This is a genomic window from Sphingomonas fucosidasi, assembly GCF_036663855.1.
GTDB lineage: Bacteria > Pseudomonadota > Alphaproteobacteria > Sphingomonadales > Sphingomonadaceae > Sphingomonas > Sphingomonas faeni_B.
Window position 1 is genome coordinate 454,751 of sequence record NZ_JAXOJR010000002.1, and the last position, 113,228, is coordinate 567,978.

Genomic DNA, 113,228 nt, shown 5'->3' on the forward strand with positions numbered 1-113,228 from the left:
CACGTCCTCGACGCCGATCTCCTCGAGCGCGGCCTTCACCGTATTGAGCTGTCCCTTGCCGCCGTCGATCAGCACCAGATCCGGCCAGTCGCCCGAATCGCGATCAGGGTCTTCGGCCTGCGCGCGCGAGAAGCGGCGGGTGAAGACCTCGCGCATCATCGCGAAATCGTCGCCCGGCGCGGTATCCTTGTTCTTGATGTTGAACTTTCGATACTGGCCTTTGCGGAAGCCCTCAGGCCCGGCGACGACCATTGCGCCGGTCGCCGCGGTGCCCTGGATGTGGCTGTTGTCGTAGATCTCGATGCGCTGCGGCGGCTCGGCAAGATCGAACAGGTCGGCAACCTCGCGCAGGAGCTTCGCCTGTGTCGTCGATTCGGCCTGACGGCGCTCGATCGCCTCGACCGCGTTGCGTGTGGCCTGGTCCATCAGGCGACGGCGATCGCCGCGCTGCGGGACCTGGATCGCGACCTTGTAGCCGGCGCGTTCGCCCAACGCCTCGACCAGCAGCGCGCCCTCCGGCAATTCGCGATCGAGCAGGATCTGCTTGGGCGGCGGCACGTCCTCGTAGAACTGGCCGAGGAAGCTGGTCAGCACCTCGTCCTCGGGAACGTCGTTGGTGTGCTGTGGGAAGAAGCTGCGATGGCCCCAGTTCTGGCCGCCGCGGATGAAGAACGCCTGGATGCCGATGAGGCCGTCCTTGCACGCCATCGCGAAGATATCCGCGTCGCCGACGCCTTCCGCGTTGATCGCCTGCGTGCCCTGGATGAAGGTCAGCGCACGGAGACGGTCGCGGAGCAGCGCCGCGAGTTCGAAGTCCATATTCTCAGCCGCGGCCTGCATCTGCGCACCGAGCTTGGCCTGAACGCCGGTCGACTTGCCGCCGAGGAACGCCTTCGCATCCTCGGTCAGTTCCCGGTACGCGGCCTCGTCGATGCGGCCGACGCACGGCGCGGAGCAGCGCTTGATCTGGTACAGCAGGCACGGCCGATCGCGGGTCTTGAAGAAGCTGTCGGTGCAACTGCGCAGGAGGAACAGCTTCTGGAGCGCGTTGAGCGTGTTGTTGACCGACCCGGCGCTGGCGAACGGCCCGTAGTAATTGCCCTTCGCCCGACGCGCGCCGCGGTGTTTCTGGACGCGCGGGAAGGCATGGTCGTCGCGCAAGAGGATGAACGGGAAGCTCTTATCGTCGCGCAGCAGCACGTTGTACGCGGGGCGATAGCGCTTGATGAGCTGAGATTCGAGCAGCAGCGCTTCGGCTTCGTTGTTGGTCGTGACGATCGTCATCGACCGGGTCTGCGACACCATCCGCTGGAGGCGCTTGGTGAGGCGCTCGACCTGAACATAGTTGGCGACGCGGTTCCGGAGTGCGCGCGCCTTGCCGACGTACAGCACGTCGCCGCGCGCATCCTGCATGCGATAGACGCCGGGGCGGATCGGCAGCGTGTCGAGCACGTTGCGGATCGCCGCCACGCCCGCCGCGAGATCGGGCGCCTCCCCGCCGCCGCGGACGGCGAAGGTGGATTTGTCTTCGTTGAAACGGTCGGGGGAATTGGGAGCGGACATTGACCGGAATCTAGGGGCTGGGTGGCGGTTCCGCTACCGCCCGGACGCACGGGAGCGACGCAGACACGAAAAAGGCCGGTCCGACCCCTGTCGAACCGGCCTCATAGCCTGCGCACCCTGATGGATGGCGGTGCAGCTTACTTCGGTGCGAGCACCATCAGCATCTGGCGGCCTTCCATGCGCGGGTACGCCTCGATCTTGGCGATCTCCGCGACATCGTCCTGGACGCGCTTCAACAGGTTCATGCCGAGCTGGCCATGGCTGAGCTCGCGACCGCGGAAACGCAGCGTGATCTTGACCTTGTCGCCCTCGCCGATGAAGTCGTTCACCTTCTTCATCTTCGTGTCATAGTCGTGGTCGTCGATGTTAGGACGCATCTTGATCTCCTTGATCTCCTGCGTCTTCTGCGACTTGCGTGCGAGGTTCGCCTTCTTCTGCGCCTCGTACTTGAACTTGCCGACATCGAGGAACTTGGCGACGGGCGGATCAGCGTTCGGCGATACCTCGACCAGGTCCAGGCCATGCTCGGCGGCCTGCTCGATCGCTTCGCGCGTGAACATCACGCCCAGATTCTCGCCCTCGTGATCGATCACGCGGACCTTCTGGCTCTGGATGAATTCGTTGAATCGCGGGCCGTTCATCGCGGGCGTCTGCATCGGCCGGCGTATCGTGGGAGGACGTATGGGGGTTGCTCCTGAAGTTTCTGACAATATTTGGGCCGGCCTATAGCGCAGAAACACGCGCTAGAACAGCCGGCCCTTGACTTACATATCGGGTGCGCGCGCCTCGATCGCAACCCGGGCGGTCGCATCGCCGAGCACCATCATCTCCTGGCCCTGGCTGCCGAGACGGCGGATCGCGACGGTACCCTCGTCCGCCTCGCGCTTGCCGACCACGAACAGCAGCGGCACCTTCGCCAGCGAATGCTCGCGCACCTTGTAGTTGATCTTCTCGTTGCGGAGATCGGTTTCGACGCGGAGCCCGGCCTTGCGCAGGTCCGCAGCGACCTGGTGCGCATAGTCGTCGGCGTCCGACACGATCGTCGCGACAACCACCTGCACCGGCGCGAGCCAGAGCGGGAAGCGGCCGGCGTGGTGCTCGATCAAGATGCCGATGAAGCGCTCGAACGTCCCCAGGATCGCGCGGTGGAGCATGACCGGGCGGTGCCGCTCGCCGTCCGCGCCCACATACGATGCGTCGAGTCGCTCGGGCAGCACGCGATCCGACTGGATCGTGCCGACCTGCCACGTCCGCCCGATCGCGTCGGTCAGGTGGAATTCGAGCTTCGGCGCATAGAATGCGCCCTCGCCCGGCAGTTCCTCGAAGTTCGCCTTGATCGTGTCGCTCAGGCCCGACTGCATCACCGCCTCGCGCAGTTCCGCCTCGGCCTTGTCCCACATCGCGTCGTCGCCGAACCGCTTGTCGGGGCGCAGCGCGAGCTTCACCGCGTAATCCTCGAAACCGAGGTCCCTGTAGACGCTGTCGAGCAGCTCGCAGAACTTGCGCACTTCCTCGACCAGCTGGTCTTCGCGGACGAAGATATGCGCGTCGTCCTGCGTGAACTGGCGGACGCGCATGATGCCGTGCAGCGCCCCGTGCGGCTCGTTGCGGTGGCAGCAGCCGAACTCGGCCATCCGGATCGGCAGGTCGCGGTACGACTTGATCCCCTGCTTGAAGATCAGCACGTGCGCCGGGCAGTTCATGGGTTTCAACGCCATCAGGTCGCCCTCGCCCGACAGGATCGCGCCCTCGTCCTCCGCATTGGGAATCTCGTCCGGCACGACGAACATGTTCTCGCGGTACTTGCCCCAGTGGCCGGACTGCTCCCACTGCTTGGCGTCCATCAGCTGCGGGGTCTTGACCTCGGCATAATCCGCGGCATCGAGACGACGGCGCATATACGCCTCCATCTGGCGCCAGAGCACGAAGCCCTTGGGATGCCAGAACACCGACCCTTGTGCCTCGGACTGGAGATGGAACAGGTCCATCTCCGCGCCGATCTTCCGATGATCGCGCTTGGCGGCTTCCTCGAGGCGGAAGAGATGCTGGTCGAGCTGCTTCTTGTTGAGCCATCCGGTGCCGTAGATGCGTGACAGCATCGCGTTCCTCTGGTCGCCGCGCCAATAGGCACCCGACACGCGCGTGAGCTTGAAGGCGGCGGGGTCGAGCTTGCCGGTCGAGGCCATGTGTGGGCCGCGGCACATGTCGAGCCACTCGCCCTGGCGGTAGATCGTCAGTTCCTCGCCCTCGGGCAGTTCGGCGGCCCATTCGGCCTTGAAGCTCTCGCCCTGCTGCGTCCAACGGTCGATCAGCTGCTGGCGCGACCAGACCTCGCGCACGAACGGCTCGTTCCGGGCGATGATCGCGCGCATCGCGGCTTCGATCGCGGGCAGGTCCTCGTCGGTGAACGGGCGGTCTTTCCCATCAATCTTGGGGGGGGCGAAGTCGTAATAGAAGCCGTCGTCGGTCGCCGGGCCGAAGGTGATCTGCGTGCCGGGGAACAGGTGCTGCACCGCCTCCGCCATGACGTGCGCGAGATCGTGACGGACGAGTTCGAGCGCATCGGCCTCGTCGCGCGCGGTCACCAGCGCGAGCGCGGTATCGCCCTCGAACGGCCGGTTGAGATCACGCACCTGGCCGTCGATCCGTGCGGCGAGCGCGGCCTTGGCGAGGCCGGGGCCGATCGCCGCGGCGACATCCGCGGGGGTAGTCCCGGGCGCAACCTCGCGGACGGAACCGTCGGGCAGCGTGATTCGGAACATTGCGGACATGGGAGACTTTCTCTCGGGATTGGTGCGTGCGAGCGCGCTGGGCGCCCACTGTCTATTTGGGTGTATATAAGGCGATCCGCGAAGAGGGCTACTCTAGACGGACATGGCGCGCGCGCAGCATGGCGGCGACGGTTGGGAGACGGTGATGTTGGGTATTCTGCTGATGCTGTCCGCCGCCGCTGCGCCCGCCCACGAGCCGGCGCCCCGGTGCACGCCCTCCCGGCTCGCGGCGTGTCGCAACACGAACCAGCTTATATGGGCGCCCGCGTTCAGGATCGCTGTCCGGCGCTTCATCGGCAAACGCAAGGCGAGCTATCTCTACAAGGATGGCGATGTCGCGAGGCAGCAATTCGATGTGCTCGGCGGCCCGCCGGATGAGCCGAAGCGGATCGGCGAACTGTACCGCTTCACCGCGTGCCGCGCGCAGAGCTGCGGCGAGAAGGGTGCAGCGGTGCTCGATCCTGAGGGCAGGATCGTGGCGCTGGCGATCCTGTATTCGCCGTGCGCGACGGCGGACGCGGGCGACTGCAACCGGCGCGACGACCTGATCGTGTTCATGCGTGAGCGGGATCGGTTGCAGCGGGTGGAAGTGGTGGCGAATTTGCGGGCCTGGGCGGTGGAGCAGGCGGCGGAGAGCTATACGATGGCGGGGCAGCCCAAGGTGCGGTTCGGCGGGATGACGGTGATCGATCCGACGGCGAGGTAAAACGCACGAATTCACGTCCTATCCTCTGGCACCAACACAAACCGTCATCCCAGCGAAAGCTGGGATCTCCCGGTTCAAGCCGCGACGTCCGCCAACGGGGATACCCCAGCTTTCGCTGGGGTGACGGTCGGGGGGGCTGACGGTCGGGGGGGGCTGACGGTCGGGGGGATGACGGTCGGGGCTGAGGTCTATGGTCGAAACTTGGTTCGGTGACCTAAGCACGGACGGGACTTCCTCGCAGCCCCCGTTACCCGGACCGCCTCAAGCCACGCCGAATGGGACCACCCGATTCGCCTGCGTGTGGCCGACCTCCGCCCGCCCCAGATACGGCACGCTCATGTCGCGGCTCCAGCGGACCATCATATAATCGAGAGTCTCGCCCCAGGGCGGGTCGTTCTCCTGCACCGCGGTCACCGCGCCGAGGCGCAGTCCCGCAATCCCCTTCAACTGCGTGGCGTTGGCGACTTTGAAGAGCATCCGGTCGATCGCGTACATCGGCTCCGACACCTCTTCGACGATCAAGACGTGATCGGTCAGGTCGGGCAGCCACGGCGTACCGATCAGCGAGGTCAGGATGCTGAGGTTGAACGCCGCCGAGGGGCGTCCGTCGAGCCCGGGTTCCAGACCTGCCCGATCGCCGCGCACCATCCAGCCGAGCGACCGCGCGACCGTCGCCTCGCCGTCGTGGCGGTTGATGTCGCTGACCATTGGGCCGTGCACCGGTCGGCCGATCCTGCGGGCGTAGAGTGCGCCGAGGAGGAAGCCGACGTCGGAATAGCCGAGATACGTCTTGTGGCGCGCCGCGCGGCCGAGTTCGGGCATGACCATCGCGAGGATGCGGTTGGCGCCGTAGCCGCCACGCAGGAACCAGAGCGCGTCGAACGCCGGATCGTTGGCGTATTCGAGGAACGCCGCCGCGCGGCGAAAGTCGGAGCCCGCGAAATGGCCGTCGGTCTCCAGGCATTGCGGATGGAAGACGAGCTCGACCTCCGGGAACGCGGTCGCCGCATAGGCGGTGATCTTGGCGATCGCCGCGGGATTGGTCCGGCTCGACGCGGCGAGCACACCGATGCGCATTGTTCGTGTTCCCGACCTTGCCCCGTTACCAAACCGCCCATATCGCGGCGTCATGGATATCAGCAAATCTTCATTCGGGCCCTGCTTCTTCGTCGGCATCGGCGGCTCGGGCATGATGCCGCTCGCGATGATCCTCGCGGGGCGCGGCGCGAGCGTCGCCGGATCGGACCGCAACCTCGACCAGGGCCGGGTGCCTGCCAAGTTCGACGACCTTGCCGCCAAGGGCGTCGCGCTGTTCCCACAGGACGGCAGCGGGATCGTCTCGGCGAACCAGCTCGTCATCGCCTCCGCTGCGATCGAGGCGAGCGTGCCGGACATGATCGCGGCGGATGCGCTTGGCTGCACACGCTCGACCCGTGCGGCGATGCTCGCGTCGCTGTTCAACGACAGCCGGTTGCCGATCGGGGTGGCGGGGACCAGCGGCAAGTCGACCGTCACGGGCATGATCGGCTGGATCCTGCACGCGGTCGGGCGCGATCCGACGGTGATGAACGGCGCGGTGATGAAGAACTTCGCCACCCCCGACGCGCCGTTCGCGAGCGCGCTGATTGGCGAGGGCGAGGCGTTCGTCAGCGAAGTCGACGAGAGCGACGGCTCGATCGCGGGCTATGCGCCGAAGATCGCGGTGCTCAACAATGTCAGCCTCGATCACAAGTCGTTGGAGGAACTGCGCCTGCTGTTCGGGGACTTCATCGCCAAGGCCGAGACGGCGGTGGTGAACGCGAACGATCCCGATGCCGCCGCGCTCGCTGCACGCCTGCCGCGCGGTCAGGTTACCACGTTCGCGATCGACGCGTCGGCCGACCTGCGCGCCGAGAACCTCAAGCCCGGGCCGTTCGCGATCCGCTTCGATCTCGTGTCGCGCGGCGTGCGGACGCCGGTGAAGCTCGCGGTGCCGGGGCGGCATAACGTCTCGAACGCGCTGGCCGCGATCGGGGCGGCGATGGCGGCGGATGTGTCGCTGGCCGATGCGGTGAAGGCGATTGCGGGGTTCACGGGTCTGCGCCGCCGCTTCGACCTCGTTGGAGAGGCTGGCGGCGTAGCGGTGATCGACGATTTCGGGCACAACCCGGACAAGATCGCCGCGACGCTCGACACGCTCCACGCGTTCCCCGGGCGGCTGCTGCTGTTCTTCCAGCCGCACGGCTATGGCCCGTTGAAGGTGATGGGGCGCGAGCTGGTCGCGACGTTCGTCGAGCGAATGGCGGAGGACGATGTGCTCGTTCTCCCCGACCCGGCCTATTACGGCGGCACGGTCACGCGGGAGGTTACGAGTGCGGACATCGTCGCGCAGATCGTCGAGCGCGGTCGTGATGCGCGCCATGTCGCCGACCGGGCGGAGGCGGCCGCCGCGCTGGTGGCTGAGGCGAGACCGGGCGACCGCATCGTCGTGATGGGTGCGCGAGACGACACGCTGAGCGTGCTCGCCAGCGGCATGGTCGACGCCTTGGCCGCGCGGTGATACGCTTGGCGCCAAGGAGACCGCCGATGTTTCGCCGCCTGTTCCTCGACCATCCCGCCACCGTCGGCGAGAGCTATGCCGAGCATTTCGGCGTTGCCGGCCGCTTCGGGCTGACGATGATCAAGGGCGGCCTCGGCGCGCTGGTCCACGCCTTCATCCCAGCACTGTGCAAGACGCGGGGGAGCGATACGGTCGCAGACCTGCACCGCCAGATGGTCGAAAAGCGCGGCGCGGTCGCAGTGGATCAGACGCAGATGAAGACGGTCGAATTCATCATCTGACACGCGGCGCGCGGTCGTCCCATCGATCCTCCCCCCGCCAGGGGGAGGCAGTTGGCGCTTGCCAGACGGAGGAGGCGGTACGGGATCACCGGCGTTCCGTATCCTCCCCCTCCGTCACCTTCGGTGCCACCTCCCCCTGGCGGGGGGGGATCGAGAGGGCCTGTAAAGCGTCGATCGCCGAACTGTTCGGGCTGGCGATCGAAGACATCTTCACCAGCCCGTCGAAGACAGTCTAAAGCCACGGGATGACCGACATCGCTCCCGCCGCTGCGCCCGCCGCTACCACGCCTCCCGCCAAGGAGCGCCCTCGCCTCGCCTATCACCATACTCCGGGTACCGGCCCGACGATCGTGTTCCTGTCGGGGTACGCATCGGACATGACGGGTACCAAGGCGGTGACGCTGGAGGCGTGGGCGAAGTCCGAGGGACGGGCGTTCCTGCGGTTCGATTATGGCGGGTGCGGACAGAGCGAGGGGGCGTTCGAGGACCAGACGCTGGTCGACTGGCGCGACGACGTGCTGGCGATGATCGATGCGCTGGTCGACGAGGCTGCGATCCTTGTGGGATCGTCGCTGGGCGGGTGGCTGATGCTGCTGGCGGCGAAGATGCGCCCCGATCTGGTCAAGGGGCTGGTCGGGATCGCGCCGGCGCCCGACTTTACCGACTGGGGCTTCACCACCGACGAGAAGATGGCGTTGCTGAGCAACGGGCGGATTGAGCGCAAGAACCCTTACGGTCCCGAGCCTACCGTCTACACTAGCGCATTCTGGTCGTCGGGCGAGGCGAACCGGCTGATGTTCGGCGAGATCGCGTTCGACGGCCCGGTGCGGCTCGTCCAGGGCCAGCGCGATCCGGACGTGCCGTGGCAGCGGACCGCGCGACTCGCCGAGCTGTTGCGTTCAGCCGATGTGCAGACATGGCTGGTCAAGGACGGCGACCACCGCCTGTCGCGCGATAGCGACATTTCCCTCATCATCCGGGCGGTCGAGGATGTGATCGCCGCCTTATGATCTCGATTTTGCTTGCCCTCGCCGCTGCCCAGGCTTCCGGCCAAACTGCGCTCCGAGCGCCCGCGGAGGCCGGGCCGCTCGATATCCGCACCGACCGGTTGCAGCGCTGTATCGCGCTCGTCCAGACCGATCCGGCGGGCGCCCGGGCCGAGGCGGCGCGGTGGCGGATCGCGGGCGGGCGCTTCGCGGCGCGCGAATGTGCCGGGCTCGCTTACGCGGCGGAGAAGGCGTGGCCGGCGGCGGCTGGCGAATTCGAGGAGGCCGCGCGCGCGGCGCAGCTCGCCAGGAATGCGGGTGCGGCGACCTATTGGGCGCAGGCGGGGAATGCCTGGCTGGCGGCAGCGGACCCGGCCAAGGCACGCGCTGCGCTCGATTCGGCACTGACCGCGGGGACGCTCACCGGGTTGCCGCTGGGTGAGGCACAGCTCGATCATGCGCGGGCGCTGGTCGCGACGGGCGATCTGGAGTCTGCGCGGACCGATATCGATCTGGCGCTGACCAATGCTGCGGACGATCCGCTGGCGTGGCTATTGTCCGCGACCTTGGCGCGGCGCGAGGGGAACCCGGTGCGGGCCAAGAAGGATATTGGCGAGGCGTTGCGGCGCGCGGCGGACGATGCCTCGGTGCAGCTGGAGGCGGGCAATATCGCTGCGCTGGCAGGCGACGAGGATGGCGCACGGGCTGCCTGGGGTCAGGCGGCGCGGCTGGCGCCGGATACGCCGGTGGGGCGGAGTGCGGTGACCGCGTTGAAGCAGTTCGATACGGGAAGCAGCGCTCCTCGGCCCAGCACGCCGATCGGACGCTAGCGTCCGCTTCCTTGTTCTCCGGCGAAGGCGGAAGCCCAGACTGGATCCCCGCCTTCGCGGGGAAACAAGCTTCCCTAGGAGCCCTACCCTTTCACGCCCCTGCCCCCGTTCCTATTTGCCGTTCCGAACAACCCTCGGAGCAAGCATGAAATACCTCCACACGATGATCCGCGTGACCGACCCGGCGAAGACGATCGCGTTCTTCGAACTGCTGGGGCTGAGGGAGGTCCGGCGGATGGAGAACGAGAAGGGTCGGTTCACGCTGATCTTCCTGTCGGCGCCCGGCGACGAGAGTGCGGAGGTCGAGCTGACGCACAATTGGGATCCCGAAGACTATGGCGAGGGGCGCAATTTCGGCCATCTCGCCTACCGCGTCGACAATATCTACGACACCTGCCAGCGGCTGATGGACTCGGGCGTGACGATCAACCGGCCGCCGCGCGACGGGCACATGGCGTTCGTGCGGACGCCCGACAACATCTCGATCGAGCTATTGCAGGCGGATGGCGCGCTCGATCCGGCCGAGCCGTGGGCGTCGATGCCGAATACCGGCAAGTGGTGACGCGCTGATGCTCGATATCGTCCGCGTACCGGTGCTGTCCGATAATTATGCCTGGCTGATCCACGACACCGTCTCGGGCGAGACGGTGGTGATCGATCCGGGCGAAGCGGGGCCGGTGATTGCCGCCGCCAAGAAGCGCGACTGGCGGATCGACCGGGTATGGACGACGCATTGGCATCCCGATCACACCGGCGGGAACGCCGAGATGAAGGCCTATGGCGCGACGATCGTCGGCCCGGCGGCGGAGGCGGACAAGATCCCGACGCTCGACGATCAGGTCGGCGAAGGCGATGTCGTGCGGATCGGCGGGCACGAGGCGACCGTGATGACGGTGCCGGGGCATACGCAGGGACACATCGCGTTCCACTTCGCCGACGATGCGGCGATCTTCACTGGGGACACGCTGTTCGCGATGGGCTGTGGGCGGCTGTTCGAGGGGACGCCGGCGGATATGTTCGCGAACATGCAGCGCTATGCGGTGCTGCCCGACGAGACCGAGGTGTTCTGCGGGCATGAATATACGCAGAGCAACGGGCGGTACGCGCTGGTCGCCGAGCCGGACAATGCCGACATCGTGACGCGGATGGCCGAGGTCGATGCGGCGCGCGCGAAGGGCGAACCTACCGTGCCGACGACGATCGGGCGCGAGCGCGCGACCAACCCGTTCCTGCGGGCAACATCTGTCGAGCAGCTTGCCGCGTATCGTGCGGCGAAGGATGATTTTCGCGGGTAAAAGGCGTATGAGGATGGCGGGGATTTTGAGGAGCGTTGCGATGCGGATGCGGACCCTGCCACTCTTGATGCTGCCGGCTTTACTTCTTGGCGCGTGTACGCAGACCCAAGCGGATGTCGAACGCGCGCAGGTGCGTGAGGCGGGTGTGCAGGAGAAGCTCGCGAAGGAACTCGCCGGGCTGGTGCCGGGCAAGCCCGAGACGTGCATCAGCCAGTTCCCGCAAAAGCAGAGTTCGGGTTACGGCGCGACGATCCTGTACCGCGTCAATAAGGGGCTGGTTTATCGCAGCGATACCGTCGGCGGGTGCGAGGGGATCGGGCGGGGCGACATCCTCGTGACGCGGACGCCGAGCGGTCAGCTTTGCCGCGGCGACATCGCGCAGACGTTCGATCAGTCTTCGCGGTTTCCGACGGGGAGCTGCAGTTTCGGTGAGTTCGTGCCGTATCGGAAGCCGTGATGCGCGCGATGATCGTTGCATCGCTGGCATTTGCTCTGGCGGCTGGAAAGTCTGATCCGCTCGGCGGACGGGTCGCGGGCAAACCGGTGCAGTGCATCGATATCCAGCGCAACAGTGGGCCTGAAATCATCGATTCGCAGACGATCCTGTACCGGCAGTCTGGCAAACGGATTTGGAAGACCGGACCGGTCGGCGAATGCCCGTCGCTGCGGCCGCTCGATACGCTGATCGTCGATGTGTATGGCGGGCAATTGTGTCGCAACGATCGTTTTCGGACGGTGTCGCCCGGCATGTCGATCCCGTCGGGATATTGCCGGTTTCGAGATTTTACGCCGTATGACAAGGTGAAGTAGCGGGGCTTCTCGTCCGCGCTGCCCTTGCCTCGCATCACGCGGGTATCCGTGTCGCACCACCCCCGCGGAGGCCGGGACCCAATTGGGAGACGGTGCTGACTGAGAACGGCGCTCCGTTACATCGGCCTTGCCAATTGGGCCCCGGCCTTCGCCGGGGTGGTTGCAAGTGGGTAGCGCCTTTCGATCACAAGTCCCCTCCCCCTGTCATCCTGACGAAAGTCAGGATCCCGGATTACAAAGGGCTGCGCGCGGTACTCTGGGTCCTGACTTTCGTCAGGATGACGGAATACGGGTGGGTCACCCCGGACAACGGCAGGTCCACGCGATCAGTCGGCGAACACTGCTGCGCGCTTTTCCATGTTGGCCCGCACCTGCTCGACCTGGTTGGGGGTGCGGATGACCTTCAACTGCTCTTCGGTCTCGGCAAGCAGGACCGTCGCCGCGTCCGCATCCGCCGCGAGGTTGTAGAGGCGCTTGGAGCCCTGGATCGCGTGGGGGTTCCTCGCTGCGATCTCGCGGGCGAGCATCATCGCTTCGCCGAGCGGGTCTTCGGACAGCCGCGTGACGAAGCCGTGTCGCAACGCCTCCGCGCCGTCGAACTCGCGCGCGGTGTAGGTCAGTTCACGCAGCACGTCGTCGCGGGCGAGCGTTCGCCAGAGGGCGATGCCAGCCATGTCGGGGACCAGGCCCCAATAGCTCTCGCGGATGGCGAAGCGCGCGCCCGGATGCGCGATGCGGATGTCGGCGCCCGACATGATCTGAAAGCCGCCGCCGAACGCGACGCCGTGGACTGCGGCAATCACCGGCATCGGCAGCGTGCGCCAGCCCCAGGCGACCTGCTGGGGAAGGTTCGCGCCCTCCTCGGTCCGGTCGCCGAGCGCGACCCCCGAGCCGCCGCTCGCCATCGAGGCCATGTCGAGGCCGGCGCAGAATGCCTTGCCTTCGCCGGAGAGGACGACGCAGCGGACTTCGGCCATCCCTTTGAGGCGATCGATCGCGGCGGCGATGCCCTCGAACATTGCGGGGTCGATCGCGTTCATCTTGTCGGCGCGGTTGAGGCGGACGTCGGCGATGCCGTCGGCGACGCTTATTGTGACCCGGTCGTTCATTGTGGCGATCCTCTCGATCTTTGCGGGAACGCTAACCGGCCCCGCGCGCGCCCGCAATGTTGCGCGCGCTCACACGGCGTGTAGAGGCTCGGCGCATGGCTGGTTTTGATCCACAATGGTTTGCGACGCGCGGGTTCGGCGGGCACGGCGCCGCGCTGGGGATGCGCTATCACGCGCATGGCGACGACTGGGCGGAGCTTGCGCTGCCCTATGACGAGCGGCTGATCGGCGATCCGGCAGGCGGCGTGATCGCGTCGGGGCCGATCATCACGATGATGGACATGGCGACGAGTCTGGCGATCTGGATCAAGCGCAACGCGTTCGTGCCGCATGCGACGCTCGACCTGCGGGTCGATTATCTGCGGCCGGCGACGCCGGGGAAGACGGTGATCGGCCGCGGCGAGTGCTACCGGATCACGCGCTCGATCGCGTTCGTGTGCGGGCAGGCGCACGATGGCGATCCGAGCGATCCGCTCGCGCATGTCGCGGGGACGTTCATGGTTGTCGGCGACGTCGCCGGCATGGGTCTCAACAGGAGGATCGAGGCATGACGATCGGCCTACCGCCCTATGCGGAGATTCTCCGCGTGTCGGTCGAAGCCGAGGACGGCGCTCCGCCCGTGTTGGTGATGCCGTTTGCGGATGATGTGCTGGGGCGGCCTGGGTTTTTGCATGGGGGTGCGATCTCGGGGTTGCTGGAGATGGCGGCGATCGCGGCTTTGCAGCATGCGTTGGAGGCGGAAGGTGGTGCCGACGCGCGGATCAAGCCGGTGAACGTGACGGTCGACTTCATGCGCGGCGGCCGCGACAAACCTACGCGGGCGGCAGGCGTCGTGACTCGGTTGGGGAACCGGGTGGCGAATGTCGAGGCGACCGCGTGGCAGGACGAGCGGGAGAAGCCGATCGCCGCCGCGCGGATGAATTACCTGATCGTGCGCGACTGACTTCTGCTCCCCTTCCGCTTAGCGGGAGGGGTCGGGGGAGAGGTGTGCCTCACAGACCGGACGCCAGTACGTACGTCGCGCCCTCCCCTGACCCCTCCCGCAAGCGGGAGGGGAATTCCGCTTACTTCGCGGTGAGTTTGATCAGGCGGCCTTGCGAGTCGCCGCCGTCTTCCAGCACCCAGATCGCGCCGTCGGGGCCCTGTTCGACTTCGCGGATGCGGGCGTCCATGTCCCATTGGTCGCCCTTCGCGGCGTTCGTGCCGTTCAGGTCGACGCGGACCAGCGACTTCGACGACAACCCGCCGATGAACGCGTCGCCCTTCCACTGCGGGAACATGCTGCCCGAATAGATCATCAGGCCGCCGGGCGAGATCACCGGGTTCCAGAACACCTTGGGCGGTTCGTAGCCGTCACCGGGCTTGTGGTCGGGGATGTCGGAGCCGTCGTAATTGCTGCCGTTCGAGGCATTGGGCCAGCCATAGTTGAGGCCGGGCTTGATCAAATTGACCTCGTCGCCGCCCTTCGGCCCCATCTCCTGCTCCCAGAGATTGCCTTGCGCGTCGAACGCGATGCCGAGCAGGTTGCGGTGGCCGTAGCTCCAGATCTCGGGTGCGAAGCCCTTTGCAGCGAGCGGATTGCCGGGTGCGGGTTTGCCGTCGAGCGTGAGGCGCAGCACCTTGCCGAGCGTGACCTTCGGGTCCTGCGCCGGCGTGAATTTCTGGCGATCGCCATTGGTGAAGAACAGATATTGGCCGTCCGGCGAGAAGGCGATGCGGCCGGAGTAATGACCGTTACCCTCGACGAACGGGCGGGCGCGGAACAATTCCTCTACGCCCTCGAGCCGGGGGCCACGGCCGTCCTCGACCAGCTTGCCGCGCCAAAGCGCGACGCCCTTGCCCCCCTCACCGGAAATCGAACCCGAAAAGTAGACGAGTTGGCTGCTGGCGAAGTTGGGCGCCAGGACGACGTCCATCAGCGCCCCTTGCCCCGCCGAATCGATCTTGGGTGTTCCTTCCACCGGCATCGTGGCTGTCACGCTGTTCTTCCGCGTCTCGGACGCGACCATGAGAATCAGCAGCCGCCCATCCTTTTCGGTCACGAGCACGCGACCGTCGGGCAGGACCGTCATCGCCCAAGGCGCGGTGAAATCGGCGACCACCGTCTCCTTGAACGGCTTACCCCCCGGTGCCGCCTGTGCGGAACAGGCGGTCGAGGCGAGTAGCGTGGCGGACAGCAGGCTGGTGGCGAACAGCGTTTTACGAATCATGATTCTCTCCCGGAAATCTCTTCGCCAACGCGGCGTTACCAATGAAGGTTGCGCGCGCTTGCGGAGCGACACCACCCCGCGTATAGAGGCACCACTTCTCTACATCGCCAGATGAAGAGGCTGCGGGGCTTGCTCCGCGGCGGCAATCACCTGTGCTTTGGCCCTGTTTGGAATTTCGATGGCGAATATCGCCCTGCTGACCGACCTGATCGAACCCGAGGCGACCGCGCTCGGTCTCAGCCTGGTGCGCGTGCGCATGCAGGGCGGCAAGTCCGATCCGACGTTGCAGGTGATGGCCGAGCGCCCCGACACCCGCCAGCTGCTGATCGACGATTGCGCCGAGCTGTCGCGCCGGATCTCGGACAAGTTCGACGCGCTCGAAGCCGAAGGCAAGGACCCGGTCGGCGAGGACGCGTACCGTCTCGAAGTGTCGAGCCCCGGTATCGATCGTCCGCTGACCCGGCTCCAGGACTTCGCCGACTGGGAAGGCCAGGAGGCGCGTATCCGCCTCGTCGAGCCGTTCGAGGACCGCAAGCAGATCTCAGGCAACCTGATGGGCGTCGAGGGGACCAAGATCACCGTCGACGTCAACAAGCACAAGATCATGACGATCGACTTTTCGCAGGTCGCCGACGCCAAGCTCGTCATGACCGACCGACTCATCGCCGCGACCGCGCCGCTTTCCACCGAAGGCGCGGACGAAGTTTTCTATCAAGACGTGGCCGAGCCTGATGCTCAGGGCACCGAGACCGAAGAAGGACAGCATTGATGGCCACGGCAGTCACCGCAAACCGCGCGGAACTGATCGCGATCGCGAATTCGGTCGCGTCGGAGAAGATGATCGACAAGGCGATCGTGATCGAGGCGATGGAGGACGCGATCCAGCGCGCCGCCCGCTCGCGCTACGGCGCCGAGAACGACATCCGCGCGAAGCTCGATCCGAACACCGGCGATCTGCGCTTGTGGCGCGTCGTCGAAGTGGTCGAGGCGGTCGACGATTATTTCAAGCAGGTCGACGTCAAGGGCGCGCAGAAGCTGCAGAAAGACGCGGCGCTGGGCGACTTCATCGTCGATCCGCTGCCTCCGATCGAGTTCGGCCGCATCGCCGCACAGGCTGCCAAGCAGGTCATCTTCCAGAAGGTCCGCGACGCCGAGCGCGAGCGCCAGTTCGAAGAGTATAAGGACCGCGCGGGCGAGATCATCACCGGCGTCGTCAAGCGCGTCGAGTTCGGTCACGTCGTCGTCGACCTGGGTCGCGCCGAGGGCGTCATTCGCCGCGACGCGCAGATCCCGCGCGAAGTGGTGCGCGTCAACGACCGCATCCGCTCGCTGATCCTGAACGTCCGCCGCGAGAACCGTGGGCCGCAGATCTTCCTCAGCCGCGCGCATCCCGACTTCATGAAGAAGCTGTTCGCGCAGGAAGTGCCCGAGATCTACGACGGCATCATCGAGATCAAGGCTGCAGCCCGCGATCCGGGTTCGCGCGCGAAGATCGGCGTCATCTCGCATGATTCGAGCATCGATCCGGTCGGCGCGTGCGTCGGCATGAAGGGCTCACGTGTCCAGGCCGTCGTGCAGGAAATGCAGGGCGAGAAGATCGACATCATCCCGTGGTCGCCCGACATCGCGACCTTCGTCGTCAACGCGTTGCAGCCGGCTTCGGTCAGCCGCGTCGTGATCGACGAGGAAGAAGAGCGCATCGAGGTGGTCGTTCCCGATGACCAGCTCAGCCTCGCGATTGGTCGTCGTGGCCAGAACGTGCGGCTTGCGTCGCAGCTGACCGGCAAGGCGATCGACATCCTCACCGAGGCCGATGCGTCAGAGAAGCGCCAGAAGGACTTCGTCGAGCGCTCGGCGATGTTCGAAAAGGAGCTCGACGTCGACGAGACGCTCGCGCAGCTGCTGGTCGCCGAAGGGTTCACGAACCTCGAGGAGGTCGCCTATGTCGAAGTCGAGGAGATCGCCGGCATCGAGGGCTTCGACGAGGATCTGGCGGGCGAGTTGCAGAACCGCGCGACCGAGGCTTTGGAGCGTCGTGACGCAGCCAGCCGCGAGGAGCGCACCGCGCTCGGCGTCGAGGACGCGCTGGCTGGTATGCCGTATCTGAACGAGGCGATGCTGGTGACGCTCGGCAAGGCGGGCATCAAGACGCTCGACGACCTCGCCGATCTCGCGACCGACGAGCTGGTCGAGAAGAAGCGCGTCGAGCCGCGTCGTCGGAATGAGGACGCGCCGAAGCGTCCTGAGCCTAAGGGCGGGATTCTCGCGGAATATGGTCTGAGCGACGAGCAGGGCAACGAGATCATCATGGCCGCCCGCGCGCACTGGTTCGAGGACGAGGCTCCCGAGGCTTCGGCTGATGACGTCGAGGCGGACGAAACTCCGGTGGAAGAGGCTTCGGCTGACGACGCCGTGGTCGAGGACGCTGCGACTGAAGAGACGACGGCCGACGAAGCCGTGGCTGAGGACGCTTCGGCGGACGACGCCGTCGCTGAAGACGCTGCGGACAAGACCGACACGAAGAGCGAGGGCGACAAGGCCTGATGCCGTTCGTCAGCATCCGCATCTCGGGGTCCGCCACCAAGGACCAGAAGTCCGGCATCGTCGCCGACGTCACCCAGTCGCTCGTGCAGAGGCTGGGAAAGAACCCGGCTGCGGTGCAGATCGTGATCGAAGAAGTCTCGACCGAGAATTACGGCGCGGGGGGTCAATTGCTGGTCGACCGCGATGCCCCTAAAGCAACTCCGGCGCAGGAGGACGCACATGCGGAACCCTCCCGATGAGGCGCTAGGCGCTACCGACACCCTACCTTCCTCCCCTCCCGCAAGCGGGAGGGGACCGAGGGGTGGGCGCCCGGCTTCCGGTCAAGCTAAGGGCAGCAATGGGGGAAAGCGCGAGCCCAACCCTAGCCCCTCCCGCATGCGGGAGGGGGATGATGATGCGCCCGTACGCAAATGCATCCTCTCGGGGGAGCGCGACGTGCGGCCACACCTGGTGCGACTCGCGTTGTCGCCCGATGGGCAGATCCTTCCCGACGTGCGCGCCAAGGCTCCCGGCCGCGGCGCGTGGATCGGCGTGACTCGAATCGAACTCGAAGCCGCGATCAAGAAGGGCAAGCTCAAGGGCGCTCTTTCCCGCGCGTTCAAGACGGGCGAGTTCACCATCGATCCCGAGCTTCCGGCCAAGATCGAATCCGCGCTGGAGCGTAACGCGCTCGACCGGCTCGGGCTCGAATCGCGGTCCGGCACGGTGCTGATCGGTTCCGACCGGATCGAGCAGAATGCGCGTCAGGGCAAGCTGAAGACGTTGTACCACGCGTCCGATGCATCCGAGGATGGCAACCGCAAGCTCGACCAGGCCTGGCGCATCGGCAACGATGTCGAGGGGTCGGGTTTGCGGGGGTTGGCACTCCCTGTGTCGCGCACCATATTGGCGTTGGCGCTGGGACGGGAAAATGTGGTACACATTGGCCTGACAGACCGCGCTGCAGCAAAGCGGGTGAGCGAAGCGCTCGACCGTTGGCTGCATTTTATCGGCTCCGAACCTTCTTCCGTGTCTTGCGAAACGGCCTCGCAGGGCGCATCGGCGTCACAAAATATAGGGGCGTCCGGATCGACCGGACAACGCCCGGCCGTGGACATGACTGAGGAATTTGAGTGAGCGACACGGACAACGAGAAGCCGAAACTTGGCATGCGCGCACCTTTGGGTGTGAAGCGCACGGTCGAGACCGGCCAGGTGAAGCAGAGCTTCAGCCACGGCCGATCGAATACGGTGATCGTGGAAACCAAGCGCGCGCGCGTCCTGCGCCGTCCGGGCGAGCCCGACGTGCAGGTCGCGGACGCCCCGGTTGCCGCGCCCGCCCCGGCAGCGGCGCCCGCCGCTCCGGCACCGCAGGCGCGCGCCCCGCAGCCTGCGCCCGCCCCCGTGCGTCAGCAGCAGAGCAATCTGTCGCCGCAGGAGCGCCAGGCCAAGCTGCTCCGCGAGGCCGAAGAGCAGCGCATGAATACGCTGGAAGAAGGGCGTCGTCGCCAGGAGGCCGAACGGGCCAAGGCGATCGAGGACGAGCGTAACCGCGTCGCCGAGCGCGCGCGCGCCGAGGCGGAAGCCAAGGCGCCGAAGCCGGTCGAGGTTGCGCCCGCACCCGCACTCGCTCCTGTGGTCGAAGCGGCTCCCGCTCCGGTCGCGGCACCGACGCCAGCGCCTGCGCCGGCTCCGGTCGAAGCGCCCGTTGCTGCGGCTCCTGCCCCGGTTCCGGTTGCTGCGGCACCTGCACCTGCACCGAAGCCCGCTCCGGTAGTGGCTGCGCCGGCTCCCAAGCCTGCGCCGGCTCCTGTCGCACCGCCGGCACCGCCGCCCATCATCGAACTGACCCGCGATCCGGCCTTCCCGGCACCGCGCCGGTTCTCGCCGGTCGCACGTCCAGAGCGTCCTCCGCCGCCGCCAAAGCCTGTCGCAGCTCCCGCTGCCGCAGCGCCGGCAACGACCGGCAACGCCGGCACGACCGCCGCGCGTCCCGGCGCGACCGGTGCGAATGCACCCGCTGGTGGCGTCCGCCGCGACGCCGTCCCGGCGCGTCCGCAGCAGCGTGACCGCAAGGGCGACGATCGTCGCACCTCGGGCAAGCTTACCGTCAACCGCGCGCTCGGCGATGGTGATGGTGCACGGGCTCGCTCGCTCGCCGCGCTGAAGCGTGCGCGCGAGAAGGAGCGTCGTGGTAGCGGTGGTCCGCGCGAGGCGCAGGCCAAGCAGATCCGCGACGTCGTCGTCCCCGAGGCGATTACGGTGCAGGAACTCGCCAACCGCATGGCCGAGAAGGGTGCAGACCTGGTCAAGGCGCTGTTCAAGATGGGCATGCCCGTCACGATGACGCAGACGATCGACCAGGATACCGCCGAGTTGCTCGTCACCGAGTTCGGCCACAACCTGACGCGCGTCAGCGATGTCGACCAGGATCTGGCCAACGACACGATCGACGATGCCGAGGAGACGCTGAAGCCGCGTGCCCCGGTCGTCACGATCATGGGTCACGTCGATCACGGCAAGACGTCGCTGCTCGATGCCCTGCGCGGCACCGACGTGGTGCGCGGCGAAGCGGGTGGCATCACCCAGCATATCGGCGCCTACCAGGTCACGCTGAAGGACAAGTCGAAGATCACCTTCCTCGACACCCCGGGCCATGAAGCGTTCACGCAGATGCGTGCGCGCGGCGCGGACGTCACCGACATCGTCATCCTGGTGGTGGCGGCGGACGACGGCCTGATGCCGCAGACGGTGGAGGCGATCGCCCACACCAAGGCGGCGGGCGTGCCGATGATCGTCGCGATCAACAAGATCGACAAGGAAGGCGCCAATGCCCAGAAGGTGCGCGAGCGCCTGCTGAGCGAGGAGATCGTGGTCGAGGACATGGGCGGCGACGTCCAGGACGTCGAAGTCTCCGCGACCAAGAAGATCGGTCTCGATGCGCTGATCGAGAAGATCCAGCTCCAGGCCGAACTGCTCGAACTGCGCGCCAATCCGGATCGCGCGGCCGAGGGTACGGTGATCGAGGCCAAGCTCGACAAGGGTCGTGGCCCGGTCGCGACGATCCTCGTCAACCGCGGTACGCTGCGGGTCGGCGACATCTTCGTGGTCGGTGGCGAGAGCGGCAAGGTCCGTGCGCTGGTCGACGACAAGGGCAAGCAGATCAAGGAAGCGGGTCCGGCGATGCCGGTCGAGGTCCTTGGTCTGTCGGGCGTTCCATCGGCGGGCGATCCGTTCCAGGTCGTCGAGAACGAGGCACGCGCTCGCGAAGTCGCGGAATATCGTCGCAGCGTGAAGACCGACAAGCGGACCGCGTCGGTTCCGGCCAGCCTCGAGAGCATGTTCTCGGCGCTGAAGGAAAAGCAGGCGATCGAATATCCGCTGGTCGTGAAGGCGGATACGCAGGGTACCGTCGAGGCGATCGTCGGGGCGATCAACAAGATCTCCACCGATCTGATCAAGGCGCGCGTGCTGAGTTCGGGCGTCGGTGGCATTACCGAGTCGGACGTCACGTTGGCGGCCGCTTCGGGTGCACCGATCATCGGCTTCAACGTCCGCCCGAACGCCAAGGCGCGCGAGATCGCCGAACGTCAGAAGGTCGCGTTCAAGTACTACGACGTCATCTACGACCTGATCGACGAGATCCGGGCGGGGATGGCTGGCGAGCTTGGGCCGGAAGCGTTCGAGACGGTCGTCGGTCGTGCCGATATCCGCGAGGTCTTCTCGGCGGGCAAGCACGGCAAGGCGGCGGGTCTGCTCGTCACCGAGGGCAATATCCGCAAGGCGCTCAAGGCACGCATCACGCGCAACGACGTCATCATCTACCAGGGCGAAATCGCGTCGCTGCGTCGTTTCAAGGATGATGTCGCCGAGGTCCGTGCGGGGCTGGAGTGCGGCGTGACGTTCACGTCGAACTTCGTCGACATCAAGGCCGGTGACGTCCTCGAGACGTTCGAAGTCGAGATGCGCGAACGCACGCTTTGATCTGACAACTCCCCCTCCCGCATGCGGGAGGGGGTCGGGGGGTGGGCACCCGCCATCCACGGTGCAAGACGCCGAGGCCGGGAGCCCACCCCCGGCCCCTCCCGCAGGCGGGAGGGGAGTTAGAGATTATGAAGACCGATACCCCAGAAGCTAAGGCCGTTCGCAGCTTGCGAGTCGGCGAACAGGCGCGTCATGCGCTGTCAGACATCCTCGCACGCGGCGACGTCCACGATCCGGTGCTCGAAAAGCACCTCGTGACGATCACCGAAGTCCGCATGTCCCCTGATCTCCGCCACGCCACCGTCTTCGTGAAGCCGCTGCTCGGCAAGGACGAGGAGAAGGTGCTGAAGGCGCTGCGGACCAACACCGCCTACCTCCAGCGCGAAGTCGCGAACCGGGTGCAGATGCGGTACGCGGCGAAACTGAAGTTTCTCGCGGACGAGAGCTTCGACGAGGGCACGCACATCGACCAATTGTTGCGTGATCCGCACATCGCGCGGGATTTGGCGGAAGATTGATCTTGGCGGGCTGCTAGCGCCGCGCTTGTAGCCAGTCAGGAGTTAGTCTGGTCGAGCGATTGCTTGATCGCCCCATCCAGTACTCCTCGCTCCGCACCGCGCTCGTTGCCCGCCCCTCTTCCGTTCGTGCTGAGTAGAGACCGAGTAGCTTCGAAGAAGCGTATCGAGGGCTCGTATCGAAGCACAGATTCCCCGCGCCAACCCATCCTTCGATACGCCGCTTCGACAAGCTCAGCAGCTACTCAGGACGAACGGGTGGTGGGCGCGGTCCCACGGGACGGGTGATGAGCGGCGGTCGCACGGGAGCAGCTTGCTCGTTGCGGAATTCCCGGCCCAACACTGCGACGCCACTGGACATCCGTCCGCCTTCCCGCTCTTTGCCCCCAATGGCCAAGCTGTATTTCTACTACGCGTCGATGAACGCGGGGAAGTCGACGAACCTGTTGCAGGCGGACTTCAATTACCGTGAGCGGGGGATGCGGACGATGTTGTTCACGGCGGCGATCGACGATCGGTTCGCGGCGGGGACGATCACGTCGCGGATCGGGCTGGAGGCGCCGGCGATCGCGTTCGATGCGGAGACGGATATCGGGGCTTGCGTGGTTCGGCAGCACGGGGAGGACGCGATTTCTTGCGTGCTGGTGGACGAGGCGCAGTTTCTGACGTCCGCGCAGGTCAATCAGCTTGCGCAAATCTGTGATGTGGTCGGGATACCTGTGCTGGCGTATGGCTTGCGGACTGATTTCCAGGGGGCGCTGTTTCCGGGGTCGGCGCGGTTGCTGGCGCTGGCGGACTCGTTGGTGGAGATCAAGTCGGTTTGCGGGTGTGGGCGCAAGGCTACGATGAACCTGCGGGTTGATGGGAGTGGCCGCGCGATTGCCGAGGGGCAGCAGACGGAGATTGGCGGGAATGATCGGTATGTCGCGCTGTGTCGGCGGCATTTTTGCGAGGCTTTGGGGTAGCGTTTCCCGTCGAAAATGCCACCGCTTCGCTCCCCCCCCACCGTCATCCCAGCGGAAGCTGGGATCTCATCATTTGGCGGGCGGCATCTGACCCGTGGGATACCCCAGCTTTCGCTGGGGTGACGGGTTTGGGTTGGCTGGCTACGGGGTCGGTCGGTAACGGGGTCGTTCGGCGACGGGATTGGTTGGCGACGGAATTGATCCCCGCCACATGCGTTCGATATTCTAGGATTTAAGACATGCACGGCTGGATCATTCTGGACAAGCCGCTGGGGCTTGGCTCGACGCAGGGGGTGTCGGCGGTGAAGCGCGCCTTGCGCAGCGGCGGGTATGGGAAGTTCAAGGTGGGGCATGGGGGGACGCTCGATCCGCTTGCTACCGGGGTTCTGCCGATCGCCGTTGGGGAGGCGACCAAGCTTGCCGGGCGGATGCTCGATAGCGACAAGATCTATGATTTTACGGTTATGTTCGGGGTTCAGACGGATACGCTAGATGCGGAGGGCGTGAGCATTGCGACCTCTGAGGTGCGGCCGACTTTGGCGGCGGTGGAAGCTGTGCTTGCGCAGTTCAGTGGGCCGATTTCTCAGGTGCCGCCGGCGTATTCCGCGCTGAAGGTGGATGGGGAGCGGGCTTATGATCTGGCTCGGGCTGGGCATGAGGTGGTGCTGGCTAGCCGGGATGTGACGATCCACAGCTTGAGATCCTCCACGGCACGGGGAGGGGGACCAGCGCAGCTGGTGGAGGGGGGCCCCCGCGAGCGTTCCGCCGGTGGCGCCCCCCCCTCCACCACCGTCCAAGCGGACGGCGGTCCCCCTCCCCGTGCCGGGGAGGAATTGCAGCCCACCCTGCCCCACGCCCCCCTCGACGAGGTCACCCTCACCGCGCATGTGTCGAAGGGCACCTACATCCGCAGCCTCGCGCGCGACATCGCCCTAGCCCTCGGCACCGTCGGCCACGTCACCATGCTGCGCCGCACCAAGGCCGGTCCGTTCGACCTCACCGCCGCGATATCGCTGGACAAACTGGACGAACTCGCTAGAGGCAACGCGCTTGAAGATGTACTTCTGCCCTTGAGGGTGGCGCTGGACGACATCCCGGCTCTCTCCCTCACCCCCGACCAGGCAGGGGCGCTCCGACAGGGGCGTATCTTGGCCGGGATCGCCGCAGACGATGGCCAATACTTTGCCGAACTGGACGCTGTCCCGGTCGCGCTGGTCGAGGTCGAGGACGGAGACGTCCGGGTCGTTCGCGGTTTCAATATGTGATGTCGAGGACATGAATTCATGACGATTACCGCTGAACGCAAGACCGAGCTCGTCAAGGAGCATTCGCGCGCCGAGGGTGACACCGGTTCGCCGGAAGTCCAGGTCGCGATCCTGACCGAGCGCATCAAGAACCTGACCGAGCATTTCAAGGGCCACAAGAAGGACAACCACTCGCGTCGTGGCCTTCTCATGATGGTCAACAAGCGCCGGACGCTGCTGGATTATCTCCGTCACAAGGACGGCCAGCGCTATCTGGATCTGATCGCGAAGCTCGGTCTCCGCAAGTAACTTAGACGGCTCCCCTCGGGGGGCCGTTTTCGTATATAGGGTTTTGATTCCGCGCATCTCGCGCGGAGGCAAACGCCAGAGCGCAATTCGGCGCAATGGCAAGGAGCGACAACTCGCTCCACACCGCCGCGGGCCGGCTTAGCCCGCACATAGGCCCCGTTCGCATCTGGCGACCGGAGTGAAGGAAAAAGAATGTTCGATACCAAGACCGTAAGCGCCCAGTGGGGCGGCAAGACGCTGACGCTCGAGACCGGCCGCGTTGCGCGCCAGGCCAACGGCGCAGTCCTCGCCACCCTCGGCGAGACCGTCGTTCTGTGCGCCGTGACGGCTGCACGGACCGTCAAGGAAGGGCAGGATTTCTTCCCGCTCACCGTCCATTATCAGGAGAAGTTCTCCGCGAGCGGCCGCATCCCCGGCGGCTTCTTCAAGCGTGAGCGCGGCGCGACCGAAAAGGAGACGCTGACCAGCCGTCTCATCGATCGCCCGATCCGTCCCCTCTTCCCAGAGGGTTTCTACAACGAGATCAACGTGATCTGCCAGGTTCTGTCGTATGACGGCGAGAACGAGCCGGACGTCCTCGCGATGGTCGCGGCCTCCGCAGCACTGACGATCTCGGGCGTGCCGTTCATGGGCCCGATCGGCGCAGCACGCGTCGGTTACGTCGATGGCGCGTACATCCTCAACCCGACGCTCGATGAAGCCAAGGCTGGCGATCTCGACCTCGTCGTCGCCGCCACCGGCCAAGCCGTGATGATGGTCGAATCGGAAGCCAAGGAGCTTTCGGAAGAGATCATGCTCGGCGCCGTGCAGTTCGCCCACAAGGCCTGCCGCGAAGCCGCCAACCTGATCATCGATCTGGCCGAGCAGGCTGCCAAGGATCCTTGGGAAATGGCCGAGCAGGCCGACCTGTCGACCGCCAAGGACAAGCTGAAGAAGCTGATCGGCAAGGACATTGCGGCCGCCTACAAGGTGACCGACAAGTCCAAGCGCTCGGACCTGCTGAATGCAGCGCGTGCGAAGGGCAAGACGGCGTTCGCCGACGCGTCGCCGCAAGACCAGATGGCAGCCGGCAAGCTGATGAAGAAGCTGGAGGCGGAGATCGTCCGCGGCGCCATCCTCAAGGACGGCACCCGCATCGACGGCCGCACCACCACGCAGATCCGTCCGATCGAGGCGATGGTCCACTTCCTCCCGCGTACGCACGGCTCGGCCTTGTTCACGCGCGGCGAGACGCAGTCGATCTGCACCACCACGCTCGGCACGCGCGATGCGGAGCAGATGATCGACGGCCTGAACGGGCTTTCGTACGAAAACTTCATGCTGCACTACAACTTCCCGCCCTACTCGGTCGGTGAAGTCGGTCGCTTCGGTGCGCCGGGTCGTCGCGAAGTCGGTCACGGCAAGCTCGCTTGGCGCGCGCTGCACCCGGTGCTGCCGACCAAGGAAGAGTTCCCGTACACGATCCGCGTCCTGTCGGACATCACGGAGAGCAACGGCTCGTCGTCGATGGCGACGGTCTGCGGCGGTTCGCTGTCGATGATGGATGCGGGCGTGCCGCTGAAGCGTCCGGTGTCGGGCATCGCGATGGGCCTGATCCTCGAGGGCAAGAACTTCGCGGTTCTCAGCGACATCCTCGGCGACGAGGATCACCTCGGCGACATGGACTTCAAGGTTGCGGGCACGTCCGAGGGCATCACCACGATGCAGATGGACATCAAGATCGCCGGCATCACCGAGGAGATCATGGGCAAGGCGCTGGCGCAGGCCAAGGAAGGCCGCGCGCACATCCTGGGCGAGATGGCCAAGGCGCTCGACCACACCCGTGAGGAACTCAGCGCCCACGCACCGCGCATCGAGAGCTTCCAGATCGACAAGTCGAAGATCCGTGAAGTCATCGGCACCGGCGGCAAGGTGATCCGCGAGATCGTCGCGCAGACCGGCGCCAAGGTCGACATCGACGACGAGGGCGTGATCAAGGTGTCGTCGTCCGACCCCGCGCAGATCGAAGCCGCGATCAAGTGGATCAAGGGCCTCGTCGAGGAAGCCGAAGTCGGCAAGGTCTATGACGGCAAGGTCGTCAACCTGGTCGATTTCGGGGCGTTCGTGAACTTCATGGGTGGCAAGGACGGTCTCGTCCACGTGTCCGAAATCAAGAACGAGCGCGTCGAGAAGGTCTCGGACGCCCTGACCGAAGGCCAGGAAGTCAAGGTCAAGGTTCTCGAGATCGATCCGCGCGGCAAGGTTCGCCTGTCGATGCGTGTCGTCGACCAGACGACCGGCGAAGAGCTGGAGGACACGCGTCCTGCACGTGAGCCCCGAGAAGGCGGCGATCGTGGTCCGCGCGGTCCGCGTCGTGATGGCGATGGTGGTCGTGATGCTGGCGGCAACGGCGGTGGTCGTGGCCCGCGCGGCGAAGGCGGCGGCGGTCGTGATGGCGGCGATCGTGGCTCGCGTGGCCCGCGTCGCGATGGCGACGGTGGCCGCGATGCCGGCGGCAACGGCGGTGGCCGCGGCCCCCGTCGTGACGGCGGCGGCAATGGCGGCGGCGAGCGTGCTGCACGTTCGGACGGCGACAAGGCCCCCGAGTTCGCGCCGGCGTTCCTGACGGGCGATCGCGACTAAGGCTTTGCCGCCCAACGGCAAATGAAGAGGGGCTCGGGAAACCGGGCCCCTTTTTCATGTGGTGCTCGGCCTGCCAGATTTAGCGAGGCAAACATGGTTGTTATGGGAACGGACGTCCCTGTCGTCTGTTCGAACCGCTATGAATGCTCCCTCCAAGTCCGTCGTTCTGGTCGTCGATGATGATCCGCTGGTTCGCGTCCACTCGCTCTTCGCACTCGAAGATGCCGGGTATGAGGTGGTGGAAGCAGGCAATGCGGCCGATGCGCTTGCCTGCCTCGAGCAGCGTCCGGATATTGGTGCGCTGTTTACCGATATCCGGATGCCAGGCTCGTTGGACGGGGTCGGCTTGGCCAACGTGGTTCACCAACGACGGCCTGATATTGCGATTCTCGTGACGTCGGGTTCGGAAGACGGCGCCGATCGATCGCTACCGGCGACCGCAAACTTCGTGCGCAAACCCTATACAGGCGCGCAACTTAGTCGTTTGCTCGCACTCGACGATGAGTCGACCGGAGCCGGTAAGCAATCCTGATCCCCGGCCGCCAGTGTTTCAAGCCCAGCCAATGAGGACCCCTTAACCTTTAGCTTACGCCCCTCGGATAGGATGGCGGGACGGCAACGGGTGAGGCGCAGTGGCGCGAGGCAATCTTGAAACTTTGACGGCTGGCCTTGTCGACGACCGGCGCCACCAGCCGATATGGGCTATAATCGGCAAACTCTGCTTGGCGTTGATCGTCTTTGGTAGCGTGTTCGGGGGATGGCTGTTCGTCATGCAATCGCGTGCAGAAACACGCGACGCCGCGGCACGGCTTCCCGGCGACGGGAGCGCCGATCGCTGCGCAATATGGTTCATCGGCAGCTCTTCGATCCACAAATGGACGACGCTGGAAGCGGACATGACGCCGTGGGATGCGCTTAACCGGGGCGTCAATGGCGCCAGAATGCCCGAGTTGCTTCAGATGCTCCGCAACGAGCCGCGCGGGTCTCGGCCGCGCGCGATCGTTTATTATGCCGGCGAGAACGATATCGCGAAAGGCGCGAGCGCGGCCGAGGACGTCGTCAACCTGCGCGCGTTCCTGGCGTTCAGGATGCGACGCTGGGGGGATGTTCCGGTCGTCGTCGTGGCGTTGAAGCCGTCCCCGACCCGCTGGGGCAATTTGCCCGAACAGACGCTGTTCAACACTGCGGCCCGAACGATCGCGGCACGGACGCCGGGGGTGACGTTCGTCGACGTCGTTCCCTATTTCCTGGTCGATCACCGGCCGGGGCCTTTCTATGTCGACGACGGCGTTCACCTCAATTCCGCCGGCTATGCGCGACTGACGCGGGCGATCCGGCCCGCGTTGCAATCGGGCCTCAAGCGGGGCGACCCGGCCCCCTGTCCGCAACGCACACCACGGACATGACATGTTCGGCGCGTCATCCAGCATGAACCCCGGCGTCGTCAGCACCAGGATCGAAGGCCTGTCGGTGTGGCGCGCGATCCTGATGCTTGGTGGCGTCGTGCTGCACAGCGCGATAGGGCTGGAACACCTACCCGTCTTTGCCGCGATCCCTTTGATATCCCATGCGTTTCGAATGGGCAGCTTTATGCTGATCTCGGGATTGCTGTGCGGCCACGCGCTGCGCCGACGATCGCCGCGGGCATGGCTCGGCCGGCGCAGTATCCAGATCGGCGTACCGTTGCTGTTCGGCCTGCTGGTGATCTGCCCGCTGATCGGCTGGATGATCGGGGATCTTGCCGATCGGACGCATGGCCCGTTCACGCTGGCGCACGACTGGTATCATCTCTGGTTCCTGGTTGCGCTGCTCGCCTATGCGCCGATGAGCTATGCGTTTCACCTGCTCGATCAGCGCCATGACGTGATCGGGATCCTCGAGCGCATACTTGCGGAAGGCCGTGGGTGCGGCGGTTCGGCACAGACCGTCTTGTTGCTATCGTCCGCGTTCGCCTGCTGCGCGCTCATGATGATCACGCGTCAGATGTTGGGGGGGCATGCACCCAAAGAGTACGCCGCGGCATTGTCGCAGGTCCAACTGATGCTCGGCTATGCCCCTTTCTACCTTCTCGGCTTTCTGCTCGCGCGGTCACCGCTACTGTACCGTACCATGACGGCGTCGATCCGCACCCCCATGATCATCCTGATTGCGATCGGCGGACTCTATGCGGGCTGGTTCGGCGGTTTGAGCGCGATGCTCGATCCGCTCGGACGGGCGGTTGTCGGCGATCTGATCGTGCTCGTCGGCATGTCGCTGTGCCCGCCCGCCGCCTCGGTCCTGATCCTGCGATCCGCGGTCGCGATCCGAATGGTGCCGCCGTTCATACGCCGGCTCGCGGATGCGTCCTTCACGATCTATATCCTGCATTTCCCGATCATCATCGCGACGAAACTGGCCCTGTTGCACGTGGCGTGGACCCCTTATGCAGAATTTCTCGTAGCACTCGTCGTCGGATCCCTGTTGTCTTATGCGGTGCATGTACTGCTGGTCGCAAGATACCCGGTGATCGCGTTCATCTTCAATGGCAAGCTGCCGGACCCAGCACAGTCCAATAGCATCGCACCCGCTTAGTCCTGCGACCGTATTTCGACACGACTTTCCGGGCCTCACCATTAAGCGCATCGTTCTGCTCCCGAACATCGACTCGCGGGGGCGGCAGGTTGGCCACGATAGCTTCGGCACCATCGGGCGGCGGTCCCGCACTCGTCAACGAGCGATGGTTCTTTCTGGTCATGGCGATCGTAATTGCTGCTACGATAGTATTCGGTTTCACGCTCAACGCGGCGCGCATGCAGTGGAGCTTCTTAGAACTGCCGGCACAAGTTCATCTGCATGTAGCGGTCTTCTTGACGTGGATTCTGCTCTACGTCGTCCAGAACGGGCTGATCGTGCGCGGTTCGGTTCGACGCCATCGGCAATTGGGCATGCTTGGCGCGGGCCCTGCGCTCGTGATGGTCGTGCTGGCCATCGTGACCACGGCCATGGCGATTGAGCAGCACCGGGTGCCGCCGTTCTTTCCACCGGGAGTCTTTCTCGTGCTGGGCGTGATCGGCTTCGGCGTGCTCACGGCGTGGGCGATCGCGGTGAGGCGGCAGGCGGCGTGGCAAAAGCGGTTGATGGTGTGCGGGACGATCCTGGCGATGTCGCCGGCGCGGGGGCGGATCCTGCCGATGCCGTTGCTGGGCAAGTTCGCACCGCTTGCGGTGTTCGCATCGATGGCGGTTTACGTCGTGGCAGGCATGATCTTCGACCTGCGATCGCGGGGCTGCGTACATCCGGCCTATTATTGGGGCGGCGCGGTGCTGGTCGTGACGAACGGCTGTAGGTCCGCTCGACTTCAGCCCGCCGGTGTTGCGACTGGTCGAACGCCTGGCCGCATGATCCTAGACTGGGTGATCGAGAGAGTGGGGAGCTTCTGTTGCTCGGTGCCCCCCGTACCGCCGGTTTCCACTTCTGTTGCCCGGTGTGGCCCGAACCGCGCTTTCGTCCGTATAACTTAGGTCGTTAGACCGTCAGTTATGCGGCAATTGCGAGTGCTTCGTTATCGTTGGCACTTGTGTATGGGCCGTTGCGGTGGTCCCATTCCGAGCGAAACATAGCGTCGTTGAACACACGTCGATCCTAGTTCGACCCCGTCATCGTCCCCCTCTTGCGAAGAGGGCGGTGGTGGAGTCGCCGGGTACTGCCCCCGGGTCCGCTGTGTCTATGACACGCCACGGTTTATCGCCATAGCCGCCAAGAGAAGATTCCCCCGACGGCATGCCCGATATAGGCGCGCCGCACCGCGATGAAAAGCCCGGGCTCCGATGGTTTTTTATCCAGAAACGCCAATGTCCTAGCACGCGGCGTGCCAAACCGCCTTCCGCTCGCCACAAAGCGCGTGCATAGCAACCTGCATTATGTTGACGCAGCGCTCCCGCTACGCGCTCCGCGCGATGATCTTCCTTGGCGGCGCCCCCGCCGGTGGCCCTCCCATCCCGATGACGCGGATCGCCGCCGAGGCGAATGTGCCGCGGAAATTCCTCGAGCTGATCCTCGCCGATCTGCGCGAGTCCGGGCTGTTGATCAGCCATCGCGGCAAGATGGGGGGCTATTGCCTGTCGCGGCCGAGCCATTTAATTTCGCTGGGCGAGATTATCCGGATCATCGAGGGGCCGCTCGCGCTGGTGCCGTGCGTGAGCCGGACCGCGTACCGGCCGTGCCTAGACTGCAAGAGCGAGGCGGATTGCGCGATCCGCTACGCGATGATGCGGGTGCGCGACGAGACTGCGCGGATTCTGGATGGGACGAGCCTGGCAGATGCCAACGCCGAGGATCTGGTAGCGGCGTAATTCTACCCTTCTCCCCTGCGGGGAGAAGGTGGCGCGGCAGCGTCGGATGAGGGGCGTTGGGATCCCGACCTGAGCCTCAAGCCCATCACCCTTCCGTCGCCTGACGGCTCCTCCCTCCCTCTCCCCGCGGGGGAGAGGGACAAGCAGGTCACCCCCTAGCCTTCAACTCGTCACGGATCTCACGCAGCAGCGCGATCTCGACCGGTTCTGGCGCAGGCGCGACCGGCGTGGCCGCTTCCTCGCGCTTCAACCGTGCTGTCTCGCGCTCGATCAGCGCCGCCGTCCGGTTAACCACGCGCAGGATCATGAAGATGATGCCAGCGACGATCACGAAATTGACGAGCTGCGTCGCGAACGCACCATAGCCGAGCAGCGGCACGCCGGCCTTCTTCAGCGCCGCGTAATCGGTCAGCGAGCCGACATAGCCCGCGGGCACCGCGCCCATCCGCCAGAAATAGCTCGAGAAATCGAGCCCGCCGAAGACCTTGCCGATTATCGGCATCAGCACGTCGTCGGTCAGCGAGGTAACGATCTTGCCGAATGCCGCGCCGATGATCACCGCGATGGCGAGATCGAGCACGTTGCCGCGCATGATGAAGGCCTTAAATTCCTTGAGCATCCGCGCCCTCCCTGTTGTTCGACGCTCAGGCTAGCCACCGATTTCGGTTTCGCCAACCCTGCCGACTGTCCTATGAGGGTGACACAGGTATTCAGGAGAGCCCCGATGTCACGTGCCCCAATCGTCCGCGGTACCGCCGCGATCCTGCTCGCATCGGCACTGGCCGGGTGCGGGATCAACAGCGTGCCGACCGCCGAGGAAAACGCCAAGGCGCGCTGGGCCGACGTCCAGAACAACTATCAGCGCCGCGCCGACCTGATCCCCAACCTCGTCGCGACGGTGAAGGCGGCCGGCGCGCAGGAGAAGGATATCCTCGTCCAGGTGACGCAGGCGCGCTCGGCTGCGAATTCGGTCCAGGTTTCGGCCGCCGATCTGTCCGATCCGGCAAAGATGGAGCAGTATCAGCGCGTCCAGGGCGCGGTCGGGCTGTCGCTCCAGCGTTTGCAGGAGGCGTATCCCGAGCTGAAGAGCCAGGGCAACTACACCACGCTGATGAGCCAGCTCGAGGGCACCGAGAACCGCATCACGATCGCGCGGCGCGATTACAACGGCGCGGTACAGGAGTATAACACCAAGATCCGCACCTTCCCCGACGCGGTCGGCGCGAAGATCTTCTACGGTGCCAAGCCGATGGTGCCGTTCGCAGCGACCACGCCCGGCGCCGAGACCGCACCGACGGTGAATTTCGGCAACGCGAGCTGATCGGGCATCATGCTCCGCCACCTCCTGACGCTGGCGTTCGCGGTGCTGGGAAGCAGCCCCGCGACCGCGCAAACGCTTCCTAAGTTCACCGGTTTCGTCGTCGATGCGGCGAACGTGATCCCGCCCGACCAGGAAGCGGCGCTGACCAAGCGGCTCGACGACCTGCAAAAGGCGACCGGCAACCAGCTGGTCGTCGCGACCGTGCCCGATCTCGAAGGCTACCCGATCGAGGATTACGGCAATCGACTGATCCGGACCTGGGGCGTCGGGCTGAAGGACGCGAACAACGGCGCGATCCTGCTGGTCGCGCCGAACGACCGGAAGGTGCGGATCGAGGTCGGCTACGGGCTCGAACCGGTGCTGACCGACGCTTTCTCCAGCGTCGTCATCAACCAGCAGATCCTGCCGCGCTTCAAGGCGGGGGATATCCCCGGCGGGATCGTTGCGGGGACGAATGCGGTGGCGGACCAGCTCGCGCTGCCCGATGCGGAGGCGCGCGCGAAGGTGTCCGCGGCGGCGGCGGAGTATGACAAAACGCATCGTCGCTCGAATTCGGGTGGTGGCGGCGTGCCGATCGGGCTGATCTTATTCGGCATCGTGCTGGCGGCGATCGTCATTCCGATGATCTCGCGGCGTGCGGGTGGAAAGCAGTATGTCGATGGCGGGAGCCGCGGTGGTGGCAGCGGCGCCTTGCCGATCGTGCTGTGGAGCATCGCCGACGCGATGACCCGTGGTGGCGGCGGCGGCGGTGGCTTCGGCGGCGGCGGCGATAGCGGCGGTGGCTGGGGCGGCGGTGGCTTCGGTGGCGGCGGCGGTGGATCCGGCGGCGGCGGCGGCGCATCGGGGAGTTGGTGACATGCGGCTGAGCGAAACCGATCATGACCGCGTCACCGCGGCCGTGACGCAGGCGGAGACCGCGACGACCGGCGAGATCGTCACGATCGTCGCACGGCAGTCGGATGCGTATCACGACGTGTCGCTGCACTGGGCGGTGCTGGCGATGCTGCTGACGCTGGCGCTGCTCGCGTTTCACCCGGTCGCGGCGGACCATATCTATGCGCTGATCGATCCTTGGCAGGCGGCACCGCAGGGTGCGCTGTATGTGGTCGCGCTGGTGCTGGTGACTTTGGTGTTTCTGGCGGTGCGGCTGGTGTTGGCGGCGACGTCGGTACGGGTGGCGATGACGCCGGGTGCGACCAAGGCGCGACGCGTGCGGCGGCGGGCTCTGCTCCTGTTTCGTGCCGGGGCAGAAAAGCGCACCAAAGGCTCGACCGGGGTGCTGTTGTATCTGTCGCTGGCCGAACACCGCGCGGAGATCATCGCCGACGACGCGATCCACTCGCGCGTGCCGAACGAAACCTGGGGTGCGGCGATGGCGGCAGTGCTGGCCGGCGTGCGCGACGATCGTCCCGCCGACGGCATGGCGGACGCGGTGGCGCAGATCGGCGCGGTATTGGCTGAACATTTTCCCCGCACCGGTGCGCCGGTCAACGAACTCCCCGACAGGCTGATCGAACTATGAGCAAGACCGTATGGGCCGGCAAATACATCACCGTCCAGACCGAAGGCACATGGGAATTCGCCGCGCGCCAAGGCGAGATCGCAGCGGCGGTGATCGTCGCGATCGACGAGGGCGACGTGATCTTGGTGGAGCAGTTCCGCGTGCCGTTGGGTCGCGCGTGTCTGGAGCTGCCGGCCGGCTTGGTCGGTGACGAAACCGCGGGCGAGAGCGTCGCGGTGGCGGCCGGGCGCGAGCTGGAGGAGGAGACCGGCTACCGCGCGGACGCGATCGAAGATTTAGGAGTGTTCTACTCGTCACCGGGAATGACGTCGGAATGCTTCACTCTGGTCCGCGCGACCGGGCTGACGAAAATCGGCGATGGCGGCGGCGATGGCGACGAGAACATCACCGTGCACCGGGTGCCGCTGGCGGACGTGCCGGCGTTCGTCGCGGAGAAGCGCAAGGCCGGGGTCGCGATCGATACCAAGATGCTGCTGATCCTGGCGGGGTCGATACTCTAGCGGCGGGTGCCGCGCCCGCCCCTTGCCCTCACCCTTCCCACGGCAAAGTCGCCGCGGGCCCCTTCCTCTCCCCGTTGGGAGAGGGTGAGACGCCGGAGGCGATGGGGGTTTCCCAGTCCCTCAGCCACTCCGTCTCCCCGGGCTTGTTCCGGGGTCCACGGATCCGCGTAACCTACGGCTTGCGAGTGTGCGGAACGGTGGATGCCGGAACGAGTCCGGCATGACGGGGTAGTCGGGAGGCGGTCGGCCAGAGCACCGCGGAGTCAGGGCCGCGCCGCTCCCCGAGCTTACTTGAAATTATCCGCGTAGCTCTGCAGCTTCAGCGTCTTCTGCGGCGCGGGGACGACGGTGTAGCCGAACCCTTCCCGCTCGCAGTGCGCGATCGCCGCTTCGGCGGTCGGGAACAGCAGGCGCACCTGATCGCGGGTGTCGCCGCTACCGGCCCAGCCGGTGAGCGGGTCGGGGCGCTTGGGCTCCGAGGGTTCGAATTCGAGCTGCCAGGCGTCGGTCCGGTGCTTGCCGGACTGCATGGCGTTCTTGGGGCGCTGGAAGATACGGGCGGTAGGCATGGATGCTCCCTTATCGCGAACCGGCGGCCCTTGCATCCGCCTTTTTCGTGCGCAGCGTCGCGGACGCCGCGGCGGGGTCGTCGGGCCAGGGATGCTTGGGGTAGCGGCCGCGCATTTCCTTCGCCACCGCGGTCCAGCTGCCTGCCCAGAAACCGGGGAGATCGCGCGTCGTCTGGATCGGCCGGCCGGCGGGGGATGTGAGACTGAGGACCAACGGCACGCGCGCCTCGCCGATCGTCGGATGCACCGCGAGGCCGAACAGGGCTTGCACGCGAAGTTCGACGCGGGGGCCACCTTCCGCGGCGTAGTCGATCGCGTGCGTGCTGCCGGCGGGGCTGGTGAAATCGGGCGGGGCGAGCCGGTTGATGGTCTGCATCGCGTCCCAGCCGAGCAGGTTGCGCAAGGCTTCGGCAAGCGCGCCGGGGGCGATCGCGTCGAGTCGGCGCTTTCCGGTGAGGAGCGGCGCTAGCCATTCGTCCACGCGATCGAGCAGCGTGGCGTCGTCTAGCGGTACGCCCGCATAAGCGGCGCGCGCGCGCAACGCCTGCGCGCCGTCGCTCCACGGCAGCAGCGCGAGGCCGTGCTCCCGGACGCCGTTGATCAGCGCGGCGAGAATCGCTTCGGGATCGGCACCGCTGTCGGGGCCGCTCGACAGCCGGATCGCGCCGAGGCGGCGTTCGCGGAGGGTTTGGATGCCGCCGGTTGTGAGGTCGAACGTCACGGTCCGATGCGATTTGATACGGTCGGCGAAGAGGGTTTCGACGGTGGCTTGGTCGATCGCTACCGCGGAGAGGATGCGTGCGCCGGCGGCCGAGCCCTGCGTGTCGGCAACGGCGAGCCATTCGGAGCGGGCGAGCGGCGAAGTCGGATCGAGCTTGAACCCGCGGCCACCGACCGAGGCCCAGGTCTCGCCGGACGCATCGCGACGACGGGCGACGCGGTCGGGGAAGCCGAGCGCCACGCACACTTCTGCTCCCCTTCCGCTTGCGGGAGGGGTCGGGGGAGGGGCTGATCCAGCAGTGCCGCGCTCTTGGGATATGTCGCGCCCTCCCCCGACCCCTCCCGCAAGCGGGAGGGGAGCTAGTTTCGCCCAGCGATCCGCCATCGCCCTCGCCGCCTTTGCCTTGGCCCCGCGTTCGGTTTTCCATCTGCGGAGACGAGTTTCAAGGTCGACGTCCTGCCCGCCTATGCCGCGTTCGCCGAGCAGGACTGCGATTTGGGCTGCCACCGGCGCCAGGCCGCGCTCCCCTGCCCTCAGCAACATGTGCGCGAGTCTCGGGGGCATCGGCAGTTTGGCGATCGCTCGGCCATGCGGCGTCGGGCGACCGTCCTCGATCGCTTCGAGCGTCGTCAGGCGGGCCATCGCCTCGTCGATCGCGGCGGCGGGGGGCGGGTCGATCCAGCGGAGGTCTCGCGGATCGCCGACGCCCCAGAGTGCGCACGCGAGCACCAGCGCAGACAAGTCCGCCTCAAGGATTTCCGGCGGATCGTAGCGCGGAAGGCCGGCGGTGGCCGCCTCTTCCCACAAACGATACGCAATACCCGGCCCGAGGCGCGCGGCGCGTCCCGCGCGCTGGGTGACCGCGGCCTGGCTCGCGCGTTCGGTGACCAGGCGGGTCATGCCGGCGGCGCGGTCGTAGCGCGGGCGTCTCGCCAGCCCCGAATCGACGACGATGCGGATGCCGTCGAGCGTCAGGCTGGTCTCGGCGATGCTGGTGGCGAGCACGACCTTCCGCCGGCCGTCGGGCTCGGGGAGGATCGCGGCGCGCTGGGCGGCGGGATCGAGGCTGCCATGGAGTTCGTGGAGGACGATGTCGTCTGGCAAATTGGCGAGGCGGTCGGCGGTGCGTTCGATCTCCGCGACACCGGGGAGGAAAGCGAGCACGCCGCCGTCCGCTTCGCCGAGCGCGCGGCGGACGGCGGCGGCGACCGAGTCCTCGATCCGCAACTCGGCTTGGCGGCCGATGTGGCGGAGGGTCAGGGGATAGCTTCGGCCTTCGCTTTCGATCACGGGGGCGCCATCCATGAGTGCTGCGAACCGCGCGCCGTCGAGCGTTGCGGACATGGCGACGATGCGGAGGTCGGGACGGAAGCCGGCCTGGACGTCGAGTGCGAGCGCCAAGCCGAAATCGCCGTCGAGGCTACGTTCGTGGACTTCGTCGAACAACACCGCGGAGACGCCGGCGAGTTCGGGATCGGCCTGGATGCGGGCGACGAAGATGCCTTCGGTGATCACCGTGACGCGGGTTGCTGCGGAGCGCTTGCTGTCCATACGGGTGGCGTAGCCGAAGGTCTGGCCGACCGGCTCGCCGGCGGTCGAGGCCATGCGTTCGGCGGCGGCGCGGGCGGCGAGGCGACGGGGGGAGAGGAGGAGGATCTCGCCGGTGCACCAGGGTTCGGTGAGAAGGGCCGGGGCGACTGCGGTGGTCTTGCCGGCGCCGGGGGGGGCTACGAGGACGGCCGAGGTTCGCTCGCGTAGGGTTGCGAGGAGGTCGGGAAGTACGGTGAGGATCGGGAGCGGCGGCGGGGTCATCGGGGCCTGCTGCCACAGTGGCGGGGTTGGCGACAGGCTTTGCGGTTACGCGGGCATGTCGTTCGGGGGTGAGCGCCTGAACTTTGCGATCCTCCCCCGCCAGGGGGAGGTGGCTGGCGCTTGCCAGACGGAGGGGGAGGTAAGCGCAACCTCGGCTCCGTGTCCTCCCCCTCCGTCACCTTCGGTGCCACCTCCCCCTGACGGGGGAGGATCGTTCGGGCTCACGGACATCGATGGCTCACGCACCCGCCAACGGCACCGCCCCGGCGAAGGCCGGGGTCCAATTGAGAAACGGCACTGACAGCCGTTGCGCTCAGTTACTGCCACCTCTCCAATTGGGCCCCGGCCTTCGCCGGGGTGGTGCCCATAGGCGGAAGGACTCAGCACTGGAGGAACTCAGAGCAGCAAACCTCGGACGAACGCACGCGAAAGCCCGCCCCGCCCCCATCGCACCGGAGGCTGGCAAGCGCGCGCTAACCTGCTAGACGCTGCGGCAGTAATCATGGCGTCCGATCCCTCCCCCAACTCGACGACGGCGACAGGCCGCACCAGCGACCGGCTACGCGGCGGGTTCGCGCGCGCCTGGTCGAGCCGTTGGGCCAAGGCCGCGCTGGCGCTTGCCGTGCTCGGCGTCGTCGCGATCTTCGCGTTCTGGTTCGCGGTCATGCGCGACCTGCCATCCGTGGATACGCTGCGCACCTACGAGCCGCCGCTGCCGACCAACGTGCGCGGCATCGACGGCGCACCGATCCATTCCTACGCGCGCGAACGCCGCGTCGAGCTGAGCTATGCCGAATATCCGCCGCTGCTGGTGAAGGCATTCCTCGCCGCCGAGGACAAGTCGTTCTTCGAGCATCACGGCGTCGATTATCCGGGCCTCGCCGGCGCGGTGTACGACTATGTGACCAAACTCGGCACCGGCAAGCGCGCCAAGGGTGGCTCGACGATCACGCAGCAGGTCGCCAAGAACCTGTTGATCGGCAACGCCTATTCGCCGTCGCGGAAACTGCGCGAGGCGGTGCTGGCGTACAAGATCGAGGACACGCTGACCAAGCCGCAGATCCTGGAGCTGTACCTCAACCAGATCGCGCTGGGGCGCAACGCGTTCGGCGTCGAGGCCGCGAGCCATGCGTATTTCGACAAGGAACTCGACCAGCTCGATCTCGCGCAGATGGCGTATCTCGCGATCCTGCCCAAGGGTCCGTCCAACTACGATCCGGTGCGCAATACCGAGCGCGCGATGATCCGGCGCAACTATGTGCTGAACCGGATGCTCGACAACGGCTTCATCACGCGCGCGCAGCGTGACCAGGCGAACGCGGAGCCGCTCGGCGCAGTGTTGCGGCGTACGCCGAAGTTCCAGAGCGTCGGCGGCTATTTCGTCGAGGAAGTGCGCCGCCAGCTGATGGCGAAGTTCGGCGAGAGCGCGAAGGATGGGCCGTACAGCGTCTATTCGGGCGGGCTGTGGGTGCGGACGTCGTTCGACGCGCGGTTGCAGGACCTGGCGCAGCAGGCGTTGCGCGACGGGCTGGTTCGGTTCGACAGCGGGCGCGGCTGGAACGGCCCCATTCGCCATGTCGAGATCGAGGATGACAACTGGCTTCAGCCTTTGCTCAACAGCAATATCGCGCTCGATTACCGGAATTGGGTCGCGGCGATCGTGACGGGCAAGGACGGCAATGCCTGGAGCCTGGGCTTCCGCACCGGCAAGACCGGCACGCTGCCGCGCTATGCGGCGCAGATGGCGGTGCGCGGCAAGGGCGGCAACGCGTTCGGCGCGATCAAGGTCGGCGACATCATCGCGGTAGCGCCGGAAGGCGGCCAGTTCGCGCTGCGGGCGATCCCGAAGGTCTCGGGGGCGTTCGTCGTCGAAGAGCCGGCTTCGGGCCGCGTGCTGGCGATGCAGGGCGGGTTCGACGACCGGTTGCAGGCGTTCAACCGCGCGACGCAGGCGATGCGCCAGCCGGGCTCGACCATCAAGCCGATCGTCTATTCCGCCGCGCTGGATAACGGCATGACGCCGGCGTCGATCATCGTCGACGGACCGTTCTGCGTGTATCAGGGCGCGCGGCTCGGGCAGAAATGCTTCCGCAACTTCGGCAATTCGCGCGGCGCCGGGCCTCACACCATGCGCTGGGGCATCGAGCAGTCGCGCAACCTGATGACGGTGCGAACCGCCGCGCAGACCGGGATGCCCAAGGTCGTTGCGACCATCAAGAAGATGGGGGTCGGCGATTACGCGCCCTACCTCTCGTTCGCGCTCGGCGCCGGCGAGACGACCGTCGGGCGTATGGTCAACGCGTATTCGATCCTAGCGAACAACGGCAAAGGCGGCCCGCCGTCGCTGATCGACTTCGTCCAGGACCGTCATGGCAAGGTGATCTGGCCGGAGAACTGGCGACCCTGCGATCGCTGCAACGCGCCCGACTGGGACGGCAAGCCGATGCCGCGCCCGGTGACGCGCCAGCGCCAGGTGCTCGATGCGATGACCGCCTACCAGATGGTCCACATCACCGAGGGCGTCGTCCAGCGCGGTACCGCGGTGACGTTGCGCGATCTCGATCGGCCGATGTTCGGCAAGACGGGCACGAACAATGGCCCGACCGACGTGTGGTTCATCGGCGGGACCCCGCAGTTCGTCGGCGGGCTGTATATCGGTTTCGATACGCCGCGGAATCTCGGCGGTGCCGCACAGGGTGGCACGCTGGCCGCGCCGATCTTCAAGCAGTTCGCGGTTAAGGCGTACGAGAATCTGCCCAAGCTGCCGTTCCGCGCACCGGCCGGGATCCGCATGGTCCGGATCGATCGCGGGAGTGGCCGCCCGGTCTATGGTACGTGGCCGAACACCGACGATCCGAAGCCGGCAGTGATCTGGGAAGCGTTCAAGCCGGAGAGCGAACCGCGTCGTGCCGCTCGGCGCTCCGATGCGGCGCCGACCGCAGCGACGACCACCACCGCGGTGAAGAGGGCCGAAGCCCCGCGCGACAGCGATTTCTTGCAAAGACAAGGCGGAATCTACTAGCGCCCTTATATAGACGTCATCGCACATCAATGCGTCATCCCAGCAAACGCTGGGATCTCGTGGTAAGGGAGGACACTCCTCGCCGCAGGAGATGCCAGCTTTCGCTGGCATGACGAAGACCGGAGAATACCCATGCGCGCCGAAGCGCAGGCTCACGTAGACACCATCAACGACGCGCTGGCGCTGCTGCGCCGCTTCCTCGATTGGGACCGCGCACTGCGTCGTCTCGACGAGCTGAACGCGCGCGTCGAGGATCAGGCGCTCTGGTCCGATCCCAAAGCCGCGCAGGAGGTGATGCGCGAGCGTCGCCGTCTCGATGAGGCGATCAGCGCGACGCGTGCGATCCAGAGCGAACTCAGCGACACCGCGGAACTGATCGAGATGGCAGAGGCCGAGGGCGATACCGCAATGGAGGCGGACGGCGTCGCCGCGCTCGCCGAACTCGCCGCGCGGGCCGACCGGGACAAGATCAAGGCGCTGCTTGCGGGCGAGGCCGACGCCAACGACACCTATATCGAGGTCAACGCCGGCGCCGGCGGGACCGAGAGCCAGGACTGGGCGGGGATGCTCAGCCGCATGTATTCGCGCTGGGGCGAGCGCCACGGGCTGAAGGTCGAGCTGGTCGACCAGCATTCGGGCGAGCAGGCCGGGATCAAGTCCGCTACGCTGCTGCTGAAGGGCGAAAACGCGTACGGCTATGCCAAGACCGAGAGCGGCGTGCACCGGCTGGTGCGGATCAGCCCGTACGACTCGGCGGCGCGGCGGCACACGTCGTTCGCCAGCGTCTGGGTGTACCCCGTCGTCGACGACAATATCGAGGTCGAATACAACGAGAGCGACCTGCGCATCGACACGTACCGTGCGTCGGGTGCCGGCGGCCAGCACATCAACACGACCGATTCGGCGGTGCGTATCACGCACATCCCGACCGGCATCGTCGTGCAGTGCCAGAACCAGCGCTCGCAGCACAAGAACAAGGCCGAGGCGTACAACCAGCTCCGCGCGCGTCTGTACGAGCGCGAACTGGCGATCCGCGAGACTGCGGCGAACGCCGAGAATGCCGGCAAGACCGACATCGGCTGGGGTCACCAGATCCGGTCCTACGTGCTTCAGCCGTACCAGATGGTGAAAGACCTGCGCACCGGCGTGGTGTCGACCAGCCCGTCGGACGTGCTGGACGGCGATCTCGAGATGTTCATGGCGGCGGCGCTGTCGCAGCGCGTGACCGGCGAGGCCGTCGAGGTGGAGGACGTCGATTGAAGCTCAAGGGTGCCCTTGCCCTGATGCTGTCACCGGTATTCCTGCTCCCATTATTCGCATTGGGCGCGTGCGATGGCAGCAAGCCGCTGATCAAGCGCGAGCCGAAGGAGCCGGTGTTCCCTGCCGCCGACCGTCCGGTCGCGTCGATCGTGTCGTCGCGCTGGTCTAACGAAGAAGCGCGCGACCGTCTCAACGAGGCGGGTGAGGTCATGAACAAGGCCGAGATCAGCAAGGGCATGACGGTCGCGGACATCGGCGCGGGCGAGGGATACTACACGATCCGCATGGCGGCGCGGGTCGGCAAGGAAGGCCGCGTGCTCGCCGAGGACATCGTCGCGAGCGTGCGCGACACGCTGGCGGAACGCGTCGCGCGCGAAGATCTAACGAACGTCAGCGTGAAGCTGGGCGAAGCGAACGATCCCAAGTTGCCCGAGGCGAGCTTCGACCGGGTGCTGATGGTGCACATGTATCACGAGATCGAGCAGCCGTACGAGTTCCTGTGGCGGTTGCGGCCATCGCTGAAGCCCGACGGGCTGGTGGTGGTGGTCGATGCGAACCGCCGGACGCAGGACCACGGCACGCCGCCGGCACTGTTGAAGTGCGAGTTCGCGGCGGTGGGGTACACGCAGGTGGATATGGACGAGATGCCCTCGGCGGGCGGCTATCTGGCGACGTTCCGTGCGACCGGGCCGCGGCCGAAGCCTGAAGCGATCCGGGCGTGTCGGTTGAAGTGAGCGCCAAATCCTCCCCTGCAAGGGGAGGTGGCAGCCCATCGGGCTGACGGAGGGGTATAGCGCTATCGAGAGGGTCTCACCCCTCCGTCTGGCAAGTGCCAGCCACCTCCCCTTGCAGGGGGGGATTGATGTTGGAGCGTCAAATCACTCCCAGCGCCCTCAGACTCGTCACCTGGTCTCCCGCGATCACCAGATGGTCGAGCAACACGATCTCCAGTGTCCGCAACCCCGCCGCGAGCGCGCGCGTGAACGCCACATCACGCGCACTCGGGGTTGCGTCCCCGCTTGGATGATTATGCGCCAGTACGACCTCGACCGCGCCGAACCCCAACGCATCCACCGCGACCGTCCGAATCGAGATCGCCACCCGATCCCGCCCCCCGACGACATGCCGCATCCCGAGAAGCCTCCGATTCGGATCAAGATACGCGACCGCCACCGTCTCGACCGTGGCATGACCCAACCCGGCGAACAGCGCGCGAGCCGCGGCGAGGTCCGCGATACGAGGAGAAGGCACGGGCAACGGCAGCACAGACCCGCCTGCCCCGCGGCACCCGCCACCGCACGCGCAACTGCATCCGCTTGAGCCCCCGCCCCCGCACCGCTACGCCAACCCGATGCGCCAATATCTAGACCTCATGGACCGCGTGCTCTCGACCGGCGTCGAGACGATGGACCGCACCGGCACCGGCACGCTCAGCGTGTTCGGCGCCCAGATGCGGTTCGACCTCGCACAGGGCTTCCCCGTGCTCACCACCAAGAAGCTCCACCTCCGCTCGATCATCGTCGAATTGCTGTGGTTCCTCCGCGGCGACACCAACGTGCGGTGGCTACAGGACCGCAAGGTGGCGATCTGGGACGAATGGGCGGACGAGAACGGCGATCTCGGCCCGGTCTATGGCAAGCAATGGCGCGACTGGGTTGCCGCTGATGGCCGCCATATCGACCAGATCGCCGAGCTGATTGCGCAGATCAAGACCAACCCCACCTCGCGCCGCCAGATCGTCAGCGCGTGGAATCCGGGCGACCTGCACGCGATGGCGCTCGCGCCGTGCCACTGCCTGTTCCAGACGCATGTCGCGAACGGCAAGCTGTCGCTACAACTCTACCAGCGCTCGGGCGACATCTTCCTCGGCGTGCCGTTCAACATCGCCAGCTATGCGCTGCTGACGCATATTCTCGCGCAGCAATGCGGGCTGGAAGTCGGCGAGTTCATCTGGACCGGCGGCGATTGCCACCTCTATTCGAACCATCTGGAGCAGGCACGCCTGCAACTGACCCGCTCGCCGGGGCCGTTGCCGCACCTCGAAATCGTGCGGCAGCCGGACTCGATCGACGCCTACGAATATGAGGATTTCGTGCTCCACGATTACGTTGCGCAGGCGCACATCAAGGCGCCCGTCGCGGTCTGAACAGAGAGCGAATCGCAATAGGAACCGGGCGTGGCGCCCATGGTTGACCGTCCGAACCCATTCGGAAGGCCCATGATGGACATCACCCAGCTCATTCTCGACGAACACGCGCAGCAGCGCGCGCTGTTCGCGCAGATCGATTCGATCGACGCCAAGGACACCGAGGCGCTGTCGGCGCTGTGGACGCGCCTCAAGAACCTGCTCGACGCGCATGCCGAGGCGGAAGAGCGCTTCTTCTACCCGCGGTTGATGAAGATCGGCACCGGCGGCAACGACGCCGACTCGGCCGCCGAGGAAACCGAGGACGCGATCGAGGATCACAACGACATCCGCGAGACGGGCGAAGCGGTGGACAAACATCCGGTCGGGTCGGACGCTTGGTTCGAGGCGGTCGGGGAGTGCAACAAAGCGAACAGCGATCATCTCGCCGAGGAAGAGCGCCAGGGCCTCACCGATTTCCGCAAGCATGCGACGCTGGAAGAGCGGCATGAGCTTGGCGTTCGGTTTGCGGCATTCGAGGCGAATCATCTAAATGGGGTGAAGGTCGTCGAGAAGGACCCCGAGGCGTATGTGAAGGAACACGCGCCCGGCTAAGATATTTCTCAACCTGATTTATAGGTTAATAAGCCTCACGCCAAAATTATCCACAGATTCGCCCACCGCCATCCGACCACGTTTGGCCGTTTTGGGATTCACATAAGGGCCCGTGTATGTCAGTACACGCCGACACACACGGGTTTTGCCAATGCGTCGACTTACATCAATCGTTGCAGTAAATCGGGATGGCATCATCGGATGTCGAAATTCGCTTCCCTGGCGTGTGAAGTCAGACTTGGCGTTTTTCAAAAGTGAAACTTCCGAGAATGTTGTTCTAATGGGGCGTAAGACATTCGACTCTCTAGGACGCTGCCTCCCGAACCGATACAATATTGTCTTGAGTAAACAGTTTCATCTGTTTGACGATCAACCTAAGTGCGTCCTTCGCGAAGGCATTTTGGAGGGAATGGTAGAGGCCGAGGCCGCGCCATCTCATTTCCGTGAGACCTTCGTTATTGGCGGCTCGACCATGTACTCACAATTTCATGATTTCGTCGATCGTTACCTCATTACGATTGTCGATAAACCGGTAGCCGACGGTGATGCGTTCTTTGATCTAAGTCCGCTACATCAGCCTTCGGAATGGACAGTGAATCGGGTAGTCAGTAAAACGCAGGGTGAGAATGACGAGGCCCCATACGAAATATTTGAACTGATCTCACGGCACGCCGATGACCGGCGAGCTCGTCGAGAAGCGGCCATAACCTCTATGCGTGCTAAGCGCATGGACAAAGCCAGTGGATCGCGTCGGTCACGCGACACAAAAGGCGATGCTTCGAAATCACCAGCGTTCAGTTGGGCTTGACGACGCAGCCTTGTGACTAGGGAACTAGCGTCCCCCTCGCCACCCCCCTATAGCCCGCCCCCATGCAACGGCTTGACGGTGGCGCTTCCATCCCTTCGTATCTGGCGAACGGGATCGTCGCGCTGGGGAATTTCGACGGATTTCACCTTGGCCACCAAGCCGTGGTCGCGCGCGCGGTCGCCTGGGCGCATGCCGAGGGGCGCCCCGCGCTCGTCGCGACGTTCGACCCGCATCCGGTCCGCCATTTCCGCCCCGACACCCCGCCCTTCCGCCTGACCACGCTCGATCAGCGCCAACAGCTTTTCAAGAAAGCCGGTGCCGATGCGATGGTCGTCTTCAATTTCGACGGCGATCTCGCCGCGCTGACCGCCGAACGCTTCATCACCGAGCGGCTCGAACGCAATCTGCGCGTGGCGGGTGTCGTCACCGGCGAGGACTTCACCTTCGGCAAGGGCAAGGCCGGCACCGTCCGCACTTTGGCCTCGCGTGGCCCCGCCCACGGGTTTCGCGCGGAAACGGTCGGCGCGATCGAACTGGAGGGAGAGGTCATCTCCTCCACCCGCATTCGCGAAGCCCTGCGCGCGGGCGACATGGCCACCGCCACCCGCCTGCTGACGCGCCCGTTCGCGATCCAGGGCTTCGTCCAGCACGGCGACAAGGTCGGCCGTACGATCGGCTATCCGACCGCCAATCTCGACATGGGGAATTATCTGCGCCCCGCCTACGGGATCTATGCGGTGACCGGGCGGCTCGAGGACGGTCGCATGTTGAAGGGCGCGGCCAACCTCGGCATCCGTCCGAGCTTCGATCCGCCCAAGGAATTGCTCGAGCCGCATTTCTTCGATTTCGGCGAAGACCTGTACGGCCAGCGGATCGAGGTTGCGCTGATCGAGTATCTCCGCGCCGAGGCGAAGTTCGCCAACCTCAATGCGCTCATCACCCAGATGGACGCCGACTGCGCGCGCGCGCGGGCATTGCTGGCTTGAACGACGTTCGTTCGAGATCCACCCAAACCACATACGTCGCCCCAGCGAAAGCTGGGGTATCCCGGTAAGGGAACGCCCCCCTGCCGCACGAGACCCCAGCTTTCGCTGGGGTGACGGCAGAGACTGGGGTGACGGTCGAGACTGGGGTGACCGTCATGGGAGAGGGATGGCAACGCGCGCGCCTCTCGGCTACAGCCCGGCCCACTTATGACCGATACTCCTGCGCCCGCCCGCGATTACCGCGACACCGTCTTCCTGCCGAAGACCGACTTCCCGATGAAGGCGGGCCTCGCCGCCAAGGAACCGGCGATCCTCGAGCGCTGGGCGAAGCTCGGGATCTACGACCGGTTGCGCGAACAGCGGCTCGGGCGCGAGCGGTTCATCCTGCACGACGGCCCGCCCTATGCGAACGGCGACATCCACATGGGCCACGCGATGAACAAGGTGTTGAAAGACATCATTGTCCGCTCGCAGTCGCTGATGGGCAAGGACGCGCCGTACGTCCCAGGCTGGGATTGCCACGGCCTGCCGATCGAGTGGAAAGTCGAGGAAGCATACCGCGCGAAGAAGCTCAACAAGGACGACGTCCCAGTCGCGCAGTTCCGCGCCGAATGTCGCGCCTATGCCGGGAAATGGGTCGCCGTGCAGAAGGGCGAGTTCGAGCGCCTCGGCGTGATGGGCGATTGGGCCGATCCGTATCTGACGATGAAGTACGAGGCGGAAGCCACGATCGTCGGCGAATTGCTGAAGTTCGCGGAGAGCGGCCAGCTGTACCGCGGCGCCAAGCCGGTGATGTGGTCGCCGGTAGAGAAGACCGCGCTCGCCGAGGCCGAGGTCGAGTATGAGGACATCGTTTCCACGCAGATCGACGTCGCGTTCGAGATCGACTCTGCGCCGAATGCGCCCGAGCTGGTCGGCGTGCATGCGGTGATCTGGACGACGACGCCGTGGACGATCCCGGTGAACCAGGCGCTGAGCTATGGGCCTGAGATCGAGTATGTGCTCGTCGCGGACGGCGATCGCCGCTTCCTGATCGCAGAGGCGCTGATCGACAGCTTTTTTGCCCGTACCGCCCGTCATCCCGGCGGAAGCCGGGACCCACTTACCAACGGGGGAGACCGCGGCGAGGTGGGCCCCGGCGTCCGCCGGGGTGACGGGGAAGAGGGTGGCGCTGCGATCCTTTGGCGCGGGAAGGGCTCCGCTCTCGAAGGCGCAACCGCACGTCACCCGATGCACGCGCTCGGCGGGTTCTTCGCGAAGCCGCGGCCGTTCCTGCCCGGCGACTTCGTCACGACCGACGCGGGCACCGGGCTCGTCCACATGGCGCCGGATCACGGCGAGGACGATTTCGAACTCTGCAAGCAATACGGCATCGACCCGGTCTTCGCGATCGACGGCGCGGGGATGTACCGTGCCGACTGGGCATGGCGCGGCGGTGAGGGCAGCGTCATCAACAAGAAGTTCGTGGGCGCCGACGGCCCGATCTGCACCGACCTGCGCGAGACCGGCGCGTTGCTGGCGGCGAGCGACGACTTCAAGCACAGCTATCCGCATTCGTGGCGCTCGAAGGCCAAGGTGATCTTCCGCGCGACCCCGCAATGGTTCATCCCGATGGATGCCTCGACCTCGCTCAGCACCGACGGCCAGGGTGCTTCGACTTCGCTTAGCACGAACGGGATTGGGGATGCGGACGCACCCACACCGTTCGCCCTGAGCGAAGTCGAAGGGCCTGGGTCCAGCAACGGCGCCACGCTCCGCGAGATCGCGCTCGACGCGATCGCCGCCACCACCTGGATCCCCGCGCGCGCCGAAAACCGGATCACGTCGATGGTCCAGGGCCGCCCCGATTGGGTGATCTCCCGCCAACGCGCCTGGGGCGTGCCGATCGCGCTGTTCGTCAACCGCGCCACCGGCCAATACCTCAACGACGCCGCGGTCAACGCGCGCATCATCGAAGCCTTCCGCGAGAGCGGCGCGGATGCGTGGTACGCCGACGGCCACCAGGCGCTGCTCGGCCCCGACTACGACCTTGCGGACTATGAGGTCGTGAAGGACATCCTCGACGTCTGGTTCGACTCCGGCTGCACGCACGTCTTCACGGTCGAGGCGCGCTACGGCGAAGGCACCCGCGCGAACCTGTATCTCGAAGGCTCGGACCAGCATCGCGGCTGGTTCCAGTCGTCGCTGCTCGAAAGCTGCGGCACCCGCGGTCGCGCGCCCTATGATGCGGTCCTCACCCACGGCTTCGCGCTCGACGGCCAGGGGCGGAAGATGTCGAAATCGCTCGGCAACGTCGTCGATCCGCTCAAGATCATCGGCGAGAGCGGCGCGGACATCCTGCGCATGTGGGTCGCCTCGACCGACTATTTCGACGACGTGAAGATCGGCAAGGAGGTGCTAACCACCGCCTCCGACTCGTATCGAAAACTGCGCAACACCTTCCGCTACATGCTCGGCGCGCTCGAAGGCTTCGACGATTCCGAACGCGTCGCGGTGTCCGACATGCCCGAGCTGGAGCGCTACGTGCTTCACCGCCTCGGCATGATCGACACCGAACTGCGCCAGGCGGCCGAAGCGTACGAGTTCAACCGCTACACGCGCCTGCTGACCGACTTCGCGAACGAGGATCTGTCCGCGTTCTTCTTCGATATCCGCAAGGACTCGCTCTACTGCGACGCGGGCGACGACATCAAGCGCCGGTCGTACCGCACGGTGCTCGACGTGCTGTTCCACGCGCTCGTCCGCTATGCCGCGCCGGTGCTGTGCTTCACCGCCGAGGAAGTGTGGCAATCACGATTCCCCAGCGACGACAGCTCGGTGCATTACCTCGAATGGCCGTCGTTACCGTCGCTCGACGCCGACGACGTGGTCGGCAGCAAGTGGCACGAGATCCGCCAGTTGCGCGTCGCCGTCACCGAGGCGATCGAACCGCTCCGCCGCGAGAAGACCGTGCGCTCGAGCCTGGAGGCCGAGATCACCGTCCCCGCGATGCTGCTCGACGCGGACGCGCTGGCGGAGGCGTTCATCGTCGCCAAGGTCACGCCGGGCGACGCGGTCACTGTGACGCGCACCGACTTCCACAAATGCGGCCGCTGCTGGCGTCACCTCCCCGAGGTGACGGTCGACGGCGATCTCTGCGATCGTTGCGAAGAGGTGGTGGCGCATGCGTAACCTGCCAAAGGCCGGGTTCGGCGCCGCAATCGCCCTCTTCCTCGCCGATCAGCTCACCAAATGGGCCGTAACCAAGCCGCTCGGGATCGACTCGCTCGGTGATGCGCAGACCATCACCTCGTTCTTCGACCTGCGCTTCGTACCCAATATCGGCATCTCGCTCGGGCTGCTCCCCGCCGACGGACACCTGACCCGCTGGGCGCTGGTGCTGCTCACCGGCGCGATCGCGATCGGCGTCGCGGTGTGGATGACGCGCGAGAAGAACCCGGCCGATCAGGTCGCGCTCGGCTTCGTGCTCGGCGGCGCGGTCGGCAATATCCTCGACCGGATCCGGCTCGGTTACGTCGTCGATTTCGCCGACCTGCATATCGGCGAGTGGCGTCCGTTTTTGGTCTTCAATGTCGCCGATGCAGCGATTACTGTCGGCGTGCTCGTCCTGCTTGTTCGGGCGCTGCTCGTGCGCGAGAAGCCCCCTGTGGAGAATTCCCATGCGTAAGTTCGTACCCCTGGCCGCCGGCCTCACTTGCGTCGCGCTGCTCTCGGGCTGCGGGGCAGGCCGAAGCCTCGATCGTGCGCGCCCGGACGAGTTCGCGGTTGCGCGCCAGGCACCGCTGGTGATCCCGCCCGACTTCGCACTGGTCCCGCCACAGCCCGGCGCCGCCCGCCCGCAGGATACCGCGGCCAACGCGCAAACGCTCGATGCGCTGTTCGGCGGCACCGCGGCACGCAGTGCGGCCGAGACCGGTGTGCTGAACGATGCGGGTGCGGACAGCGATGACCCCGGTATCCGCTCCAGCGTCGGCGATTCCGGTACGACGGTGGTGGACAAGGGCTCGACCACACGGGACATCGTCGCGGCCCCGGAAGGCGACGGCCAGGACGCGCGCACGACCGCGAATTGATCGGGGTTTTACCGGTGGACGAAAAAGGGCGGCTCCTCGCGGGGCCGCCCTTTTTCGTGTCTGGTTACTGCCGCGGCATCGTCCGAAGCGGACCGTGATCCGTGCCCGTGTCCGTGCCCGCCCGCGCCTAAATTCGTCATCCCAGCGAAAGCTGGGATCTCACCGTGTGGCGAACGTCGCTAGCCTCGAGAGATACCCCAGCTTTCGCTGGGGTGACGGAATGAGGTATGGGAATTGGGGAACGAAGATCGGAGATCGGAGATCGGAGATCGGAGATCGGGGAACCGGGCAGCCTCGGCCCCCCTTGTTCTCCCGCGAAGGCGGGAGCCCAGACTGGATCCCCGCCTTCGCGGGGAAACAATGCTGGGGTGCCCTCACCCGTCGCCAGCTTTCCCTCTCCCGATAGGAGAGGGAAAGCAGGAAGCGCGAGGACCGCGCTAGATCAGAACGCTGCGGTCAGCGACACCAGCACCTTGCCGTTGGCGATCGAGCCGTTGCCGTCCTGGCCGCGGCTGAAGCTAGGCTGGAGATAGGCCGATTCGCCCTTCGTGATGTCGGTATCGACATACGCCACGCCCAGCGTCAGCGGGGTGCTCGGGATCACGTAGTCCGCACCGAACAGCCAGTCCCAATATTCACCGGTCGGCGACACGCTGGTCGCGAACGGGCCGAGGCCCTTGTTGCCGTTCGAATAGCCGACATGGGCCTTCACGGTCAGCCCGGTATTGGGAACGCCGCTGCTGACATCGCCCCAGAGATACAGATTCGAATCCTTGGCGTTCACGCGGTCATAGACGCCCGCCGCCGCCGACGCGCCGTTCGAATACCATGGCCCGAGTGCCTGCTGCTTGGGCGCATAGGCGACACCGGCGGTCAGCGCGACGGGGCCTGCGGTGCCCGACAGCTTGGCATAAGGCTCGATGAAGTCGGTGTTGTCGAAGCCGCTCGGGTACATGTACCAGGTCGCGCCGACGTCGAGCGTACCGCCGCCGACCGGGACCTTATAGCCCGCGATCAGATCGAGCTCCATGTTGGCGCCGCCGAACGTGCCCCAGCCCGCGAGGTTGGACCCCCAGGTGCCGATGTATAGGCCGCTCTCGTGCGCGATGGTGATGCCGCCTTGGATGGCGAGGTTCTCGTCCGACTGCGACACACCACGGAAGCGGTAATCGCTGACGAGCCCGACCGAGCCGGTGACGGTGATCGGCTTGGGTGGCGCAGTAGCCTCGTCCTGAGCGAACGCGGGGGTAGCGGCAGCCAATGCGATGCCGCCGAGAAGAATAGTGGTGAAGCGCATCGTTTCCCTTTCGATACTGGAAAGTCGATGTCCCCGCCTGCAACCGCGGACGCCGCATCTATCGAGGCGTCAGCCTCCGAGTGCGGTCTTTCCTGCGGTGACGAATGTGTGACAGTCCATGGTGCGACGCACAAGCGAATCTTGCGTACAATCCGGGTTTGACGCCACACATGTTGCGCAACAGACACACCGAACAGATCCGACGTGCAGCGACAAGAGCGCGTTCCAACCACCGAGAGGGCGACGGCGGGGCGGCGCGATCACGTCAGAATGACGGTGGCGACGCCCGCGACCGACAGGAGGACGCTCAGTATGACAAGCCAGCGGACCTCCGGCGCGTCCCGCGACGAACTGGCGCGGTGCACCACGGTGAGCAGCAGGCCCGTACTTACCAGGACAATGAGGCTGCCCAACAGATCGCCTTGAGTTTCCGTCATCGCTAATCCCGTCGGCTGGCCTGCCAATAGGGTAGTGACGCGGACCTATCGCGGTAATGACGCGGCGATGAAAACTGCGGGCGAACCGTTAGCCGCGCACCCTCCGAAAAGCGTCCAGCCCCGCGTCGAGATCGGCGATCAGGTCGGCGGGGTCTTCCAGGCCGATCTGGAGGCGGACCATCGGTCCGGCAGCATCGCGCTTGGTGACGCTGCGGTGGCGTTGCGGGTCGGCGGGGATGGCGAGGCTTTCGAAACCGCCCCAGCTATAGCCGATTCCGAACAGCTGGAGCGCGTCGATCAGCGCGGCCCGCGAAGCTTCGTCGCCGCCGTTGAGGACGAACGAGAACAGGCCGCTGGAGCCCTTGAAGTCGCGGACAAACAGGTCGTGGCCAGGGCAGTCAGGGAGGGCCGGGTGGAGCACCTGCGCGACTTCGGGGCGGCCTTGGAGCCACTTGGCGATGGTTAGCGCGCTCGACTGGTGCTGCGCGAGGCGAACCGCCATCGTGCGCAAGCCGCGGCTGCCGAGCCAGCAGTCGTCGGGGCTGGCGACCTGGCCGAGCTGGAAACTCGTCTCGCGCAGTTTCTTGAAATGGCCGGGTGCCGCGGTGACCGAGCCGAGCATGACGTCCGAATGGCCGACGACGTACTTCGTGCCGGCGAGGATCGAGAGGTCGACGCCGCGCTCGATCGCGGGGAAGAACAGCGGGGTGGCCCAGGTGTTGTCGAGCAGGGTGGTCACCCCCCTCGCCTTGGCGGCGGCGACGATCGCGGGGACGTCCTGCACCTCGAAGCTCAGCGAGCCGGGGCTCTCCATGAAGATCGCGCGCGTGTTCTCGCCGATCAGGTCGGCGATGCCCGCGCCGATCATCGGGTCGTAATAGCGCGTGGTGATGCCGAGCCTCTTAAGCAGCCCGCCCGCCATGCCGCGCGTCGGGTCGTAGGCGCTGTCGACCAGCAGCAGTTCGTCGCCGGGGGACAGCACCGACAGCAGAGCCGCCGCAATCGCCGCTACACCCGAGCAATACAGGAACGTCCCCTCCGCGCCAGGCTCGAGAGAGGTCAGCGCGTCGGCTAGGCTCCACTGCGTGGGTGTGCCCTTGCGCCCGTAGAACAAGCGGTGATGCGTATCGCGGGTGGCGCTGTCGCGGAGGTGGCCGACCGAATCGTAGAGGATCGTCGAGGCGCGCCAGACCGGCGGGCTGACGATGCCTTGCGTCCACTCCGGACGACGCCCGGCGAGGACGACCTTGGTCGCGTCGCCGACCGGCTTGTTCGTGTCGCTCATGCCGTTCCCGTCGTCTTGGGTGTCGAGGGATCGCCGCCCCATTCTGACCAGCTGCCGTCGTACAGCGCTGCGTCGTTGCCGAGCAGATGCGCGCCGAACGCCAGCACCGATGCAGTGATGCCCGAGCCGCAGGTCATGACGATCGGCTTCGACAGATCGATGCCGGCCTTGTCGAACTCGGCCTTGAGCGCGTCGCCGGTCTTCCACGTGCCATCTGTGTTGAACACCGCGCCCTGCGGCAGATTCTTCGAGCCTGGTATATGCCCCGGTGCGGTGCCCGGGCGCGGGTCTTCTTCCGCGCCGGTGAAGCGCGCCACAGACCGCGCGTCGAGCACCTGCTCCGCACCGCTTTCGACGTTCGCCTTCATCTGGTCGAGATCGCGCACGCCCTTCAGGTCCGCCCAGGTCGTGAAGTGGCGATGCCGCGGCGTCTCTTTCCCCGTCGCGATCTCACGCCCCTCGGCCTGCCACTTGGCCAGCCCGCCATCGAGAATTGCCACGTTGTGCGCGCCGAACAGCCGGAGCATCCACCACGCCCGCGCCGAGGTGTGCCAAGGCGAGCTGTCATACAGCACGATCCGGCTGCCATCGCCCAAGCCCAGCGTCTGCATCCGGCTCGCGAATTTCTCCGCCGAGGGCAGCATGTTGGGGAGGTCGCTATCGGTATCGCGCAGTTCGGCGAGGTTCATGAACACCGCGCCGGGGATGTGCGCCGCCTCATACTCCGCCGCCGCATCGCGACCCTCGGCATAGGTCGCATCGACGATCCGCAGATCGCCCGCGCTCAGTTCGTTCGCCAGCCATTCGGTGCTTACCAACGCGTCCATATGCCGCTCCTTGTGCTCGTGAGGTCAGTAACCAGCGGGGCCGCTCGCGTCGAGGGAGGCGAGGAACCCCGCCGCCTGCGCGCGCGTCGCCTCGCGGTCCGCCTCGGACTGTTTCGCCCAGTTGCGATACGGCATCGCCAGTCGGTTGTTGCGGCCGAGCTTGTCCTCGTGCCGGTCGAGGAAATCCCAGTACAGCGCGTTGAACGGGCACGCATCCGGCCCGATCCGTTGCTTCACCTTGTAGCGGCACGACCCGCAATAATCGGACATCCGGTCGATATACGCGCCCGACGAGATATACGGCTTCGACCCGAGCAGTCCGCCATCGCCGAACTGGCTCATGCCCAGCGTATTGGGCAGCTCGACCCACTCGTACGCGTCGACATACACTTCCAGATACCATTGATGCACCTTGGCCGGGTCCGCGCCGATCAGCAGCGCGAAATTGCCCGTTACCATCAGCCGCTGGATATGATGCGCGTGCGCAGTCTCCAGCGTCTGGCCGATCGCCTCGCGCAGACAGTGCATGTCGGTCTCACCGGTCCAGTACCAGCCGGGCAGCTCGCGGTGATGGTCGAGGAAGTTGCGCTCGACATATTGCGGCCCCTCGCGCCAGTAGATCCCGCGCATGTATTCGCGCCAGCCGATGATCTGGCGGATATAGCCCTCGACCGCGTTCAGCGGCGCGCGGCCGGCGCGGTATTCCGCCTCGGCGCGCCGGCACAGATCGAGCGGATCGAGCAGCCCCGAATTGATGTAGGGCGACAGGATCGAGTGCCACAGATGCGGCTCGCCGGTGAGCATCGCATCCTCGTAGTCGCCGAACTGCGGCAGCGCGTGGCGGAAGAAGTTCACCGCCTGCCGCTCGGCATCCTCCGCGGTCACGGCGTACTCGAACCCGTCGAGGCTGCCCGGATGCTCGGCGAACCGCTCCGCCACCATATCCAGCACGTCCTTCGTGATCGCATCCGGCTTAAACACCAGCGGGCGCGGCATCAGCAGGTCGTTCTTGGCGGGCTTGCGGTTTTCCTTGTCGAAGTTCCAGCGATCGCCCTCGGGCTTGCCGTCGGTCATCAGGAGGCCAGTGCGCGTCCGCATCTGGCGATAGAACCACTCCATCGTCAGCGTTTTCCGCTCCGCCGCCCAGGTTTCGAAGTCGGCATGGCTGGCGAGGAAGCGATCGTCGCTGCGGATCTCGACCGGGACGCCGAACAGCGTCTCCCAGCTTTCGAGCATCGCCATCACCCGCCACTCGCCGCCCTCGATGACGACGATGCGTTCGGGGTCATGTCGCTCGACGGCGCGCGCGATCTCGCCGGTGAAGCTGCCCACGTTGTCGGGGTCGTCGAGCGCGGTGTATTCGACCGTCCACCCGGCCTCGCGCAGCGCCTCCGCATGATGCCGCATCGCCGACAGGATATAGGCGATCTTGCGTTTGTGGTGGCGGACGTAGGTCGTCTCCTCGGCGACCTCCATCATCAGCACGATCGTCGTCGCCGGGTCACAGTTGCGCAGCGAAGCAAGGTCGATCGTCAGCTGGTCGCCGAGGATCGGTACGAGTGTCGTTATCGTCATTACCCAAACCTCTCCGTCACCCCGGACTTGTTCCGGGGGCCACCGTTCCGCACGCTCGCGGGCCGTGAAGCTCGCGGACGGGTGGATGCCGGAACAAGCCCGGCATGACGATGAGACATATCACCCACTTTGCGTCATCCGAATCGCGTCCTACATGGCGCACTATGACCGCACCCGCCAACCCATTGCATCTGGGCCAGAACAGCGCCCTTCCCGCCTCTCCTGAAGAGGCCGTGCTCGATTACGTTCCCAACCCGCGGCCGGGTCGGACGTATCTCGTGCGGTTCGCGGCGCCCGAGTTCACGTCGCTCTGCCCGGTGACCGGCCAGCCCGACTTCGCGCACCTCGTGATCGACTATGTGCCGGGCGAGACGATCGTCGAATCCAAGTCGCTGAAGCTGTTCCTGAGCAGCTTCCGCAACCATGCCGGGTTCCACGAGGATTGCACCGTCGGCATCGGCGAGCGCCTGTTCGACGAGATGAAGCCGGTGTGGCTGCGGATCGGCGGGTATTGGTATCCGCGCGGCGGAATCCCGATCGACGTGTTCTGGCAATCGAGCGCACCGCCGCAGGATCTGTGGCTGCCCGATCAGGGAGTCGCCTCCTATCGCGGGCGTGGATGAAGGCTCGGGATGAGGGACCCGAAATATCAGATTGATTTAAATTGATATTTTTCCCGTGCTGCACTGCAGTATGTAATGAAACTTTATGCTACCTGAACCGTTCAAATGGATGCGCGACCGGGTTCTCCCAGAAGTGCGCGCTCAAACGAGGGACAGGGTATGGTGAAACCGGCGGACGGTGGGAATATCGCGCGACTGGCGCTGATCGGTAATTTCTTGCCGAGGCAGTGCGGGCTCGCCACTTTCACGACCGACGTTTTCACGGCCATGCGCGCGCGCTTTCCCGAGATCGCCGTCGACGTCTACGCGATGGACGATCATCCGGGTAAATATGATTACCCGCCTGAGGTTACCGGCACGATCCCGGAGCACGAGCTGTCCGCGTACATCAACACGGCGCGGAAGATCGAGGCCAGCGGTGCGCAGGCGATCTGGCTCCAGCATGAATATGGCATCTTCGGCGGCCCCGCTGGCGAGCACATCCTTGCGCTGCTCGATCGCACCACGCTGCCGGTGATCGTCACGCTGCACACGATCCTCGAAAAGCCCAATGCCGACGAGCGCCGCGTGCTCGAAGGCCTGCTCCGCCGCGCTGCCCGCGTGGTGGTGATGGCCGAGCGAGGCCGCGACATTCTCCAGCGCGTCTATGGCGCCAATTCGCGCCAGATCGTCATGATCCCGCACGGCGTGCCCGATCGCGATTTGCTCGATCCCGCCCTGCTCAAGGACAAGTTCGGCTGGGAAGGCCGCAAGGTCATGCTGACGTTCGGCCTGCTCGCCCCCAACAAGGGGATCGAGACGGTCATCAACGCGCTGCCCGCGGTGATCGCGAAGCATCCCGACCTGCTGTACGTGGTGCTCGGCGCGACGCATCCGAACCTGGTCGCGTATGAGGGCGAGAAGTATCGCGACAAGCTGAAGGCGCTCGCCACCGAGAAGGGCGTCGCCGGCAACATCGCGTTCGTCGATGCATTCCTCGAGCATGGCGAACTGCTCGACTATCTCCAGGCGGCGGACGTCTATGTAACGCCCTACACCAACCCCGCGCAGATCACGTCGGGCACGCTCAGCTATGCGATCGGTGTCGGCAAGCCCGTCATCTCGACGCCGTACGTGCATGCGACCGAGATCCTCGCGGATGGCCACGGTGTGCTCGTGCCGTTCGGCGACGTCGACGCGTTCGCGCGCGAGATCGATGCGCTGATGTCGAACGATCGCGATCGCAATCGTCTGGCCGAGCGTGCCTATGCGCGTGGCCGTACGATGATCTGGCCGAAGCTCGCCGAGGCGATGATGGCGGAGATCCGTGCGATCGTGGCGGCGCGCCCTTTTCGCCTCGCCAAGGTGCCGGCGCCGCTCAAGCCGTTGATCCCTGATTTCGCCGCGGTCGAGCGGATGAGCGATTCGACGGGCATGCTCCAGCATTCGATCTTCTCAATCCCCGATCGTCGCCACGGATACTGCATCGACGACAATTGCCGCGCGCTGATGCTGATGAGCGCGATGCCCGACCTCGACGACGTGACGCGCGACAAGTGGATGACGATCTATGCGTCGTTCGTGCAGTACGCCTGGAACCCGGACACGCGCCGGTTCCGCAACTTCATGAACTTCGATCGCACCTGGTGCGAGGATTCGGGGTCGGAAGATTCGAATGGCCGCACGCTCTGGTCGCTCGGCGTGACCGCGCGCGATGCGCAGGCCGCGAAGCACCGCGACTGGGCGACCGCGATGTTCGATTCGACCGCGTCGATGGCGCTCGAACTCGGCAGCTTGCGCGCGCAGGCGTTCGCGATGCTCGGTGCGGCGGCGATGCTGGAGGCCAAGCCGGGCCACCAGTTGTCGCTGTCGATCCTCGAGGCCTTCCCCAAGGTCCATCTCGACCTGCTTGCGAAAGCACGGCGTCCCGAGTGGCAGTGGTTCGAGATCGTGCTCGCCTACGACAATACGCGCCTTCCTCAGGCGCTGATCCGTGCCGGCCAGGCGCTCGGGCGGCAGGACCTGATCGATTGCGGCCTCGCCACGCTCGACTGGATCGTCGCCAAGCAGACCTCGCCTGAGGGCCGCTTCCGTGCGGTCGGGTCGGAGAGCTTCAACCGGCCCTATGCCGATCCGTTGCAGTTCGACCAGCAGCCGCTGGAGGCTCAGGCCACCGTCGATGCGTGCGCGGCGGCGTTCGAAGCGACCGGCGACATGCGCTGGCACGACGAAGCGCAGCGCGCATATGGCTGGTTCCTGGGGGCGAACGATCTCGACCTGCCGCTCGCCAGCGTCGCCGATGGCGGCTGTTACGACGGCCTGATGCCGACCGGGTTGAACCGAAATCAGGGCGCGGAGTCGATTTTGGCCCTGCAACTCGCAAGTTGTGCCATTTCGGGGGTATCAAAAGCAGCGCAAAGCGTGGCAGGAGCGACCCGCGTCGTCGCCTAGTTCGCTAGCGACAGCCTTGCAGGCGACGGTGCGCTGAGTGGAACGACGCGGGGCACTGCTACGATGGATCTGTTCAACCACCAGCTGCGGCTGCACGCGGATCCTTCGCGTGTCGTCGTGCGGCCGTTCCATATTGCCTGGGGCGGTCATGGCGGCGCACCGAGCCGCACCGAGCGGCTCGTCGGCGAAGTGCTGGAAATGTCGCCCGCGCAGGCGCGCGCGCAGCTCGAGGTCGTGCTGAAGGATTTCGAGGCGCGCCACTGGCAGACGCGGCGCGTGTTCATGACGCGCTACGACCAGATCGAGGATATGCTCGGGCTGAACGGTGCGGAGATCGGCGACGAGAAGCGCCAGCTGATCGGCGCGTATTTCTGTCACGAATACAGCTATGCCGCTGCTGCTCTGATGAACCCCAGCGCGGTGCCGCATTTCGACCAGTCGGGCATGCCGCCGGGCTCGATGCGGATTCTTATGTCGCTGCGCGCGGTCGGCGAGGGTCACATCTCGTCGGTGGCGTTCCGCGAAGGCATCATCACCTGCGAAAACCAGATGAAGCTCGCGCCCGAGCCGCCGTTCGCGACCGCGACCGACGCTGTCGGCAGCGGCGAGGACGAGATGCCCGAGGGGCCCGTCACCGTCTATCGCCACCGCGACAGCACGCTGAGCGGCACGGTGATCTTCCCGATCACGCAGGCGCAGTCGAAGGGTCTCGAGGATCTCCGCATCGTCCGGTTCCAGCACGAGAACGGCGAATACGAGTGGATCGGCACCTACACCGCGTATAACGGCTCGGTGATCCAGTCGGAGCTGATGCGCACCCGCGATTTCCGCGCGTTCGATCTGGTGCCGATGACCGGCCCGGCCGCGCGCAACAAGGGCATGGCGCTATTCCCGCGGAAGGTGAACGGCCAGTATATGATGATCGGTCGGCAGGACGGCGAAAACCTGTTCCTGCTGAAGTCCGACACGCTGACCGACTGGGACGACGGCGAGAAGATCCTGACGCCCGAGTATCCGTGGGAGCTGGTGCAGATCGGCAATTGCGGCCCGCCGATCGAGCTCGACGAGGGCTGGCTGTTGCTGACGCACGGCGTCGGCGCGATGCGGAAATACTCGATCGGCGCGGTGCTGCTCGACAAGGACGATCCGTCGAAGGTGATCGGCCGGACGAAGCAGCCGATCCTGGCGGCGAAGGACCAGGACCGCGAGGGGTATGTGCCCAACGTCGTCTACAGCTGCGGCGCGTTGAAGCACGGCGACACGATTTTCATGCCGTACGGAATCGCGGACAGTTCCGTGGGCTTCGCGTTCGTGCCGATCAAGGACATGCTTGCTGCGATGAAGTGAGAGGGGTGGGTTAGATTTTCCTACTCGCATCAGAATACCACCCCGGCGAAGGCCGGGGCCCAATTGGGGGACGCAGATAACGGCGAACTGCGCTCCGTTACGACCACCTTCCCAATTGGGCCCCGGCCTCCGCCGGGGTGGTGAGCTAAGGCTAGGTCCCGACCCCATCATGTTCTCCCGCGAAGGCGGGAGCCCAGTCTGGATCCCCGCCTTCGCGGGGAAACACGCTATCCTCAGACGTTACCGCGAAGCCGCCATCGTCCGCCGGTACATCACCCAGGTCAGCACCGCGAACAGCAGCGTCCCGCCAACGAGCGCCACGCTCGCAAATCCATCGCCAACCAACGCCAACGGCGTCTCCTTGTTGGTCAGGTACACGATCCCCGCAAAGCCAACGCCCCACAGCGACTCTCCAACGATCATTCCGGTCGCGGTCAGCACCCCCATCCGCTTGGCGAGTTCTGGATCCCGAGACCGATCCGCCCACCGATCATACGCAAACCCGACGACAGCTCCGATCGTCACCGGCAACGTCACCGACATCGGCAGATACACGCCGAGCCCGACGCCCAAAGGCGGCAACCGCAACTTCCCCGCCTTGCCCAGCAACTCGTCGGCCAGAATCACGAAAACGCCCGTCAGCGCGCCATAGCCGATCATCGCCCAGTTGAGATTGCCCCCCAGCACGCCCTTCGCCAGCGCCGAGATCAACGCCGCCTGAGGCGCCGCCAGCGCATTCGGCCCCGCCCCCGGCGCGCCAGCGAACCCGAGCGTGCTGCCGAGCAGATTGAGCACCGGCGGCACGACGATCGAGCCGAAGACAACGCCAATCAGCAACGCCACCTGCTGCTTCCACGGCGTCGCGCCGACCAGCTGGCCCGTCTTCAGATCCTGCAGATTATCGTTCGAGATCGTCGCGATGCCGAACACGATGCCCGTCACGATCAAGCCGTACGCGACCAGAGCCTGCGTTGTGCCCGGCTCCACAGCACGCCCGAACCACGACACCAGCAGGATCGACGCCGCGAGGATGGCGAGGATGCCGATCCCCGAAACAGGGGAGTTCGACGCGCCGATCAGCCCCGCCATGTATCCGCAGACCGCTGCGATCACGAGGCCGATGACGAGGATGAACAGCAGGCTGCCCGCGATCAGGCCGATCGCCGACGCCTCCAGCGGCCCACCCTGCAAGACGGTCCACAGCAGGATGCCGATCGGCACCAGCATCGCGAGCGACGCGATGCCGACGATCCCGATCGGAATGTCGCGCTCCTCCAGGGCCAGCACTTCCCCGCTCCGCTTCGCCGCCGAGGCCGCGAGCGCCGAACGCACGCCCCCGACGACAGGCCCGGCGATCTTCAACAATGTCCAGATCGCCGCAACGCCGATCACGCCCGCGCCGAAGAAACGGACGTCCGAGCGGAACACAGTGGTCGCGATGACCTCCGCGGTGCCAGTGACGCTGCCGCCAGAGGTCAGGATCGGTAGCAGGATCCACCAGCCGATGATGACGCCCGCGAACATCGCCATGCCGACCGAGATACCGACTAGGTGCCCCGCGCCGAGCAACGCGAACGACAGTCCGCCCGAGATCCCGGTCGCGCCTGCACCGACGCGAAACCACGTCGCGGCTTCGGCGGCGACCAGCTTGGTCTGCGTCAGGATCGCGAACCCAGCCGAGACGACGGCGTTGACGACGATAATGCCCAGCCCGCGCGCGCTCTCCTCGCCACCCTCGCGACTGCCAGCGCCGACCTTCAACACCTCGGCGGCCGCGCGGCCCTCAGGGTACGGCAACACCGTGTCGACGACGAGCGCACGGCGCAGCGGGACCGAGAACAGCACGCCGAGCACGCCGCCGAACATCGTGATCGCCGCGGTGGTGAAGAACGGAAAGCCCTGCCACCAGCCGATCATCACCAGCCCCGGCAGCACGAAGATGATCGCCGCCAGCGTGCCGGCGGCGGACGCGATCGTCTGGACGATGTTGTTCTCGAGGATCGTCGAATCCTTGAACAACCGCAGCACCGCCATCGATATCACCGCGGCCGGGATCGACGTCGCGAACGTCAGCCCGATCTTGAGCCCGAGATACACGTTGGCCGCGGTGAACAGCAACGTGATGATCCCGCCGAGCACGATCCCGCGGAAGGTAAGCTCGCGCATGCTCGTCTCGGGGCCTGTGTCGGGTACGCCCCGCGTAGCGTCGGTCATCTGGTGTGTCCTGAAAATTCAGGTTCCCGAATGCCGCGTGAGCTTCTGGAGCGCAACCACCACCCCCCTCCGTCACCCCGGACCTGTTCCGGGGTCCACGGTTCCGCAAACTCACTTCTCTCGATGATGCGGAACGGTGGATGCCGGAACGAGCCCGGCATGACGGAGGGGCGGGAGGAAACCGTATCGACTGCAGCTAGCGTGTTCTCCCGCGAAGGCGGGATCCCAGTCTGGGCTCCCGCCTTCGCGGGAGAACAAGGAGCAGGAGGTTGCCCTCTCCCCGAACCTACCGCGCCGCCATCCGCCGCGCGAAATGCACCTCGACCGCGCGCGTCACGCTCTCCGCGATGCGGTTCCGGCCATCGGCACTGTCGAGGAACGCCGCGTCCTGCGGGTTCGAGATATAGCCCGTCTCGAAGAGGATCGACGGCATGTCGGGCGCCTTCAAGACCATCAACGACGCCATCCGGTGGAAGTTCGCCTTGAGCGGCATCAACGGCTTGGCTTCGCGCCCGAGCAACCGTGCAAACGTTGCCGAGGCGTTCATCGTCTCGCGCTGCGTCAGGTCGATCAGGATCGACGACACGTCCGCGGGCGCCTCACCGAGGTTCACGCCCGAGATCACGTCCGCCTTGTTCTCGCGCGCCGCCAGCCGCGCGGCTTCCTTGTCGGACGCCACTTCGGACAAGGTGTAGGCAGTCGCGCCGGTCGCATATTCCGACCCGGTGCTGTCGCAGTGAATCGAGATGAACAGATCGCCCCTCAACCGCCGCGCCACGCCGTAGCGCTCGCGCAGAACCAGATACCGGTCGTCGTCCCGCGTCAGCGCCACGCGTACGCGCCCTGATGCCAGCAATTCGTCGCGAATGGCGCGCGCGACCTTCAGCGTCACATCCTTCTCGCGCAGTCCGTTCGGTCCGATCGCGCCCGGATCGACACCGCCATGGCCCGCATCGATCACTACCAGCGGGCGCGTGTCGTCGCCCTGCACGCGCGGCAGTTTCATCCCCCGCGCCTTGGGTGGCACCGCAACCGACACCTTGTATTTCGGCCGCGTCTTCGTTCCGAACGTAAACGGGAAGAAGTTGAGAGGCCCGGCGATTCCCGCCTGCACGAACTGGGTGTCGTCGACCTTGCGCAACGCCAGCGTCAACTCACGACCTTCGGAATCGAACCCGCCATCGGTGACGATCGCCGGCGCGGCCAGATCGAACACGATCCGCGCGCCCGTGCCGCGTCGCATCTGCGTCACGCTGGTCACGACCCCGCGCCCCGCGAAATCGCGCCCCGGCGTCAGGCCCGACACGTCGACCGCGATCTGCTGTGGCCCTGTGAGAATTTGGCTGGCGGCATTGCCGACCGCTTCGTCGAAGCGGATGACGATCTGGCCGCCCTTGATCGACACGCTCTGCACGGTCGCCGCCCACGCGGGGACGCTCGTCAGCCAGCCGGCCATGAGGGCGATTACCGCGAACACCCCGCGTCCTTGCCGTGCGGAACTGCCGCCGGTCCAGCGAAAAGCCATGCTACACCCCTTCGATCGATACATCCGATCACCGCAGCGATAGGTAAGCCCCCACGTCCCAAGAGCGCGTTGCAGGGTGCGGTTAATTTGCCGTTTGCCATGAATTTGCCGGCAAGGCTCTGCCGGGCCGGCAAGACTGCGCCTTCCCGCCCTAAATTCGAGCCGAAACGCGGCGGAAACCAGCCAATATCGGGCTAGTTGCGAGATCGGGTATGCAGTGCTAGTCCTGTCGTACAGCCGTGTGTCGCCTGGATTTTACCAGCGACGCGCCGGTCTTCACGCCCGCCTGCGGATCCTTCGCCGGCGCGGCACTTCAGGTTGACGCTCGAATGACGCATTCCCCCCGCCCCGCCCCGCACTCCGACCGGCCTTCGCCGACGGACTCGCGGTCGTGCGGGCGCCGCAGGGAGAGTTCCCGCGGCATGCACTTCGCGCAGAGGCAGTTTCGCACACCATCCGCGAGTCCGGGCGTCCGTGCCCGACCGCACCACCATCAAGCGCGCGACGGCTGCCGACAGGCCCGGCGCGCGCGCGGAGAATCTATAATGACAACGCGCATGCTGATCGACGCACGCCACCGGGAAGAAACCCGGATCGCAGTCGTCAAGGGTAACCGGATCGAGGAATTCGATTTCGAGAGTGCCGAACGCAAGCAGCTCAAGGGCAATATCTACCTCGCCAAGGTCACGCGGGTCGAACCGTCGCTCCAGGCGGCGTTCATCGATTACGGCGGCAATCGCCACGGCTTTCTCGCCTTCAGCGAGATCCACCCCGATTACTACCAGATCCCCAAGGAAGATCGCGACGCGCTGCTCCGCGAGGAAGCCGAGCACGCCGCCGAGGAAGCTGCGCTGCGCGCCGACTACGACTCGGACGACGAAGAGGGTGACGACGAGGACGACATCGAGCGCTTCGAGGACGATGGCGGGGTAGATCCCGACGTCGCTGACGAACTCGAGGGCAACGAAGCCGGTGAAGCCCCGCGCCGCAAGCGCAAGTCGAACGGCGACGACGCCGCGGTCGAGGACCTGCGCGAGCGCCGCATGAACCTGCGCCGCCGCTACAAGATCCAGGACGTGATCCATCGCCGCCAGGTGCTGCTCGTCCAAGTCGTCAAGGAGGAGCGCGGCAACAAGGGCGCAGCGCTGACCACGTACCTGTCGCTGGCCGGTCGCTACTGCGTGCTGATGCCGAACACGAGCCACGGCGGCGGCATTTCGCGCAAGATCAGCAACGCGGGCGATCGCAAGCGCCTCAAGACGATCATGGCCGACATGCAGTTGCCGCCGTCGATGGGCTGCATCGTCCGCACCGCAGGGCTGCAGCGCTCGAAGGTCGAGATCAAGCGCGACTTCGATTACCTCGCCCGCCTCTGGGACGGCATCCGCGAGGCCACGCTCAAGGCGTCGGCCCCCGCGCTCGTCTACGGCGACAGCGACCTAATCAAGCGCGCGATCCGCGACATCTACAACAAGGAAATCGAAGAGGTCATCGTCGAGGGCGAGGACGGCTATCGCCAGGCGCGCGAGTTCATGCGCCTGCTGATGCCGACGCACGCCCGTCGCATCAAGCATTACGCCGACCCCGTGCCGCTGTTCCAGCGCGCCGGCGTCGAGGATCAGCTGTCGGCGATGTACCATCCCGTCGTCCAGCTGAAGTCGGGCGGCTACCTCGTCATCAACCCGACCGAGGCGCTCGTCTCGATCGACATCAACTCGGGCCGGTCGACGCGCGAGCATTCGATCGAGCAGACCGCGACCGCGACCAACCTCGAAGCCGCACAGGAAATCGGTCGCCAGCTCCGCCTGCGCGACATGGCCGGGCTCGTCGTCATCGACTTCATCGACATGGATAACAATTCCAACGTCCGTAAGGTCGAGAAGGCGATGAAGGAGGCGCTCAAGAACGATCGCGCGCGCATCCAGATCGGCCGCATCTCGTCGTTCGGCCTCATGGAAATGAGCCGTCAGCGCCTGCGTACCGGCGTGCTCGAGGCGTCCACCCGCCCCTGCCCGCATTGCGAGGGAACCGGCCTGGTCCGCACCGCGTCGTCGTCGGGCATCTCAGCGCTGCGCCTAATCGAGGACGAGGCCGCCCGCGGTCGCGGCTCGCTGCTGACGCTGCGCGCGAGCCAGGAAGCCGCGGTCTACATCCTCAACCGCAAGCGCGCCGACATCTCGGAGATCGAGGATCGCTACGGCGTGATCGTCGAGATCATTCCCGGCCAGGACGAGGAAGGCGCGCACATGACGGTCGAGGCCAGCGGCCCGCCGCCCGCGCATGCGCCCAAGTTCGTCCAGATCATCGAGGAAGACGATGACGATCTTCCCGAGGAGATCGAGGACGAGATCGAGGAAGAAGAAGTCGAGGAGGCCGAAGCCGAGCAGCCGCGTCGTCGCGAGGGCGGTCGTGAGCCCCGCGAGGGTAATGGCGAGCAGCGCGCACCGCGTGAAAACGGTCGCGATGCGGACGGTGAAGGCGGCAAGAAGCGCCGCCGTCGCCGCGGTCGTCGTGGTCGTGCACGTCCCGGTGAGGAAGGTGCAGCAGAGGGCGTCAACGAGGATGGCACGTTCGAGGACGCCGACACCAACGTCGAGGAAATCGACGAGGTCGAGGGCGACATCGTCGAAGTCGGCGGTGGCGAAGCGCTCGAGGGCAGCGCACCTGCCGAGCAGGCCAACGGCGTCGAGGGCGAAGGCCGTCGTCGTCGCGGTCGTCGGGGACGTCGTGGCGGTCGTCGCAACGAGCAGGGCGGGTCCGAGAATGGCCAGTCGGTAGCCGTCAGCAGCATCGACGATGCCCAGCTGATTGCTGAGGCACCCGAGCCGGAAGCGTACGAGCCGGTCGAGTCGACCTATGCCGAGCCGCCTTACGAGCCCGCGTTCGAGCAGGCCGTCGAGGAAGCCCCGGTCGCGGAAGTGGCCGAGGGCCCGAAGATGCGCCGTCGTCCGCGTGCCCGTGCGGCAGCCGCAGCGGCGAACATCGCCGAGGCGGTCGCCGATGCAGCCCCCAAGGCTCGCCGTGGTCGCAAGCCACGCGCGGTCGAGGCGGAAGCCGAGACGGTTGCACCGGAGCCAGTGGTTCTGGAGCCGATCGTTCCGGAACCCGTCGCTGCCGAACCTGCTGCGCCAAAGGCAGGCCGTCGCCGTCGCGAAGCGGTTGCAGAAGCGACGATGGACGAGGTGAGCGCAACGCCCGCCGAAACCATCAAAGCGTCGGCGCCCAAGCCCAAGCGTGCACGTCGCAAGGCGTCGGACGCGGTAGTCGAAGCCCCAGCGGTTGAAGAGGCGGTCGTCGAGGAAGCCCCTGCCAAGGCCGCCAAGCCCCGCGGTCGCCCGCGCAAGGCAGCCGTGGTCGAAGCCGGCGACGCCGCCCCGACCAGCGAACCGCTCGCCGAGCCGATCACGACCACCCCTCCCAAGGCCGAGGTCCAGCCCCAGGACGTCGCGACTTCGGACACCAACGACGACCCCGACGGCGCCCCCCGCCGCGGCTGGTGGCAGCGCACCTTCGGCTAACGCCGGACGCTAGCCTCCAAAGAAACGGGCGCGACCGAAAGGCCGCGCCCGTTTTCGTTTGTTAAGGTAAAGCTGAAACTATCGGTGACGCGCCGTGCGACAAAGCTTGTTCACCCGCGAAGGCGGGGACACAAGACACGGGGCGATGCTAGGTTTGGGTTCTAGTGCTCTTAACGAGGAACGCCTGCCCCCTCCACCCACACCACCACCCCGGCGAAGGCCGGGGCCCAATTGGAGAGGTGGCAATAACGGCACGCTGCCCCCCGTTAGCCCGGTCCCCCAATTGGACCCCGGCCTCCGCCGGGGTGGTAGCTATTAGACGACACCGTCTTGGCAGCACCGTCTCGAACGCGTCCCCACGCCACTCCAAATCAAGACCCGCCGCCCCAAACCGAACCCGTCACCCCAGCGAAAGCTGGGGTATCCCCCTGTGGCACGCGACGCCCGCCAAACGGGGAGATCCCAGCTTTCGTTGGGATGACGGTGATCGGGGGAAGCGACGCCAGCTCCTGACTACCCACACTCCACCGCACCCCTCACCGCACGACCATTGCCCCCCCGCCCCCAATCGACGATACCCCGCATTATGAAGCGCCTAGTAGCCGCCGCAGCCACCGCCCTCCTCCTCTGGACGACGCCCCTCCAGGCCCAGTCGATCCTCCGCGACGCCGAGACCGAAACAATGTTCGCGGAAATGTCGAAGCCGCTCGTCAGGGCGGCCGGGCTCTCCACCCGCGACGTGAAGGTCGTCCTCATCAACGACGAGTCGATCAACGCGTTCGTCGCCGGCGGGCAGACCGTCTACGTCCACTCAGGCCTGATCCAGGCCGCCGACAACGCCAACGAAGTCCAGGGCGTCATCGCCCACGAGCTCGGCCACATCGCCGACGGGCATGTCGTACTCGCCGATCGCGGCACCAAGCCGGCGATGGGCATGTACCTGCTGTCGATGGTCCTCGGCCTCGCCGCGATGGCCGCCGGCAGCGGCGAAGCAGGCGCCGGCATCATGGCCGCGGGCCAGCAGGCCGCGATGGGCAGCTACCTCTCGTTCAGCCGCGTCCAGGAATCCACCGCCGACGCGACCGGCGCGAAATTCCTCCGCGAAGCCAACGTCTCCGGCCGCGGCATGCTGAGCTTCTTCAAGAAATTGCAGCAGCAGGAATATCGCTACGGCACCGCCAACATCGACCCGTTCATGCAGTCGCACCCCCTCTCGGGCGAGCGCGTCGCGACGCTGACCGCCGATCTGCAAGCCTCCCCCGCCTGGGCCAACAAGCCTGACGCAGCGCTGGAGGAACGCTTCCGCCGCGTGAAGGCCAAGCTCGCCGGCTATGTCATGCCCGCCGACCAGACTCTTCAGGCCTACCCGCCCAGTAACCAGTCGATCTACGCCCACTACGCCCGTGCCTATGCGTATCACAAAGCCGGCTACCCCGAAAAAGCCGATGCCGAGGCCAACGCGCTGGTGAAGGCCGAACCGACCGATCCCTATTTCCTCGAGATCAAGGGGCAGATCCTGCTCGAGGCGGGCAAGCCGGTCGAGTCGCTCGTCCCCTTGCGCGAAGCCACGGAGGGTTCGCGCAACAACCCGCTGATCGCCACCACCTTCGGCCATGCGCTGATCGCGACCGAGAACAAGGCGAACTACCCCGAGGCGACCAAGGTCCTGCGCACCGCAGTCGGCCGCGACGACCAGAACCCGTTCGCCTGGATGCAACTCGGCACCGTCTACGAACTGACCGGCGATACCGCGCGGGCGGCCCTGGCGACGGCCGAGCGCGCCAGCATGGGCGGCGACATGCGGACCGCGTCGGCGAGCGCGCAATATGCACTCGCGAACATTCCGGCGAACACCACCGACTGGATCCGCGCGCAGGATATCGCGATGGCCGCGCAGAACGAGATGGATGACAATCCCAAGCAGTATAAGCGCCGCAAATGAGCAAATTCACATTTCCGGCGATCGCCGTCGCAGGTGCCGTCATCGGAGGCCTCGCGGTCTGGGGCTATGATCGCCAGGGCGGTGGCGTCGAGCGCGCGCAGGTCGAGTCGATCGTCCACGACTACGTGTTGGCGCACCCCGAGATCCTCCCCGAAGCGATGGAGAAACTGCGCGACCGTGAATCCGGCAAGACCGTCACCGCCAACCGCGACGCGATCGTCACCCCGTTCGGCAGCGCCTGGGCCGGCAACCCCAAGGGCGATGTCACGCTGGTCGAGTATTTCGATTACAACTGCGGCTATTGCCGTGCGAGCCTGCCGATGATCGCCAAGCTGATCGCCGCCGACCCGAAAGTCCGCGTCGTCTTCCGCGAACTCCCGATCCTGAGCGCCGAAAGCCGCATCGCCGCCCGCGCAAGCCTCGCCGCCGCGCAACAGGGCAAGTTCGCCACCTTCCACGACGCGCTCTACGCCGGTGGCCCGGTCAGCGATGCCTCGATCGCCGCCGCTGCGAGCAAGGCCGGGGTCGACACGACGCAGGCTAGCTTCACCAAAACCGCCGACGCGGAAATCGCCAAGAACATGGAGACGGCCGCCAAGCTCGGCATGACCGGCACCCCGAGTTGGGTGGTAGGTGACCGGGTCCTGTCCGGCGCGCTGCCGCTGGAGGACCTGCAGAAGGCGGTAGCGGCGGCGCGCGCGGGCTGAACCCACCCACCCACTCCGTCACCCCGGGCTTGTTCCGGGGTCCACCGTTCCGCAAACTCTCCGGCCGTTGGTTCGCGGAAGGGTGGATGCCGGAACAAGCCCGGCATGACGGAGTGGGTTCGGCGGCCCTTACTTTCCCCTCTCCCCACCCCCATCTTCCCCTCACGAAAAAGGGGTGCCAATGACCGAACCGATCCTGTCCATCGCGGGCGTCACCAAGACCTACAAGAGCGGCACCACCGCCCTCCACCCAGTCGACCTGGACATCCAGAAAGGCGAAATCTTCGCGCTCCTCGGCCCCAATGGTGCAGGCAAGACGACGCTGATCAGCATCATCTGCGGCATCGTCACGCCGTCCGCCGGCACGATCAAGGTCGCCGGCTACGACGCGATCCGCGACTATAAGCAGGCGCGCAGCCGCATCGGCCTGGTGCCGCAGGAACTCAACGTCGACATGTTCGAGACGGTGCTCGCCACCGTTACCTTCAGCCGCCGCCTGTTCGGCCGCTCGGGGCATAGCGATTACATCGAACAAGTCCTCCGCGACCTCTCACTCTGGGACAAGCGCGACGCGAAGATCCGCGAACTCTCGGGCGGCATGAAGCGCCGCGTGCTTATCGCGAAAGCGCTGAGCCACGAGCCCGAAATCCTGTTCCTCGACGAGCCCACCGCGGGCGTCGACGTGGCGCTGCGCCGCGACATGTGGAAGCTCGTCCATCGCCTGCGCGAGGGCGGCACGACGATCATCCTGACGACGCATTACATCGAGGAGGCCGAGGAAATGGCCGACCGCGTGGGCGTCATCAACAAGGGCAAGCTGCTGCTCGTCGACGACAAGGCGTCGCTGATGAAGAAGCTCGGCAAGCGCGAGTTGGACATCGCGCTCCAAGATCCGATGACGACGATCCCCGCAGAACTCGCCGACTGGGACGTGTCGCTACAGGACGACGGCAAGCGCCTTCGCTACGTGTTCGACGCGCAGGCCGATCACACCGGCATTCCCTCGTTGCTCCGCAAACTCGCCGAACTCGGCATCGGCTTCAAGGACCTCGAAACCAGCAAGTCGAGCCTCGAAGACATCTTCGTCGATCTCGTCGGAGAGCGCGCATGACCGTCCCAAAACTCCCCCGTCACCCCGGACTCGTTCCGGGGTCCACCGTGCCGCAAGTCAATGGTGCATGGGTCAAGCCCACCGGTGGATGCCGGAACGAGCCCGGCATGACGGAAGGCAAGCGCGCATGAATACCCATGGCATCTGGGCGATCTACCGCTTCGAAATGGCGCGCGCGCTGCGCACCTTGTGGCAGAGCCTCGTCACGCCGGTCCTCACGACGTCGCTGTATTTCATCGTCTTCGGCGGTGCGATCGGCAGTCGCATGCAGAATGTCGGTGGCGTCGATTACGGCAGCTTCATCGTCCCCGGCCTGATCATGCTTTCGCTGCTCACGCAGAGCATCTCGAACGCTTCGATCGGCATCTACTTTCCGAAGTTCACCGGCACGATCTACGAGCTGCTGTCGGCACCCGTCTCGGCGATGGAGATGGTGATTGGTTACGTCGGCGCAGCGACCACCAAGTCGGTGATCCTCGGGCTGATCATCCTCGTGACGGCGTCGTTCTTCGTGCCGCTGCGCATCGAGCACCCGTTCGCGATGCTCGCGTTCCTGATCCTGACGGCGGTGGCGTTCAGCCTGTTCGGGTTCATCATCGGAGTCTGGGCCAACGGGTTCGAGCAGCTGAACTTCGTGCCCGCGCTTCTGATTACCCCGCTGACGTTTCTGGGCGGCGCGTTCTACTCGATCGACATGCTGCCCCAGCCGTGGCGGACGTTCAGCCTGTTCAACCCGGTCGTGTACCTGGTGAGCGGCTTCCGCTGGAGCTTCTTCGGGCAGGGTGACGTCGCGGTCGGGGTGAGCCTAGCGGTGACGGCGGGCTTCCTGGCGGTGTGCTTGTTGGTGATCGCGTGGATCTTCAAGACCGGCTGGCGGATGAAGAACTGAAGGAAGACAGACGCACCACCCCGGCGGAGGCCGGGGCCCAATTGGTGAGGTTGCAGTAACGACGCGCTGTCTCTCGTCAGCAACGTTTCCCAATTGGACCCCGGCCTTCGCCGGGGTGGTGCGTACATGCTGCTCGGCCGTCAAACCTACCGCATTACCGGCAACGTGATGCGCGAGCCCGCGCAAACCTTCTGCGTCGCCTTCACGTAATCCCCCGGTTTCGCCCGCCCGATATTATCCACGAACGATTGCGGGTTGCGGTCGATCATCGGGAACCATGTCGACTGGATTTGCACCATGATCCGGTGCCCCGCCTTGAACACATGGTCGTGGTCGCGCAGCGGCACGTCCCACGCGACGACCCTGCCCGGCACCAGGGGTTGCGGCGCCGTATCACTCGCCAGGAACCGCCCGCGCCGCACCTCCATCGCGATCGGCAGCTGATAGCCGTTGAGCGTCTTCGCATAATCGCCCGGTTGCGCCGTGCGGCCGTCGAACGCCTCGGTATCGTCGGGCAGCACGTCGATCAGCTTCACCACGAAATCGCTGTCCGTGCCGCTAGTCGACGCCTGCAAAGTCGCCGACAACGCCCCCGTCACGGTGAGGTCCGCGGTCAGCGGCTCCGACACATACCCGAGCACATCGGGCCGGTGGTCGACGAAGCGTTGGTCGTCCGCCTCCCACCACGACCAGTCCGAGCTGGCATAGGTCGCCGACATCGGCCGCCGGCGGAACGGCACCGGGTTCGCCGGATCGGACACGTAATCACGGCATCCCTCGCCCGCGGCCGGCGCAGTGAACGACAGGCTGCCGTCCGTGTGCAGGTACAGGTTCGTCGCCTTCGCGCCCGTCGGAGGCCAGGCCGCATAGGTCTTCCAGACGTTCGAGCCCGACTGGAACATCTTCGCCGCGAAGTCCGGCCGCGCGCCCTTGCCGTGCAGCCAATAGGCGAAGAACGGCGCCTGGATCTGTTCCTGGAATTGCGTACCGCTCGCCGTGCCGAGCGGGATCGGCCCGAGGTGATCCGCCGTGCCCTGCCACCCGCCATGCCGCCACGGCCCCGCCACCATCTGCGCGAGATTGTCCGGATCGTTGCGCTTCTGCTTCGCGTAGATCTGCCACGAACCCCACGGATCCTCCTGATCCCAGAACCCGGCGACGTTCAGCGTCGGGACGGTCGTCTTGCCGAGCGAGTCCGTCCAACGCTGCGCGGTGTAGAAGCCATCGTGGTTCGGGTGATCGAGCAGCGACGTGAACATCGGCACGCGGCCCTTGAAGACGTTTCGGTCGATCGCCTCCGCCGACCCCGCCTTCAGGAAATAGTCGTACGTATCGCTCGGATAGGCAAAATCGGAATTCTTCGTCTTGTCGAGTTGCAGCGACGACACCCAGTCGGTCGCATAGCTCAGCCGCAGCGCGCCGTTGCGGTGGAGGTCGTCAGACTGCCAGTAATCGATCCATGCCGCCTGCGGGGAGACCGCCTTCAGCGCGGGATGCGGGTTCGCCAGCGCGACGGCCGCGGCGAAACCGGGATAGGACACGCCCCACATGCCGACCTTCCCGGTGTTCGCGGGGACGTTCTTCACCAGCCATCCGACGGTGTCGTAGGCGTCCGTGGCCTCGTCGACCGCTTTCGGATCGCCGGCCCCGTTGCCCTTGACATGCACTGCGGTCGAGAGCGTGAAGACGCCGTCCGACTTGAACCGCCCGCGCATTGACTGGAACACGAAGATGTAGCCGTCCTTCATCAGCGGACCGAACCGGCTGGCGTTGGGAAACGGCGCGTCCGGCACGCCGTAGGGGGTCCGCTGGAGCAGGATCGGCAGCGGCCCGGTCATCCCGCGCGACCGCATGATGACCGTCTGCAATTTCGCCCCGTCGCGCATCGGCACCATCACCTCCTCGAAGGTGAAGGGGGATTGGGACGCGGTCTGCGTGGTCTGCGTGGTCTGCGCAAACGTGGCGGCAGGCACCGCGGCGGTGATCGCGAGCGCGAGCAGGAGGGCGTGGCGCGACATGGATTTCCCTTCGTGAACCGTGCCGCGATTGGACGAACCCTGGAAGGCGAAGTCAAGCCGCGCGCCACGCTCCGGTCAGCGCCGGTCGCAATGCCAGCGAATTGAGATCGATCAGCGCGTGCAGGAGCATCGCCAGCCATAGCTCGCCGGTCATCAGATAGATCGCCGCCATCAGCGCGCCGACGAGCGTGGTCGCAATCACGCCCGCCCGTCCCTGATAGAGGTGCATCGCGCCGAACACTGCGATCGCGACGCCGAACGCGACGAACGCGTTGCCGGACACGAGCGCGACCAGCAGCGGCAGGAACAGGCGGAAGGCGAGTTCTTCGGATATGCCCGCCGCGACCGACATGGCGGCGGCGTGCGCGATCTCCGGGCGGTTGCGCGGGAGGAGCGACCCGACATTGCCGATCGTCTTGAGGATGCGCCAGTTGCGCCGCGTCGCGAGGACCGCACCGATGACCAGGCCACCGAGCGCGCTTCCGCCGATCATGCCGAGCAGTTCCGCGCGACTATCGCCGGCGAGGCTTGGCAGGAGCTTGCGGAGATCGTCGAACTCGCGGGGGACGGTGACGATGGCGTCGAGGCGCCCCAGTAGCGCGAGGCCGATGATGGCCGGCAAGACGAAGGCGATCGCGGCCTTGGCGATCCACAGGCGGTAGGTTTTCTGGCGCGAAGCAGTGTCGGGGAGGCGCTTGATGCGGCGATAACCGAGGAGGTCGCCCTTGAGGAACCAGACGAGGCTCATGAGGGTGGCGAGGAGGAGGGCGTTGGGAAGGATCATGCCGAAACTTCGCCCCTCATGCGTTCCACCGCTCGGCCTGCTTGTTCTCCCGCGAAGGCGGCAGCCCAGCCTGGGTCCCCGCCTTCGCGGGGAAACAATACTTGGTCAGTCCCCTGCCCTAGCCAAGCGCTCCACCCCGGCGCAGGCCGGGGCCCAATTGGGAAACGTCGCTAACGGAGCGATCCGCTTCATTACTCTGGACGTTCCACTTGGGCCCCGGCCTTCGCCGGGGTGGTGCTCCCCCCTCGGGTCGCTGATCAATCCGTCCGATGCTCGCCCTTGACCCAGCGCACCGTCCCCGAAGACGCGCGCATCACGACGCTCTCGGTGGTCATCTTGCCCTTCTTCCGCTTCACGCCCGCCAGCAGTGACCCATCCGTCACGCCGGTCGCCGCGAAAATGCAGTCGCCCTTCGCCAGTTCGGACAGGTCATACTGCTTGTCGAGATCGGTGATCCCCCACTTCGCCGCACGACCGCGCTCGTCGTCGTTGCGGAACAGTAGCCGGCCCTTGAACTGACCGCCGACGCAGCGCAGCGCCGCGCACGCCAGCACGCCCTCGGGCGCGCCGCCGGAGCCCATGTAGACGTCGATCGTCGTCTCGGGATCGGACGTCGCGATCACGCCGGCGACGTCGCCGTCACCGATCAGCATGATCCCGCAGCCGACCTGCCGCAGCTCGGCGATCAGCTTTTCGTGACGCGGGCGATCGAGCACGCACACGATCAGGTCGCGCGCCGGCACGCCCTTGGCCGCCGCGACCGCCATGATGTTCTCGGTCGGCGTCTTGTCGAGGTCGATGATGCCCTCGGGATAGCCCGGCCCGACCGCGATCTTGTCCATGTAGACGTCGGGCGCGTTGAGCAGCCCGCCCTCCTCGGCGATCGCGAGAACGGCGAGGCTGTTCGGCCCCGCGGTCGCGCAGATCGTCGTGCCTTCCAAAGGATCGAGCGCGATGTCGATCTTCGGGCCCTTGCCGATCGCGGAGCCGACCTTCTCGCCGATGAACAGCATCGGCGCCTCGTCGCGCTCGCCCTCGCCGATCACGACGGTGCCGTCCATGTACAGCGAGTTGAGCGCCTCGCGCATCGCCTCGACCGCGGCCGCATCCGCCGCCTTCTCGTCGCCGCGACCGACGAGCGTGGAGGCGGCGATCGCCGCCGCTTCAGTCACGCGGACCATTTCGAGGACGAGTACGCGGTCGAGAACCTGGCTGGCAGCAGCGGTCAAAGTCTATCTCCTCGGTATGTTTGGCCCCGGATAGGCAGCGCTCGCCGGGTTGTCGACCCGATCAGTCCCTAAGCAGATCATTGATCGAGGTCTTCGAACGGGTTTGTGCGTCGACCCGTTTGACGATTACGGCGCAATACAAAGCGGGCTTGCCCCCCCCGTCATTGGCGCCGCCGCCGATCGAGCCCGGCACGACCACCGCATAGGGCGGCACTTCGCCCTTGAAGACCTCGCCGGTCGCGCGGTCGATGATCTTGGTCGAGGCGCCGAGGTACACGCCCATCGACAGCACCGCGCCCTCGCCGACGCGGACGCCCTCGGCCACTTCCGCGCGCGCGCCGATGAACGCGCCGTCGCCGATGATGACGGGATCGGCCTGCAACGGCTCGAGCACGCCGCCGATGCCGGCACCGCCCGAAAGGTGCACGTTCTTGCCGATCTGCGCGCACGACCCGACCGTCGCCCAGGCGTCGACCATCGTGCCCTCGCCGACATACGCGCCGATGTTGACGAAGCTCGGCATCAGGATCGCGCCCTTGGCGATGAAGCTGCCGCGCCGCGCGACCGCACCCGGAACGACGCGGATACCCGCCGCGCGGAACTCCGCATCGCCCCAGCCCGCGAACTTCGACGGCACCTTGTCGAACGCCGGCGCCCCCGCCGAACCGCCGTCGATCACGACATTGTCGTTGAGCCGGAACGAGAGCAGCACGGCCTTCTTCAGCCACTGATTGACCTGCCAGCCGTCAGCCGTCGGCTCGGCGACGCGCGCGGTGCCCGCATCAAGCATCGCCAGTGCGGACTCGACGGCATCGCGAATCTCACCCTTGGTATCGAGGCCGAGGTTCGCGCGGTCGTCCCAAGCGGCGTCGATGATGGTCTGCAAGGTCATGATGTCTCCAGGATGGTTTCGAGCCACGGCGCAAGCACCGGCACGGTAAAATCGATGTGGTCGCGCGCGCCGCCGGGCGACTGCTCGGAGCCGTTGTCGACCCACACGGTCGTCATCCCGATCGCCTTGGCCGGCGCAAGATTGCGCGTCATGTCGTCGACGAACAGCGACTCCCGCGGGTCGATATCGAACGCCGCACAGAAGCCCGCATAGGCCGACGCATGCGGCTTCGGCATCAGGTCCATCGCATGGATGTCGTGGATCGCCTCGAAACTCTCGCCCAGCCCGAGCCGGTCGAGGATCTTCAGCGCATAGGGCTTGTCGCCATTGGTGAAGACCAGCTTGCGCCCCGGCAGCTTGGCGAGCGCCGCCACTAGGGGGGCGTCATGCTCCAGCACGTCCATCTCGATGTCGTGGACATGCTCCAGAAACGCGTGCGGATCGACGTGATGCTCGGTCATCAACCCCGACAGCGTCGTGCCGTGGTTGTGGAAATACCCCTTCTGCACGCGCCGCGCCTCATCATGGTCGAGGCCGAGCAGATCCTGGATGAACCCGGTCATCCGCTGATCGACCTGCGCGAACAGGTCCGCGCTCGCCGGGTACAGCGTGTTGTCGAGATCGAAGATCCAGTTGCGGACGTGATTTAGGCGGTCAAGCATCGGCCGGAACCTCTAGGGAGCGCGAGGCGTGGCGACAAGCCGGCTGACGCTTGCTCAAGTGGACGAAAGTACCGCAATCCAAATCAAGGGTGGATAAGCTACCGTTCGGTACCTATCTCTGGTGCATGACACGTTATTCCCTGCTCGATCTGGTCCCCGTCGTCGAAGGCGGCACCATCTCCCAATCGCTCGCCAATGCGGCTGATCTCGCGCGCCATGCCGAGAGCGTCGGATTCCAGCGCTATTGGGTCGCCGAACATCACGGCATGACCGGCATCGCGTCCGCCGCGACCGCGGTCGTGATCGCGCACGTCGCCGCAGCCACGAAGACGATCCGCGTCGGCTCGGGCGGCATCATGCTCCCCAACCACGCGCCGCTGGTGATCGCCGAGCAGTTCGGCACGCTCGACGCGCTGTTCCCCGGCCGCATCGATCTCGGCCTCGGCCGCGCCCCCGGTTCCGACCAGCGCGTCGCGCGCGCGATGCGCCGCACGCTCGAAACCGACGCCAACGCCTTCCCGCATGACGTCATGGAGCTCCAAAGCTACTTCGCCAACGACGGCCAGACCGGTATCGTCGCCACGCCGGGTGCCGGCGCTGACGTCGAGATGTGGATCCTCGGCTCCAGCACGTTCGGCGCGCAGTTGGCGGCCGCGCTCGGCCTGCCCTACGCGTTCGCCTCGCATTTCGCCCCCGACGCGCTCGATGCAGCGCTCGCGATCTACCGCCGCGATTTCCGCCCGTCCGCGCGGCTTGCCAAGCCGCACGCGATGGCCGGGTTCAACGTGTTCGCGGCTGAAACGGACGCCGAAGCCGAACTGCTCGCCAGTTCGCAGCAACAGTCGTTCGTGGCGCTCCGCACCGGCAACCCGGGCAAGATGAAGCCGCCCCTCGCCGGCTATCGCGAATCGCTCGGCGCGCAGGGGAACCAGATCCTCGACCACGTGCTGCAATGCTCGGCGGTCGGCAGCCCGGCCAAGGTCGCCCGCGGGATCGCGGCGTTTATCGAACGCACCGGGGTGGACGAGGTGATGGTGACCAGCGCGATCTACGACCATGAGGCGCGCAAGAGGAGTTTGTCGATCACCGCAGACGTGATGCAGGATCTGAAGATCGCGGCCTAGATCTAACGCTTCCCTCCGTCATCCTGACGAACGTCAGGACCCAGAGCCAAAAGCGCCGCCGCCCGTAACCCTGGGTCCTGACGTTCGTCAGGATGACGGGAAGCGGGAGACCTATTCCCCCGCCCATTCCCTCAACAACGTATATGCGATCGCATAGGGCGGCGGCGGCAGGAACGGTCCCTCTTCCCCCTGCAACACCGCGCGCACCATCTCCCGCGGCACCCACATTGCATCCTCCAGCTCGTTCACATCGAGCGTGATCGCGTCGTCCTCGGCCTCGGCGACGCACGCGACCATCAGCGAAGACGGAAACGGCCAGGGCTGGCTCGCGACATACCGCACCTTGCCGACCCGCACGCCCGACTCCTCGAGGATCTCGCGCGCGACCGCCTCCTCGATCGACTCTGCCGGCTCCACGAACCCAGCCAAGGCGGAATAGCGCCCCGGCGGCCACCCCTTGCCGCGCCCGAGCAGCGCGCGTCCGTCATGCTCGGCGATCATGATCACCACCGGATCGACTCGCGGGAAATGCTCGGTCGCGCAGTTCGGACATTTCCGCGCCCACCCGGCACGAAACACTGCGGTCGGCGATCCGCATTTCGCGCAGAACCCATGGCGCACGTGCCAGTCGATGACACTGCGTGCGCCAGCATAGGTCGCAGCCTCGCCCTGCGCGAGCGCCGCCAGCACCGCCATCAGCGCAGGCGAGCGCATCGCCGGCGCATTGTCGACCCGCATCCCGTTCAGCAACGCCGCGAAATGCGGCCGCCCGCTCTCGTCGAGCCCAAGCAGGATCGGCTCGGCATCGTCCGGCATGTCCGCCATCGACGTCCACGCGAGACGCCCGTCGTCGGTCGTGCCCGGCAGCAGCCCGTCGAGCACCAGCAACCGTGCGCGCCAATCACGCTGCGCCGCCGCCAGCCCTTCCGGATCGTGGCGCAGCGCATCGGAGCGATCGAGCGTCCCACCCGTGAATCCAGGTGCTTCCATCACGCTCATCGGCGCAACCTCGCGGCGTCCTGCATCAGCGCCGCGACCACTTGCTCGCGCAGCGGAATGCGGTCCGCCGGGAAGTAATTGACCATCACGCTGCCGCGCGAATGCTTCAGCGGATCGACCCACGCGATCGTCCCCGCCGCGCCGCCCCACGCATAGGTGCCCTTGCCCGGCCCGTTCGGCGTCGTCGCGAGCACCACGGAACCGCCCGCGCCGAAGCCCATGTTGCTCCCCTTCGTGCCGCCGGTACCGCCGCTCACGCCACCATAGGTCACGCCCGCCGGCAGCAGGTTCGACGTCGCGATCGCGATCGTCTCGGGCTTCATCACGCGCACACCATCGAGCGTGCCGCCGTCCTGGATCATGTGCAGGAACCGGTCGTAATCGCGCGCCGACATCACCAGGCCCGCACCCCCATAGGGAAAGCTCGGCTTCTGGAGGAAGACCGAGTTCGCCGCCGGATCGAGCGGGGTCCGCGTGTCGCCGACGAATGCGTAGTTGGTCGCAAGCCGCCCGACCTCGCCCTGCGGTACCTGCCAGAAGCTCGACTTCATCCTGAGCGGATCGAACAACCGCGTCTGCACGAACCGCTCGAAGCTCATACCGCTCGCGACCTCGATCACCCGCCCCATCACGTCGAGCCCGATCGAATAGCTCCATTTGGTGCCCGGATCGGCGATCAGCGGCAGCGTCGCGACGCGGTTGGCGAACTCCTCGAGCGACTTCGGCCGAACGGGCCGCATCTTCTCTTCCATCGCCGCGCTGACCGACAGCGGCAGGATGCCGAGCCGCTCATATTCCTTGAGCAGCGGCCCCTTGGTGACGATCGTGTAGCCGAGCCCGGCGGTATGCGTCAGCAGGTTGCGGATCATGATCGGCCGCGTCGCCGGGCGCGTGGCGAGCGAGGTGTCGGGGCTGGTCGCCACCTTCATGTCCTTGAACGCCGGGATGTATTTGCTGACCGGATCGTCAAGGTTGAGCTTGCCGTCCTCGACCAGCATCATCGCCGCCATGCCGGTGATAGGCTTGGACATCGAATAGACGCGCCACAGCGAGTCGGGGCCGGCCGCCGGCGCGTTCGGGTCATCACTGATCTTGCCCGCCGATGGGAACAGAGTCGGACCGTCGCCGACCCCGAACGCACCGACGATCCCCGGCATCTTGTCCTGCGCGACATAGCCATCGAACAGCGCGGTCATGGCAGGCAGCAGCGCCTTGACCGGAATCGTCATCCGCGGCGCCGGCCGAGCCTGCGGGCTTATCTGAGGTCGGGGCTGCGCCTGCTGGGCATAGGCCGTAGCGGCGGCCAGCGCGACGAGGCCCCCCGTCGAAATCCAGTGCACCAGTTTCATGCAGATCTCCGTATGGCCCAGTTCCGAATGGCTTTCCCGGCCTTGGCAAAAACGGTCGGCAGCCCGGCGGTATCCAGGTCGTCGATCGGCCACCATTCGCTTGCCGTCGGAACGCGGGTTTGATGCGCCTCGACAGTCGCCACCGCAAGCGTCAGTTGCAGATCGAAATGCGTAAATCCGTGTGCGACGGTAACGTCCAGCATCCGCCACTCCACTTGCGCCGGCGCGTCTTCGAACCCAGGCATTGCCTCGCCCCAAGCCCCGGTCGGAAACGCCCGCATCCCGCCCAGCAAACCCGTATCCGGCCGCCGCACCAGCAACACCTGCCCCGCGCGCTCCAGCCAGAAGATCGTCCCGTAGCGCTGAGGCTTGACTGCCTTCTTCGCCTTCACCGGCAACCGCTCGGGCGCGCCTTGTGTGAAGCCCTCGCAAAACTCGCGGATCGGACACAGCAGGCACTTCGGCGCGCGAGTCGTGCAGGTCCCCGACCCCAGATCCATCATCGCCTGCGCAAAGTCGCCCGCGCGGAGGTCGGGCGTGATCGAATCCGCCGCCACCCGAATCGCCGATCGCGCACCCGGCAAAGGCGTCTGAATCGCAAACACCCGTGCGACGACTCGCTCGACATTGGCATCGACCACCACCGCGCGCTCCCCGAACGCGATCGCCGCCACCGCCGCGGCGGTATAAGCGCCCAGCCCCGGCAGCGCGCGCAGTTCGGCCTCGGTCCGCGGAAACACGCCCCCATGCTCCGCGACCACAGCCTTCGCCGCCTTCACCAGATTGCGCGCCCGCGCATAGTATCCGAGCCCCGCCCAGGCCGCCATCACATCCGCATCGTCCGCCGCGGCCAGACTTGCGAAATCCGGCCACCGCGCGGTCCACGCCAGGAACCGCGGCGTCACCGCGGCCACCGTCGTCTGCTGCAACATCACCTCGGACAGCCACACCCGGTACGGATCGACCGCCTCGCCCGGCTTCGCGCGCCACGGCAGGTCGCGACGATGCGCGTCATACCAGTCGAGCAGGGCCCCGGAGACCGAAGAGCGCTTGGCGTTCACGCGTCGCCTATGGCATGGGTTCGCGGATGAGCAAGCCGCCTGGCCCTTCCCCCAAACCGCCCGCGCCACGCCGGGTGAAAGGCAAGACCGATCCCGACGCGCCGCGCGAGAATCGCTCGCGCGCGGTCGCCGAGCTGCTGCCCGCGATCGGCGGCGCGGCGTTCCGGCGATTCGGCTTCGTCCAGTCGTCGATCGTCAGCCGCTGGCCCGAGATCGTCGGCGCGAAACTGGCCGGCGCGAGCATCCCCGAATCGATCCGCTTCCCGGTCGGCAAGAAGCAGGACGGCGTCCTCACGCTCACCGTCCGCGGCGCGCACGCCCCGATGATGCAGCACATCGCGCCCGAGATCATCGAGCGCGTCAACCGCTTCTTCGGCTACGCAGCCATCGTGAAGGTCGCGATCCGCCAGGGCGAGGTCGCCGCGCCCGTCCCACGCAAGGCGCCGCCTTCGATCCGCCCAGTCCCCGTCGATCTCGGTATGAGCCTGAAGGGCATCGCCGATCCCGAACTGCGCGCCGTCCTCGAATCCCTCGCCGCCGGCGTCGCCTCGACGCACGGCCTTCCCAGGATCACCTGATGCGCGTCCTCTTTGCTTTCCTCGCTCTGTGCCTGCTCACCGGTGCCGCGCCAAAGCGCGACTGGTCGCAGACCGCGCGGATCCTCCCGTCGGGCGCGTATCTGATCGGCAACCCCGCCGCGCACGTGAAGCTGGTCGAATATGCCAGCTACACCTGCTCGCACTGCGCCGACTTCTCGGTAAAGTCCGAACCCGTGCTGAAGCGCCAGATGATCGCATCCGGCTCAACCAGCCTCGAATTTCGCCACTTCATCCGCGACCGGCTCGACCTGTCGGCGGCGATCCTCGCGCGCTGCACCGGCCCCAAGGGATTTTCCGCGACATCGTCCGCGATCTTCGCCGCACAGCCGCAATGGCTAGAGCGCGGGATCGAGTACCAGCAGGGTAACGCCGCGCGGCTCGCGATGTACCCGCCCTCGGCACAGATCCGCGCCAACGCCGACGGCTCCGGCCTGACCGCGATGGTCAAGGCGCGCGGGCTCTCGGATGCGGCGATCAACGCGTGCTTCGCCAACCAGCCCGAGATCGACCGCATCGTCAAACTGACCGCCGACGCGCCTAAGGAAATCGATTCCACCCCGACCTTCTACCTCAACGGCAAGATCGTGCCCCATGTCGGTTGGGAACAGCTCGAACCCGCGCTCCGCAAGGCCGGCGCCCGTTAATTCACGTGATCCACTGGAGTAACCCGATGAAGTTCGCAATCGCCCTCGCCGTCCTGCCGCTCGCGCTCACCGCCTGCTCGAAGAACGATTCCACCGGCAACGTCGACGCGCCTGCCGCGGCACCCGTCGCAGCCGCCGCCGCGCCCGCCGGCCAGAACTGGACCGAGACGGTCGTGAAGACCCCCGAGGGCTATCTGATGGGCAACCCGAACGCGGCCATCAAACTGGTGGAATACGGTGCGCGCTCGTGCCCGACCTGCGGCTCGTTCGCCCGCGAAGCGTACAAGCCGTTGACCGAGAAGTACGTCTCGACGGGCAAGGTAAGCTTCGAATTCCGCGACTTCCTGGTCCACGGCGCACCCGACGTGGCGCTGACCCTGCTCGGCCAGTGCGGTGGCGTCGCGCCGTTCTTCCCGATCCTCGAGCAGATGTACGGCAACCAGATCGCGTTCCTCGACAAGCTCCAGGCGATGACGCCCGCGCAGCAGCAGGGGCTGGCCAATCAGCCGCCGACGGTGGTCGCGACCAAGCTCGCCGAACAGATGGGCGCGATCGATTTCGTCAAGCAGCGCGGGATCCCGGAGGCCAAGGCGCGCGCGTGCCTCGCCGATCAGAAGCAGCTCGAGGTGATGGCCAAGCCGACCGAGAACGCGATGCAGGCTGGCACCGTCACGGGCACGCCGACCTTCCTTTTGAACGACAAGAAGCTCGACCAGGTCGTCAGCTGGGATCAGATGGAGAAGGCGCTGAAGGCGGCCGGGGCTTAAGCTACGCCGTTAAACGCTGCACTAGCTCTGCTCAGGACGAAGGCTCACTCCACTGCCGTTCGTCCTGAGTAGCCGTCGAGTAGCTGCAACGCGGCGTATCGAGACGGCGTATCGAAGGACAGGTTGGCGGGCGGAACCCTGCTTCGATACGAGCCCTCGATACGCTTCTGAGGGGACTACTCGGTCTCTACTCAGCACGAACGGGTGAGAGGAAGGGCCAGATGTGGTGGGCGTGTCGAAGGCGGGCTGCCCCTTCCTTGTTCTCCCGCGAAGGCGGGAGTCCAGTCGGGGTCCCCGCCTTCGCGGGGACACAAGGTTGCAGCCGCGATAGGATCCAACTTTAGTCGTCGGGGGCGCACGAATGCAGATCAAGCGCCTCCGCATCACCGGCTTCAAGAGCTTCGTCGACCCCGCCGACCTCCGCATCGAACCCGGCCTGACCGGCGTCGTCGGCCCCAATGGCTGCGGCAAGTCCAACCTCCTCGAAGCGCTCCGCTGGACGATGGGCGAGGCCAGCGCCAAGTCGCTGCGCGGCGCCGGCATGGAAGACGTCATCTTCGCAGGCACCGCGACCCGCCCGCCGCGCGAATTCGCCGAAGTCTCGATCCTCGCCGAAATAGCCGGCGACGAGCGCGAAATCGTCCGCCGGATCGAGCGCGGCGCCGGGTCCGCCTACCGGATCGACGGCCGCGACGTCCGCGCGAAGGACGTCGGCCTGCTCTTCGCCGACGCCGCCACCGGCGCCCACAGCCCCGCGCTCGTCAGCCAAGGCAAGATCGGCGCCGTCATCGCCGCCAAGCCCGCCGACCGCCGCGCGATGCTGGAGGAAGCCGCCGGGATCGCCGGGCTGCACGTGCGCCGCAAAGACGCCGAGGGCAAACTCCGCGCCACCGAAGCCAACCTCGCCAAGCTCGACGAGATCATCTCGGACCAGGACGCACGCGCCGCCACGCTGAAACGCCAGGCCCGCGCCGCCGAACGCTATCGCCTGATCTCCGCCCAGATCCGCGTCGCCGAAGCCCGCACGCTTTTCGCCCGCTGGCGCGAAGCCGCCGCCGCATCCGACGCCGCCAAGGCCGAAGCCACCGCCGCCGAAGCCCGCGTCCGCGCCAGCACCGACGCCGAACGCGCAGCCGCCGCAGATCAGCACCGCGCGGTCGAAGCCGTCTCCGCCGCCCGCACCACAGCCCTCGCCGCCCGCGACCGCGTCGGCGATCTCGCCCACCGCCTCGCCTCGCTGAAAACCGAAAAGGCCGGCGTCGAACGCAGGATCGCCGACCTTGCCGACGCGCGCACCCGCATCGCCGACGACCGCGCCCGCGAAGGATCGCTCGCCAGCGACGCCGCCGCCGCGCTCGCCCGCCTCGCCGACGAGGCCAAGGCGCTCGACACCGCGATCGTCGACGCCACCGCCGCAATCCCCGATCTCGACGCCGCGCTCGCCGACACCGAACGCAAAGCCCGAGACGCCGAGGTCTCACTCGCCCAGGCGCTCGCCACCCAGGCCCGCGACGCCGCCGAAGTCCGCGTCGCCAGCGCAGCCCTCGCCGCCGCCCGCACCCGCGCCGACCGCGCCGATCGCGACGCCGCCCAGATCGCCGCTGCCCTCCGTTCCCTCGGCGACCCCGCCCCGCTGAACGCCGAGCGAGAAACTGCCGCCGAAGCCCGGCGCACCGCAACCGCTGCCGCCGAGTCCGCCCGCCAGGCCATCGCCCGCGCAGACACCGACGAAGCCGCCGCGACCGGCGCACGGGACGCCGCCGAAACCACCCGCGCCACCGCCCGCGCGGACCTCGCCGCGATCGACAGCGAAGTGGCCGCGCTCACCAAAGCCACGCAAAGTTCAGGCCGCAACCGACTGCTCGACCACGTCTCGGCCAGCACAGGCTATGAACGCGCGCTGGCGGCAGCACTCGGCGACGATTTCGACACCAGCCTCGACGCATGGACCGGCGGCGAGCCCCGCGACGAAGACCCCAAAGCGCCCGCCGACGCCGAACCGCTGGCAAAGCATGTCGACGCGCCCCCCGCCCTCGCCCGCAGGCTCGAACAGGTATTCGTCGTCGACACCGACACCAACCAATATCTCGCCGTCGGCCAGCGCATCGTTACCCGGGACGGCCGACTCCGCCGCTGGGACGGGTTCACCGCAACCGGCACCGGCGCGGCCGCCGCCGAACGCCTCGTCCGCCGCAACCGCCTCGCTGCGCTCCAGGCCGCACGCCCCGCAGCGGCCACCGCTCTCGAAAAAGCCGAACACGCGCGCGCCGCAATCGACCATCACATCGCCGAAGCCCGCCGCCAGTCGCAAACCGCCCGCGCCGCCCTGCAACGCGCGGAAACCACCGCGCGCGACGCCACCCGCAACGAAGACCGCGCCACATCAGCGCTAGAACGCCTCGCCACCCAACGCACCGACCTCGACGTCCGCGCGCACCGCATTGCCGACGACGTCGCCGAAGCGCACGCCGAACGCTCCCGCGCCGAGGCCGCGATGGCCGCCGTCCCGGACGGCACCGCCAACGCCCGCCAGGTCGCCGCGCTGCAATACGACGCCGAACGCAGCCGCGCCGCGGTCGCGCAGGCCCGCGCCGATCGCACCACGCTAGACCGCAGCATCGCCACCCACCGCGAACGCCTTGCCGCCGCCCAAGCGGACACCCGAAGCTGGCGCGCGCGCGCCGGGGAGGCCGCCAAGCGCATCGCCGCCATGGACACGCGGGAAACGACCCTAGGCGTCGACCTCGCCGCCATCGCTGATCGCCCCGCGACGCTCGAAGTGGAAATCGCCACGCTGGACGGCGAACACCAGGAAGCCCGCGCCACCGCCGACACCCTGCTCGCTACCGAGCGCGCTGCAGAAACCGCCGCCCGCACCGCCGACGACGCCCACCGCACCGCCACCGAAGCCCTTTCCCAAGCCCGCGAAGCCCGCGCCGGTGCGATCGCCCGCGTCGAAAACCACGAAGCCCGCCGCCTCGATCTCGGCCGCCTCTCTGGCGAGCGCTTCCAATGCCCCGCCCCCGTCCTCCCCGAACGTCTCGGCTTCGCAGTCGCCGACGTCCGCGCGCCAGCCGAGGAGTCCGCCACCCATGACCGCCTGACCACCGACCGCGAACGTATTGGCCCGGTCAACCTCGTCGCCGAAACCGAACTCGCCGAACTCGAAGATTCCGCGCGGGGCAACGCCGTCGAACGCGAAGAACTAGGCCAGGCGGTCAACCGCCTCCGCGGCTCGATCGGCACGCTCAATCGTGCAGGCCGCCAGCGCCTGCTCGCCGCGTTCGAGGCGGTGAACGGCCATTTCCAGCGCCTCTTCACCACCCTCTTCGACGGCGGCGCCGCGCATCTCGAACTGATCGACTCCGACGACCCGCTCGAAGCCGGACTCGAGATCATGGCGCAACCGCCCGGCAAGCGCCTGCAATCGCTCACACTGCTCTCAGGCGGCGAGCAAGCGCTCACCGCGGTCGCGCTGATCTTCGGCCTGTTCCTGACCAACCCCGCGCCGATCTGCGTCCTCGACGAGGTCGACGCGCCGCTCGACGACGCCAATATCGAACGCTTCTGCGACCTGCTCGACCGCATGTCGCGCGACACCGACACCCGCTACCTCGTCGTCACGCACAACGCCGTCACGATGAGCCGGATGCACCGCCTGTTCGGCGTGACGATGATCGAACGCGGCGTCAGCCGGCTCGTCTCGGTCGACCTGCAGGCTGCGACGGGGCTGTTGGCGGCTGAATGATACAGATCGATTTTTCCGCATTATTTTGCCGGAACGCTCGGTAGATTTGCGGTATACCGCGCGGATGTTCCTCGACGAATCCAGCATCTGGCCGCGCAAGGAAGACCTTCCCCCACGCAAGCCTGTGTTCCGCCACGAAAAGGCGTTGAGTCGCATTCTGCTGTTCTACGCGCTGGTCCTGCTGCTGCTTCCCGTCAGCCTCGGCGGGTTCGTCGACCTTTTCCGCTATATCTTCGACTGACGCCCATCGTTAGGATCGTTGATATCGATCAATCGACACTTGCGATTCCGGAACGTAAGACGAACGGATGGCCCAGCTCGATACCCGTGAAAAGCTCGAGATTCTGGCAGATGCAGCCAAATACGATGCGTCCTGCGCGTCGTCGGGGACGACCAAGCGCAATTCGAAGGACGGCAAGGGGCTCGGCTCGACCGAAGGCATGGGCATCTGCCACGCCTATGCGCCCGATGGCCGCTGCATCTCGCTGCTGAAGATCCTGCTGACCAACAGCTGCATCTTCGACTGCCATTACTGCATCAACCGCAAGAGCTCGAACGTCCGCCGCGCCCGCTTTACGGCGAAGGAAGTCGCCGATCTCACCATTGCCTTCTACAAGCGCAACTATATCGAGGGCTTGTTCCTCTCGTCAGGCATCATCGCGTCGTCGAACTACACGATGGAGCAGATGGTCGAAGTCGCGCGGTCGTTGCGAGAGGATCATCATTTCCGGGGGTATATTCACCTCAAGACGATCCCCGACGCCGATCCCGAACTTGTCCACCAGGCGGGGCTGTATGCGGATCGCGTCTCCATCAACGTCGAGCTGCCGACGGCCAACGGGCTGAAGCGGCTCGCGCCTGAAAAGGATGGCGTCCGCATCGAGACTGCGATGGCTGAGGTGAAGGCGTCGATCATCGACGGCAAGGACGCCAAGGCAAAGTACAAGTCCGCGCCCAAGTTCGCCCCAGCCGGGCAGTCGACGCAGATGATCGTCGGGGCGGACGCCGCGACGGACGGCGACATCGTGCGGAAGGCGTCGACCCTATACGATCGGTTCGGCCTGCGGCGCGTCTATTATTCGGCGTTCAGCCCGATCCCGGATGCGAGCGCCGTGCTCCCGCTGCAACGCCCGCCGCTGATGCGCGAGCACCGGCTGTACCAGTCGGACTGGCTGATGCGCTTCTACGAGTTCCAGCCGCACGAGGTGGTGGCGGCCGCCGACGATGCGACCGGCATGCTCCCGCTCGATATCGATCCGAAGCTCGCATGGGCGTTGAAATTCCGCGGATCGTTCCCCGTCGACGTGAACCGTGCCCCCCGCGAGATGCTTCTGCGCGTGCCCGGGCTCGGCGTGAAGGCCGTCAACGGCATCCTCACCAGCCGCCGCTGGCGTCGCCTGCACCTCGCCGACGTCGCGCGGCTGACGGTATCGGTCGCCAAGATCCGCCCGTTCATCATCGCCGAGGATTGGCGTCCTGTCGTCCTGTCCGACCGCGCCGAACTCCGCCCGATCGTCGCGCCAAAACCCAAGCAGATGGAAATGTTCGCGTGACCTCGGCCAAGACATGCGCGTCGTAACCCTTTCCGAACCTGACGATTTCGACGGCTGGCGTGATGCCGCGCGCGGACTGATCGCCGAGGAGGTGCCGCCCGACGACGTAGTGTGGCAGGTCGGTGACGAACCAGTCGATCTGTTCGCAATCGTTGCGGACCCGGCACCCGTGCCAACCCCCGGTGCGTTCTCCGTACCACGCGCGTTCCTCGATCTCGCCCGCAGCGCGATTCTCGGCAGTGATCCCGAACGATTCGCGCTGCTTTACACGCTGCTCTTCCGCCTCCGTCGCGAGCCCAAACTGATCGAGGATCGCGCCGATCCGCTCGTCCGACGGCTCGACCGGATTGCCAAGGATGTCCGCCGCGATATCCACAAGATGCGCGCCTTCCTGCGTTTCCGTGAGCTCGACGAGGAAGGTGGAACACGGTTCGTCGCGTGGTTCGAGCCCGATCACCACATCGTCCGCGCCAACGCCGCGTTCTTCGTGAACCGTTTCGCCAGCATGCGCTGGTCGATCCTCACGCCCGAGGTTTCGATTCACTGGGACGGCAAGGCGCTGAGCGAAGGCCCCGGCGCGAGCAAGGCGGACGCACCCGACGGCGACCCCACCGAGGAGGTCTGGAAGACCTATTACGCCAGCATCTTCAATCCAGCGCGTGTGAAAATTGGTGCGATGCTGAAGGAGATGCCCAAGAAATACTGGAAAAACATGCCTGAGACGGCACTGGTACCGGGCTTGCTCGCAGCAGCGCAGGCGAGGGAAAGCGGGATGATCCAGAAAGCGCGCGACACGGTCGGTGGCAATAGCCTGATCGCATGGGAGGCTTTGCGTGACGAGGCGGCGGGGTGCACGCGGTGTCCGCTCTACAAGCCTGCGACGCAGACCGTGTTCGGCGAAGGTCCGGTCGATGCGCCGCTGATGTTCGTCGGCGAGCAACCAGGCGACCAGGAGGATCTTGCCGGGCGACCGTTCGTCGGGCCCGCGGGCCAGATGTTCGACAAGGCGATGGCCGAAGCCGGCGTCGATCGCTCGCGCGCCTACGTCACCAACGCGGTCAAGCATTTCAAGTTCGAGCAGCGCGGCAAGCGGCGTATCCATGCCAAGCCGGGCGCGGGCGAGATCGATGCGTGTCGCTGGTGGATCGAGCAGGAGCAGATGCTGATCAAGCCGAAGGTGACGGTAGCGCTGGGCGCGACGGCGGCGCGATCGTTGTTCGGGAAGGTCATGACGATCGGGCGAGAGCGCGGGCGCGCGTTGCAGTTGCCGGATGGTGGCGAGGCCTGGATTACGGTGCACCCGAGCTATCTGCTGCGGTTGCCGGATCCCGTGCAGGCGGGGGAGGAATATGCGCGGTTCGTGGAGGATTTGAGGGTAGTCGGCGGCCGGATCGGATGAAGGTCGGCGTCGCCGCTTCCCTCCCTCCCTCCGTCCGTCATCCTGACGAAAGTCAGGACCCAGGGTTACAGGGGATAGCGGTCGTGGCTCTGGGTCCTGACTTTCGTCAGGATGACGAGCGTCTCAGCCGAGTCTCCTCCTTACCCCGTTACATGCTGTTCGGTTCCGGTCCCAAGCGGCCCGCCGGATCGTCGAGCGCCTCGATCGCGGCCGTGTCTTCGTCGTCCAGCGTAAGGTTTAGTGCCGCGAAATTGTCCGCGAGATGCTCGGCATCCGAGGCCTTCGGGATGACCGAGAAGCCGTTCGCCAGATGCCACGCCAGGATGACCTGCGCCGGAGTCCGCCCGTGCTTGTCGGCAATCCGGACGATCGCCTCGTCCTGCAACAGCGTTTTGCCCTGCCCCAGCGGGCTCCAGCTCTGCGTCACGATACCGTGCGCCACATGATACGCACGCTGCTCGCGCTGCTGGAAGTTCGGGTGGAGTTCAATCTGATTGACCGCCGGGGTCACGCCGGTGGCGGCGACGATCGCGTCGATATGCTCGGGAAGGAAGTTCGACACGCCGATCGACTTGGCCTTACCCGCATCGCGCAAGGCGATCATCGCCTTCCAAGCTTCGACATACTTGTCCTGTTTCGGCACCGGCCAGTGCATGAGGTACAGGTCGACCGACTCGACGCCGAGCATGGCGAGACTCTCGTCCATCGCCGCTTCGGCATCGCCCTGCCGATCGTTCCACAGCTTAGTGGTCAGGAACGCGTCCGAGCCTTTGTAGCCGTCGCCGACGCCGCGCTCGTTCTCATAGATCGCGGCGGTGTCGACCAGACGGAAGCCGATATCGAGTCCGGCGCGGACGATCGCCGCCGCCTGGCTATCGGGGATCTGCCACGTGCCCATGCCGAGCTGGGGCATGGTGCGGCCGTCGTTGAGTGTAATATCTGTCATGCCGCAAACAGCGCACGACACGGCCGGCGGTTCCGATTGCCTCTTCCCTTCGCCGCCCGGTTCGCGCAATCGACCGATCCATGTTCGAAAAGATCCTGGCCGTGCTGGCCACCTTCACGATCGGCGTCATCTCGTCCGGTGGCTATGTCGGCATCGCCTTGCTCATGGCGATCGAAAGCGCGTGCATCCCGCTGCCCTCCGAAATCATCATGCCGTTTGCGGGCTACCTCGTCTCGACCGGGCGATTCGACCTGTATCTCGCCGCCACCGCAGGCGCGATCGGGTGCAATCTCGGCTCGATCGTCGCCTATGAGGTCGGCAAGCGCGGCGGTCGACCGATGGCCGAACGCTGGGGCCGCTTCGTCCTGATCGGGCCGGGCGAGCTCGATGCGGCCGACCGGTTCTTCGCGCGCTGGGGCTCGATGGCCGTGCTGGTCGGCCGCCTGCTGCCGGTGATCCGCTCGTTCATCGCCTTCCCCGCGGGCGTCGCGCGGATGAAGCTGGTGCCGTTCCACCTCTACACCTTCATCGGATCGTGGCCGTGGTGCTTCGGATTGGCGTGGGTCGGCATGAAGCTCGGCGACAAATGGGACAGCGATCCGCGCGTGAAGGCCGCGTTCCACAGCGCCGACCTGCTGATCGGCATCGTCCTGATCGCGCTGGTCGCCTTCTACATCTGGCACCGCGTCCGCGGGCTGAAGCGTCACCCTTAAACCTCTCGGGGATATTTCAGGCGCTTTGCCAGCGCGCGGAAGTCGTCTTGGCGCTTAGGAACGAGGAGCCTGACGCGGCGCTGATACGCCGCGACGATCTCCGGGCTAGCGCAGGCTGGTGAGCCGCTGTCGAACGATGGCGCGGGTCATATTCCAGGCCGCGCTGGACGGCGCGAGCGTGCGCCTCACTTGGGATCATCGCGTCCGGCGTCAGCGGTATTCTAAGCGAGACGAGCCGTCATGTGCGATTGGCGTCACTCACGGTAAGGACGCCCCAGCTATCGCTCGAGTGACGGATGAACAGGATCAGGAGGCCGGTTTCGCTACCCGTCATTCTAGCGAAAGCTAGGCTCTCGTCGTGTAGGTCCTGTTTCGCTTCGAAGGAAGTTTAGGGAAGAACCGGGACTTCCGCCGCGCGCGTCTTGTTCTCCAGGCGGGATTCTCTCACTCGCTGGCCGAAGCAGCCAGTGGCCCCGCCCGCGCCGACGGCCGAACAGCTGCCGATCGTATTGACGCCCGAGCCCGCGTCCATCGTCCCCTGAGCCCTGGTCGCCCAGCTGGCGTTTTCGGGGGTCACGACGAACTCGCGAAGTTCCTTGGGAACGCGGTATTGCTCCTGCGCGCTGCGGCGGACGCAGACGACGATCTCTTCGCCGTTCGCGTTGGTCGGGCAGCGTTCGTTACCGAACAGCGTCAGGACGCCGTTGATCGGCGCGTTCCGTGAAACCTGCGGGGGCGCCACTATCGGCTTGGACCGAGGGGTCGCACCCGGCAGTGCCGGAGCCTTGGCGGGCGGTTGCGCGAGGGTCGGTCCCACATTGCCGTTCGACGTCGGCGGCGTAGTCTGTGCGACCGCAGGGCCGGCGACGAGCAAGGCCGCCGCAAAAAGCATCTTCATACGCATCACTCCCACGCGTTCGTTCGGCTTGTTATAGTCGCTCGGCCGTATCCGTTGTTCGGTTCCCGTCCAGCTAGATCCGTTTGGCGGTAGCGATCGCGACCTTGCAGCCGAGCCGGATTACCGCGCTCAAAACCGGATAGCCCGGCGTTTCCTCGGCGCCCGCCGCGATCGCGGTCGCCTTGTGCTCGAGTTCCTCAGCCTGAAAATCGACGATTGCCGCCGATAGCTCGGGATCGCTGGCGCCAAGCTGACCGAGCTGCTCCTCGTAATGCTTGTCGATCTCGGTCTCGACCGCCGCGGTGCACGCCATCGCAGCCCGCGGGCTGATCGCGGCGGTCACCGCGCCGAGCGCAAAGCCCGCAACTTTCCAGATCGGCTGCAACACTGTCGGCCGCACGCGGCGTTCGACGATCATACGATCAAAGAACGCACGGTGGCGTTCCTCCTGCTGCGCCATGTGGTGGATCGAGCGCGACGCCGGGTGACGGTCGCCGAGCACGGCCAATTGGCCCGCATAAATGCGAATCGCGCCATATTCTCCGGCCTGGTCGACCCGTATCATCGAGTCGGTCGCGCGTTTGGCGTCGCCTGGCTTCCAGCCGCTCATCTCGTCTTCCTCATGAGAGCGAATATGGTGATCGCACCCGCCAGAGAAAAGATGGCGTTGAAACCGGCGAGCGAAATGCCGAACAGTTTCCACTGCGCCGAATCGCAACGCACCATCGGCGCGTTCATGATCGCCGCGAGCCGTTCGGCGGCCGTGGTGCCGGCCATCGAGACGGTCGTGGTGCAGGCGGTGAAGCCGTTCCACCAATGATATTCGACACCGGCATGCGCGACGCCGATCAGCCCGCTGAGCCCGATCAGCAGCCCGGCGATGATAACCAGCGATGCGCGCAACGAACGGCCGGGCACGAAGAACGTGGCGCCGGCGATCAACACCGCGGAATAATGTGGCCAGCGTTGCCAGTGGCACATCTCGCACGGGTACAGCCCGCCGAGATATTGCGAACCGAGCGCGCCGAGGAGCAGGAACGCCGGCAGCAGCAGCGCGATGGCGCGCGCGATCTCTTCGTTCTTGGTCATGCCGAGCCCGCGACGCACACTCACTTGTTGGGCGCCTTGGTTGCATCGGCGGCGGCGGTAGGATCGGGCTTCATCGGGCGCGGCTTGGTCGCCGCGGCAACCTGCACCGGGCCACCGAGGCGCGCGACGGTCTTCAGCGCATAATAGAGCTGGAAGTCGTCGATACCCTGCTTCTTCAACTGGTCGGGCGTCTGCGAGAAGCGCGGATCCGTCTTGGTATCCTCCTCGAGCACCGCGTTGTCGGCCTTCACCTCGTTGATCAGGTGCTTGCGCAGGTCGGCCTCGCGGAACACCGGACGCGACTTGTAATCGGGATCGGTGAGCTGCGGCACCTTGATGTCGGGTTCGATCCCGCCCTCCTGCACCGATCGGCCGGACGGCGTGAAGTAGCGCGCCGTGGTCAGGCGAAGCGCGGTTTGGGGGCCGAGCGGAAGTACGGTCTGGACCGAGCCCTTGCCGAAGCTGCGGTCACCCATGATCAGCGCGCGGTGATGATCCTGGAGTGCCCCGGCGACGATCTCGGACGCGGACGCGGTGCCGGGATCGGTCAGGACCACGACCGGCAGGCCGTGCGCGTCGTCGCCGGGTTTTGCGTAATAACGCTCGATGTCGGTCTTCTCTCGGCCGCGCTGCGAGACGATCTCGCCATGATCGAGGAAGGCGTCGCTGACCTCGATCGCCTGCGTGAGCAAGCCGCCGCCATTCTCGCGCAGGTCGACGACATAGCCGAGCGGACGGTGGCCGAGCGACTTGTCGATCGCCATGATCGCCGCGCGCGTATCGGCACCGGTGCTTTCGCTGAACGTGTTGATGTTGATATAGCCGACATCGCCGCGGACTTCCCATTTCACCGGCTTCTGGACGATGATCTCGCGCATCATCGTCACGTCGAGCGGCTTGTCGCGGCCTGGGCGTACGAGGCCCAATGTGATCTTGCTGCCGGGCTTGCCGCGCATCTTGCCGACCGCCTCGTCGAGCGAATCGCCGTAGATCAGCTTGCCGTCGATATGCGTGATGTAGTCGCCGGATTTGACGCCGGCGCGAGCGGCGGGGGAGTCCTCCTGCGGGGAGACGACCTTGATCGCGCCGTCCTCCATCTGGACCGTCAGGCCTAGGCCGCCGTAATTACCCTCGGTCATGATCCGCAGGTTTTCGTAGTCGAGCGCGTCGACGTACGAGCTGTGCGGATCGAGGCTGGCGAGCATGCCCTGGATCGCGCCCTTGATCAGCGTCTTGTCATCGACCTTGTCGACATATTCCGCCTTCACGCGATTGAACACGTCGAGGAACTGGTCGAACTCGCGATAGGTGTCGGTGTCGACCGCCGCCATCGCCGAGGTGGCGAGCGGGATCAGCGTCAGCGCGCCGACGATCGCCGTCGCGGTAAGCATAGGAGCACGAATAGGACGGGGCATCGATGGTCCTGCAACCTGAGAAGTGACGTGTCGTACAGTCGTGACGGCGTAGCGTAATGACGTGGTGGCGGCAACGCGCGCGGAGTGAAGACTGACGAGGGTTAACGGGGGCTGACTGGGGTCTTTCGATCCTCCCCCGCCAGGGGGAGGTGGCTGGCGGCTGCCAGACGGAGGGGGAGGTAAGGGAAACCTCTGTTCCGTGTCCTCCCCCTCCGTCGCCTTCGGCGACACCTCCCCCTTTCGGGGGAGGATCGAAATGCGGCGTCCATCAGGTTTCGGGGGCAAGTCTCTTCCACCACGCTCCGTCATGCCGGGCTCGTTCCGGCATCCACGGTTCCGCACGCTCGATAGAATTGGGTTCGCGGAACGGTGGGCCCCGGAACCAGTCCGGGGTGACGAGGTGGTCTTGGCGAGTTTCAACCACAAAGTCAGGCGTCGACCGGCTCAGCCGATCAGCGCGGTCCTATCAGTGACGCCGCATCGACCGGCCGACCCCGGCGCCGGAGTTCGACGGTGATGCGCGGGTCCTCGCCGGGCGCGATGCCGAGCGGCGCGCCCATCGCGATGCGGTCGCCGGGCTTTGCCGACGTTGCGGCGAGGCCGGTGACCAGGCTGGTCCAGCCATCGGCGTGGTCGATGATGACGATGACACCGTACTCGCGAAAACGACGCGCGTAGCGGATCATGCCGGCCGCGGGCGCGACGACGCGGGCGCGGGGCGCGGTGGCGAAGGTCAGGCCGCGCGAGCGGACGCCGGAGTCCGAGACTTCGTCAAAGCCGGTGACGAGCCTGCCCGCGACCGGAATTCGGTACACGCCGCGCGGCGGTGGCGGGGGCGTGGTGCCGGGCGCGATCGGGCGTGGGATCGGGCCCGCGAGCGTGATCAGGGCGGCGGCGGTCGCCTTGGCGTTGGTCGTGGCGGCCATCCCATCGACGAGATCGCGCGCGCGTTCGCCGAGCGCCAGCGCGCGGTCGGACTCGCTGAGCGCACCGCGGCCGAGGGCCTGGCTACGCTGGCGATGACGGGCTTCGAGGGTGGCCAGCGCGACGCGGTCGTTCTCCAGACGCGCGCGGCTGTCCGACAGCGCCTTGGCTGCGAGTGTCGCGCTCGCCTGCAGGCGGCGGGTCTCGGCCAGTTCGGTGCGGACCGCCTCAGTACGCTGACGGACGACGGGGAGCGCGCTGCCCAGCACCGCGCGGACATGGACGAGGTCGTCGACCGATCCCGGCTGCGCAACCGCGACGATCGTCGGACGGCGGGCGAGCGATTCCAGCGCGGCGAGCAGGCGTGCGACAGGCGCTTGCGCGCGGCCGAGCTTCGCGCGTTGATCGGTTAGCAAGCGCTCGACCAACGTCACGCGCGCGCTGGCCGTAACGAGGTTCGCTTCGGCAGCAGTCACTCGGGCGGCGAGCGCCTGCTCCTCGCGGCGCGCCTTGTCGGCGGCATTGCGTTCCTGGGTGGCCGCGGCGGCAAGTTTAGCGGCACGCGCGGCAGCGATCGCGGCGTCGCGTTTCGCCGCGACCAGACGTTGCTGCTCGGTAGCCAGCTCGGGCGCGTCGGTCTGCGCGGTTACGCCCGCCGCCGCGAACAGCGCCGCGATCGCCAAGACGCCCCCTGCCCTCATGCATCACCCTTCACGGTGATAGGGGTGATTGGCAAGGATGCTAGTCGCGCGGAAGAGCTGCTCGGCCAGCATCGCGCGCGCGAGCAGATGCGGCCACGTCGCGCGGCCGAACGAGAAGAGCAGGTCCGCCTCGTCGCGCGCCGCGTCGTCGAAGCCGTCTGCAGCCCCGATCATGAAACGTGCCTCGCGCACACCGTCGTCGCGCCAACGTTCGAGCTTCTGCGCGAACTGCGTCGACGACAGCGTCTCGCCCTTCTCGTCGAGCAGGATGCGTTTGGTCTGCTCGCCGACCAGCGGGATCTTGCCGCCGATGTCAGGCAGCTCGCTGACCTTGGTCGGCCAGACGATCCGCTTCAGATAGCGGTCGACGAGGTCGGCCTCAGGCAAGCGCCCGATCCGACCGCGGGCGACGATGTGGAGCAGCATAATCCGCTTTTAGGCCGCCTCCGCGCTTAGTCTTCGTCGGTGAAGGTCGGCACCGGCGGCGGCGCCGGCGCGTCGCCGAACGCCCACATCCGCTCCAGATTGTAGAAGCTGCGGACTTCGGGGCGGAACAGGTGGACGATGACGTCGGTCGCGTCGATCAGCACCCAGTCAGCCGTGGGGAGCCCCTCGATCTTCACCGGACGCTTGAACTCGGCCTTGATCCGCTCGGCCAGCTTCTGCGCCATCGAGGCGACTTGGCGGGTCGAACGACCGCTGGCGATCACCATATAGTCGGCGATGCTGGTCTTGCCCGCGAGCGGGATCGAGATGGTCTCGACCGCCTGGTCGTCGTCGAGCGACGCGAGGATCAGGCGATGCAGCGCCTCAACCTCTTCGGGGTCGGTCGCGCGAGGGGCAGTAGGGGAAGTGGCCAAGTCAGCTCCTGGGTAAGACTACCGGACCAGCAACGTGCTGGACCCAGTCGGGATTTTTGGCACGCAGGCCGGTTGCGGAGGTCGGGTCGGGTCGGAAGCGCAACAGCACAAGGGCCGGCAATCTCCACGTCGTCCAGCTCTTCGCATGGTCTGTGCGCCGTTGGAAGCGCCGCAGCCAACCCATCGCGGGGGCCGCGAGGGCGCGCCCGTCATATCCCGGACGCGCGATTACCGCAATCGGAACCTCGCGGGCGATCTGGCGCCAGTTCTTCCAGCGGTGAAAGTCGGCGAGATTGTCCGCGCCCATCAACCAGATGAAGCGGATTTTCGGGTAGCGGCGCTTGAGCTTGCGGATCGTGTCGAGCGTATAGCGGGTATGGAGCCGGGCCTCGATGTCGGTAGCGCGGATTGGGGCACGGCGGGCCATGCGCCGTGCAGACGCGAGGCGTGCGGGAAGCGGCGCCATGTCGTTGGCGGCGTCCTTGAGTGGGTTGCCGGGGGACACCAGCCACCACGCCTCGTCGAGCGCGAGCGCATCGATCGCCGCAAGCGTGATCCCGCGATGGCCGCGATGCGCCGGATTGAACGACCCGCCGAGTATGCCGACGTGGGTCATGCCTGTTTACGCCAGTTCTCACGACCATGATAAACTCGGGGGATTTCGACGCCGTGCGGAACGATGCGGTAGATCGACACATAGTCGGTATCGGCCACACGCCATTTCCGTTCGTTGCGGTCGACGATCGGACCTGCCGCGGGAAAATCGGCTAGAAAATTACCTGCCGCGATCGCAGCGCGGCCCACCAGGTCGGCATAGTCGAGATCGCGTCGAGCATTGAAGTCATCGATCCGTGCGAGGTCGATCTGCGCGAGAGGAGCCCAGGTTGCGCGGCTCATCCTCGCCGACGAGCAGCCACGCGCTCTTCGAACCAGATTTCCATCTCTTCTTGGCTGATCAGTTCACCGCGATCAGCGGAGCCGATCCCCTCCTGGATGAAGGCGCGCATCCCTGCATGATGCTCGGCCGCCTCCCGAATCGCCTCTGCGGCAAACTCTTCGCCAGTGATGCCGCGATACCGCGCCAATTCCTCGACCATCGCAAAGGTCGCAGGATCTAGCGGAGTCGTGATCGAAACGGGCGCGTTCATGCGTTAAGCCTACGCCGATCGGCCCAGAGCATCAACCGCGCACCTGGCCGGTGCCGCGGCCGATCCATTTGTAGGTGGTGAGGCCTTCGAGCGCGACCGGGCCGCGGGCATGGAGGCGGCCGGTGGCGATGCCGATCTCGGCGCCGAGGCCGAATTCGCCGCCGTCGGCGAACTGCGTGGAGGCGTTCCAGAGGACTATCGCACTGTCGACCGCGGTCAGGAAGCGTTCGGCGACGCCAGAATCCTCGGCGATGATCGCGTCGGTGTGGTGCGAGCCGTGCCGGGCGATATGCGCGACTGCCGCGTCCAAGCCGTCGACGATCGCGACCGAGGCGATCGCGTCGAGATATTCCGTGTCCCAGTCGGCCGCGTCGGCAGCGGCGATCTCCGGAACGAGCATGCGCGCGCGCGCGTCGCCGCGCACCTCGCAACCCGTTGCCGCGAGACCTCGGATCAGGGCCGGTGCGTCAGCGTAATCCCGGTCGATCAGCAGCGTTTCCATCGAGCCGCAGACGCCGGTGCGACGCATCTTCGCATCGACCACGACCGCCGCTGCCATTGCCGGATCCGCGGAGGCATCGACATAGACGTGATTGATGCCGTCGAGATGCGCGAGGACGGGAACGCGTGCTTCGGCCTGGACGCGTGCGACCAGGCTCTTGCCGCCGCGGGGGATGATCAGATCGATCACCCCGTCCGCCTTCAGCATCGCACCCACGGCCGCACGATCGGTGGTCGGCACGAGTTGCACAGCATCGACGGGCACCCCGCCCGCCTTCAGGCCCTCGACCAGCGCCGCATGGATCGCGCGGTTACTCTTCACCGCTTCGGACCCGCCGCGCAGGATCGCCGCGTTGCCGGCCATCACGCACAGCGCCGCAGCGTCCGCGGTGACGTTAGGGCGGCTCTCGTAGATGATGCCGATGACGCCTATCGGCACGCGGACGCGCGAGAGCCTCAGACCGTTCGGACGCTCGCTGGAGTCGATCACCTGCCCGACCGGATCGGCGAGTGCCGCGACTGCCGCGACCCCATCCGACATTGCCGCAACGCGCGCTTCGTCCAGCCGCAACCGATCCAGCAGCGCGCCCGACAGCCCGGCGTCCGCTGCACGCGTCATGTCCTCCGCGTTCGCCACAACGATTCCCGCCGATGCCGCCCGGATCGACTCCGCCGCCGACGCCAGCGCCGTAGCCTTCCGCGCAGACGGCATCGACGCCAGCACCAGCGCGGCAGAGCGCGCACGGCGGCCCATTTCGGCGATCAATTCGGTCGGATTCTCTGCGTCGGCCATGGCCCGCGCGCTAGCATGCGAAGCCCCTCGCGCCAACGCCACGAACTCGTTACGCTACCGATATTACAGGGCGCCCATGACCGGAAATATTGAAGCAGCGGCGGATATCGCCACGGGTGCCCTGATCGGACGCGCGGTCGAACCGAAGGCGGGGGACGTCCATGGTGCGCGTACCAGCCATGGTCCGGACGACGCGCTCTGTCTCAATTGCGGAACCAGGTTGCTCGGCGAGCACTGCCATGCCTGCGGGCAGTCCGCGCACGTCCACCGTTCGCTCGGCGGGATCGGGCACGAGATCGCGCACGGGGTCTTCCATTTCGAAGGCAAGATCTGGCGGACGTTGCCGCTGTTGATCCTGCATCCCGGCACGCTCACGCGGCGCTACGTCAACGGCGAGCGAGCGCGGTTCGTATCGCCGCTCGCGCTGTTCCTGTTCACCGTCTTCCTGATGTTCGCGACGATCGGCGCGGTCGGTGGCGAACTCGCGGATACAATCGTGAACGAGGAACGGCCGAGTGCGACGTCCGACTATGCCCGAGAGGCCGGCAAGGCGCGCGCCGCGCTCGCCACCATCGACGCGCAAAGGGCCGCCGCAACACGCGAAAGGGCGTATTCCGGCCCACCGATCGCCGAACTCGACCAACGCGCGGCGGCGCTGCGCACGACGATCCGCGCGCTCGGCGTCGCGACGGACATGAAGCGCGGCGGCAGTCACGGACCGGTCGTCGACCTGGGCGACTTCAAGACCGGCTGGGAGCGGCTCGACCACGGCATCGCCAAGGCCAATGAAAATCCTGGCCTGATGATCTACAAGCTGCAGACCAGCGCGTATAAATACAGCTGGGGCCTGATCCTGCTTTCGGTGCCGTTCCTGGCGCTGCTCTTCCTTTGGCGGCGCAAGCATCACCTGTACGACCACGCGATCTTCGTGACCTACTCGATTGCGTTCATGATGCTGCTGACGATAGCGCTGATCGTCGGACATCTGGTCGGCGTGCCCGACGCAACGCTGAGGCTCGCCGCGGTGGCGGTCCCGCCGGTGCACATGTTCGCGCAGCTTCGCGGGGCGTATGCGCTGCGGAAGCGATCGGCGGCGTGGCGTACGGTGGCGCTGCTGACGTTCGCGTTCACGGTGCTGCTGGCGTTTGTCGTGCTGCTGTTGCTGCACGGGTTGACGGATTAGGTCGGGCTAGGTCGTGGGCTTGGGGGTAGGGCTGTCGTTGCGTTATTTGAGAATGGGTCCGCTATCCAAGCGCATTCCTCAGCCGGACCATTATCCGAACGAAAATCGGCCCCCCCCCCAATGGCCGTCATCCCAGCAAAAGCTGGGATCTCACGGTGTCGGCCGCGTCGCCAGCCAACGGGGATACCCCAGCTTTCGCTGGGGCGACGGGCTTGGGGGCCGGGTGACCGAATTCGCCATGCCCACAAAAACCGGCCTCCCTTCCGCGAAAACTGGCCCTCTCCCCCCCGTCATCCCAGCGAAAGCTGGGATCTCATGATGCCGGCCACGGCGCCAGCCAACGGGGATACCCCAGCTTTCGCTGGGGCGACGAGCTTGGGGGCCGGGTTTGGATCGGATTGGGTGAAGGACCTGTGTCAGGATACGGGCTTCGGCCGAAGACGAACTTTGGCCAGAGAACGAACTCGGGCCAGAGGACGAACTGGCCAGACAATGAACTTGGGCCGGGAGGCGGACCTGGGTCGGAGGACGGAGAAGGCTGGTGCGGCCGGACCGCGCGTGGGTGACCTTAGCTCCCTTAGCTCCCTTAGCTCCCTTAGCCCCCCTAACCCGATTACGTGCCCGCTCAGCGGCAGGGGTACAGGTTCGCCAATACCCGGGCGTAGCCGTCCTTGAGGGGGCGTTTCCGGTAGCTGGCGGGGAGTTCGTCGAGACCGTCGAGCATATCCATGATGCCGACCGACTCACCCTCGGGAACGCAGGCGATCGGAGGCTTGCCGGCGGCGGCGCGGGCGGCGCGTTCGGCTTTCAGCTGGTTGGTCGCGGCTTTCGCCTCAGCCTTCAGCGCAGGCAGATCGGGCGACATCAACGCCATCGGACCCTGGTCACGCAGCGCGTTGGCGCGGGCGAGGAAGGTGCCGACCGTCATCGCGGCACTCGCCGGCATCGCCAGACCAGCGATCGTCAGCGCGGCGATCAGTGCCTTGGAGCGAACATACGACATGGGCGGCCTTTCCCGGAAAAGACCGCCCATAGAGATACTTAGGTTACTGCCGGGTGAACCGGATCACGCCCCCAGCGGGGTCGGCGTACCAAACGGACCGTTCGGACGCCGCGTCTTCGGGATCGACGTACCCGCACGCGGGACGGTCGATGCCTTCGCACCCGGATCCGGACGATCGAGATCCTCGCCGGCGATCAGCTTCTTGATCTCGTCACCGGTGAGCGTCTCGAACTCGAGCAGTGCACCGGCCACGGTGTGAAGCTGGTCGACGTGATCGCTCAGCACCTGCTTGGCGCGGTCGAGGCCGCCTTCCACGATCCGCTTGATCTCGTCGTCGATCAACTGCGCAGTCTGGTTCGACATGCGCGACGGACGACTCGAAGAATAGCCGAGGAAGGACTCGCCCTCAGGCTCGCCATATTCGAGCGGGCCGACCTTGTCGGACATGCCCCAGCGCGTGACCATGTCGCGTGCCAGACCCGTGGCGTACTGGATGTCGCCAGAAGCACCCGACGAGACCTTGTCGTAGCCGAAGATGACTTCCTCGGCCACGCGGCCGCCCATCGACACGGCCAGGTTCGCGTACATCTTGTCGCGGTGATAGCTGTACGAGTCGCGCTCCGGCAGGCGCATGACCATGCCCAGCGCACGACCGCGCGGGATGATCGTCGCCTTATGGATCGGATCCGATGCAGCCTCGTGCATCGCGACGACGGCATGGCCGGCCTCGTGATACGCGGTCATCCGCTTCTCGTCGTCGGTCATGACCATGCTGCGACGCTCGGCGCCCATCATGACCTTGTCCTTGGCCTCCTCGAACTCCGCCATCGCCACCAGGCGTTTGCCCTTGCGGGCCGCGTGCAGCGCCGCCTCGTTGACGAGGTTGGCGAGATCGGCACCCGAGAAGCCGGGCGTACCGCGTGCGATGACGCGAGCGTCAACGTCGGGGGCGAGCGGCACCTTCTTCATGTGGACTTCGAGGATCTTGATGCGACCTTCGATATCCGGCCGAGGCACGGTGACCTGGCGATCGAAACGGCCCGGACGCAGCAACGCAGGATCGAGCACGTCGGGACGGTTGGTCGCGGCGATGATGATGATGCCTTCGTTCGCCTCGAAGCCATCCATCTCGACCAGCAGCTGGTTCAGCGTCTGCTCGCGCTCGTCGTTACCGTTGCCCAGACCGGCGCCACGATGACGGCCGACCGCATCGATTTCGTCGATGAAGACGATGCACGGCGCGGACTTCTTGGCCTGCTCGAACATGTCACGGACGCGGCTGGCGCCAACGCCGACGAACATCTCGACGAAATCGGAACCCGAGATCGTGAAGAACGGCACGCCGGCCTCACCTGCGATGGCGCGGGCGAGCAGCGTCTTACCGGTACCGGGCGAGCCGACCAGCAGCGCGCCCTTGGGAATCTTGCCGCCGAGGCGTGCGAACTTCGTCGGGTCCTTGAGGAACTCAACGATCTCCTCGAGCTCTTCGCGTGCCTCGTCGATGCCGGCGACATCCTGGAAGGTGACCTTACCCTCCTTCTGCGTCAGCATCTTCGCACGGCTCTTACCGAAACCCATCGCGCCGGAGCCCGAATTCTTCTGCATCTGCTTCAGGACGAAGAACGCAATGCCGAGGAACAACAGGAACGGCAGCGACTGGTAAAGGAGGAGCGCCAGCATCGACGGGCCTTCTTCGGGCTTCGCGCTGATCGAAACGCCCTTCTCGCGCAGCTTCGGCACGAGCGTCGAGTCCGGGATCGGATACGCCTTGAACTTCTCACCCGACGACATCGTGCCCGAGATCATGTCGCGTGAGATGTTGACGTCCTTGACGGTGCCCTCGTCGACCTTGTCGAGGAATGCCGAATACGCGATCGTGTTGCCGCCCGACGCCGCACTGCGGCCGTCGAACATGGTCACGAACAGCGCCAGCGCGAGCAGGATGCCGACCCAGATCAACAGGCTCTTCATCCAAGGATTGCCGCCGCCATTCTCGGGGCCGCCATTGCCGGGGCCTCCGTTTCCAGGACCCTGGGGCTTCTGCCCGCGGTTCTCGTTGTCGTTCATGGGTGCACGATACCTTTCACTGCACAAGATAGGCCTGCGCAGGTTAATGGCAATGGAACAACACGCGACTTGCGTTGATCAGTGTGAACGGATCGTCACGTTCACTTGGCCGAGCATTCGGGCGGCTTTTAAGACGGCGCCCGACGCGGTGGTGCCTCACGGAACCGCCAGACGTCGCCGCGGACGCTGGCGATGATGCCGGCCTGTGTGGTGCGCTTGCCGGCCAAGAGCGAGTCGAGCAGCTTTTCGATGTTCGCGGCCTCGGTCCACTCCGGTGCGACGATGCCGGCTTCGGTACGGACCGTGCCGATCGCGCGGCGAGCGAGGCGGCGGAGGATCTCGCGGGGCAGTTTCTCGACCGCGAGCTTCACTTCGCCGCCGCCGACCTTGGCGCGTTCGGTCCAGATCCAGTCGACCATCGCGCGGACGTCGGTGTCGGTTTCGGCGAGGGCCGCGGCGGCGCGCGCGAGGTTGGGGGTGCCGAGCCATTCATTCTCGCCGAGGAGCCGGCGGAAGCGGGTGCGGTCGTGGCGGTCGTCGTGGTTCGAGGGGTCGTCGAAGAACGGCACTTCCGCACGCCGCACGATCGCGCGGAGTTCGGCGCGGCGCCAGTCGAGCAGCGGGCGCACAACCGTGACGCCGTGAATTTCCGTGCGCGCGCGAACGCCGGCAAGCCCCGCGAGGCCAGAGCCGCGGGCGGCGCGCATCAGGAAGGTCTCGGCCTGGTCGTCGGCGTGATGACCGGTGACGAGCGCTCCTGCCCCGATCGCGCGGGCGTGATCGGTGAGCAGGGCATAGCGCGTGGTGCGCGCCTGCGCCTGGATGCTGGCGCCGGTGATCGGTTCGCTCGGCGCGAGCGTGGCGTGGGGAACGCCGAGCGTCGCGCAGTACGCGGCAACCATCGCGGATTCCTCCACCGCTTCGGGGCGGAGGCGATGGTCGATGCTGGCGACCGTGAAACCGGGGGGGAGCGCTTCGTGCGCGAGGGTGAGCATCGCCATGCTATCCGGGCCGCCGGAGACCGCGAACAGCGGGTTGGTGATGTCGCTCGCGAGCCGCGCGAAGTCGTCAGCGAAGCGGCGTCCTTCCTCGGTCATGCGGTGTGGGCCGTGTCGAGGATGCTAATCCTCCCCTGCGAGGGGAGGTGGCTAGCGCTTGCCAGCCGAAGGGGTGAACCACTCTCGATGGCGCGATACCCCTCCGTCAGCCCGATGGGCTGACACCTCCCCTTCCAGGAGAGGACGTCAAAGCGGCCGGTATTCATTGGTGAACCTACTTACTTGCACTTCGCCGCGCTGCGACCGGCGGCAACCTGGCCCTTCATTGCTGAGGCCATCTTCGCCCCATAGACGTCGTTCAGCTCGTCATACACTTTACACGCATCCGCCGGCTTGTTGAGCTTGGTCAACGCCTGACCAAGGTACAGCAGGCTGTCCGGCGCCCGCTCGCCATCGGGCATCTTCTTGTAATTGTCGTAGAACGCCATCGAGGCAAGGCTCGGCTTGCCCTCGTCGAGATACGCGCGGCCAAGCAGGTTCTGCGCATAGCTCGCGCGCTTGCTCTTCGGATAGTCGGCGACCACCTTCTTCAGCTGCGCCTCGGCCTGCGGATACTGCTTGGCCGCCCACAAGCGGTAGCCGTACATATATTCGTCCTCGGCCGGATCGCCCGTGGATGGCTTCTCGACCGAGACCTTAGTCGGCGGCGGGATGGCAGCCGACGTCTCGGGGCGCGTCGACGGTCGCGATGGGCCACTGGGCTGATCGTCGGACTCGATCGGGCCACCAGCCCCCGCCGCGATCGGCGCGGGGCCGGTCTCGAGCGTCTTCATCCGCGCGTCGTTCGAGCGGCGATAAGTGTCGAACGCATCCTGCAACTGGCGGGTGCGGTTCTGGTTCTGCTCGATCTGCTCCGTCAACGAGGTCATCTGCTGTTCGAGCGACGTCACGCGCTGGTTCACGTCGGCGAGCGCGCTGGTCGCGGGCGAGCCCGGCCCCGGGCCCTGTTCGCTCTGCGGTGCGCGCACTTCGGGTTGTAGCATCTGGCCGGCACCACCCGGGAAGACCTTGCGCTGAACCGCGCGCATTTCGCTTTCGAGCTTGCCGACGCGGCCCTCCACGTTTTGCGCCTGGGCGCCAGTGGAGATCGCGGCCGGCATCAGGGCCGCGAGGCAGACGCCGATCAGAATTGACTTACGCATGGGCCACACCCCCCGGTGGATTGGTTAATCGTCCGGGTATAGCTGCACTACCCATCCTGTCGCCAGCCTTAAGGCCTTGGCGATGCCCCGCGGTTCTCACGGGGTCGGCGTCGCCGTGGCAGAAGGCGGCGGGTTGGCTGCTGCGTCCAGATTGGCGCGCTGCGTCTCGGTCAGGGGACGACGCGGCGTACGCGGGCGACTGCTGGTACGCGACCGCTCGCTGGTCGCGGACGGCGCGCCCGACATCGTTGGCGCAGACTGCGGCTCGGGCGTACCCGCCAGACGCGCGGCGATCGCCGGCGCCCCGATGCGGACGTCCTTGATCGCGCGTTCGCCGGTGCCGAGCGCCGGCGCGGCGGCACCGTTGAGCGTCACCGCCAGCTTGTCCGCCCGACCGATGTTGATCATCGGGTCCTTCGCATCCTTGGGCACGTCGAACTTCTCACCCGGCTTCATCGTGCCGAGGTAGAGCGTCTTGTTGTCGGCATCGTAGACACGCATCCACACATCGTCCGAGGCGGTCAGCGTCACTTGGCCGTTCGCGGGCGTCGCAGGAGCGGGCACGGGTTGCGCAGTCTGCGCGGCGGGGTTCGGCGCGGTTTGCGCAACCGGCGTCGCGGTCGAGGACTCGCTCGATCCGCGGAACATGTCTGTCCCGTACCAGAGGCCAACCAGCACCAGCACCGCAATCGCGATCCCCAGCGCGACGATGGCGATCCCGCGCGAGGGCACGCGCGACGGATCGGTCATCTCATAGGGTTCGTATTCGGGCGTGCGGCGGCCGAGCTTGGCGACGTCTTCGCGTACCAGTTGCGCGATCCGCACCTCGTCGACACCGACCGCACGCGCATAGGCGCGGGTGAAACCGACCGCGTAGGTAGAGGACGGCAGCGCGGAATAGTCGGATGCCTCGATCGCCTCGAGATGGCGGAGCGGCACGCGCGTACGTGTGGCGATATCCGCGACGCTCAAGCCCTGCGCCTCGCGGGTATTCCGAAGAATGTCGCCAGCACGCTCTGGTTGAGCAGGCGTAGCGTTCTGGCCGGTTTCGACCTCGTCCATTCTTGTCTCCGAAGCGGGCTGCGTAGCGTTGCCCGTCATGTCCCCCGTCTTTCAGAGGCCCCCAGCCGTGTCAACGCGCACGCGGCCCGGAACCGCCGCTTTCGGGCTCTCAGACGATTTCGACGCCGTTTTCAGTCGCCCACGTCGTCAGCGCACCGCGCATGTTGCGCGGCGGGTTAGCCAGCAATCCTGCCATGTATGCGGTAAGCGCCGCGCGATCGAGCGAGCGCGTCATCGCCTTGATCGGACCGACCGCGGCGGGGGTGATCGACAGACGCTCGATCCCGAGCCCGATCAGCGCCATCGCCTCCAGCGGCCGCCCGCCCATCTCGCCGCACACCGCCAGATCGACCTTGGCGTCGCGGGTCGGCGGTACCAGCCGCGCGATGAAGCGGAGGATCGACGGGCTGAGCCAGTCGTAGCGCTCGGCAAGCTTGGGATTGGCGCGATCGGCGGCGAACAGGAACTGCGTCAGGTCGTTGGTACCAATCGACAGGAATTCGATTCGCGGCAGCAGCACGTCGAGCATCTCGGCAAGCGCCGGCACTTCGAGCATTGCGCCATAACGGATCGCGAGCGGCAGCTTGCGCCCCCTGCCCTCCAGCCAATGACGCTGCGCCTCGAACAATGCGCGCGCCTCGTCGAACTCCCACGGCTCGCTGACCATCGGGAACATCACGTTGAGGGTACGCCCCGCCGCCGCTTCCAGCAGCGCGCGCGCCTGCACCTTCATCAACCCTTCGCGCTCCAGGCCGAGGCGCAGCGCACGCCAGCCCATCGCCGGGTTCTCTTCGTCAGAATCTTCCTTGTTCAGATACGGCAGCGCCTTGTCGCCACCGATATCCACGGTGCGGAAGATCACTGGCCGATCCCCCGCCGCGTCGAGCACCTCGCGGTACAGCCGGTGCTGGCGCTCGCGCTGCGGCAGCGTGGCAGAAACGAGGAACTGGAACTCGGTGCGGAACAGGCCGATCCCGTCCGCGCCGGTGACGTCGAGCGCCGCTACGTCGTCGCGCAGGCCTGCGTTGACCATCAGCGTCAGGCGGTGGCCGTCCTTGGTGATCGGCGGGACGTCGCGCAGTGCCGCGAACGCCGCCTTGCGCTTCTGGCGCATCGCGAGCCGCGCCTCGAACGCCTCCTCCATCGCCGCGGAGGGCCGTGCAAAGACGTTGCTCTCAGCGCTGTCGAGCAACAGCATGTCGCCCTCCGCCACGAGACGGCGGATGTCGCGGACGCGGCCGAGCACCGGCACGCCCATCGCGCGCGCGACGATCGTGACGTGTGCGGTGAGCGAGCCTTCTTCGAGGATCACGCCCTTCAGCCGCCGCTTGTCGTATTCGAGCAGTTCCGCCGGCCCGAGGTTGCGCGCGATCAGAATGGTGTCCTGCCGCAAGCCCATCTGCGCCGCGGTGCCCATCTGCCCCGAGACGATACGGAGCAGCCGGTTCGACAGATCCTCCAGGTCGTGCATCCGGTCGGCGAGCAGCGGATCGTCGATCTGGCGCATGCGCTGACGGGTGCGCTGCTGGACGCGCTCGATCGCTGCCTCGGCGGTCAGGCCGGAGTCGATCGCCTCGTTGATGCGCCGCGCCCAGCCCTCGTCATAGGCGAACATCTTGTAGGTCTGGAGCACTTCGACATGCTCGCCGCCGACGCCGAATTCGGCCTCGCGCGTCATCCGGTCGATGCCTTCGCGCATCTTGTCAAACGCCGCATAGACGCGGTGGCGCTCGGCGTCGGTGTCCTCGGCGACGGTGTGCTCGATATGGATGCGCGGCTGGTGATAGACCGCAAAACCCGCGCCCATCCCGTCGACGAGCTTCTGGCCGGGGATACGCATCGCCGCGGTCGACTGCGGCCGGTCCGCGCCGCCACCCATGGTGTCGATCAGGCCGGCATTGGCGATCAGTTCGGAGAGCACCATCGCGACCGTCTGCAGCGCCTCGATCTCGACGTCCGCATATTTGCGACGATCGGTGTGCTGGACGGCCAGGACCCCCACCGAACGCTCGCGGCGGATGATCGGCACGCCCGCGAAACTGTGGAAACGGTCCTCGCCGGTTTCGGGCTTGTAGGCGAAATCGGGATGGCTCGCCGCTTCGTCGAGGTTGAGCACCTCGACGTCCTCGGCGATCGTGCCGACCAGGCCCTCGCCGAGCGCGAGTTTAGTGACGTGGACCGCCGCCTGATCCAGCCCGCGCGTCGCGAACAGCTCAAGCACGCCTTCGCGCAACAGGTAGATCGAGCAGACTTCGCTGTCGATCGCGGTGGCGATGATGCCGACGACGGCGTTCAGCTTGGCTTGCGCGGAGGTGCGCGACGCCATCACGTCGTGAAGGCTGGTGAGGATTTCGCGGGCGGAGGCGGCGGCCGAAAGGGGCATTTGGGTTGGCTATCAGATGAAGCGCTTGGGTGCCACGCAACAAACGCAGTGTCGCACCCAAGTTCGATCGATCTCCGGGTGTGGTTTCTTACAAGGGAGCCGCGCCGCGGGTATCGGAGCCCCTACCCCCTACCCCCAATCCGTCATCCCAGCGAAAGCTGGGATATCCCCGTGGGACTCGCCGCCCCCTGGCGCCATCCAATCGGGAGACCCCAGCTTTCGCTGGGGTGACGATATGAGGCTGGAACGATCACGGGTCTGTCGACGCTCCTACGCGTCGAACAGGCCGTCCTGGCTACCGGCCTGCGGGTTCAGGCCGAGGTGCTTCCACCCCCCCGCATTCAGGAACCGACCGCGCGCGGTCCGCGCAATCAAGCCCAGCTGGATCAGATACGGCTCGATCACCTCCTCGATCGTGTCGCGCGGCTCGCTCAACCCCGCCGCCAGCGTCTCGACCCCCACCGGTCCCCCGCGATAAATATCCGCGATCATCATCAGGTAGCGCCGGTCCATCGCATCCAGCCCGAGCGAATCGACTTCCAGCCGGTTGAGCGCTGCATCCGCCGCCCGCGCGTCGACCGTCTCGTGCCCCGCGACATTGGCGAAATCGCGCACCCTTCGCAGCAGCCGTCCGGCGATACGCGGCGTCCCCCGCGCACGCCGCGCGATCTCCATCGCGCCGTCCTTGGCGATCCCCAGCCCGAGCAACCCTGCAGCGCGCGTCACCACCCGCTCCAGTTCCTCGACCGTGTAGAATTGCAATCGCACCGGAATCCCGAAACGGTCCCGCAACGGCGTCGTCAGCAACCCCTGCCGCGTCGTCGCGCCGATCAGCGTGAACCGCGGCAGGTCGATCCGCACCGAACGCGCGGACGGCCCCTCGCCGATCATCAGGTCGAGCGCGCGGTCCTCCATCGCCGGGTACAGCACCTCCTCGACCGCGGGCTGCAACCGGTGGATTTCGTCGATGAACAGCACGTCGCCATCCTCGAGATTGGTGAGCAGCGCGGCGAGATCTCCCGACTTGGCGATCACCGGGCCCGAGGTGGCGCGGAAGCCCACCCCCATTTCGCGCGCGACGATCTGCGCAAGCGTGGTCTTGCCGAGCCCGGGCGGGCCGAAGAACAGCACGTGATCCAGCGCATCGCCGCGCGATTTCGCCGCCTGAATGAAGATCCGCAGATTCTCGCGTGCGGCCTTCTGCCCGACGAATTCGTCGAGCGTCTTCGGGCGCAACGCGGCGTCGACGTCTTCGGGACGCTTGGCGGCGGTCAGGATGCGGTCTGTATCGGTCACGCCCTGCGATAGCGCGCTCGCGGTGAAGGGGGCAAGGCGGCTATGGGTGCGGGATGACGAACGACGCCGCGCAGCCCGACCTGTATCTGCTGGCGGGAGTCTCGCCCGCGCTGGAGGCGGGGCTGGCCGAGCGCTTCACGGTGCACCGCAAGGATCCGCCGGCGACGACGCGCGCGATCGTCGGTGGTGGGAGCAGCGTGGTCGATGTGGCGCTGCTCGATCGCCTGTCGGTGCTGGAAATCATCGCGATCCATGGCGTCGGTTATGATGGAATCGACCTGGCTGCGGCCAAGGCACGAGGCGTAGCGGTGACGACGACGCCGGACGTGCTGACCGACGATGTGGCGGATCTCGCGATCGCGCTGATGCTCGCGGTGCAGCGACGGATCGTCGCGAACGACCGCGCGGCGCGGGACGGCGGGTGGTCGGTCGATCTTTCTCGACGCGCGAGCCGGCGAAGGATCGGCATCTTCGGGCTGGGCCGGATCGGCAAGGCCATCGCCAGGCGCGCCGCGCCGTTCGCGACCGAACTCCATTATACCGCACGCTCCGCCAAGCCGGATTT

At 66.2% G+C, this 113,228-nt stretch carries 103 protein-coding genes and 1 other RNA gene (2 of these 104 running past the window's edge); 58 read left to right on the forward strand and 46 right to left on the reverse strand.

From position 1 onward, the window contains the following. The 3 genes from uvrC to thrS all read right to left on the reverse strand — a co-directional run. A protein-coding gene (uvrC, locus tag U1737_RS05630; RefSeq protein ID WP_332795929.1) for an excinuclease ABC subunit UvrC crosses the window boundary here: on the reverse strand, positions 1 to 1,563 show its 5' portion. 363 nt of this gene lie to the left of the window's left edge; 1,563 of the gene's 1,926 nt are visible here — the first part of the coding sequence; its start codon is at positions 1,561 to 1,563; its stop codon lies off the left edge, out of view. A gap of 137 nt (positions 1,564 to 1,700) precedes the next feature. After that, positions 1,701 to 2,204 carry a translation initiation factor IF-3 gene (gene infC, locus U1737_RS05635; RefSeq protein ID WP_248522329.1) on the reverse strand — a complete coding sequence of 168 codons (504 nt, stop codon included), beginning with the start codon at positions 2,202 to 2,204 and terminating at the stop codon, positions 1,701 to 1,703. 123 nt (positions 2,205 to 2,327) lie between these two features. Next, the gene (thrS, locus tag U1737_RS05640; protein ID WP_332795930.1) at positions 2,328 to 4,334 is read right to left on the reverse strand and encodes a threonine--tRNA ligase; all 2,007 of its coding nucleotides are present in this window, start codon (positions 4,332 to 4,334) and stop codon (positions 2,328 to 2,330) included. 103 nt (positions 4,335 to 4,437) lie between these two features. On the opposite strand from thrS, the gene U1737_RS05645 reads away from it, so the two are divergent. Then, positions 4,438 to 5,040 (forward strand): hypothetical protein, encoded by a 603-nt coding sequence (locus U1737_RS05645; protein ID WP_332795931.1) that lies wholly within the window; start codon positions 4,438 to 4,440, stop codon positions 5,038 to 5,040. 261 nt (positions 5,041 to 5,301) lie between these two features. Here the strand turns inward: U1737_RS05645 and U1737_RS05650 are convergent, their stop codons facing one another. Then, complete coding sequence (locus tag U1737_RS05650; protein ID WP_248522335.1) at positions 5,302 to 6,117, reverse strand: LD-carboxypeptidase; 816 nt, start codon at positions 6,115 to 6,117, stop codon at positions 5,302 to 5,304. A gap of 52 nt (positions 6,118 to 6,169) precedes the next feature. On the opposite strand from U1737_RS05650, the gene U1737_RS05655 reads away from it, so the two are divergent. From U1737_RS05655 to U1737_RS05690, 8 genes are all read left to right on the forward strand, one after another. Continuing rightward, positions 6,170 to 7,579, forward strand: coding sequence for a glutamate ligase domain-containing protein (locus tag U1737_RS05655; RefSeq protein WP_332795932.1), 1,410 nt, complete (start codon positions 6,170 to 6,172; stop codon positions 7,577 to 7,579). 26 nt (positions 7,580 to 7,605) lie between these two features. Beyond that, entirely contained in the window at positions 7,606 to 7,860 is a 255-nt protein-coding gene (locus U1737_RS05660; RefSeq protein WP_248522338.1) for a DUF6356 family protein, read from the forward strand. A 245-nt stretch (positions 7,861 to 8,105) separates the two neighbouring features. Beyond that, a complete protein-coding gene (locus U1737_RS05665) occupies positions 8,106 to 8,870 on the forward strand; it encodes an alpha/beta fold hydrolase (protein WP_248522339.1) in 765 nt (254 codons plus the stop codon). Then, complete coding sequence (locus tag U1737_RS05670; protein WP_248522341.1) at positions 8,867 to 9,676, forward strand: tetratricopeptide repeat protein; 810 nt, start codon at positions 8,867 to 8,869, stop codon at positions 9,674 to 9,676. The genes U1737_RS05665 and U1737_RS05670 overlap by 4 nt, the downstream gene beginning before the upstream one ends. 145 nt (positions 9,677 to 9,821) lie before the next feature. Next, positions 9,822 to 10,238, forward strand: a complete 417-nt coding sequence (locus U1737_RS05675) for a VOC family protein (RefSeq protein ID WP_248522343.1) — start codon at positions 9,822 to 9,824, stop codon at positions 10,236 to 10,238. A 7-nt stretch (positions 10,239 to 10,245) separates the two neighbouring features. Next, positions 10,246 to 10,971 carry a hydroxyacylglutathione hydrolase gene (gene gloB / locus U1737_RS05680; protein WP_248522345.1) on the forward strand — a complete coding sequence of 242 codons (726 nt, stop codon included), beginning with the start codon at positions 10,246 to 10,248 and terminating at the stop codon, positions 10,969 to 10,971. Between the two features lie 40 nt (positions 10,972 to 11,011). Next, entirely contained in the window at positions 11,012 to 11,428 is a 417-nt protein-coding gene (locus U1737_RS05685) for a hypothetical protein (protein ID WP_248522347.1), read from the forward strand. Next, the gene (locus U1737_RS05690; RefSeq protein WP_248522349.1) at positions 11,428 to 11,781 is read left to right on the forward strand and encodes a hypothetical protein; all 354 of its coding nucleotides are present in this window, start codon (positions 11,428 to 11,430) and stop codon (positions 11,779 to 11,781) included. The genes U1737_RS05685 and U1737_RS05690 overlap by 1 nt, the downstream gene beginning before the upstream one ends. Positions 11,782 to 12,107: 326 nt before the next feature. Here U1737_RS05690 and U1737_RS05695 read toward each other — a convergent pair whose 3' ends face one another. Then, complete coding sequence (locus U1737_RS05695; protein ID WP_332795933.1) at positions 12,108 to 12,890, reverse strand: crotonase/enoyl-CoA hydratase family protein; 783 nt, start codon at positions 12,888 to 12,890, stop codon at positions 12,108 to 12,110. A 95-nt stretch (positions 12,891 to 12,985) separates the two neighbouring features. On the opposite strand from U1737_RS05695, the gene U1737_RS05700 reads away from it, so the two are divergent. Next, a complete protein-coding gene (locus U1737_RS05700) occupies positions 12,986 to 13,441 on the forward strand; it encodes a PaaI family thioesterase (protein WP_332795934.1) in 456 nt (151 codons plus the stop codon). Next, positions 13,438 to 13,833: a PaaI family thioesterase gene (locus U1737_RS05705; protein WP_332795935.1), complete on the forward strand. Its 396-nt coding sequence runs from the start codon at positions 13,438 to 13,440 to the stop codon at positions 13,831 to 13,833. Before U1737_RS05700 ends, U1737_RS05705 begins: the two co-directional genes overlap by 4 nt. 121 nt (positions 13,834 to 13,954) lie before the next feature. Here the strand turns inward: U1737_RS05705 and U1737_RS05710 are convergent, their stop codons facing one another. After that, positions 13,955 to 15,100: a PQQ-dependent sugar dehydrogenase gene (locus U1737_RS05710; RefSeq protein ID WP_332795936.1), complete on the reverse strand. Its 1,146-nt coding sequence runs from the start codon at positions 15,098 to 15,100 to the stop codon at positions 13,955 to 13,957. Between the two features lie 178 nt (positions 15,101 to 15,278). Here U1737_RS05710 and rimP point away from each other — a divergent pair, with 178 nt between their 5' ends. From rimP to U1737_RS05775, 13 genes are all read left to right on the forward strand, one after another. Further along, positions 15,279 to 15,869, forward strand: coding sequence for a ribosome maturation protein RimP (gene rimP / locus U1737_RS05715; RefSeq protein ID WP_332795937.1), 591 nt, complete (start codon positions 15,279 to 15,281; stop codon positions 15,867 to 15,869). Continuing rightward, on the forward strand, positions 15,869 to 17,644 hold the full coding sequence (gene nusA / locus U1737_RS05720) for a transcription termination factor NusA (protein ID WP_248522359.1): 1,776 nt from the start codon (positions 15,869 to 15,871) through the stop codon (positions 17,642 to 17,644). Before rimP ends, nusA begins: the two co-directional genes overlap by 1 nt. Beyond that, a complete protein-coding gene (locus tag U1737_RS05725; RefSeq protein ID WP_332795938.1) occupies positions 17,644 to 17,883 on the forward strand; it encodes a tautomerase family protein in 240 nt (79 codons plus the stop codon). The genes nusA and U1737_RS05725 overlap by 1 nt, the downstream gene beginning before the upstream one ends. Before the next feature lie 136 nt (positions 17,884 to 18,019). After that, on the forward strand, positions 18,020 to 18,760 hold the full coding sequence (locus U1737_RS05730; protein WP_332795939.1) for a DUF448 domain-containing protein: 741 nt from the start codon (positions 18,020 to 18,022) through the stop codon (positions 18,758 to 18,760). After that, positions 18,757 to 21,606 (forward strand): translation initiation factor IF-2, encoded by a 2,850-nt coding sequence (infB, locus tag U1737_RS05735; protein WP_332795940.1) that lies wholly within the window; start codon positions 18,757 to 18,759, stop codon positions 21,604 to 21,606. Before U1737_RS05730 ends, infB begins: the two co-directional genes overlap by 4 nt. A gap of 128 nt (positions 21,607 to 21,734) precedes the next feature. Further along, entirely contained in the window at positions 21,735 to 22,124 is a 390-nt protein-coding gene (rbfA, locus tag U1737_RS05740; protein ID WP_282580597.1) for a 30S ribosome-binding factor RbfA, read from the forward strand. 386 nt (positions 22,125 to 22,510) lie between these two features. Further along, positions 22,511 to 23,086 carry a thymidine kinase gene (locus U1737_RS05745; protein WP_248524510.1) on the forward strand — a complete coding sequence of 192 codons (576 nt, stop codon included), beginning with the start codon at positions 22,511 to 22,513 and terminating at the stop codon, positions 23,084 to 23,086. A gap of 239 nt (positions 23,087 to 23,325) precedes the next feature. Beyond that, complete coding sequence (truB, locus tag U1737_RS05750; RefSeq protein ID WP_332795941.1) at positions 23,326 to 24,351, forward strand: tRNA pseudouridine(55) synthase TruB; 1,026 nt, start codon at positions 23,326 to 23,328, stop codon at positions 24,349 to 24,351. An 18-nt stretch (positions 24,352 to 24,369) separates the two neighbouring features. Beyond that, complete coding sequence (gene rpsO, locus U1737_RS05755; protein ID WP_055881152.1) at positions 24,370 to 24,639, forward strand: 30S ribosomal protein S15; 270 nt, start codon at positions 24,370 to 24,372, stop codon at positions 24,637 to 24,639. Between the two features lie 192 nt (positions 24,640 to 24,831). Continuing rightward, complete coding sequence (gene pnp / locus U1737_RS05760; protein WP_332795942.1) at positions 24,832 to 27,261, forward strand: polyribonucleotide nucleotidyltransferase; 2,430 nt, start codon at positions 24,832 to 24,834, stop codon at positions 27,259 to 27,261. A gap of 139 nt (positions 27,262 to 27,400) precedes the next feature. Further along, positions 27,401 to 27,793, forward strand: a complete 393-nt coding sequence (locus U1737_RS05765) for a response regulator (RefSeq protein WP_248524507.1) — start codon at positions 27,401 to 27,403, stop codon at positions 27,791 to 27,793. A gap of 238 nt (positions 27,794 to 28,031) precedes the next feature. Then, a complete protein-coding gene (locus U1737_RS05770; protein WP_332795943.1) occupies positions 28,032 to 28,667 on the forward strand; it encodes a GDSL-type esterase/lipase family protein in 636 nt (211 codons plus the stop codon). Between the two features lies 1 nt (position 28,668). Continuing rightward, entirely contained in the window at positions 28,669 to 29,832 is a 1,164-nt protein-coding gene (locus U1737_RS05775; protein ID WP_332795944.1) for an acyltransferase family protein, read from the forward strand. A 233-nt stretch (positions 29,833 to 30,065) separates the two neighbouring features. Here U1737_RS05775 and U1737_RS05780 read toward each other — a convergent pair whose 3' ends face one another. After that, positions 30,066 to 30,260: a hypothetical protein gene (locus tag U1737_RS05780; RefSeq protein WP_332795945.1), complete on the reverse strand. Its 195-nt coding sequence runs from the start codon at positions 30,258 to 30,260 to the stop codon at positions 30,066 to 30,068. A 443-nt stretch (positions 30,261 to 30,703) separates the two neighbouring features. Next, positions 30,704 to 31,059, reverse strand: a transfer-messenger RNA (tmRNA) gene (gene ssrA, locus U1737_RS05785). Between the two features lie 101 nt (positions 31,060 to 31,160). Here ssrA and U1737_RS05790 point away from each other — a divergent pair. Beyond that, the gene (locus U1737_RS05790) at positions 31,161 to 31,592 is read left to right on the forward strand and encodes an RrF2 family transcriptional regulator (RefSeq protein ID WP_132735874.1); all 432 of its coding nucleotides are present in this window, start codon (positions 31,161 to 31,163) and stop codon (positions 31,590 to 31,592) included. Between the two features lie 148 nt (positions 31,593 to 31,740). Here the strand turns inward: U1737_RS05790 and mscL are convergent, their stop codons facing one another. Beyond that, positions 31,741 to 32,211: a large conductance mechanosensitive channel protein MscL gene (gene mscL / locus U1737_RS05795; protein ID WP_332795946.1), complete on the reverse strand. Its 471-nt coding sequence runs from the start codon at positions 32,209 to 32,211 to the stop codon at positions 31,741 to 31,743. A 105-nt stretch (positions 32,212 to 32,316) separates the two neighbouring features. Here mscL and U1737_RS05800 point away from each other — a divergent pair, with 105 nt between their 5' ends. Genes U1737_RS05800 through U1737_RS05815 form a run of 4 tightly spaced genes read left to right on the forward strand, consistent with a single transcriptional unit; the run spans position 32,317 to position 34,935 of the window. After that, entirely contained in the window at positions 32,317 to 32,913 is a 597-nt protein-coding gene (locus tag U1737_RS05800; protein ID WP_248524502.1) for a LemA family protein, read from the forward strand. A gap of 9 nt (positions 32,914 to 32,922) precedes the next feature. After that, entirely contained in the window at positions 32,923 to 33,768 is an 846-nt protein-coding gene (locus tag U1737_RS05805) for a TPM domain-containing protein (RefSeq protein WP_332795947.1), read from the forward strand. A 1-nt stretch (position 33,769) separates the two neighbouring features. Next, positions 33,770 to 34,435, forward strand: a complete 666-nt coding sequence (locus tag U1737_RS05810; RefSeq protein ID WP_332795948.1) for a TPM domain-containing protein — start codon at positions 33,770 to 33,772, stop codon at positions 34,433 to 34,435. After that, the gene (locus U1737_RS05815) at positions 34,432 to 34,935 is read left to right on the forward strand and encodes an NUDIX hydrolase (protein WP_332795949.1); all 504 of its coding nucleotides are present in this window, start codon (positions 34,432 to 34,434) and stop codon (positions 34,933 to 34,935) included. Before U1737_RS05810 ends, U1737_RS05815 begins: the two co-directional genes overlap by 4 nt. A gap of 287 nt (positions 34,936 to 35,222) precedes the next feature. On the opposite strand, the gene U1737_RS05820 is transcribed toward U1737_RS05815, so the two are convergent. Next, the gene (locus U1737_RS05820; RefSeq protein WP_187503982.1) at positions 35,223 to 35,504 is read right to left on the reverse strand and encodes an ETC complex I subunit; all 282 of its coding nucleotides are present in this window, start codon (positions 35,502 to 35,504) and stop codon (positions 35,223 to 35,225) included. 10 nt (positions 35,505 to 35,514) lie between these two features. After that, the gene (gene hrpB / locus U1737_RS05825; protein WP_332795950.1) at positions 35,515 to 38,037 is read right to left on the reverse strand and encodes an ATP-dependent helicase HrpB; all 2,523 of its coding nucleotides are present in this window, start codon (positions 38,035 to 38,037) and stop codon (positions 35,515 to 35,517) included. Between the two features lie 502 nt (positions 38,038 to 38,539). Here hrpB and U1737_RS05830 point away from each other — a divergent pair. The 3 genes from U1737_RS05830 to U1737_RS05840 all read left to right on the forward strand — a co-directional run bounded on the left by U1737_RS05830 (position 38,540) and on the right by U1737_RS05840 (position 43,053). After that, positions 38,540 to 41,059 (forward strand): penicillin-binding protein 1A, encoded by a 2,520-nt coding sequence (locus U1737_RS05830; protein ID WP_332795951.1) that lies wholly within the window; start codon positions 38,540 to 38,542, stop codon positions 41,057 to 41,059. A 132-nt stretch (positions 41,060 to 41,191) separates the two neighbouring features. Further along, the gene (gene prfB, locus U1737_RS05835) at positions 41,192 to 42,319 is read left to right on the forward strand and encodes a peptide chain release factor 2 (RefSeq protein ID WP_060526781.1); all 1,128 of its coding nucleotides are present in this window, start codon (positions 41,192 to 41,194) and stop codon (positions 42,317 to 42,319) included. A gap of 23 nt (positions 42,320 to 42,342) precedes the next feature. After that, the gene (locus tag U1737_RS05840; RefSeq protein WP_332796045.1) at positions 42,343 to 43,053 is read left to right on the forward strand and encodes a class I SAM-dependent methyltransferase; all 711 of its coding nucleotides are present in this window, start codon (positions 42,343 to 42,345) and stop codon (positions 43,051 to 43,053) included. A gap of 139 nt (positions 43,054 to 43,192) precedes the next feature. Here the strand turns inward: U1737_RS05840 and U1737_RS05845 are convergent, their stop codons facing one another. Beyond that, complete coding sequence (locus tag U1737_RS05845) at positions 43,193 to 43,585, reverse strand: JAB domain-containing protein (protein WP_332795952.1); 393 nt, start codon at positions 43,583 to 43,585, stop codon at positions 43,193 to 43,195. A gap of 85 nt (positions 43,586 to 43,670) precedes the next feature. On the opposite strand from U1737_RS05845, the gene U1737_RS05850 reads away from it, so the two are divergent. From U1737_RS05850 to U1737_RS05880, 7 genes are all read left to right on the forward strand, one after another. Next, positions 43,671 to 44,465 carry a thymidylate synthase gene (locus tag U1737_RS05850; protein WP_332795953.1) on the forward strand — a complete coding sequence of 265 codons (795 nt, stop codon included), beginning with the start codon at positions 43,671 to 43,673 and terminating at the stop codon, positions 44,463 to 44,465. 72 nt (positions 44,466 to 44,537) lie between these two features. Continuing rightward, entirely contained in the window at positions 44,538 to 45,059 is a 522-nt protein-coding gene (locus U1737_RS05855) for a hemerythrin domain-containing protein (protein WP_332795954.1), read from the forward strand. 151 nt (positions 45,060 to 45,210) lie between these two features. After that, entirely contained in the window at positions 45,211 to 45,867 is a 657-nt protein-coding gene (locus tag U1737_RS05860) for a dihydrofolate reductase (protein ID WP_332795955.1), read from the forward strand. A 62-nt stretch (positions 45,868 to 45,929) separates the two neighbouring features. Next, complete coding sequence (locus U1737_RS05865) at positions 45,930 to 46,853, forward strand: bifunctional riboflavin kinase/FAD synthetase (RefSeq protein ID WP_248524494.1); 924 nt, start codon at positions 45,930 to 45,932, stop codon at positions 46,851 to 46,853. A gap of 207 nt (positions 46,854 to 47,060) precedes the next feature. Beyond that, complete coding sequence (locus U1737_RS05870) at positions 47,061 to 50,024, forward strand: isoleucine--tRNA ligase (protein ID WP_332795956.1); 2,964 nt, start codon at positions 47,061 to 47,063, stop codon at positions 50,022 to 50,024. Beyond that, positions 50,017 to 50,520, forward strand: coding sequence for a signal peptidase II (lspA, locus tag U1737_RS05875; RefSeq protein WP_332795957.1), 504 nt, complete (start codon positions 50,017 to 50,019; stop codon positions 50,518 to 50,520). The genes U1737_RS05870 and lspA overlap by 8 nt, the downstream gene beginning before the upstream one ends. Next, a complete protein-coding gene (locus tag U1737_RS05880; RefSeq protein ID WP_332795958.1) occupies positions 50,513 to 50,926 on the forward strand; it encodes a DUF3035 domain-containing protein in 414 nt (137 codons plus the stop codon). The genes lspA and U1737_RS05880 overlap by 8 nt, the downstream gene beginning before the upstream one ends. Before the next feature lie 442 nt (positions 50,927 to 51,368). Here U1737_RS05880 and U1737_RS05885 read toward each other — a convergent pair whose 3' ends face one another. The 5 genes from U1737_RS05885 to U1737_RS05905 form a co-directional block, all read right to left on the reverse strand. Further along, positions 51,369 to 52,223: a TorF family putative porin gene (locus tag U1737_RS05885; protein WP_332795959.1), complete on the reverse strand. Its 855-nt coding sequence runs from the start codon at positions 52,221 to 52,223 to the stop codon at positions 51,369 to 51,371. A 260-nt stretch (positions 52,224 to 52,483) separates the two neighbouring features. Beyond that, positions 52,484 to 52,660, reverse strand: coding sequence for a hypothetical protein (locus U1737_RS05890; RefSeq protein ID WP_248524489.1), 177 nt, complete (start codon positions 52,658 to 52,660; stop codon positions 52,484 to 52,486). 88 nt (positions 52,661 to 52,748) lie between these two features. Further along, a complete protein-coding gene (gene metC, locus U1737_RS05895) occupies positions 52,749 to 53,945 on the reverse strand; it encodes a cystathionine beta-lyase (protein ID WP_332795960.1) in 1,197 nt (398 codons plus the stop codon). Next, complete coding sequence (locus U1737_RS05900) at positions 53,942 to 54,772, reverse strand: sulfurtransferase (protein ID WP_248524487.1); 831 nt, start codon at positions 54,770 to 54,772, stop codon at positions 53,942 to 53,944. The genes metC and U1737_RS05900 overlap by 4 nt, the downstream gene beginning before the upstream one ends. A gap of 24 nt (positions 54,773 to 54,796) precedes the next feature. Then, the gene (locus U1737_RS05905; protein ID WP_248524486.1) at positions 54,797 to 56,347 is read right to left on the reverse strand and encodes a cryptochrome/photolyase family protein; all 1,551 of its coding nucleotides are present in this window, start codon (positions 56,345 to 56,347) and stop codon (positions 54,797 to 54,799) included. 164 nt (positions 56,348 to 56,511) lie between these two features. Here U1737_RS05905 and queF point away from each other — a divergent pair, with 164 nt between their 5' ends. The 3 genes from queF to U1737_RS05920 all read left to right on the forward strand — a co-directional run bounded on the left by queF (position 56,512) and on the right by U1737_RS05920 (position 60,747). Further along, complete coding sequence (gene queF / locus U1737_RS05910; protein WP_133030263.1) at positions 56,512 to 56,970, forward strand: preQ(1) synthase; 459 nt, start codon at positions 56,512 to 56,514, stop codon at positions 56,968 to 56,970. Between the two features lie 159 nt (positions 56,971 to 57,129). Then, on the forward strand, positions 57,130 to 59,400 hold the full coding sequence (locus U1737_RS05915) for a glycosyltransferase family 4 protein (protein WP_332795961.1): 2,271 nt from the start codon (positions 57,130 to 57,132) through the stop codon (positions 59,398 to 59,400). A 63-nt stretch (positions 59,401 to 59,463) separates the two neighbouring features. Continuing rightward, on the forward strand, positions 59,464 to 60,747 hold the full coding sequence (locus tag U1737_RS05920; RefSeq protein WP_248524484.1) for a glycoside hydrolase family 130 protein: 1,284 nt from the start codon (positions 59,464 to 59,466) through the stop codon (positions 60,745 to 60,747). Positions 60,748 to 60,987: 240 nt separating this feature from the next. Here the strand turns inward: U1737_RS05920 and U1737_RS05925 are convergent, their stop codons facing one another. Both U1737_RS05925 and U1737_RS05930 read right to left on the reverse strand, forming a co-directional pair. Then, entirely contained in the window at positions 60,988 to 62,961 is a 1,974-nt protein-coding gene (locus U1737_RS05925; RefSeq protein ID WP_332795962.1) for an OPT family oligopeptide transporter, read from the reverse strand. A gap of 286 nt (positions 62,962 to 63,247) precedes the next feature. Continuing rightward, positions 63,248 to 64,486 (reverse strand): N-acetylmuramoyl-L-alanine amidase family protein, encoded by a 1,239-nt coding sequence (locus U1737_RS05930; RefSeq protein ID WP_248524482.1) that lies wholly within the window; start codon positions 64,484 to 64,486, stop codon positions 63,248 to 63,250. A 557-nt stretch (positions 64,487 to 65,043) separates the two neighbouring features. Here U1737_RS05930 and U1737_RS05935 point away from each other — a divergent pair. The 5 genes from U1737_RS05935 to U1737_RS05955 all read left to right on the forward strand — a co-directional run bounded on the left by U1737_RS05935 (position 65,044) and on the right by U1737_RS05955 (position 72,653). Beyond that, complete coding sequence (locus U1737_RS05935) at positions 65,044 to 68,004, forward strand: Rne/Rng family ribonuclease (RefSeq protein ID WP_332796046.1); 2,961 nt, start codon at positions 65,044 to 65,046, stop codon at positions 68,002 to 68,004. A 586-nt stretch (positions 68,005 to 68,590) separates the two neighbouring features. Beyond that, positions 68,591 to 69,946, forward strand: a complete 1,356-nt coding sequence (locus U1737_RS05940) for a M48 family metalloprotease (RefSeq protein WP_332795963.1) — start codon at positions 68,591 to 68,593, stop codon at positions 69,944 to 69,946. Further along, the gene (locus U1737_RS05945; protein ID WP_332795964.1) at positions 69,943 to 70,653 is read left to right on the forward strand and encodes a DsbA family protein; all 711 of its coding nucleotides are present in this window, start codon (positions 69,943 to 69,945) and stop codon (positions 70,651 to 70,653) included. The genes U1737_RS05940 and U1737_RS05945 overlap by 4 nt, the downstream gene beginning before the upstream one ends. 181 nt (positions 70,654 to 70,834) lie before the next feature. Continuing rightward, positions 70,835 to 71,764, forward strand: coding sequence for an ABC transporter ATP-binding protein (locus tag U1737_RS05950; RefSeq protein ID WP_307089035.1), 930 nt, complete (start codon positions 70,835 to 70,837; stop codon positions 71,762 to 71,764). A gap of 127 nt (positions 71,765 to 71,891) precedes the next feature. Next, positions 71,892 to 72,653 (forward strand): ABC transporter permease, encoded by a 762-nt coding sequence (locus U1737_RS05955; protein ID WP_248524478.1) that lies wholly within the window; start codon positions 71,892 to 71,894, stop codon positions 72,651 to 72,653. Between the two features lie 146 nt (positions 72,654 to 72,799). On the opposite strand, the gene U1737_RS05960 is transcribed toward U1737_RS05955, so the two are convergent. From U1737_RS05960 to U1737_RS05980, 5 genes are all read right to left on the reverse strand, one after another. Beyond that, positions 72,800 to 74,671, reverse strand: a complete 1,872-nt coding sequence (locus tag U1737_RS05960) for a CocE/NonD family hydrolase (RefSeq protein ID WP_332795965.1) — start codon at positions 74,669 to 74,671, stop codon at positions 72,800 to 72,802. Between the two features lie 52 nt (positions 74,672 to 74,723). Further along, the gene (locus U1737_RS05965; protein WP_332795966.1) at positions 74,724 to 75,455 is read right to left on the reverse strand and encodes a CPBP family intramembrane glutamic endopeptidase; all 732 of its coding nucleotides are present in this window, start codon (positions 75,453 to 75,455) and stop codon (positions 74,724 to 74,726) included. A gap of 257 nt (positions 75,456 to 75,712) precedes the next feature. After that, positions 75,713 to 76,684, reverse strand: coding sequence for a class II fructose-bisphosphatase (glpX, locus tag U1737_RS05970; protein ID WP_248524475.1), 972 nt, complete (start codon positions 76,682 to 76,684; stop codon positions 75,713 to 75,715). Positions 76,685 to 76,745: 61 nt separating this feature from the next. Next, a complete protein-coding gene (gene dapD, locus U1737_RS05975; RefSeq protein WP_332795967.1) occupies positions 76,746 to 77,576 on the reverse strand; it encodes a 2,3,4,5-tetrahydropyridine-2,6-dicarboxylate N-succinyltransferase in 831 nt (276 codons plus the stop codon). After that, positions 77,573 to 78,238 (reverse strand): pyrimidine 5'-nucleotidase, encoded by a 666-nt coding sequence (locus tag U1737_RS05980; protein WP_332795968.1) that lies wholly within the window; start codon positions 78,236 to 78,238, stop codon positions 77,573 to 77,575. Before U1737_RS05980 ends, dapD begins: the two co-directional genes overlap by 4 nt. Positions 78,239 to 78,363: 125 nt before the next feature. Between U1737_RS05980 and U1737_RS05985 the strand changes: the two genes are divergently transcribed. Next, positions 78,364 to 79,362: an LLM class flavin-dependent oxidoreductase gene (locus U1737_RS05985; RefSeq protein WP_332795969.1), complete on the forward strand. Its 999-nt coding sequence runs from the start codon at positions 78,364 to 78,366 to the stop codon at positions 79,360 to 79,362. A 111-nt stretch (positions 79,363 to 79,473) separates the two neighbouring features. On the opposite strand, the gene nudC is transcribed toward U1737_RS05985, so the two are convergent. From nudC to U1737_RS06000, 3 genes are read right to left on the reverse strand one after another with little or no spacing between them, the layout of a single operon-like run. After that, a complete protein-coding gene (gene nudC / locus U1737_RS05990) occupies positions 79,474 to 80,352 on the reverse strand; it encodes an NAD(+) diphosphatase (protein WP_332796047.1) in 879 nt (292 codons plus the stop codon). 5 nt (positions 80,353 to 80,357) lie between these two features. Beyond that, positions 80,358 to 81,710: a serine hydrolase domain-containing protein gene (locus U1737_RS05995; protein WP_332795970.1), complete on the reverse strand. Its 1,353-nt coding sequence runs from the start codon at positions 81,708 to 81,710 to the stop codon at positions 80,358 to 80,360. After that, positions 81,707 to 82,771, reverse strand: a complete 1,065-nt coding sequence (locus U1737_RS06000) for an A/G-specific adenine glycosylase (RefSeq protein WP_443027086.1) — start codon at positions 82,769 to 82,771, stop codon at positions 81,707 to 81,709. The genes U1737_RS05995 and U1737_RS06000 overlap by 4 nt, the downstream gene beginning before the upstream one ends. Before the next feature lie 26 nt (positions 82,772 to 82,797). Between U1737_RS06000 and U1737_RS06005 the strand changes: the two genes are divergently transcribed. From U1737_RS06005 to U1737_RS06035, 7 genes are all read left to right on the forward strand, one after another. Further along, on the forward strand, positions 82,798 to 83,349 hold the full coding sequence (locus tag U1737_RS06005) for a DUF721 domain-containing protein (RefSeq protein ID WP_332795971.1): 552 nt from the start codon (positions 82,798 to 82,800) through the stop codon (positions 83,347 to 83,349). Continuing rightward, positions 83,349 to 84,014, forward strand: a complete 666-nt coding sequence (locus tag U1737_RS06010) for a thioredoxin domain-containing protein (protein ID WP_332795972.1) — start codon at positions 83,349 to 83,351, stop codon at positions 84,012 to 84,014. The genes U1737_RS06005 and U1737_RS06010 overlap by 1 nt, the downstream gene beginning before the upstream one ends. A gap of 26 nt (positions 84,015 to 84,040) precedes the next feature. Continuing rightward, positions 84,041 to 84,781, forward strand: coding sequence for a thioredoxin domain-containing protein (locus tag U1737_RS06015; protein WP_248524469.1), 741 nt, complete (start codon positions 84,041 to 84,043; stop codon positions 84,779 to 84,781). 361 nt (positions 84,782 to 85,142) lie between these two features. Next, positions 85,143 to 88,529 carry a chromosome segregation SMC family protein gene (locus tag U1737_RS06020; RefSeq protein ID WP_332795973.1) on the forward strand — a complete coding sequence of 1,129 codons (3,387 nt, stop codon included), beginning with the start codon at positions 85,143 to 85,145 and terminating at the stop codon, positions 88,527 to 88,529. Between the two features lie 64 nt (positions 88,530 to 88,593). Then, positions 88,594 to 88,770: a hypothetical protein gene (locus U1737_RS06025; RefSeq protein ID WP_165886462.1), complete on the forward strand. Its 177-nt coding sequence runs from the start codon at positions 88,594 to 88,596 to the stop codon at positions 88,768 to 88,770. Positions 88,771 to 88,837: 67 nt separating this feature from the next. Further along, positions 88,838 to 90,082 (forward strand): putative DNA modification/repair radical SAM protein, encoded by a 1,245-nt coding sequence (locus tag U1737_RS06030; RefSeq protein ID WP_332795974.1) that lies wholly within the window; start codon positions 88,838 to 88,840, stop codon positions 90,080 to 90,082. Positions 90,083 to 90,095: 13 nt separating this feature from the next. Beyond that, positions 90,096 to 91,481 carry a UdgX family uracil-DNA binding protein gene (locus U1737_RS06035; RefSeq protein WP_332795975.1) on the forward strand — a complete coding sequence of 462 codons (1,386 nt, stop codon included), beginning with the start codon at positions 90,096 to 90,098 and terminating at the stop codon, positions 91,479 to 91,481. Positions 91,482 to 91,629: 148 nt separating this feature from the next. Here U1737_RS06035 and U1737_RS06040 read toward each other — a convergent pair whose 3' ends face one another. Further along, complete coding sequence (locus tag U1737_RS06040) at positions 91,630 to 92,427, reverse strand: aldo/keto reductase (protein ID WP_248524464.1); 798 nt, start codon at positions 92,425 to 92,427, stop codon at positions 91,630 to 91,632. Positions 92,428 to 92,507: 80 nt separating this feature from the next. Between U1737_RS06040 and U1737_RS06045 the strand changes: the two genes are divergently transcribed. Continuing rightward, positions 92,508 to 93,140 carry a DedA family protein gene (locus U1737_RS06045; RefSeq protein WP_248524463.1) on the forward strand — a complete coding sequence of 211 codons (633 nt, stop codon included), beginning with the start codon at positions 92,508 to 92,510 and terminating at the stop codon, positions 93,138 to 93,140. A gap of 388 nt (positions 93,141 to 93,528) precedes the next feature. Here the strand turns inward: U1737_RS06045 and U1737_RS06050 are convergent, their stop codons facing one another. The 11 genes from U1737_RS06050 to U1737_RS06100 form a co-directional block, all read right to left on the reverse strand. Further along, a complete protein-coding gene (locus U1737_RS06050; RefSeq protein WP_248524462.1) occupies positions 93,529 to 94,038 on the reverse strand; it encodes a hypothetical protein in 510 nt (169 codons plus the stop codon). Positions 94,039 to 94,111: 73 nt separating this feature from the next. After that, positions 94,112 to 94,648, reverse strand: a complete 537-nt coding sequence (locus U1737_RS06055) for a demethoxyubiquinone hydroxylase family protein (protein ID WP_248524461.1) — start codon at positions 94,646 to 94,648, stop codon at positions 94,112 to 94,114. Continuing rightward, positions 94,645 to 95,127, reverse strand: coding sequence for a disulfide bond formation protein B (locus U1737_RS06060; protein ID WP_248524518.1), 483 nt, complete (start codon positions 95,125 to 95,127; stop codon positions 94,645 to 94,647). The genes U1737_RS06055 and U1737_RS06060 overlap by 4 nt, the downstream gene beginning before the upstream one ends. Before the next feature lie 20 nt (positions 95,128 to 95,147). Next, positions 95,148 to 96,542 carry a S41 family peptidase gene (locus U1737_RS06065; protein WP_248524460.1) on the reverse strand — a complete coding sequence of 465 codons (1,395 nt, stop codon included), beginning with the start codon at positions 96,540 to 96,542 and terminating at the stop codon, positions 95,148 to 95,150. Between the two features lie 452 nt (positions 96,543 to 96,994). Continuing rightward, entirely contained in the window at positions 96,995 to 98,167 is a 1,173-nt protein-coding gene (locus tag U1737_RS06070) for a murein hydrolase activator EnvC family protein (RefSeq protein ID WP_332795976.1), read from the reverse strand. A 3-nt stretch (positions 98,168 to 98,170) separates the two neighbouring features. Beyond that, entirely contained in the window at positions 98,171 to 98,593 is a 423-nt protein-coding gene (locus tag U1737_RS06075; protein ID WP_332795977.1) for a 23S rRNA (pseudouridine(1915)-N(3))-methyltransferase RlmH, read from the reverse strand. Between the two features lie 26 nt (positions 98,594 to 98,619). After that, positions 98,620 to 99,027: a ribosome silencing factor gene (rsfS, locus tag U1737_RS06080; RefSeq protein WP_056061225.1), complete on the reverse strand. Its 408-nt coding sequence runs from the start codon at positions 99,025 to 99,027 to the stop codon at positions 98,620 to 98,622. Between the two features lies 1 nt (position 99,028). Further along, positions 99,029 to 99,643: a nicotinate-nucleotide adenylyltransferase gene (locus U1737_RS06085; RefSeq protein WP_248524456.1), complete on the reverse strand. Its 615-nt coding sequence runs from the start codon at positions 99,641 to 99,643 to the stop codon at positions 99,029 to 99,031. Further along, on the reverse strand, positions 99,640 to 99,924 hold the full coding sequence (locus U1737_RS06090) for a type II toxin-antitoxin system RelE/ParE family toxin (protein WP_332795978.1): 285 nt from the start codon (positions 99,922 to 99,924) through the stop codon (positions 99,640 to 99,642). The genes U1737_RS06085 and U1737_RS06090 overlap by 4 nt, the downstream gene beginning before the upstream one ends. Then, positions 99,921 to 100,175 carry a hypothetical protein gene (locus U1737_RS06095; protein ID WP_332795979.1) on the reverse strand — a complete coding sequence of 85 codons (255 nt, stop codon included), beginning with the start codon at positions 100,173 to 100,175 and terminating at the stop codon, positions 99,921 to 99,923. Before U1737_RS06095 ends, U1737_RS06090 begins: the two co-directional genes overlap by 4 nt. 31 nt (positions 100,176 to 100,206) lie before the next feature. Beyond that, complete coding sequence (locus tag U1737_RS06100; protein WP_332795980.1) at positions 100,207 to 101,469, reverse strand: glutamate-5-semialdehyde dehydrogenase; 1,263 nt, start codon at positions 101,467 to 101,469, stop codon at positions 100,207 to 100,209. A gap of 76 nt (positions 101,470 to 101,545) precedes the next feature. Here U1737_RS06100 and U1737_RS06105 point away from each other — a divergent pair, with 76 nt between their 5' ends. Further along, entirely contained in the window at positions 101,546 to 102,652 is a 1,107-nt protein-coding gene (locus U1737_RS06105) for a DUF3667 domain-containing protein (RefSeq protein WP_332795981.1), read from the forward strand. A 625-nt stretch (positions 102,653 to 103,277) separates the two neighbouring features. Here U1737_RS06105 and U1737_RS06110 read toward each other — a convergent pair. The 7 genes from U1737_RS06110 to ruvB all read right to left on the reverse strand — a co-directional run bounded on the left by U1737_RS06110 (position 103,278) and on the right by ruvB (position 112,663). After that, positions 103,278 to 103,655, reverse strand: a complete 378-nt coding sequence (locus tag U1737_RS06110) for a hypothetical protein (protein WP_332795982.1) — start codon at positions 103,653 to 103,655, stop codon at positions 103,278 to 103,280. 63 nt (positions 103,656 to 103,718) lie between these two features. Continuing rightward, positions 103,719 to 105,626 (reverse strand): ATP-dependent zinc metalloprotease FtsH, encoded by a 1,908-nt coding sequence (gene ftsH, locus U1737_RS06115; protein ID WP_332796049.1) that lies wholly within the window; start codon positions 105,624 to 105,626, stop codon positions 103,719 to 103,721. A gap of 224 nt (positions 105,627 to 105,850) precedes the next feature. After that, positions 105,851 to 106,819 (reverse strand): tRNA lysidine(34) synthetase TilS, encoded by a 969-nt coding sequence (gene tilS, locus U1737_RS06120; RefSeq protein ID WP_248524450.1) that lies wholly within the window; start codon positions 106,817 to 106,819, stop codon positions 105,851 to 105,853. A gap of 179 nt (positions 106,820 to 106,998) precedes the next feature. Continuing rightward, on the reverse strand, positions 106,999 to 107,922 hold the full coding sequence (locus U1737_RS06125; protein ID WP_248524449.1) for a tol-pal system YbgF family protein: 924 nt from the start codon (positions 107,920 to 107,922) through the stop codon (positions 106,999 to 107,001). A 96-nt stretch (positions 107,923 to 108,018) separates the two neighbouring features. After that, positions 108,019 to 108,984, reverse strand: a complete 966-nt coding sequence (locus U1737_RS06130) for a RodZ domain-containing protein (RefSeq protein ID WP_332795983.1) — start codon at positions 108,982 to 108,984, stop codon at positions 108,019 to 108,021. A gap of 109 nt (positions 108,985 to 109,093) precedes the next feature. Next, complete coding sequence (gene ptsP, locus U1737_RS06135; RefSeq protein ID WP_332795984.1) at positions 109,094 to 111,367, reverse strand: phosphoenolpyruvate--protein phosphotransferase; 2,274 nt, start codon at positions 111,365 to 111,367, stop codon at positions 109,094 to 109,096. A gap of 270 nt (positions 111,368 to 111,637) precedes the next feature. Next, positions 111,638 to 112,663, reverse strand: coding sequence for a Holliday junction branch migration DNA helicase RuvB (gene ruvB, locus U1737_RS06140; RefSeq protein ID WP_332795985.1), 1,026 nt, complete (start codon positions 112,661 to 112,663; stop codon positions 111,638 to 111,640). Between the two features lie 53 nt (positions 112,664 to 112,716). On the opposite strand from ruvB, the gene U1737_RS06145 reads away from it, so the two are divergent. Next, positions 112,717 to 113,228 carry the 5' portion of a 2-hydroxyacid dehydrogenase gene (locus U1737_RS06145; protein WP_332795986.1) on the forward strand. 397 nt of this gene lie beyond the right edge of the window, so only the first 512 of its 909 coding nucleotides appear in the window; it begins with the start codon at positions 112,717 to 112,719; its stop codon lies off the right edge, out of view.

What these genes read in the sequence shown, in the direction of transcription:
- U1737_RS05670 (WP_248522341.1), top strand. Translation starts at nt 8,867, where the DNA reads ATGATCTCGATTTTGCTTGCCCTCGCCGCTGCCCAGGCTTCCGGCCAA.
- nudC (WP_332796047.1), bottom strand. Translation starts at nt 80,352, where the DNA reads ATGGAAGCACCTGGATTCACGGGTGGGACGCTCGATCGCTCCGATGCG.
- U1737_RS05765 (WP_248524507.1), top strand. Translation starts at nt 27,401, where the DNA reads ATGAATGCTCCCTCCAAGTCCGTCGTTCTGGTCGTCGATGATGATCCG.
- U1737_RS05745 (WP_248524510.1), top strand. Translation starts at nt 22,511, where the DNA reads ATGGCCAAGCTGTATTTCTACTACGCGTCGATGAACGCGGGGAAGTCG.
- U1737_RS05930 (WP_248524482.1), bottom strand. Translation starts at nt 64,486, where the DNA reads ATGGCTTTTCGCTGGACCGGCGGCAGTTCCGCACGGCAAGGACGCGGG.
- U1737_RS06090 (WP_332795978.1), bottom strand. Translation starts at nt 99,924, where the DNA reads ATGAGCCGCGCAACCTGGGCTCCTCTCGCGCAGATCGACCTCGCACGG.
- U1737_RS05945 (WP_332795964.1), top strand. Translation starts at nt 69,943, where the DNA reads ATGAGCAAATTCACATTTCCGGCGATCGCCGTCGCAGGTGCCGTCATC.
- U1737_RS05860 (WP_332795955.1), top strand. Translation starts at nt 45,211, where the DNA reads ATGCGTCGACTTACATCAATCGTTGCAGTAAATCGGGATGGCATCATC.
- gloB (WP_248522345.1), top strand. Translation starts at nt 10,246, where the DNA reads ATGCTCGATATCGTCCGCGTACCGGTGCTGTCCGATAATTATGCCTGG.
- U1737_RS06010 (WP_332795972.1), top strand. Translation starts at nt 83,349, where the DNA reads ATGCGCGTCCTCTTTGCTTTCCTCGCTCTGTGCCTGCTCACCGGTGCC.
- U1737_RS05820 (WP_187503982.1), bottom strand. Translation starts at nt 35,504, where the DNA reads ATGCCTACCGCCCGTATCTTCCAGCGCCCCAAGAACGCCATGCAGTCC.
- U1737_RS06055 (WP_248524461.1), bottom strand. Translation starts at nt 94,648, where the DNA reads ATGAGCGGCTGGAAGCCAGGCGACGCCAAACGCGCGACCGACTCGATG.
- U1737_RS06005 (WP_332795971.1), top strand. Translation starts at nt 82,798, where the DNA reads ATGAGCAAGCCGCCTGGCCCTTCCCCCAAACCGCCCGCGCCACGCCGG.
- ftsH (WP_332796049.1), bottom strand. Translation starts at nt 105,626, where the DNA reads ATGAAGAGCCTGTTGATCTGGGTCGGCATCCTGCTCGCGCTGGCGCTG.
- U1737_RS05700 (WP_332795934.1), top strand. Translation starts at nt 12,986, where the DNA reads ATGGCTGGTTTTGATCCACAATGGTTTGCGACGCGCGGGTTCGGCGGG.
- U1737_RS05710 (WP_332795936.1), bottom strand. Translation starts at nt 15,100, where the DNA reads ATGATTCGTAAAACGCTGTTCGCCACCAGCCTGCTGTCCGCCACGCTA.
- U1737_RS06100 (WP_332795980.1), bottom strand. Translation starts at nt 101,469, where the DNA reads ATGGCCGACGCAGAGAATCCGACCGAATTGATCGCCGAAATGGGCCGC.
- U1737_RS05985 (WP_332795969.1), top strand. Translation starts at nt 78,364, where the DNA reads ATGACACGTTATTCCCTGCTCGATCTGGTCCCCGTCGTCGAAGGCGGC.
- U1737_RS05800 (WP_248524502.1), top strand. Translation starts at nt 32,317, where the DNA reads ATGTCACGTGCCCCAATCGTCCGCGGTACCGCCGCGATCCTGCTCGCA.
- prfB (WP_060526781.1), top strand. Translation starts at nt 41,192, where the DNA reads ATGCGCGCCGAAGCGCAGGCTCACGTAGACACCATCAACGACGCGCTG.
- U1737_RS05870 (WP_332795956.1), top strand. Translation starts at nt 47,061, where the DNA reads ATGACCGATACTCCTGCGCCCGCCCGCGATTACCGCGACACCGTCTTC.
- dapD (WP_332795967.1), bottom strand. Translation starts at nt 77,576, where the DNA reads ATGACCTTGCAGACCATCATCGACGCCGCTTGGGACGACCGCGCGAAC.
- U1737_RS06110 (WP_332795982.1), bottom strand. Translation starts at nt 103,655, where the DNA reads ATGTCGTATGTTCGCTCCAAGGCACTGATCGCCGCGCTGACGATCGCT.
- metC (WP_332795960.1), bottom strand. Translation starts at nt 53,945, where the DNA reads ATGAGCGACACGAACAAGCCGGTCGGCGACGCGACCAAGGTCGTCCTC.
- rimP (WP_332795937.1), top strand. Translation starts at nt 15,279, where the DNA reads ATGGCGAATATCGCCCTGCTGACCGACCTGATCGAACCCGAGGCGACC.
- rpsO (WP_055881152.1), top strand. Translation starts at nt 24,370, where the DNA reads ATGACGATTACCGCTGAACGCAAGACCGAGCTCGTCAAGGAGCATTCG.
- U1737_RS05880 (WP_332795958.1), top strand. Translation starts at nt 50,513, where the DNA reads ATGCGTAAGTTCGTACCCCTGGCCGCCGGCCTCACTTGCGTCGCGCTG.
- U1737_RS06065 (WP_248524460.1), bottom strand. Translation starts at nt 96,542, where the DNA reads ATGCCCCGTCCTATTCGTGCTCCTATGCTTACCGCGACGGCGATCGTC.
- U1737_RS06025 (WP_165886462.1), top strand. Translation starts at nt 88,594, where the DNA reads ATGTTCCTCGACGAATCCAGCATCTGGCCGCGCAAGGAAGACCTTCCC.
- U1737_RS06045 (WP_248524463.1), top strand. Translation starts at nt 92,508, where the DNA reads ATGTTCGAAAAGATCCTGGCCGTGCTGGCCACCTTCACGATCGGCGTC.
- thrS (WP_332795930.1), bottom strand. Translation starts at nt 4,334, where the DNA reads ATGTCCGCAATGTTCCGAATCACGCTGCCCGACGGTTCCGTCCGCGAG.
- U1737_RS05900 (WP_248524487.1), bottom strand. Translation starts at nt 54,772, where the DNA reads ATGGACGCGTTGGTAAGCACCGAATGGCTGGCGAACGAACTGAGCGCG.
- U1737_RS05645 (WP_332795931.1), top strand. Translation starts at nt 4,438, where the DNA reads ATGGCGCGCGCGCAGCATGGCGGCGACGGTTGGGAGACGGTGATGTTG.
- rbfA (WP_282580597.1), top strand. Translation starts at nt 21,735, where the DNA reads ATGAAGACCGATACCCCAGAAGCTAAGGCCGTTCGCAGCTTGCGAGTC.
- U1737_RS06060 (WP_248524518.1), bottom strand. Translation starts at nt 95,127, where the DNA reads ATGACCAAGAACGAAGAGATCGCGCGCGCCATCGCGCTGCTGCTGCCG.
- U1737_RS05905 (WP_248524486.1), bottom strand. Translation starts at nt 56,347, where the DNA reads ATGACGATAACGACACTCGTACCGATCCTCGGCGACCAGCTGACGATC.
- nusA (WP_248522359.1), top strand. Translation starts at nt 15,869, where the DNA reads ATGGCCACGGCAGTCACCGCAAACCGCGCGGAACTGATCGCGATCGCG.
- U1737_RS06015 (WP_248524469.1), top strand. Translation starts at nt 84,041, where the DNA reads ATGAAGTTCGCAATCGCCCTCGCCGTCCTGCCGCTCGCGCTCACCGCC.
- tilS (WP_248524450.1), bottom strand. Translation starts at nt 106,819, where the DNA reads ATGACCGAGGAAGGACGCCGCTTCGCTGACGACTTCGCGCGGCTCGCG.
- U1737_RS05815 (WP_332795949.1), top strand. Translation starts at nt 34,432, where the DNA reads ATGAGCAAGACCGTATGGGCCGGCAAATACATCACCGTCCAGACCGAA.
- hrpB (WP_332795950.1), bottom strand. Translation starts at nt 38,037, where the DNA reads ATGACCCCGCCGCCGCTCCCGATCCTCACCGTACTTCCCGACCTCCTC.
- queF (WP_133030263.1), top strand. Translation starts at nt 56,512, where the DNA reads ATGACCGCACCCGCCAACCCATTGCATCTGGGCCAGAACAGCGCCCTT.
- U1737_RS05775 (WP_332795944.1), top strand. Translation starts at nt 28,669, where the DNA reads ATGTTCGGCGCGTCATCCAGCATGAACCCCGGCGTCGTCAGCACCAGG.
- U1737_RS05690 (WP_248522349.1), top strand. Translation starts at nt 11,428, where the DNA reads ATGCGCGCGATGATCGTTGCATCGCTGGCATTTGCTCTGGCGGCTGGA.
- U1737_RS05805 (WP_332795947.1), top strand. Translation starts at nt 32,923, where the DNA reads ATGCTCCGCCACCTCCTGACGCTGGCGTTCGCGGTGCTGGGAAGCAGC.
- U1737_RS05965 (WP_332795966.1), bottom strand. Translation starts at nt 75,455, where the DNA reads ATGATCCTTCCCAACGCCCTCCTCCTCGCCACCCTCATGAGCCTCGTC.
- U1737_RS05980 (WP_332795968.1), bottom strand. Translation starts at nt 78,238, where the DNA reads ATGCTTGACCGCCTAAATCACGTCCGCAACTGGATCTTCGATCTCGAC.
- U1737_RS05960 (WP_332795965.1), bottom strand. Translation starts at nt 74,671, where the DNA reads ATGTCGCGCCACGCCCTCCTGCTCGCGCTCGCGATCACCGCCGCGGTG.
- pnp (WP_332795942.1), top strand. Translation starts at nt 24,832, where the DNA reads ATGTTCGATACCAAGACCGTAAGCGCCCAGTGGGGCGGCAAGACGCTG.
- U1737_RS06035 (WP_332795975.1), top strand. Translation starts at nt 90,096, where the DNA reads ATGCGCGTCGTAACCCTTTCCGAACCTGACGATTTCGACGGCTGGCGT.
- U1737_RS05730 (WP_332795939.1), top strand. Translation starts at nt 18,020, where the DNA reads ATGCGGGAGGGGGATGATGATGCGCCCGTACGCAAATGCATCCTCTCG.
- U1737_RS05885 (WP_332795959.1), bottom strand. Translation starts at nt 52,223, where the DNA reads ATGCGCTTCACCACTATTCTTCTCGGCGGCATCGCATTGGCTGCCGCT.
- U1737_RS05925 (WP_332795962.1), bottom strand. Translation starts at nt 62,961, where the DNA reads ATGACCGACGCTACGCGGGGCGTACCCGACACAGGCCCCGAGACGAGC.
- U1737_RS05665 (WP_248522339.1), top strand. Translation starts at nt 8,106, where the DNA reads ATGACCGACATCGCTCCCGCCGCTGCGCCCGCCGCTACCACGCCTCCC.
- U1737_RS05790 (WP_132735874.1), top strand. Translation starts at nt 31,161, where the DNA reads ATGTTGACGCAGCGCTCCCGCTACGCGCTCCGCGCGATGATCTTCCTT.
- U1737_RS06070 (WP_332795976.1), bottom strand. Translation starts at nt 98,167, where the DNA reads ATGAGGGCAGGGGGCGTCTTGGCGATCGCGGCGCTGTTCGCGGCGGCG.
- mscL (WP_332795946.1), bottom strand. Translation starts at nt 32,211, where the DNA reads ATGCTCAAGGAATTTAAGGCCTTCATCATGCGCGGCAACGTGCTCGAT.
- U1737_RS05890 (WP_248524489.1), bottom strand. Translation starts at nt 52,660, where the DNA reads ATGACGGAAACTCAAGGCGATCTGTTGGGCAGCCTCATTGTCCTGGTA.
- U1737_RS05940 (WP_332795963.1), top strand. Translation starts at nt 68,591, where the DNA reads ATGAAGCGCCTAGTAGCCGCCGCAGCCACCGCCCTCCTCCTCTGGACG.
- U1737_RS06095 (WP_332795979.1), bottom strand. Translation starts at nt 100,175, where the DNA reads ATGAACGCGCCCGTTTCGATCACGACTCCGCTAGATCCTGCGACCTTT.
- U1737_RS06050 (WP_248524462.1), bottom strand. Translation starts at nt 94,038, where the DNA reads ATGAAGATGCTTTTTGCGGCGGCCTTGCTCGTCGCCGGCCCTGCGGTC.
- U1737_RS05675 (WP_248522343.1), top strand. Translation starts at nt 9,822, where the DNA reads ATGAAATACCTCCACACGATGATCCGCGTGACCGACCCGGCGAAGACG.
- U1737_RS05650 (WP_248522335.1), bottom strand. Translation starts at nt 6,117, where the DNA reads ATGCGCATCGGTGTGCTCGCCGCGTCGAGCCGGACCAATCCCGCGGCG.
- truB (WP_332795941.1), top strand. Translation starts at nt 23,326, where the DNA reads ATGCACGGCTGGATCATTCTGGACAAGCCGCTGGGGCTTGGCTCGACG.
- U1737_RS05995 (WP_332795970.1), bottom strand. Translation starts at nt 81,710, where the DNA reads ATGAAACTGGTGCACTGGATTTCGACGGGGGGCCTCGTCGCGCTGGCC.
- U1737_RS05840 (WP_332796045.1), top strand. Translation starts at nt 42,343, where the DNA reads ATGCTGTCACCGGTATTCCTGCTCCCATTATTCGCATTGGGCGCGTGC.
- ptsP (WP_332795984.1), bottom strand. Translation starts at nt 111,367, where the DNA reads ATGCCCCTTTCGGCCGCCGCCTCCGCCCGCGAAATCCTCACCAGCCTT.
- U1737_RS05660 (WP_248522338.1), top strand. Translation starts at nt 7,606, where the DNA reads ATGTTTCGCCGCCTGTTCCTCGACCATCCCGCCACCGTCGGCGAGAGC.
- U1737_RS05920 (WP_248524484.1), top strand. Translation starts at nt 59,464, where the DNA reads ATGGATCTGTTCAACCACCAGCTGCGGCTGCACGCGGATCCTTCGCGT.
- U1737_RS06105 (WP_332795981.1), top strand. Translation starts at nt 101,546, where the DNA reads ATGACCGGAAATATTGAAGCAGCGGCGGATATCGCCACGGGTGCCCTG.
- U1737_RS06085 (WP_248524456.1), bottom strand. Translation starts at nt 99,643, where the DNA reads ATGACCCACGTCGGCATACTCGGCGGGTCGTTCAATCCGGCGCATCGC.
- U1737_RS05770 (WP_332795943.1), top strand. Translation starts at nt 28,032, where the DNA reads ATGCAATCGCGTGCAGAAACACGCGACGCCGCGGCACGGCTTCCCGGC.
- infC (WP_248522329.1), bottom strand. Translation starts at nt 2,204, where the DNA reads ATGAACGGCCCGCGATTCAACGAATTCATCCAGAGCCAGAAGGTCCGC.
- U1737_RS06075 (WP_332795977.1), bottom strand. Translation starts at nt 98,593, where the DNA reads ATGCTGCTCCACATCGTCGCCCGCGGTCGGATCGGGCGCTTGCCTGAG.
- U1737_RS05915 (WP_332795961.1), top strand. Translation starts at nt 57,130, where the DNA reads ATGGTGAAACCGGCGGACGGTGGGAATATCGCGCGACTGGCGCTGATC.
- U1737_RS06130 (WP_332795983.1), bottom strand. Translation starts at nt 108,984, where the DNA reads ATGGACGAGGTCGAAACCGGCCAGAACGCTACGCCTGCTCAACCAGAG.
- U1737_RS06040 (WP_248524464.1), bottom strand. Translation starts at nt 92,427, where the DNA reads ATGACAGATATTACACTCAACGACGGCCGCACCATGCCCCAGCTCGGC.
- U1737_RS05685 (WP_248522347.1), top strand. Translation starts at nt 11,012, where the DNA reads ATGCGGATGCGGACCCTGCCACTCTTGATGCTGCCGGCTTTACTTCTT.
- U1737_RS05810 (WP_332795948.1), top strand. Translation starts at nt 33,770, where the DNA reads ATGCGGCTGAGCGAAACCGATCATGACCGCGTCACCGCGGCCGTGACG.
- U1737_RS05695 (WP_332795933.1), bottom strand. Translation starts at nt 12,890, where the DNA reads ATGAACGACCGGGTCACAATAAGCGTCGCCGACGGCATCGCCGACGTC.
- U1737_RS05655 (WP_332795932.1), top strand. Translation starts at nt 6,170, where the DNA reads ATGGATATCAGCAAATCTTCATTCGGGCCCTGCTTCTTCGTCGGCATC.
- U1737_RS05950 (WP_307089035.1), top strand. Translation starts at nt 70,835, where the DNA reads ATGACCGAACCGATCCTGTCCATCGCGGGCGTCACCAAGACCTACAAG.
- U1737_RS05830 (WP_332795951.1), top strand. Translation starts at nt 38,540, where the DNA reads ATGGCGTCCGATCCCTCCCCCAACTCGACGACGGCGACAGGCCGCACC.
- U1737_RS05865 (WP_248524494.1), top strand. Translation starts at nt 45,930, where the DNA reads ATGCAACGGCTTGACGGTGGCGCTTCCATCCCTTCGTATCTGGCGAAC.
- U1737_RS05935 (WP_332796046.1), top strand. Translation starts at nt 65,044, where the DNA reads ATGCTGATCGACGCACGCCACCGGGAAGAAACCCGGATCGCAGTCGTC.
- U1737_RS06030 (WP_332795974.1), top strand. Translation starts at nt 88,838, where the DNA reads ATGGCCCAGCTCGATACCCGTGAAAAGCTCGAGATTCTGGCAGATGCA.
- U1737_RS06125 (WP_248524449.1), bottom strand. Translation starts at nt 107,922, where the DNA reads ATGCGTAAGTCAATTCTGATCGGCGTCTGCCTCGCGGCCCTGATGCCG.
- lspA (WP_332795957.1), top strand. Translation starts at nt 50,017, where the DNA reads ATGCGTAACCTGCCAAAGGCCGGGTTCGGCGCCGCAATCGCCCTCTTC.
- U1737_RS05725 (WP_332795938.1), top strand. Translation starts at nt 17,644, where the DNA reads ATGCCGTTCGTCAGCATCCGCATCTCGGGGTCCGCCACCAAGGACCAG.
- U1737_RS06020 (WP_332795973.1), top strand. Translation starts at nt 85,143, where the DNA reads ATGCAGATCAAGCGCCTCCGCATCACCGGCTTCAAGAGCTTCGTCGAC.
- U1737_RS05850 (WP_332795953.1), top strand. Translation starts at nt 43,671, where the DNA reads ATGCGCCAATATCTAGACCTCATGGACCGCGTGCTCTCGACCGGCGTC.
- U1737_RS05955 (WP_248524478.1), top strand. Translation starts at nt 71,892, where the DNA reads ATGAATACCCATGGCATCTGGGCGATCTACCGCTTCGAAATGGCGCGC.
- U1737_RS05855 (WP_332795954.1), top strand. Translation starts at nt 44,538, where the DNA reads ATGATGGACATCACCCAGCTCATTCTCGACGAACACGCGCAGCAGCGC.
- U1737_RS05705 (WP_332795935.1), top strand. Translation starts at nt 13,438, where the DNA reads ATGACGATCGGCCTACCGCCCTATGCGGAGATTCTCCGCGTGTCGGTC.